Consider the following 115,343-nt stretch of genomic DNA (forward strand, 5'->3'; position numbering starts at 1 on the left):
TTATCAAGCCTCTATTGTTACTTTAGCATTGTTCACAGGACTAACAGCTGTTGTTTTATTGACTAAGAAAGACTTTTCATTCTTAAAAACAGGATTAACCATTGGGTTCTTCATTGCTATTGGCTTAATTATAGCAGGAACGATTTTCGGTTTTAACTTAGGTTTATGGTTCTCTGTAGGAATGTGTTTACTTGCAGGTGGTTCTATATTATACCAAACCTCTAACCTAGTTAAGAAATATGGTGTTGAAGATTATATCCCAGCAGCATTAGGTTTATTTGCTTCTTTAATGTTGTTGTTCTGGTATATACTTAGAATTTTTATGTCTAGAGATTAGTCCTTAATTATATAAAAAACAAAAGCCCAACTGAAAATTTCAGTTGGGCTTTTTAATAGATATTATTGGATTTTGTTACCATCTTTGTCATAAAAATGATATTCAAGATAAGTGTAAGCATCTCTAGGTAAAACTTTTACCCATTTTTTGTGTTCAATAAACCACTTTGAACGTACTGATGGGAACCCTTTGGTTAGAAAGGCTGCAATAAAAGGGTGCGTATTAAGCACTACCTTTTTATTTTCTTTTTTGAAAATTCGCTGAAGGTCTTGATTAATGCGTTCCACCACTTTAATTGGTGCTTCGATTTCATCTCCTCCTATAAGATTCGGATTTTCTTCTTTCGTTTTAATATTACGTTCTGGCCTAACGCGCTGTCTGGTTATTTGCACTAAACCAAACTTACTCGGCGGTAATATTTTATGCTTTGCTTTATCATCTTTCATCTCATCTCTAAGATAATTATAAAGCTTTTTTCTGTTCTCTGCTTTACCCATATCGATAAAATCGATTACAATAATACCACCCATATCACGTAAACGTAATTGTCTGGCTATTTCTTGGGCAGAGATCATGTTAACTTCTAAGGCTGTGTCTTCTTGGTTCTTTTCTTTGTTAGAGCGGTTTCCACTGTTAACATCTACAACATGTAGTGCTTCAGTATGCTCTATTACCAAGTAGGCGCCTTTAGCCATAGATACAGTTCTACCAAATGATGTTTTAATTTGACGTTCTATGCCAAATTTTTCAAAGATTGGAACACCATTCTTGTAGTACTTCACTATTGATTCTTTGTTTGGTGCAATTTGTTGCACGTAATCTTTAACCTGTACATACATTTCTTCATCATCTACAACTATACCTGAGAAAGAATCATTAAAAATATCTCTCAAAATTGAGGATGCTTTGTTCATTTCTCCCAATACTTTAGTCGGGTGATGCGATTTGTACATTTTTTTACACATTGCTGTCCATCGATCCAGCAAGGTATGTAAATCACTATCTAGCTCGGCAACTTTTTTGCCTTCTGCTACAGTACGAATAATGACCCCAAATCCTTTAGGTGTGATACTTTTAACAAGTCTTTTTAGGCGATCTTTTTCTTCTTGAGAATCAATTTTTTGAGAAATTGAAATACGATTAGAAAAAGGTACCAAGACAATGTACCTCCCAGCAATAGACAATTCTGAACTAATGCGTGGTCCTTTTGTAGAAATAGGTTCTTTTACTACTTGTACTAATATGGATTGATTAGATTTTATGGCATTTGCAATTGTACCATTTTTATCTAAATCTTTATCCATCGGAAAATCTTTAAGAGTGTAATCTTTTAATTTCCCTGTGCTTACACGTTTAATGAATTTTAAAAGCGAAGGCAATTGCGGTCCTAGATCATGATAGTGTAAAAAACCATCTTTCTCATACCCTACGTTTACAAACGCAGCGTTTAGACCAGGAATAACTTTACGGATTTTGGCAATAAAAATATCACCTACCGCAAAGTTGTTATCCTCTTCGTCTTTGTGTAATTCAATAAGTTTTCCATCTTTTAATAAAGCAAAATCAACAATATCTGAACTCGATCTTACGATTAATTCGTTGTTCATAATGTCAATTTAAATCTAACTCTTAATTGAGCTAGATGGATGTTACTAAATTATTTGACACAGGATTTAATATCCAACAAATTTAGAAGTACTCTATTAAATACTTTCTAAATTTTATATCAAAGAACGTTCCGTTAAAAATGAAAAAAGTAGTTATAAAACTACTTTTAACAATTTATTTCTTTTTATGACGATTAGCGCGTCTACGTTTCTTACGCTTATGCGTCGCTACCTTGTGTCTTTTTCTTTTCTTACCACTTGGCATAATAAATAATTCTTTTTAATTAATATTTTGTTTAAATGCTTTCTTAGTTTACCTCCACATTAGATTTAACTCCTTCTAAAAATACTTTAGCAGGCTTAAATGCTGGAATGTTATGTGCAGGAATTTTTATTGTAGTATTCTTTGAAATATTACGACCTGTTTTTTCAGCTCTTGTTTTAATGATGAAACTTCCAAAACCTCTTAAGTAAACGTTATCTCCACTTTCTAAAGATGTTTTTACTTCTTCCATAAAGGTTTCAACAGTGGCTTGGACGTCACCTTTTTCTATACCTAATTTATCAGATATCTTCGCTACTAAATCAGCTTTTGTCATTTTGTTACTAGTTTTAGGGTTACTATAAATTCTAAGGGATGCAAATATAAGTAATTTAATTTCAATTTATCAAGCGTAATTAATTAAAATTTAACACAATAAACATTTAGTTTTGTTTTTTATTAAAAAAGCACAATGGATTTTAAAACTAAACTAATTAACTGGTACTCAGTTAAAAAGAGAGAACTACCCTGGAGAGAAACCAATGAACCTTATTACATTTGGCTATCAGAAATTATTTTACAACAAACACAAGTTAAGCAAGGATTACCTTATTATGAAGAATTTGTTGCTAATTATCCTACTATTTTTGATCTCGCTAAGGCCTCGGAAACATCAGTTTTAAAATTATGGCAAGGATTAGGTTATTATTCTAGAGCCAGAAATCTTCATGCCACAGCAAAACATATTGTAAATGAACTTGAAGGCGAATTTCCAAATAATTATAAAGATTTACTAAAGTTAAAAGGGGTTGGTGATTATACCGCAAGTGCTATTGCTTCAATTGCCTTTAATGAAGTTGCCGCAGTAGTAGATGGTAATGTATATCGTGTATTATCTCGCTACTTTGGTATAGAAACGGCTATTAACTCTACCGCTGGTATTAAAGAATTTAAATTATTAGCAACCTCTTTAATAGATAAGAAACAACCCGCAATTTTTAATCAAGCCATTATGGAGTTTGGTGCGTTACAATGTAAACCTAAAAATCCCGATTGTGAAACCTGCCCTTTTAAAGATAGTTGTGTGGCGCTTCAAAATAATCGAATTAGCGAACTCCCTTTAAAACTTAAAAAGACAAAAGTTACTACCAAGTATTTTAATTTTTTAGTTTGTATAGATCATAATAAACATACTTTAATAGAGAAGCGAACTCATAAAGGGATTTGGCTGAACCTTTATCAGTTTCCTTTAATTGAATCTCAAAAAAGTTTAACTTCTGAGGAATTTCACCTTTTAGATGTCGAAAACACAGTTTTAGAGACTATTGATTTTGAGTATTCACTATATAATGAGGTCGATATCGTTCATAAACTATCGCATCAACATCTCCATACTAAATTTTGGATTATTGAAGCAAAAACGCTTTCAAAGCAAGCTATACCCATTAAATCACTATCTGAATATCCCGTTCCGACTCTTATAAATGACTTTATAAATCAATTCAATTTTTAGATCCTTAAAGAAATCACATTTTTTTATTACTTTTAGTCTAGTCGTTATGCAATTGAGTAACTTTGTAGATTAATAAAAATGAATTATTATGTCTGGAACTTTAAATAAAGTAATGCTTATCGGAAACTTAGGAGACGAAGTTAAAATGCACTATTTTGATGATAAAAACTGTGTAGGGCGTTTTCCTATTGCGACAAGCGAAAGCTATACAAGCAAACAAACCAATGAGCGTATTACTAATACCGAATGGCATAATATAGTAGTTAGAAATAAAGCTGCAGAAATTTGTGAAAAATACCTATCTAAAGGTGATAAAATCTATATTGAAGGTAGAATAAAAACAAGAAAATGGACTGATGACAAAGGTATGGAACGTTATTCTACGGAAATTCAATGTGATGACTTTACGTTTTTAACTCCCAAAAATGACCAACAACCATCGCAGGTCAAAAAAACAAATACTCCAAATGCAACCCCTCAACCAAAAGGATCTACATCTAGTAATGCAGAACCTGAGGCTGATGATTTACCATTTTAATCATTAAATCTCACCTTATCTTGGATCCAGAACCCACGGTTTTACTTTCTAATTTACTCATAACAGACACATCTTTTATTTCAAGTATTTTTATACTCATCATCTTATTAATGTGTTCTGCCTTAATATCTGGAGCAGAAGTGGCTCTATTTTCGTTAACTAAATCTAACTTAGATGAAGGTTTAAATAACAAATCTCCTGCTATGGAGATTATTGCTTCGCTTTTAGAACGACCAAAAAAATTACTTGCCACTATTTTAGTCGCTAATAACTTTATAAATATAGCCGTAGTTCTACTGTTTTCTTATATAGGTGAAACTGTTTTTCGTAACATTACAAATGAACTCTTTAGATTTCTATTAGAAGTTGTTACAGCCACGTTTCTTATCTTATTGTTTGGAGAAATAATTCCAAAAATCTACGCAAATAGAAACCAAGTGAAGTTCTCTTCATTTATGGCGAGACCACTCCAAGTTTTAGATGTTATTTTTTCACCGTTAAGTTTACCAATGCGCTATGTTACGATTCAAATTCACAATAAATTTGGAAAACAACGTTCTAATCTAAGTGTAGATCAATTATCTCAAGCCTTAAAATTAACAGATAGCCATGATACTACTAAAGAAGAACAAAAATTACTACAAGGTATTGTATCTTTTGGAAATACAGATACGAAGCAAGTAATGCGACCTAGAATAGATTTATTTGCCTTAAAAATAGATACACCTTACGAGACTATTATTAAAGAAATCATTGAAAACGGTTATTCTAGAATTCCTGTTTATGAAGAAAGTATAGATACAATAATTGGTGTTCTTTACGTTAAAGATTTACTACCGCATTTAAACAAAAAAACTTTTGATTGGACCACTATTCTAAGAGCGCCATTCTTTGTACCAGAGAATAAAAAATTAGACGATTTAATGGTAGAATTTCAAACTAAAAAAGTACATCTTGCTGTTGTTGTCGATGAATACGGAGGAACATCTGGATTAGTTTCACTTGAAGATATCATTGAAGAGATCGTAGGAGATATTAGTGATGAATACGACGATGACGATTTAGTTTATACCAAATTAAATAACAATAATTATAGTTTTGAAGGTAAAACACCTTTAAAAGATGTTTACAAAATAGTTGACATTAAAGACGACTCTGAACTTTTTGAATCAAGAAAAGGTGAAGCAGAGACGTTAGCTGGTTTTGTTTTAGAAATTTCAGGTGGATTTCCAAGAATAGGAAGTAAAATAAATTTTGAAAATTATATTTTCACTATTGAAGCTTTAGAACGTAAACGCATTAAACAAATAAAACTTACTTTATTGGATAGACACTCTTAAGTGATCAAAAATTAATAAGTAGCAAGCAAATTGTGTTCTATTAAACTAAAATAAAACAACATGAAACGAATAGTTATACCAGTTCTAAGCCTTTTTTTATTGGGTTGCGGGAATGATACTTTACCAAAGCCAAAAGGCTATTTAAGATTAGAATATCCTAAAGCTGTTTATGAAAACGCGATTATACCTTTACCTTTTTCTTTTGAAAAAAATAAAATTGCAGATCCTATTAAATCGGTAAAATCAACAAAGAACACAAAAGGTATTAATATTAATTACCCAAGTTTAAAAGCAACAATCTACCTTACTTACAAAGATGTAAATAACAATATAGATAGCTTGCTTAGGGATGCTCAGAACCTCACACAAAAGCACACTATAAAAGCTGATGCTATTTCTCACAATAGTTTTGAAAACAGCGAATCTAAGGTTTACGGTATGTTATATGAAATAGATGGAGATGCAGCATCACAATCTCAATTTTACGTGACAGATAGCACTAAACATTTTTTAAGTGGCTCTCTTTATTTCTATGCAAAACCGAACTACGACTCTATATATCCTGCTGCAGAATATTTAGAAAAAGACATTAAGCGCATCATGGAAACAGTGCGCTGGAAAGATTAACTTATTACTGCTGTTAGAATCTAGATCATTTTTATAATTACAGCTTAATTAAGCAAAAACATCATGACATTCTTTTATTTCTATGCTATAATTAATAGCTTAAATAAAATTAATTTTATACGTGCAAATTGATATATATGCGCCATACTAAATCAGATTGATCAATACACCTTCTTTAATTAATGCAATTTCACCTGGAGTGACCTAAAAACTTAATTTTAATAAAATAAAAAAGGCAACCTATTGGTTGCCTTTTTTATTTATGTCTTCAGAAAATTAGAAGTTATAACGTAAACTTGCGTTGTACGTTCTTCCAATACCTAAATAGTAACCAAAAGCATCCTTTTGGTTAATATACGATTCATTAAATACATTATAAACGTTAGCTCTAAACGTTAATGCGTTATCACCTAAACTAAATCTATAAGTTAAACCTGCATCTGCTAAAGTATATGCTGGTAATCTTACAGACTCATAAATCTCTGATGCCAAAGCCGCATCAGCTACATCAGCTGGATCTACAAATTCATATAAACCAGAGTAGATATTGTAATCCATATCTACAGATAATCCTTTAGCAACATCTAATTTAATACCAAAACCAAATGATGTTTGTGGCGCATTACCAATCTTAACATCGGTTAAATCTACATTACCGTCTGTTGTAATAAAATCACCCGTATCGTCATTTTGCAATGTATATGGTGTTTCACCATCATACTTCCAGTTACCTATAGAACCAAATGTTCTAAAAGACCAAGATCCTGCATATGGACGGTATTCTACATCAAACTCAATACCGTTATGTTTCTGAGTTACATCCGTTAATCTATAAGTACTAAACTCATCATCAGCAGAAATTTGACCATTTTCACCATCAATAATACCATCGGCACCTGGCTGAACAGGTCCATTTATAGAAAGAAATCTATTACCCCATTCTGTACTATAAACATCAATATTTACTCTCAAGGTTTTATTTTTAAAACGGTAACCTCCTTCAAAACCAGTAATTTCTTCATTATCTACATCTGGCTCAGAAAGCGCATTGTCATATCTCACATTACTAAAAATATTATCTAAGAAAGGTTGACGAGAATAAAAACCTGCATTAGCAAAAACAGAATGCTTAGTATTAATTTTATAAGCTAAACCTCCTTTAATATTATATCCTTCTTTACTTATTTTGTCTGATTTACCTAAACCGTTTCCAGCTCCTGTAAAAAATCCTTCTCTTTGGTAAGATTGTGTTGATACAGCCCCTTGAACAAATGCAGAAAAGTTGTCATTAGAATATTCTGCTTGACCAAAACCTCCTAAATATTGAATTACTTCTTCATAATTATAATCATATCTTTGATCATTATCAGCAGAGTTAAACAATGAAGACCATGGATCAGCATCAAAAGTTTCTGTTATTACATAGTCATTAGGACGATCTGTTCTAAAATTATCGTTATAACCATCTAAACCGAATGTATTCTCTAATTGTCTGAAGTGAATACCATTATAAGTCCTAGCATCTACACCGAAATTCATTGACCAATTTTCATTAGCCTCATATTGTAAATTAGATAACAAACCATACCAATTATGATTGTTCATTGAAGAACGTCTTAAATAAGAATCGCCAAATGTACCATATTGACCACCATTAATAGTTGTTGCAGTTGCAATGTTGTTTAATTCTATTTGATCAAAATCAATTTCCTCAGCATTTAAGCCATCTCCACCAACTCTAACTCTACCATTACCAACATTACCGGTTCCTCCACCACGACCCCATGATGCATATAAAACAGTAGATAAATCTAATTTCTCATTAATACTTAAATCCCAGTTTAAGTTAGCAACTGGTTTGTGGTAAAAATTACGACGTTCTGTATAACGCTCACCTTCATAAAAACCTGTATTACTGTTTGCTTTTTCACCATATTCTTGATAAAACTCAAGATCTTGAGAAAAATTTTGATCGTGCCATTGTGGTGCACCAGTTAATAAGAAGTTAAATGTGTTTTTTTCGTTTGGCTTGTAACCAACTGAAAACATATAGTTTTGTCCTTGACCTGCAGTACCAATTGAATATTTTCTATGTGCTTGCCAGTGATCTAATAATACTGAAAATGCCCATCCTTTTTCACTTAAACCAGAATCGTAACCAATAGTACTTTTAGCATAACTATCATTACCACCTAAAAATCTTACAAATCCACCTTTTTGTTTATCTGTTGTCTTAGAGACAATGTTTACTGTACCACCAACAGAAGAAATAGCTAATTTTGAAGATCCTAATCCTCTTTGAACCTGCACTACATTAGCAACATCTGACATACCTGACCAGTTAGACCAATACATTGCTCCATCTTCCATTCCATTAATTGGTTGACCATTTAATAAGTAAGCCGTGTTTGTTTGATCAAAACCTCTTAAGAAAATCTGACTATCACCAAATCCACCTGCTTGGTTTGAAACATACACAGAAGGAGTATTCTTCATAGACTCTCCAAATTCTACGTTACCAGATGATTTTAATCGAATATCTCTACCACTAATAGTAGAAACAGCAACAGGTGTTTCTCTACTGCCTGCTAAATCAATTACCCCCGTACCAACAAGTACAACTTCATCTAAAGTACTATCTAGATCTAAAACAATAGATCCTAAATCTGTACTTCCATTAAATTTTACTGTTTTACTTTGAAATCCTACATATGAAATTATAATTTCACCTGAAGTAGAATTTGTTGTTAATGTAAAAACTCCATCAAAATCTGAATCAACGCCATTAGTAGTTCCTTTTTCTAAAATATTAGCACCAGGAAGTGCTGATCTCATCTCTCCATCTACTATTACCCCTTTAATAGTACTTTGAGCAAAAGTTACTGTGGTAAATAACATAATCACAGCAAAAAATAAAAAATTATTAAATTTTTTCATATAAAATTTAAGTTAATTGGTTTTTAATTGGCGCAAAATTACGCATTACAACGGCTAAAATATTAACTTAATGTTAACAATTAAGCATTGTGAAGATAAATTATAGAATTAACAAATTTTGCACAACCTTAATAAATTTTATGAAAACTTTTTAACAATTATTGACAATTATTCATATAGAAAGCCAATAAATTTTGCATAAAAGAGTCTTGATTGGCGTCTTTATTAGTATTATTAAGCTCACACAGTATGGATTTAGCGAGTTGTTTCTCAACTCAACACTAAACTGATCGTAGCTATAAATATTCCAAGTTATGCCATGAATACATATTTTATGTTCATACGTCTCAATTAATTATCCAAAACTCTCTAGAGTTAACTTTTTAATCAATAATGAAAATATTGGTTTATTTCCTTCGAATATTCTGAATGATGTTAACGTAGAAATTGCATCTTTTGACATAGATCCACATTTTAATTCTTTTAAAACCTTAGCTTCTTTTTTAGCATTCATTAAAGCTTCTGTTTGCGCAAAGTAATTAGACATCAAATTATCATGATGATCTTTACTACCATATAATAATTCTACATACTCAATAAAATCTGTTGGAATTAGTTTAGTCCCTTGATGTATGAGTTGAAAAAAGTATGTAATGAATTGATTTTTGGTTCCCCCAAAATTAAAGTTCCTGGTTCGTAATTTACTTTATTATAAAAAACTATATAATCAGTTAAAAGAAACAGTATTTAAAAAACATCTAATTATATAATTTTTAGCTAAAAAATAGCTCTTCCTTTTAATAACTACAGAGTAACTTTCCAATTAAATATTTAAAAACTTTTCCACAAAAAAAGGTAGCCATATGGCTACCTTTTTTTAATATGTTATAATAATTAGTTTAGAAATTATAACGTAAACTTGCGTTAAATGTTCTTCCAATTCCTAAATAATATCCAAAAGCATCTTTTTGATTAATATAAGATTCATTAAGTAAGTTATAAATATTAGCTCTGAAAGTTAAAGGGTTATCATCTATATTAAACCTATAAGTTAAACCTGCATCCAATAGAGAATAAGATGGTAATTTAATGGAATCATAAACATTACCAGATAAAGCCGCATCAGCAACATCTGCAGGGTCTACAAATTCATATAAACCATTATAAATGTTATAATCTAAATCTACTGAAAGTCCATTAACTATATCAGCTTTAACACCAAAACCAAAAGATGTTTGTGGCGCATTACCAATCTTAACATCGGTTAAATCTATATTTGCATCTGTAGTAATGAAATCTCCGGTATCATCATTTTGCAAAGTGTATGGTGTTTCACCATCATATTTCCAGTCTCCTAAAGAACCAAATACTCTAAATGACCATGCTCCAGTTTGAGGACGATATTCCATATCCAACTCTACTCCTTTATGTCTTTGAGCAACATCCGTTAATCTATAAGTACTTAACTCGTCATCACTAGAACTTAAACCACCCTCACCATCTATAATACCATCAGCACCTGGCTGAACTGGTCCATCTGTAGAAAGAAATCTATTACCCCATTCTGTACTATAAACATCAATGTTTACTCTCAAGTTTCTATTTTTAAAACGGTAACCTCCTTCAAAACCAGTAATTTCTTCATTCTCTACATTTGGCTCAGAAAGCGCATTGTCATATCTCACATTACTAAAAATATTATCTAAGAAAGGTTGACGTGAGTAAAAACCTGCATTAGCAAAAACAGAATGCTTAGTATTAATTTTATAAGCTAAACCTCCTTTAATATTATACCCTTCTTTACTTATTTTGTCTGATTTACCTAAACCGTTTCCAGCTCCTGTAAAAAACCCTTCTCTTTGGTAAGATTGTGTTGATACAGCCCCTTGAACAAATGCAGAAAAGCTATCATTAGAATATTCTGCTTGACCAAAACCTCCTAAATATTGAATTACCTCTTCATAGTTATAATCATATCTTTGATCATTATCTGCAGAGTTAAATAATGAAGACCATGGATCAGCATCAAAAGTTTCAGTAATTACATAATCACTAGAACGACTTGTGTTTGAATTATCATTATAACCATCTAAACCTAAAGTGTTTTCTAATTGTCTAAAGTGCATACCATTATAAGTTCTAGCATCTACACCGAAATTCATTGACCAATTTTCATTAGCCTCATACTCTAAATTAGATAACAAACCATACCAATTATGATTGTTTATTGAAGAACGTCTTAAATAAGAATCATTAGATGTACCATACTGACCTCCGTTAATAGTTGTTGCAGTTGCAATGTTATTTAATTCTATTTGATCAAAATCAATTTCCTCAGCATTTAAGCCATCTCCACCAACTCTAACTCTACCACTACCCACATTACCGGTTCCTCCACCACGACCCCATGATGCATATAAAACAGTAGATAAATCTAATTTCTCATTAATACTTAAATCCCAGTTTAAGTTAGCAACTGGCTTGTGGTAAAAATTACGACGTTCTGTATAACGTTCACCTTCATAAAAACCTGTATTACTGTTTGCTTTTTCACCATAATTTTGATAAAACTCAAGATCTTGAGAAAAATTTTGATCGTGCCATTGTGGTGCACCAGTTAATAAGAAGTTAAATGTATTTTTTTCGTTTGGCTTGTAACCAACTGAAAACATATAGTTTTGTCCTTGACCTGCAGTACCAATTGAATATTTTCTATGTGCTTGCCAGTGATCTAATAATACTGAAAATGCCCATCCTTTTTCACTTAAACCAGAATCGTAACCAATAGTACTTTTAACATAACTATCATTACCACCTAAAAATCTTACAAATCCACCTTTTTGTTTATCTGTTGTCTTAGAAACAATGTTTACTGTACCACCAACAGAAGAAATAGCTAATTTTGAAGATCCTAATCCTCTTTGAATCTGCACTACATTAGCAACATCTGACATACCTGACCAATTAGACCAATACATTGCTCCATCTTCCATTCCATTAATTGGTTGACCATTTAATAAGTAAGCCGTGTTTGTTTGATCAAAACCTCTTAAGAAAATCTGACTATCACCAAATCCACCTGCTTGGTTTGAAACATACACAGAAGGAGTATTCTTCATAGACTCTCCAAATTCTACGTTACCAGATGATTTTAATCGAATATCTCTACCACTAATAGTTGAAACAGCAACAGGTGTTTCTCTGCTACCTGCTAAATCAATTACCCCCGTACCAACAAGTACAACTTCATCCAAAGAACTATCTAGGTTTAAAACGACATTTCCAAAATCGGTATTACCATTAAATTTTAACGTTTTACTTTCAAACCCAACGTAAGAAATTACAATTTCACCCGACTTAGCCTCTGTTACTAATGTGAATTCTCCTGTGAAATCTGTATTAACTCCATTGTCTGTATAATATTCTATAATATTCGCCCCTGGAAGTGGCGAATTGGTCTCAATATCTATTATTTTCCCTGTAATAGTGCTTTGAGCAAATGTTACTGTAGTACACAATGTAATTACAGCCAAGAATAAAAATTGATTAAAATTTTTCATTATAAAATTTTCAGTTTATTGTTTTACAGATGCAAAATTACATAATACAATAATTCTAATATTAATTAAATCTTATTAATTACTCATGTAGAAAATAAATGCAGAATTAATAAATCTTAACAATTAATATTTAAAATAATCACAATTTTTTAACAATTGTTCATATAAAAAGCCAGTAAATTTTGCGTGGAAGAGTCATGATCGGCGTCTTTATTAGTATTATTAAGCTCATTCAGTATGGATTTAGCGAGTTGTTTCCCCAACTCAACACCAAACTGATCATAGCTATAAATGTTCCAAATAATACCTTGAACAAATATTTTATGCTCATACATAGCAATTAATTTCCCTAAACTCTCTGGTGTTAGCTTCTGAATTAATAAAGAAGTTGTTGGTTTATTACCTTCAAATATTTTGAATGGTGCCAATGTAGAAATTGCTTCTTTAGACATAGATTTGCCTTCAAACTCTGCTAAAACTTCTGCTTCAGTTTTACCATTCATTAGCGCTTCTGTTTGCGCAAAGTAATTAGACATCAATTTATCATGATGATCCTTATTACCATATAATGAATTTACAAAACCAATAAAATCTGTAGGAATAAGTTTTGTTCCTTGGTGAATTAATTGAAAAAAGGCATGTTGAGAATTTGTTCCTGGTTCTCCCCAAATTAAAGTACCTGTTTGGTAATTTACTTTATTACCATCTCTGTCTACACTTTTACCATTACTTTCCATAATACCTTGTTGAAGGTAAGTTGCAAACTGGTTTAAATATTGTGTATAAGGAATAATTGCTTCGCTTTCTGATTGAAAGAAATTGTTATACCAAACAGTTAATAATGCTGAAATTACAGGAATGTTTTGATCAAAGTCGGCCGTTTTAAAATGTGTATCCATTTTATGCGCTCCGTCTAATAAACTTTCAAAATGCTTGTAACCTAAAGCTAAACTAATAGAAAGACCAACAGCACTCCAAAGTGAGAATCGGCCGCCTACCCAATCCTTCATCGGGAAAATATTTTCTTCATCAATACCAAAAGCTTTTACACTTTCAATATTAGTAGAAACAGCAACAAAATGTTTAGAAACAGCTTCTTGAGGTAAAGATTCTAAAAACCAAGCTCTAATAGAATTGGCATTAGAAAGTGTTTCTTGTGTTGTAAATGTTTTAGAAACAATTACAAAAAGTGTTGTTTCTGGATCTAAATTTTTTATAATTTCCTGGTAATGATCACCATCTACATTACTAACAAAATGTGTTTCTAATTGGTTTTTATAAAACTGCAACGAATCTACGACCATTGCAGGCCCAAGATCAGAACCTCCGATACCGATATTTACAACATCTGTAATTGCTTTACCTGTAAAACCTTTATGATCACCATTGACAACAGCATTTGTAAATGCTTCAATTTTGCGTTTTACTTCATGAATTTCAGGAATCACATTTTCTCCATCTACTAAAACCTCAGCATCTTCGGGTGCTCTTAGAGCAGTATGTAAAACAGCTCTGCCTTCTGTTGCATTAATTATATCTCCATCAAAATACTTAGAAATGGCATCTTTTAAATCTAGCTCATTTGCTAATTCTACAAGTAAGTTTACCGTTTCTTTTGTAATTCTATTTTTAGAAAAATCAGCATAAAAATCATCCCACTTAACCGTTAGATCGTTTGCCCTTTCAGCATCAGAACTAAATAAATCTTTTAAATGTTTAGATTTAATATCTTCAAAATGTGCTTGTAATTTTTCCCAAGCTTTTGTTGTGGTCGGATTGGTTGCTTTTAATGCCATAATTTTAATTATAAAATTGGATCTTCAGTTAATGTGTTTTCTGTTTCCTTAGGTTCTACTTCTAAGAAAAAGATATCATCAAGTTGTTTTCTAACGGGTTTTATATGCTCTAAATACTTAACTTTTAAGCTATCGGAAATAGGTTCTGCATCGGGTAATTCTTGTTTAAAAGGATCAACTTGTTTTCCGTTTTTCCAGAAACGATAACATACGTGTGGACCTCCTGTATTTCCTGTCATACCCACATAACCAATAATATCACCTTGTTTAACATATTCGCCTTTTTTTACATTTTGATTTCTCATATGCAAATACTGCGTGCTATAAGTAGCATTATGTCTAATTTTTACAAATTTACCGTTACCACCACGTCTCGTAGATTCTATAACCGTTCCGTTTGCAGTTGCCATAATTGGTGTACCGATAGGTGCTGCAAAATCAGTTCCTTTGTGTGGGCGTACTTTGTAACCATAAACAGCAATACGTCTTGTTAAATTATAGCGCGAAGAAATACGGCTAAATTGAACAGGTGCTTTTAAGAAGGCACGACGTAAATTTTTAGCATTTTCATTAAAATAATCTTTAATACCTTTTATAGAGTCGGTTTCAAATTGAAAAGCATACAGTGAGTCTCCGTTATGTTCAAAATAAGCGGCTTTTACCTCTTTAATTCCTGCGTAAATAGTATCATCAATATATTTATCTGTATAAATCACTTTAAAACGATCACCTTTCTGTAAGCGCCTAAAATCTATAGTCCATGCATAAATTTCATCAGCCATTTTATAGGCTAATTTCTGACTTAAGCCTTTTTCTTTTAACGTTTCTGAAATACTACTTTCTATAACTCCGGTTGCTGTTTTTTCAATATAAGTTATTTTCTTTTTGCTGTTGTAAGCATGTATAGAATCCTTTAACCCAATAACAACATAATCTATTTGATTTGGTTGATAAATAAATGTACTTGGACTTGGTAAACTATCTTTTTCTGACCCTTTTGAATATAATAAGGTGTAAGGTCTACCAGCACGCAAGTTCCTAATATCAAAAGTATCTTTAGTCGTTTCTGCTATTTGAAAAATATTAGGATACCCAATATTATTACGTTGCATAATCTCACCAAAACTATCACCAGATTTAATGGTATCTCGTTTTACAATGTAATTATTGATATCGAAACCAAATTCTATAATTTTTTCTTTTTCAACAGGTTTCGCTATATTTTTTTGGCGCTCAAGTTCTGCTGCGTTATCATCTTTACATGACCATAAACTTATTACAATAATAAATATTGCTAAACTATTTTTTAATTGCATTAATATTAATCGCTTATAAATTATTTCCCCAGTTTTCTACTTCTTCTTTACTCCAGAGTTCCGGAAAAAAAATACGTTTCTGATATTTTGGATGCATGTATTTTTTCCAATTACTTCCCCCTGTGGCTTTACCATCTCCAATACCACTATCAATATAGTGTTTAGCAGCGTTATAATGTGCCATAACCCAAGAGACATTCACCGTATAATCGTAATGTCGCATGGCTTTAATAAGCGCTTCGCTTTTCTGATCTTCCTTTGGCAACTCTTTAAAACGTGTCCAAAGATTTTTAGTATTATAGGTTTCCATAAATCTTAAAAACTCGTCTTTATATCGTTTTTCAAAATTAACTAAAAGCACGGATTTTTTACCTGTTTTATGGTCTTTTCCTGCGGCTTGCCAATATAAATGTTCAAAGGCATGATTAAAAGGAGTTTCCCTGTCAATATCTTTTCTAAATCTATAATCTATTAGATTAATTAATTCGGTTGAAGCAAATTCAATCAATCTATATTGTGCACTTTGAAAACCACTGGCTGGTGTAAGCGTGTATCTAAACTTCATGTATTGTTCTACATCCATTCCTTCTCTCATAATATTGAAAGAGGTTGACAACATATCGAAATAACGACTGATACGCATTAGCTTACTTTCGAAAAACTTGACATCTAAGTCTTCTTTTTCTGCAACTTGAGCAATTTCCCAAAGAATCATTTTAAAAAGCAATTCGTTAATTTGATGATAGGCAATAAATACCATTTCATCTGGAAGTGTGGTACGTTGAATTTGCAGATTCAACAAAGCATCGGTTTGAATATAATCCCAATACGTTATGGGTTTACTATAAAGAAGACCATATAAATGGTCGTCTGTATCTTGATCTATTTTTGCGTACTTTTCCTCAAGCGCCCTTACAATATCATCGTAATTTTTTTGCTCTGACATATTTAAATTATTCTTTGTAAATGATCTCAAACGGATGTTTCAAACCTTTAAATGCAACTAACTCTGCTCTTAACGAACCCACAGCTAAATCTGCTTTTATTTTTAATGGAATTTTATTTTTATCCTCGCTTACCCATAAGGTTAAACTCTCTTCTTCTTTAAACACACGACCCGCCATAACGTAAGGTCTAAATTTTAAGGCTTTAACCTTACCAAATTCGGTCTTAATAATTTCTTTCCCTAAATATTTTATTTTGAAACCATAATTCTCTTCATCAAAAAACATATTTGTCTTTATCTCATCTCCTACTTTTAAAGATGGAATATCAATTTTGTTTCTTAGATGATAGTACATGGATACCATATCTTGCACATCTTGCGCTATGGAAACCGTACTTATTTCGTTTTTCTTAAGATTCTTTACTTGGGCTAATTTAGAATCATGATCGAAATTAATTTCAATGTCTTTGGTATGGCCGCCTTCGTCTATTTTTCTAATAAATTTATACGGTACGCCTGTTACTTTATCAAAATAACTTTCATAACGATCTTTCACTTTAAAAAACCATTTTATAGCACCAGTGGTCCACCCCTTTCCAACAACGTGATAAACGGGTTTTCCTCTTAAATTTGTTTCATTAACCGATAGTGTTGCATTCCCTGCCTTTAAAAAACCACTATAACTCATTTCAAATTTAAACCATTCGCCGCCTTGAAAAGCAGATGTTTTTTCTGCATTAGATGCTTGGAATCCTACAAAAAATAATATGATGGTAAATAAATGTTTCATGTGTTTCTTATATATTACTATTTGCAGTCACATATGCTTATCGATGATCATTTTATCAAGCACTTTATTATAAATTACCCGACTCATAATCTCTAGTTTGTAAATATAATTAATGTGATGCATTTAATATGTTACAACTATCACAAATACAATTACCATTCCAAATGTAACAAGAAGCTATACAATCATTAATTATCTATAAGTATTTTTAAAGGGGCTTATTTTAATTTTAGTTAGAATTAATTAGCACTAAAGACAATCTATAAGCTTATTAAAAGAAAAACGTGTTTGACCTTAGAAGTTAAACACGTTTTTTTATGTTTTAAAGTGTCCCTCTTTTTTCTTGTTCTCGCTCAATAGATTCGAACAAGGCTTTAAAGTTCCCGGCACCAAAACCTTTAGCTCCCATACGCTGAATAATTTCGAAAAACAGTGTTGGCCTATCTTCTACTGGTTTAGTGAAAATTTGAAGTAAATAGCCTTCTTCATCTGCATCTATCATAATACCTAAACCTTTTAAAGTTTCGATATCTTCTTTAAGTGCGTGGCTATGCTCTTCTAAACGCCCTGGTACAGCTCTGTAATAATCATCTGGCGGTGTAGATAAAAATTCTACTCCTCTAGATTTCAATTGTGAAACCGTGGTAATTATATCATCTGTTGCTACAGCAATGTGTTGCACACCTGAACCTTCATAGAAATCTAAATATTCTTCAATTTGAGATCTTTTTGCTGCTTTTGCAGGTTCGTTAATTGGAAATTTAATTCTACCATTTCCATTACTCATTACTTTACTCATAAGAGCAGAATATTCGGTATGAATTTGCTTATCATCAAAAGATAAAAAGTTAACAAAGCCCATAACGTCTTCGTACCATTTTACCCAAGTATTCATTTCGCCCCAACCTACATTACCTACCATATGATCTATGTATTTTAAACCTGTTGGTTCTGGGTTATAATCACTTTTCCATTCTGTAAATCCTGGTAAAAAAGTACCTGTATAGTTTTTGCGTTCTACAAACATATGTACAGTTTCTCCATAGGTATAAATACCTGCTCTAACGACTTCACCAAACTCATCAGTTTCAACAACCGGTTCCATGTAAGATTTGGCGCCACGTTTTGTAGTTTCCTCATAAGATTTACGAGCATCCTCTACCCATAAAGCCACTACTTTTACACCATCTCCATGCTTTACAATATGATTATTTATTTCAGATTTACTATTTAAAGGCGTTGTTAAAACTAGACGTATTTTATCTTGCTTTAACACATAACTAACGGCATCTTTAGACCCCGTTTCTAAACCTTTATAGGCATAAGATTGAAAACCAAACGCCGTTTTATAAAAATGTGCGGCTTGCTTTGCATTACCAACATAAAACTCTACGTAATCTGTTCCTAAGAGTGGAAGAAAATCTTGAGCTCCATCAAATATTTTTTCTAAACCGTAGTTTACACTTTCTATTTCTTTTGCCATAATACTCTGTTTTTTATAAACTATTTATAGTTCCTCAACCTCTACTGAATCAACCTGCTCTTCCTCTATAATATAAGTATCATCATCCCAATTTTCAGAACTTTCAGGCTCTATGGTTGTTTCATATTCAGATTCGTAATAATAATCATCTTCTTCGAAATTTCCATTTTGAATACCATCGAAAATAGCAGATGACATTAATGTTCCATAAAAAGCAAGTACTCCAAGTGCAATAAGAAGCACCAAACTATTAAGTACAACAGCTATAATATTTATAATTTTAGCGGTATTAACATTACTTCTAGATTGGGGGTCAAAAGCTTCAGGGTTTTCGCCAAACTCCCGCAAGCTTTTATTAGCCATTACAAGTCCAATAATAGACATTGTTAACGGAACAATAGCTGTAATACCATAGCAGCAACAGCCAGCAATACCCATAACTAATGCTAATATTCCTAAAACGAGTGATAATGGGTCTGCAGGTAATTTGTTTTGATTCATCTTTAAAATTTTTCTTTGAATTTTTATTGTTTACTAATTAATGTTCTAACCAAGATTTAAAATAATCTTCATCCGCAATTTCTAAAGCGTCTTCTGTAACTTTTAAAGGCTTAAAGGTATCTACCATCACAGCTAATTCCTCGGTTTTCACCTTACCAAGACTTTTCTCCATAGTTCCTGGGTGTGGTCCGTGCGGAATACCTGCTGGATGCAACGAAATATGACCTGGCGCGATATCATTTCTACTCATAAAATCACCATCTACATAATACAACACCTCATCACTATCAATGTTACTGTGATTGTATGGTGCAGGAACAGCTATTGGATGATAATCATATAAACGCGGCACAAAACTACACACTACAAAAGCATCCGTTTCGAAGGTTTGGTGTACTGGAGGCGGTTGGTGCACCCGACCTGTAATAGGTTCAAAATCATGAATGGAAAATGCATACGGATAATTATAGCCATCGTAACCCACCACATCAAAAGGATGTGAAGCATAAACCATATCAAAAATTTCGTCTTGCTTTTTTATTTTAATTAAAAACTCACCCGACTCATTATAGGTTTCTAATTCTTGTGGTTGCCTTAAATCGCGCTCACAGAATGGCGAATGCTCTAATAATTGTCCGAAATAATTTCGGTAGCGCTTAGGTGTATAAATTGGTCGTCGGGATTCTACGACAAATAAACGGTTGTCTTCGGTATCAAAATCAAGTTTATAAATAACACCTCTTGGCACCAATAGATAATCCCCGTATTTAAAATCTAAATTTCCAAGGTGCGTTCTTAATTTTCCAGTGCCTTTATGGATGAAAATTAATTCATCGGCATCCGTATTTTTATAAAAATAATTTTCAGTAGAGTGCTTTGGTGCCGCTAATATGATATTACAATCGCTATTTGTGAGTACAATTTTGCGACTCTCTAAATAATCATTTTCTGGCTTTACTTGGAACCCCTTAAAACGATACGATTGCATGTTATTTTCTTTTGCCACTTTTGGCGCAACACTGTATTGTCTTTTAATCTCCTTGACTTGCGTTGGGGGTTGCTCATGGTAACTATTAGTAGACATACCATCGAAACCAATAGTACCGAACAATTGCTCGTAATAAAAATCGCCATTTGATTTTTTAAACTGCGTGTGGCGTTTTGGTGGAATTTCCCCTAATTTATGATAGAATGGCATGTTTTTGAATGGTTTTAAATATTACAAAGACCTTTCGACTGCGCTCAAGGTGACACTTTATTTACAACTTTAAAGGTATAAAATTTGTAGAGATCCGTAGGTGTATTTATTCTGGATCTCTTTTAATAAGGAAATGAAGGTGAATTTTTATGTTGGCCCAGAATGGTGTCATGTGTTTAAAACTATTGCTTTTATATTACATGCTGTTCACGCTAAGAACATACGCTGAGCTCCAAAATTTTCTCTCGCGCTCGGGTCATGTGCTACAAATATCAATAATTTTTCTTAATTTTAAAGCATTAGAAAAAATCATTTAAAATGAAATTACTCTTTACTTTATTTTTCTGTTTTTCCTAAGTTCGTTTTGTTCTTCTCAAACTTTAGACTTCAAAATATCTGACTTTAGCTTTTCTGCATTTTCAAATGAGAAATTGACCGTATTTGAATTTACAAAAATGGCAACACCATTAACCTTTGAATTCCAATAAACCGATACTAAGTTTACTATGTGAGATGCAGACACTTATTTTTAAATTAATTCAGATGCTTTAAGCACTAAATTATCTTCGAATTTAAATCTTATTAATATCAACTATCAAAGTGATTTCAGTTTTTCTAGAGGTTGCGGCCCTTTAGAAGATGGTTTAACTCACCCCCTTAATAGTAGTGATGTTATAGTTTCAAAATTTATAGATTATACTATTAACGATTATTTAAAATCTCTAATTTCTAAAGATTGATTCAATTTTAGAGACCAGAGCAACACATTCTTTTACAAAAAATTAGTGTTAAAACACAAACACAGAACTGTTAAAGTTTTAATTATTTCACGGTTTTGGTTACGGTTTTTCCGCAATAGAATTACGGAAAAACCGTAAACCTAAAATTGATAGAAAATTCTCATATTCCCCTTTGTTATTTCTGTTTTTTTTTAGATTCACAACGTTTGCAACCACATTTAGAGTTATTTAGAAGTTACTCTTTATGTTGTTACCAACAAAAAATGTTTAAGCATATAGCTTGCGCAAGCTTTTTATTTTTACTCTTAAGAATTAAAATTAATAGCGCTGAAAAAGACTTCTATTCCTTAAGTGCTAGGGAGACTTTAATTATTAACCAACCTATTTAAAAAAAGTATTTAACCTTATGGCGGCAATACTACTCTTAGAAAGTAAAACAACTATTTCTACTGTATCAATCTCAACTAATGAAACAACTGATGAAGATTATGGTTGTGCATCTGATTGCGTTAGAGCTTCGAGAACAATAATTCAATTTGCATCAGACGTATTGGATGAAGATCCAAACGATCATATTGATGATTATTTGAATCTATACCACAGTTGCTATGCTCAAAATTGTGGATAAATAATCCAAATGGGATTGTTGTGTGCGATTTAACAATAATAACGGTCTAAAAGGTACTGACCACCCTTATGAAAATAAAGATTTTACAACAAAAAATATTAACCTTATTAAAAACATTTAATTATGAAAAAAACATTTATAAAGAATTTAGCTTTAATCGTTCTGATTTTTAATTTAAATTCTTGCTCTCAAGAAGAAGTTATAAGTAAAGAAAAAGATTTATTCAATTTTAGTAAAATTAAAATTGATTTAAGCAAATCAGATTTAGGAAACGAAATCAAAGTATTTGATTATAAGGATAAAAAAGAATTAATTTCAAAAATAGAATCTTCATTTGGTTTAATAATAAAAGATTCTAGAGAGTTAATAAAAAATGATTCTGAAGTATCAGATGTTTTTATTAATGTTTCTTTTAAAGATGGAAAAGCAACGATTTCAGAAATTACTGAAATAGATACTAAAAACGATATTATTAGACAATCATTTAAATATGACGATTCTAAAAATTCTTATGATGCAAAAAGAGGTGGGCCATATATTGCTGACTTAGCAAGTTGTCCAAATGAATATTCTCAAGTTGATTCTTGCAGCAACGTTAGTGGCCCAGAAGAATGTGTTGGTGGAGCTGTTCAATCATATTTGAGCAATAATATTTCTGGAATTGGAGATTGTGCTAATATTCAAGTGCAGGTTGGTACGTTTACCACTAAAGTTTGCGGAAAAACCTGTTAATGAATTGATTAAAAACTGCACACAACACAGTATATAAAAAATAGCCATTAAGAGCTAATTCAAAAGTTTAGTTCTTTTCTGCTTTCTTTGTTTTAATCTGCAAATTGGTAATTTAAATCTGCTACTTTTCATATACAAGACGGTTATAAACACCTATAAGATGTTAAGGCAATCCCATTTTAAAATTATATATATGAAAACTATTTATAAATTTTTTGCTATTGTATTAATAATAAATTTCAATATTGGATTTTCTCAAAATAGTATTAACGGGAGAATCACTTATAATGTTTCCTTAAGTATTCCAAAAGAACGTATTGACGAATATGAAAAATCAAATAAAGGAGCAAGTTCTGATGCTATTACTATTTTGAAGAATTCAAAAAATGTTAATAGTATAATAGAGTTCAGCTTGGGTAAGTCTAAATATTATGTATTAGATGAATTAGACAATGATTTATCTGAAAATGAAATTATTAATTTAGCTAAGACTAGAGCTGGAGGTAATAAAGTATATTACTCAGAAAACAGTTCAAAATCAATCGATGTTTTTGAGCAAGATTGCAAGTTAGGTGAATGTTTTTTGATAAAGAATGAGATTTTAGATTGGAAATTATTAAAAGAAACAAAAAAAAATTAGTGGTTATACCTGCTATAAAGCAATTTTAAACTATAAAAATAAAGATATTATTTTTTGGTACACACCAGAAATTTCTATCAATTTTGGACCTAAAAACTTTTTAGGATTACCAGGAGCAATATTAGAAATTCAAGATGGTTACTTTTCTTTTAGTGCAACAAATATTGAATTAAATTTAAAGAGTGATGAACTTTCCATAGAAAAACCAAAAGGAAAGCTCGTTACAAAAGATGAATATGATAAAATGTTACAAAAGGCATTTCCTGAATTTTTTGATGAAAACTAAATACACACCACTAATTACAATAAAAAAGACCACATTTTACAATAACCAAAATGATTTTAATATTTACAAATCATGTTGTTAATGAGATAACAAATGTCCTCTATTCCCTAAATTTCAGGGAGACATTAGTTATTAATCAACCTATTAAAAAAAATGTAATAGGTTTAAAGACTTAAATTATGAATAAAAAAGTATTTAGCTTAATGGCTGTGGTGATATTTGTAAGTAGTACACTAAATGCAATTAATATGAACTGCACTGCCGCGGCATATGCTCTTGAAGAATTATTAGGATTCGAACTAGATTATGAGGATTTCGCGCAATTATATGATGATTGCGAAAGAATATATAATTGTAGCTGCAATAATTAATTTAATCAAGTGCTATTGATTAAAATATCGGTGGCACTTAAAATTTGAAAAAAGATGATTTATAAAATGAAATTTTTACTTGGGATTTTTTTCTTAAGCTCCTATATTTTTGTTTTTCAATACAGCAATAAAATTTCTATAATTGAATATGGTATTTCCAATGATATTGAATTAAAAAAAGATAAGAAAGAGATTAATAAAAATAAAGAAATTATAGGTAATGCTTTAGATAAAATTAAAGAAACCACGCTTCAGTTGATTTTTACAAAAGAAGAATCAATTTTTAAAAAAGAAGGCGGCTTAGAAGTAGGAGAAGAAGGAATCAAGAGTAGACTTGCAAATGTTTTGAGCGGCGTAAAGGGACTATATTATAGAAACATTTCTGCTAAAGAATTTTTACATCAAAAAGAATCATTTTCAAAATTATTTTTAATAGACATTAGTAAACAGGAGCAAAATTGGACACTTACTAAAGAAAGCAAAATGATTGGTGAATATAAATGCTACAAAGCTGTTTTAACTGAAAAATATGTTACTAGGTCAGGTATTGATAATGAACGAGAGATTGAGGCTTGGTACGCTCCAGAAATACCCGAACCTTATGGGCCGCTTAACTATGGAAATTTGCCTGGTTTAATTTTGGAGTTAACAAAAAAAAGATTTACATATTATGCTAAAAGCATAAAATTAAATGTTAAGGATAGCGAGTTAAAGATAACCAAACCAACTAAAGGAGAAAAATTAACAACAATAGAATTTAATGATCTTATTATGAAATTAAAAGAAACCATTAGGTTTTAAAGTTATTCTTAATGAACATTAGATATATCTTTTATTTTATTTGTTTTATTATTAAACTTTTGTTCCAATGCCCAACAAATTCAAATTACAGGTAAAGTGTCGGACACCTTACAAAATTCTTTAGCAGTTCCACAAGCTAATGACCAAGATATAAAATTTGCTATTACAGAAAATAACGGCAGTTACAAACTAGGTTTTGTAAAAAAACAAACCTACGGCTTACCATAAGTTATAAACAACAGACCAAAATGATTTCAAAATTATAGATTATGTTATTAACGATTATTTGAAATTTCTAATCTCTAAGGATTGATTTCATTTTAAACAAAACAACAACTCATTCACATACAAAAAATTAGTATTAAACCCCAAACACAAAATTGTTAAAGCTTTGATTATTTTATAGTTTCAATTACGGTTTTTCCGCAGTAGAATTACGGAAAAACCGTAAACTTAAAATTGATAGAAAATTCTCATATTCCCCTTGGTTATTTCTATTTTTTTTTTTTAGATTTACAACGTTGGAAACCACATTTAGAGTTATTTAGAAGTCACTCTTTATGTTGTAACCAACAAAAAATGTTTAAACATATAGCTTGCGCAAGCTTTTTATTTTGTTAAAGAATACAATAGCAAAAAAATGACTTCTACTTCTCATTTTCTTAATGAGAGAACAAAAGACTTCTAAATTTAAAAGACTTCTATTCCCTAAATTTTAAGGAGACATTAGTTATTAATCGACCTGTCTTAAAAAAATTGAATAGGTTTAAAATCTTAAATTATGAAGAAAAAAATATTTGGCCTTATGGCTGTGGTAATGCTTGTTGGTAGTTCAATGAATTTGAATGCTTACCAGAATAATAATAAATCAGAAGATCAAGCTTCATGTTTTGAACAAGGTGTATATTTTGCACAATGGCTCACATCAACAAGTGGAGGTACCGCTATTGATAGAGTACAAATTGCATTAGCTTATCAAGACTGGTGTGAAAACCTGTAAATAAATAAAAGCCTTAATATTGAAAATTTAGATTTATTAAGGCTTATTTCAATAAAAAACTATGAAATGCTCATCCAAATTTATTGCCATAATACTACTATTAATACCTTTTTTAAATATAGCGCAAGAAAATCTCGAAATTGATTATAAAGTTAAAATCGTTGTTGATTTAGACACTCTCAAAGGACCAGAAGATTTTAAGCAAGTTTTCAGTAATGCTATTGATAAATCAGAATTATTAACATTCAAATTAAAAATAAACAATAAAGAGAACAAAACAATATTCAATAAGCTTAAAATGCTTGATCCGTCATTTACTAAATTAGATGATCTAGTAATTAATCAAATAATCCAAATTGAAGGTAACTATTACACTTACCAAAATGACATTATTCACAGTTATAATCTATTGGGCACAGACTTTAATGTTCAAATCAACAATATAATTAGTTGGAAAATAACAAAAGAGATAAAAAAAATTAATGATTACGAGTGTTTAAAAGCGATAGGAAGTGTTAAATACGGTAAGTTGAAAGGAAAAACTATAACAGCCTGGTTTTCCAAAATGATTCCTTTACCCTATGGCCCAAAAATATATAATAGCCTTCCTGGGTTAGTTTTAGAAGTCCATGAACCAAACGCAATAATATATGCTGAAAATATAAAAATTTTAGAAAAACCTATTAAGATTGATATTCCCTCAAAAGACGAGTTAATATCAGCGGAGGATGCTGAAAAAAAAACCCAAAAGCTAGATGAAAAAGCAGAACAATTTCTTAGACAATAAGCTTTTTAAGATATTGAAAACATGTTGATGAATGTAAAGTGAAATTCATTAACCAACCTATCTTAAAAAATGTGATGGGTTTAAAGTCTTAAATTATGAAGAATAAAATATTTAGCCTTTTGGCTGTGGTATTGTTTACAACAATTTTAATGAGTGTTGCTCCGGAAATTTCCGATGAAAATCCAGTAAGTTGTACTGACGTAGCTATTGATACTCACAACAAAATGATAAAAAAAGGATATAATCATCTTACATCTAATGATGCGGCAGATACAGCTTATGATTCATGTGTTGCTAATGGTGGTTCAGAAAATTAACCTCACAAAATTAAACTATTTAAATCATGTTGGTTAAATCTAACTGACATGATTTTTTAAACACTTTTTTATGAAAAACAAAACTTTAATTTTCTTTTTTTTCTTGACACACATCTTAGTTTTTGCTCAAAAAAGTTGTAGAGTAACTTATGATGTAGAAATAACAGAGGATTTTTTTAAGGAAGAAGATGGAACTATAGCAGTAGGGTACGATAAAAAAATCAATGAAGCTTTAAAAACTAACGCACCCAATTTTAATTTCAGTTTAAAAATAAACAACGATGCATCGTACTTTGAGGCTGTAAAAACAATGTCAAATGATAATGATAGTTTTGGTCATAAAATGACTACAGCAATATTACAAGCAAAGAATAAATATTACGTAAACACTAGTAAGGATCAAAAACTAACCGAAGTTGAGGCTTATGGTAAAAAATATATAATACTAGATAGCATAAACGATTGGGAAATAACTAAAGAGCAAAAAAAAATTGGAAATTATAATTGCTACAAAGCAATTACAAAAAAAGTATCATTAAACAGTGATGGTACTTTTATTACAGACATAGTAGCATGGTTTACAACTGAACTGCCGTATTCTTTTGGACCAATTGGATATGGAGGTCTACCTGGTTTAATCTTAGAATTAAAAGACGATGTGATTACTTATAGACTCAAAACCATAGATTTTAAACAGCCTGTAAAAATATCAAAGCCTACTGATGGTGAAAAAGTTACAAATAAAGAATTACTCAAAATAGGCGAAAAATCAAATGAAAGTAGAGGGTGGTAGTTTTGATTGATAAACTTAAAATTATTTTTTGCACGGTTTTATTTTGTTACAGTTTTCAAACTTTTAGCCAACAAATCCAAGTTAAGGGTAAGGTTACCGACACAGTACAAACCTCGCTACCTTATGCCAACATCTTAGCCATTCCAAAATCAGATGATCAAGACGTTAAGTTTGCCATCACAGAAAACAATGGCAGTTACAAACTAAGTCTAGCAAAAAACCAAACCTACGAGCTTACCGTAAGCTACTTAGGCTATAAGCCACAAACAATTACCATTAGCACAACAGACCAAGACCTCATTAAAAACTTTATCCTCAAAGAAAACCCAGACCAACTGGACGAGGTAAACATAAAATACACACCACCAATTACGGTAAAAAAAGATACGATTACTTATGATGTTACCAAATTTGTAACTGGCGAAGAACGCAAACTACGAGATGCCTTAAAAAAACTACCAGGCGTAGAGGTAGATAGAGAAGGTAATGTAACTGTGCAAGGTAAAAAAGTAACTAAGGTCTTAGTAGAAAACAAAACTTTCTTTACAGGCAATAGTAAATTAGCCGTAAATAATATACCAGCAGATGCTGTGGAAAAAGTTGAAGTGTTAGACAATTACAATGAAGTTGCTATGCTTAAAGGTTTGCAAGACTCTGAGGATATGGCCTTAAATATCTTACTAAAAGAAGATAAAAAGAAGTTTGTATTTGGAGATATAGAAGCTGGTGCTGGTATTAAGGAACGTTACCTTGTGCATCCTAATCTTTTTTATTATAGCCCCAAAACGAATATAAACTTTATTGGAGACCTTAATAACCAAGGTATAAAAAGCTTTAGCTTTAATGACTATTTAGAATTTGAAGGTGGTTTTGGAAAGCTTTTAGATGATGCTAGCAGTTATTTTGGTCTCTATAACAGTGATTTTGCCAAATACCTCAACAACCAAGATTTTACGGATAATATTAACCAGTTTGGTGCACTAAATATTAGACAATCAGTTTCAAATGTTACAGATATTAGCGGTTACCTTATTACGTCTAACTCTAAAACCCAAACAGCAAGCAATACGTTAAACGCTTACCAAAACATCACAGAACCCTTTACTGAAGATAGAACGGTTACTAACACACTTAACAACTTTTTTGCCATTGGTAAAATCACTATAGATTATAACCCAACTTATAAAGAAGATTTTGCTTATAATGCTTTTCTAAAAGTGACCAACAATGATAGTCATGGTTTTGTAAATACAATGAACCCAGACCAAAACAATAGCATTACGACTTTAACAGATGTTACGGCACTTAATCTAAAACAAAACATTACTTACAGTCGCAAATTATCTAAAGCGCACACAGCAACCTTAGAAGCGACTTATAATTTTCAGAATGACAAACCTATTACCGAGTGGCTAACTAATCAGCAGATTTTACAAGGCTTAATTCCTTTGGAAGATGCCGATGTATATAATATACTTCAAAATAAAAGATCAACGTCGCATAATTTTAACGCCATTATAAAAGACTATTGGGTAATTAATAACTTTAACCACCTCTATACAAATTTAGGCGTTAATACATCTTTTAACGATTTCTACAATGAAGATATGCAATTACTTAATGATGGTAGTATTAATAATTTTAGCTCTGCTGGTTTTGGTAATGATTTTGGATATAGCTTTATAGATTCTTATTTGGGATTAGAGTATAAATTCCAAATTGGTATTGCCACGTTTAAACCTGCTGTGTTTTATCATGGTTATTTATGGCGGACGCAACAGTTTGAAGACTCAGAAACGTTTTCTAAAAATCTAGTTTTACCACAATTCACAACAAAAGTAGAATTTAATAATAGTGAAAAACTAAATTTTAAATACAAACTGAATGCTCGGTTTCCTAGTATTAATCAATTAGCTAATAATTTTATACTCTCAAATTTTAATAATGTTTACAGAGGCAATAATCAACTAGAAAATCAATTGTATCATTCTGCCTCGTTAACTTATTATAAGTTTAGCTTATTTAGAAGTCTGAATTTTAATCTTAACACCAGTTTTAATAAACGCTTAAAAACTATAAAAACAGTTTCTGAACTTAATGGTATAGAATCCTTTAACACAACCACTATGTTTGATCAGCCAGAACATAACTGGACGCTAAGTGGAGGAGTTTCAAAAAAATTTAATAAAATCAGGTATAAATTAAGAACTCGTTTTAGTTATAATGATAATTTTCAGATTTTGAATAATGAAACAAATCTTAACATTTCAAAATCGATTTCTTCAACGATTGGAGTGGAAACTTCATTTAAAAATCATCCTAACTTAGAAATTAGTTACACCAAAGATTTTAATAACTATAAAGCCTTAAATAACGTCTCTAATTTTGAAAATGACCAATTAGAAGTTATTTTGGAATACGATTTTTTAAAGGATTTTATCTTTAAAGCAGATTACACCTTTGATAATTACAACAACAAAAGTCTCGATACCAAAACCACTTTTGACACGGCAAATGCATCGTTATTCTACCAAATTGAAGATAGTCCTTGGGGATTTGAGATAAATGCTACTAACCTTTTTGATACACGTTTTAAACAACAGAATTCGTTCAACGCTTTTGTAATTAGTGATAGTAGAACATTTATTCTACCTCGTATTGTGATGTTTAAAGTGAGCTATAAATTGTAAGCCTGTATATAAACAGCTTCAAAAACTAAAGACAACAACTTTATAATTAGTTTTTAATCAACTTCTTTTTACTTTTGTACAAACTAGAAATACAGTATGTATAGTTTTATAAAAACATGGTTTGGTTTTAGTAACAAAACAGAACGCACAGAAGAAGATAAAATGAAAAAATTCTTAATCGTAGGCTTAGGAAACATAGGCGAAAAATATGCAAACACCAGACACAACATTGGTTTTAAAATTCTTGATTATTTAGCCGAAACAAATGATATTCTCTTTGAAACTGTAAAACTTGGTGATGTTGCTACATTAAAAATAAAGGGAAGAACTTTAATCCTTTTAAAGCCTAGTACATTTATGAACCTTAGTGGAAAGGCTATAAAATATTGGCTAGAGAAAGAAAAAATACCTTTAGAAAATCTACTCGTTATAACCGATGATTTAAATCTTCCTTTTGGATCGCTTAGACTAAAAACCAAAGGTAGTGCCGGAGGCCATAACGGCCTAAAGGACACACAAGATAAATTACAAACTGGAAGCTATAACCGTTTTAGATTTGGTATTAGTGATGCATTTAGCACAGGCCGACAAATTGATTATGTCTTAGGCGAATGGACCGATGAAGAAAACACACAACTTAAGGAACGCTTAAAAATTTCGGCAGAACTTGTAAAATCTTTTGCATTAGCCGGAGTTAACACAACTATGAATCAATTTAATGGAAAATAAAAAAAAAGCGGTCTAAAAATTTAATTTAGAACGCTTTTTAAGTTAAAATATTTTAATTTTAGTTCACTACAATCTTCTTGATACTTTCAGAAAGACCATCTGTAATTTTAATTAAATAGACACCAGACTGTACTTGGTTTAAATCTATTTTTTCATCAAAGCTTTGATTGGCATTAAATTGCTCTTCAAAGATTCTTCTTCCATTAATATCGTAAACAGCAATTTTTATTTTAGTAGATTGTGGGTTACCGATTAAAATATTAAAAGAACCATTATTAGGATTAGGATAAATAGTTAAATCAGAATCTAAAGCTACTTCATCAACCGATAAGGTTGGCTCTAAACATAAATCTAATGTAAATTCTTCAACTGAACCACCATCTTGTGCCGCATCATCTACCACTGTTAAAACCCAATTCCCTGCAGAAGACTCACCGTATAATAATGACAAATCATCTTCAGGCAAAAAGCTTCCCGTAAATGGAGCAGAAGCATTAACAATAGACGCAGAAGCCTCTGAATCAAATATTGTATTTGTATAATTATCTCCATTACCTCCATTATCGGAAGATAATTCTATTACAGTTCCACTTGGACTTGTTAAAGAGATATCTAAATCACTGGTATAAGTATGACTAATATTTATTAAAACAGCGACACCTGTAATAACTCCTTCTTCTGCAATATTTAATATAGACGTATAAGTTACGTTTCCTGCTGCAGAAATGTTAATTGGAGTATCTAAAGAACTATACAAAGCACAATCTTCACTTGATGTCGTAAAATTACTTACCGAAAAATCACCAAAAGCACATTCATTTACTCCTCTAACTCTCCAAAAGTAAGAAGTCATCAAACTTAAAGTAGATATTGCGTATGTTGGACTGTCAATAACAGAATTCACTATAACATCTGTAAATTCAGAATCTGTAGCAATATCAATTTCATAAGATGTTGCGTTAACATCCGCTTCCCAAGTAAAAACAGCTGACCCTGCAAAAACATCTGCAGATCCATTAGTGGGAGTTAATAAATTTAATGGAGAAAAACTAGAAGTAAATACATCAAATTCTAAATCAATCGTTTTTATTATTGATCCAGATGTTGCTTCTATTGTAAAAGCATAATTACCTGCAGCTAAACTTTCTGTACCACTTACATTTACCGTAACCATTGTATCATCCGTATTAGCAACTGATGGCGAAAATAATACCGAGGCTCCTGTTGGCAACCCTTGAGCACTAAATGTCGTTGTTGCAGAAAACCCTGAGATGGTATTATAAGTAAAATTAAACACGGCATCATCAGGAGAACAAACCTCAACACTATTTTCTTCATAATTCAATACAAATTCAGCCTCTTGAATACTAAAATTTCTTGAATTTATAGCATAAAAAATATTATCATTCGCTTCAACTTTTACTCTAACAGTAGAAGAACCTCCATTAATGATAGGCACTGTTATGATCTGTTCTCCATCATTAGGGACAGCAGAAACCAAAACATAAGGATATGTATATCCACCATCAGTAGATAGTAAAATATTAACTGTTGATGTATTTACGCTACCTGTATCTGTACCTGCAACATCCCAAGTAACTACTTGGCTCGATTCAGTATCCCAAGTCTCATTAGCAGATTGAGACGTTACAACAAACGGGCCTGCAGCACCATCTACATTTACAAGCATAGTATCAAAATCGCTTTGAGGCGTTAACCCAAGTCCGTTACCCTCACTTCTATCTCTAACTGTTAGTGCAAAGTTTAAAGACCTTGCAACATTAGACACAGTCTCCCAAGAAGTGTTATCAGTTGTTTCAACAGGGTTAGATTCTGTTAATTCACCAGAAACTACACGTTCAATTATTGGCATATAACGATCCTTTGAGGTACTTGGAGGTCGTGATCTCCAAACGGCTCCTGAAGTCTTATTTGGACCAAAATTTGAAAATGACGATACACCGTCATCTATTTGCTCCCAAGTATAGGTTAGCACATCATCTGTGTCAGTGTCTGTTGCATAACCTTTAAGCAAAAAAGCAGTTCCCATAGGGATAGTATAATCTGAACCCGCATCTGCTATTGGCGCATTGTTAACAATAGCAGTACCAAGCCAGCAAGTTCTACTTTCTAAATTATTTAAAATTTGTGTAATACTATAATAATGAAAATAAGGATCCGAATGATCCTGTACATCATTACTACCAGTAATTCCAGCATACCCCATTATAGTTGTACCACTACCTGGCTCTGCATTTACACCTGTTCCTTCAGAAGAATTAGAAAATGTATGATTTGCTCCCATTTGGTGACCCATTTCATGTGGTACATAATCAATATCAAAAAAATCAGTCATATAAGGACCTCCGTTATTATCCGTAAACTCATGTGCTGAAAAACCACTTCCTTTAGAACCATCTACACAAACGCAACCAATACAACCTGCATTACCGTTATTATTATCATAAGCAAATAAATGCCCAATATCATAGTTTTCTTCGCCGATTACACTTGTTAATGTTGACTGTAATTCTGAATTATAACTTCCCGTATATGGGTCTAAAAACGAAGATTCATATATAATTTCTGTTCCTGTAACTAAAGTGAAAGACACTGCCATATCAACCTCAAATACTTCATTAAGTCTATTTAAAGTTGAAACTACCTGAGCTAAAGCATCTTCTTGAGCATTTCCATTAGCAGCATTACCGTCATCCCAAAAATTAGTATATTCTGCAGTTGTAGATATGGCTATTCTAAACGTCCTTAGCAAATGATCATTAGCATCTCTATTGCTGTTCGTTGTACCTTTCTTTTTTACAGCGAAATCTTCCGTTAAACATTCAAAATCTTTATATCCCTCTTCTCGTGCTGCTCTACTATAAACAATATAAGACGTTGAATCTGTTTTGCTTTGAGGTACTAAGAAATTCATATCATCCCCAGGGTAAGTCACCATACTTTGTAAGCCTTGTGGTGTTACACTAAAACGAGCTCTTACACCTGGCGTCTTTTTACTAAACCCTAAATACGTTTTAATATTTGGATGTAATTCCGTTAATTCTTTAGACAAAAGCCTTGTTTCAACAACTGAAAAAGGTTCTAATTCTCCTTTTACATTAGGAAGGTATATTGTAATATTAGATGCAGAAGTTGATGCAGATCTTAATGGTGCATTAACAAGTTTCGCTTTAAAACTATCAATATCTAATTGATACGTTTGATAAAATTTTGAATTAAGAGTCGTTGTATTACCATTAATCCTTAATTGATTTTTTTCTGTTTTTTGCCAGTAACTCTGCTGAGCCATTACCGAAAATACAGTTAAAAAGAAGGATAATGACAAAACAAAATGTAGTTTTGTTTTCATAAGTGTTTGAGTAAAAAATTATAATTCTCCGAATTTATGTTTTTTTACAGATATACATTTAAATTTAACATCAATAACTCATAAAACGCAAAACTTGACGAATAATTCGCCAAAAGTCACAACAATAGGCACCTTTGATGGTGTACACATCGGGCATCAAAAAATAATTAAGCGCGTAGTAAAACTTGCAGAAAAACAAGGCTATGTTCCTGTAGTGCTAACACTTTTTCCACACCCCAGAATGGTGCTTCAAAAAGATGATTCCATTAGACTTTTAAACACTATTGAAGAACGTGTTGCTTTATTAAAAGCATTAGGAATAAAAGAGGTTATTGTAAAAGAGTTTACAAAAGAATTTGCAAATTTATCTGCTGAAGATTACGTGCAAAGAATTTTAGTAGATGAATTAAATACCAAGCAAATTGTTATTGGTTATGACCATCATTTTGGAAAAAACCGCAGTGCTAACATTAATAATTTAAAGGTATTTGCTAATCAATTAGATTTTAAAGTAGAAGAAATCACAGCACAAGATATTGAAGATGTTACTATAAGCTCTACCAAAATTAGAACTGCATTAAACAAAGGAGAGGTCGATTTGGCTAACTCTTATTTAGGTTATAATTTCTTTATTACTGGAATTGTTGTTAAAGGGAAAGAACTTGGCAGAACTATAGACTTTCCAACTGCAAATATTGCTGTAACCGCTACTTACAAATTAATCCCTAGTGATGGTGTCTATATTGTAAAGTCAGTTATTGATTCTCAAATTATTTACGGAATGATGAATATTGGCAGTAATCCTACTGTAGATGGTAAATCACACTCTATTGAAGTCCATTTTTTCAATTTTAATAAGGATATTTATGATGCTGAATTAAGAATTGAATTTTTAAAACGCTTACGTAGTGAACAAAAATTCGAAAATCTAGAAGCTCTAAAAAATCAACTTAAAAATGATATGATTAGTGCTTCTGCATATATAAATAGTTTAAATGAATAAATTTCTTTTTAAACATATAGATAATTCTGGGCTTATTGTTTTTAGAATTATCTTTGGCCTTCTCTGTTTTTTAGAGGCTGCAGGCGCCATTTTTACAGGTTGGATAAAGCGCACTTTAATAGAACCAAAATTCACTTTTTCCTTTATTGGCTTTGAATGGTTACAACCACTTCCTGGAAATTGGATGTATGCTTATTACGCTATTATGGGACTTTTTGGGCTATTTATAATGTTAGGTTATAAATACCGAATGAGCATGCTGATGTTTGCTTTGATGTGGACATCGACTTACCTCATGCAAAAATCGTCTTATAACAATCATTATTATTTGTTGATGTTATTAAGTTATTTGATGGTGTTTTTACCTGCAAATAGATATGCTTCTTTAGATGTAAAACTTAAGCCTTCTTTAAAAAGTATTTCAATGCCCAATTGGTGTAAATGGGTATTTATTCTTCAATTATTTATTCTCTATTCTTATGCTTCTGCAGCTAAATTTTATCCTGATTGGCTGGATGGTACTGTTATGGAAATATTAATGAGAAGTAAGTCTAATTATTTTTTAGTGGGCGATATCTTGCAACAAAAAACAGTGCACTATTTCTTAGCTTATGGTGGTATCTTATTTGATGGCTTAATTATTCCTTTGCTGCTCTTTAAACCAACTCGGAAATATGCTTTTTTCGGTTCTATTTTCTTTCACCTATTTAACTCTATAATTTTTCAGATTGGCATTTTCCCTTACATGTCACTGGCTTTTAGCCTCTTCTTTTTTGAGCCTAAGTTTATAAAAAACACATTCTTAAAAGGAAAAGATTATTATGAAGTTAATGAAATTATCATTCCAAAATACCGTACTGTATTAATAGCATTTTTCTCAATTTACTTTGTTATTCAGGTTGCACTACCATTAAGGCATCATTTTATTGAAGACAATGTTTTATGGACAGAAGAAGGTCACCGCCTCTCTTGGAGAATGATGTTACGTAGTAAAAGCGGCAGAACGACTTACTCAGTAATTAATGCAAATACAAATAAAGCCATTCCTATAAGTATGGATCATTATTTGACTAAAAAGCAGCAACGTGGCGCAAGTACTAAACCAGATATTATGTGGCAGTTTTCACAACACCTCAAAAACGATTTTGCTAAAAAAGGAATTCCGGTAAAAGTCTATATAAATGCACGTATTAGAGTCAATGGAAAACCTTCACGACAACTAATAGATCCAAAAGTAGATATAGCTGCCGAAGAATGGCACCCTTTTAAGCATCATTCTTGGATATTACCATCAAAAGAAGATTAGTTCTATTTCGTTATTTATTTCTGTTAAGAATAAAGCCAATAGATCAATTTTAATCAGCTTTCAAAATAGACTAATTTATATTTTTTCTTGCCCATTTTCTTTTTACTTTTGTAGCTTGTTGTATACTGAATACAATTGGTTTAATACCTAAAATAAAGATATGTTACAAGTTGCTTTTATACAAGAGAATAAAGAAGACATCATTGCACGTTTAGCAAAACGAAATATTGATGCTACAGAAATGATTAATGAAACGATTGCTTTAGATGAAGATCGTAAAGCGATACAGACTAAATTAGACAATACAAAAGCAGAATCTAACACATTATCTAAAGAAATAGGAAACCTCTTTAAATCTGGAGAAGTACAAAAAGCCAATATTCTAAAAGAAAAAACAACACAATTAAAAGAAGCGACTAAGGAATTAGAACAACATCTTGGAGATAAAGTCTATGCACTTTCTCAGTTATTGTACAGAATTCCTAATGTACCAAACCCTATTGTACCAGCTGGTAATACAGATGAAGACAATGAAGAAACTTTTAGAGAAGGAGATATTCCTAAATTACACGAAGGAGCTTTACCACATTGGGAATTAGCAAAAAAATACAACATTATAGATTTTGAATTAGGTAATAAAATTACCGGAGCCGGTTTCCCTGTTTATATTGGTAAAGGAGCAAGATTACAACGTGCCTTAATCGCTTATTTTTTAGATAAAAATACAGAAGCAGGTTATACAGAATACCAAGTACCACATTTAGTGAATGAAGCTTCTGGTTTCGGAACCGGTCAATTGCCAGATAAAGAAGGGCAAATGTATCATGTTACAGCAGATAATTTATACTTAATTCCAACTGCTGAAGTTCCTGCAACTAACATTTTTAGAGATACACTTTTAAACGAGAGTGATTTACCTATTAGTATTACAGGTTATACACCATGCTTTAGACGTGAGGCTGGTAGCTATGGTGCTCACGTAAGAGGTCTTAATAGATTACACCAATTTGATAAAGTTGAAATACTACGTGTAGAGCATCCTGATAATTCTTATAAGGCATTAGATAGTATGGTGAATCACGTAAAAGGTATTTTACAAGACTTAAAATTACCATACCGTATTCTAAGATTATGTGGTGGAGATTTAGGTTTCACTTCTGCACTAACTTATGATTTTGAAGTATTCTCAACAGCGCAAGACCGTTGGTTAGAAATTTCTTCAATCTCTAATTTTGAAACTTTTCAAGCCAATCGTTTAAAATTACGATTCAAAAATAGTGATGGTAAAAACGAATTATGTCACACACTAAATGGAAGTTCTTTAGCTTTACCAAGAGTATTAGCCGGAATCTTAGAAAATTACCAAACAGAAGATGGTATTAAAATTCCTGAAGCATTGATTCCTTACACAGGTTTTGACACCATTTCGTAAAAAATGCAATATTCCCTTTGCAAATGTTAAATTAAAGTGCATTTAATCGAATTTTGGTGTGTTTACTCGCTTTAGTCATGTAATTTTCTGTATTTAGTAATTCAAGATTTAATATCCCCTAAATATGAAAAATCTAAAACGCATTGTATTACTCGTTTCATTAATTGTACTAGTAAGCAAAATTTTGTTTTAAATATTTTGATTAAAAAATATAAAGAAACCAAGACAGAATAATTGAATCGTATTTAATAAATATTGATTAATAACACCTTTATTTTTCTTGTTATAAATGCCCGAACCTATGTTTGGGCTTTTTTTATAATTAATTTCACAACATCTACTAAAAGCATTCGCTATATTTGAGCTGAATCTATTGATTTCAAATTCATAAAACACAAAAATGCTACAACGGCTTTTCTTTTTAATTTTAATATTCGGATGGCATTCTGGGTTCGCGCAAAACAGCGTAGAACAAGGAGAAAGCTATTATAAAAACGGAGCGTTTAACAAAGCATTAATTATTTTTGAAAACCTAACCAAAGAAGCCCCTAACAGTTATAATTACAACTTAAGACTTATAGATATATACCAACAATTAGAACGGTATGAGGATGCAGAAAATGTTATACAAAAATTAATTTCTTATCATCCAAACCCTATAATGACCATTATTTTAGGGTATAATTTTCAATTGCAAGGACGTATAGAAAAGGCAAATAAAAACTATGACGCAGCTATTGCCTTTGTAGATGAAAAGCCGAACTACATTTATAGTATAGCTCGAAAATTTGAAGATTATTCTTTACTAGATAAAGCTATCGAAGTTTATAAAAAAGGAAAACTATTAACACCAGATAAAGATTTCACCATTCAACTTGCCAAAATTTATGCAGATCAAGGCAATGTAGAGCTTATGTTTTCTAATTATATAGATTATATTGAATACAATCCTGGGCATATTAACAGCATAAAACGGGCTATAAGTGACTTTATTTCAGAAAATAGAGATAACGAAAATAATGTGTATTTAAGACGGCAACTTCTAAAAAAAATACAACAAGAACCTAACATTTATTGGTCCGAAATGTTGAGTTGGTTATACGTACAAGAAAAAGCTTATAACAAATCTTTTATTCAAGAAAAAGCGCTTTACAAACGTAGTCAAGAAAGTTTCTATCGCATTATTGAATTAGCATCTATAGCTCACAACGACAATGACGATGAGACTGCAAAAACAATATACAATTTTATACTAGAATCCACTCAAAATGTAGGAGCTCTGTTAAGCGCACATCAATCGCTCTTAGAAATCGAAACCAATAATGCAGATGACAAAATGTTGCCTCAAATCGATGAAACTTATAATTCGTTATTTGAGAAATACGGAAAATCTGAAGCGACACTTCCACTACAACTTGCTTATGGAAAATTTTTAGCCTTTAACGCAAAAGATGCAGATGCAGCCTCAAAATTTCTAAAAACCAGTCTAAAATTAAATATTTCAAAGTTTGAAGAAGCTGAAGTCAAATTATTACTGGCTGATATTTTGGTACTTCAAGAAAAATTTAATGAAGCTTTAATTTTTTATTCTCAAATTCAAGCCGAACTAAAAAATAGTCCTATAGCACAAGAAGCAAGATTTAAAGTTGCAAAAACCAGTTATTATAAAGGTGATTTTGACTGGGCAGAATCGCAACTAAAAATATTAAAATCTTCAACATCACAACTCATAGCTAATGATGCACTAGATTTAAAACTCTTAATATCTGATAACAAATACGAAGACAGCACACAGACGGATTTAAAACAATATGCCAAAGCAGATTTATTTGCATATCAGAATAAAACAGATGAAGCGATTACACTTTTAGATAAAATTTTAAAAGAACACAAAGGAGAAAGTATTACTGATGAAACCCTCTTTCAGCAAGCCAAACTTTTTGAAAAACAGAAACAATTTAGCAAAGCAGAAGCCAATTATTTAGAAATCATAAAAGATTACAAAGAAGATATTTTAATTGATGACGCTCACTATTATCTCGCCCAACTTTATAATACACAATTAGCAAACTCCGAAAAAGCCAAAGAACACTACGAGCGTATAATTTTTGATTTTCAAGACAGTATTTATTTCATTGAAGCCAGACGAAGATTTAGAATGTTACGTGGAGATAGTATTAATTAATTAATTATCTTTTCTTCAATTTATAGTTATACCGCTTATTGTGCCAAAATCCTTTACCCACACACAATTACAACTTCTTTTTTCAACTTTATATTTTCTATGTTTTTAGTTAAAGAAATAATCCTCTTTAAAATTCATATTTTTGCAAAAAAAATTCAATTAACAATTTCAACAAAATGATTATATATAATGTTACCCTCAATATCGATAAAAGTATTTCTAAAGAATGGCTAGAGTGGATTAAAGAACACATTCCGCAAGTCTTAGCTACTGGTAAATTTAAAGAGGCTAAACTTACTAAAGTTTTGGTTGAAGATGAACAATCAGACACCTACTCGGTGCAATACAGAGCACACTCTAGAGAAGCCTTAGAAGCATATTACTCTGAACATGCCGATAGTTTAAGACAACTAGGATTAGAACGTTTTGGAGATAAAGTATTAGCATTTAGAACAGAGTTAGAGGTTGTAGACGAATACACCACTAATTTTAATTAAAACATATTATTTCTAAGTTTTAAGAAATAGAAAATAACGTTAGCCTGCAAGTCTCTGCATAGCAACACCTATCTTTGTGTAAATAGTAATTAAAAACAGTCTTGTATTCGTGGAAAATCAACACCAAGTAAAAGCAAAAAAACATTTAGGGCAACATTTCCTTACCGACGAAACTATAGCACAAGACATAGCAGATAGTTTATCTCTTGAAGGGTATAATGATGTTTTAGAAATTGGCCCAGGTATGGGAGTGCTTACTAAATATCTTCTTAAAAAAGAGACCACAACACATGTTATTGAGATAGACACAGAGTCTGTTACCTATTTAAAAAATAATTACCTTCATTTAGCCGATAGAGTTATTGAAAAGGATTTCTTAAAATACGATTTAAACCTTGTGTTTAACGATAGACCTTTTGCTATCATTGGTAATTTCCCTTACAATATATCTTCTCAAATCTTATTTAAAACTTTAGAAATGAGAGATCAAATCCCCGAATTTTCTGGGATGTTTCAAAAAGAAGTTGCACTTAGAATTTGCTCTAAAGAAGGCTCTAAAGTTTACGGTATTTTATCAGTTTTAACACAAGCTTTTTATGATGCTGAATATCTATTTACGGTACCTCCAACTGTTTTTAATCCACCACCAAGAGTAGATTCTGGTGTTTTACGTCTTAAGCGAAAAGAAAACTTTACGTTGCCATGCGATGAAAAGTTGTTTTTTAGAGTTGTAAAAACTGGTTTTCAACAACGTAGAAAAACATTACGTAACAGTTTAAAAACATTCAATCTATCAGATAATTTAAAAGCAAATACTATATTTGGCCAGCGACCAGAACAATTAAGCGTTTCGCAATTTATTGAGTTAACCTCACTAATTGAAAACGACGACAACTAATACCCTCTACAATTACATAGAACACCATAAAATTTCAATAACATACAGAATATCTATAATCAAGTGGAAGAAAATATTCAAGATAACATACAATTTCAGCTGACTGATGAGCTTATTGAAAAGGTAGAAATCCTTGTCGCAAAACAAAACGACAAAGAACTTAAAGCCCTTCTTAGTGAGTATCACCATGCCGATATTGCCGAAATTCTTGATGAATTAAATCTTGATGAAGCTGTATATGTCATAAAACTTCTCGATTCTGAAACCACTTCAGAAATCCTGATGGAACTCGATGAGGACATCAGAGAAAAGGTTCTTAAAAACCTTTCCAACAAGGAGATTGCAGAAGAAATTGAAGAGTTAGACACGGATGATGCTGCAGATATCATTGCAGAACTACCCGAAAATAGACAAGCCGAAGTTATTTCGCAAATTATAGATTCCGAGCATAGAGAAGAAATCCAAGAACTTCTTGCCTATGATGAAGACACTGCAGGTGGACTCATGGCAAAAGAGCTCGTTAAAGTATACGAAACTTGGACTGTTGCAGGTTGCTTACGCCGTATAAGAGGTCAGGCTAAAGATGTTACAAGAGTACATTCTGTTTATGTTGTAGACAGACAAGGCAAACTTATTGGAAGGTTATCACTAAAAGATTTAATAGTCTCTAAAAGCGACCAGAAAATTGCAGATATCGTTAAAGACAATGTGGCTTGGGTCCATGTCCATGATAACGTGGAAGACGTTGCAAAAGTGATGGCTAAATACGATTTAGAAGCCGTACCTGTGATTAATGATCATAATATGCTTGTTGGCCGCATTACAGTAGATGACATTATAGATGTTATTAGAGAAGAAGCCGACAAAGATTACCAATTAGCAGCAGGTATCTCGCAAGATGTAGAAGCCGATGATAGTATTCTAAAACTTACAAAAGCACGCTTACCATGGTTATTTATTGGCATGTTTGGTGGTCTTGGTGCTGCCAGTATAATAGAACAGTTTAATGATAACATGGGTAACTTTGTTGTGCTATTAAGTTTTGTCCCCCTCATCCAAGCAACTGCCGGAAACGTAGGCGTACAATCCTCTGCTATTGTAGTTCAGGGTATCGCCAATGGTACTATTGATGGTAAAATTTTAAAACGATTATTTAAAGAATTTTTACTCGGTGTCGTTAATGGTATTGCGATCTCGTTAGTTGCTATTTTAATTACTCACTTTGTTTTCGGAACTCCATATATTGTATCCATAACCATCAGTATTGCTTTAATTGCCGTGATCATCATGGCCGCTCTTATCGGTACTTTTATTCCTATTTTCTTAGACAAACGTGGTATTGATCCAGCCGTTGCTACAGGTCCTTTTATAACCACCAGTAACGATGTTTTCGGAATTTTAATTTATTTCCTTATTGCTAAATTAATTTTAGGTATTTAATATTTGGGCGTTACCACAAGGGTCAGGCTTTCACTACTCGCTTTTTGCAAAAAAAAGCAAAAGAGCTCAAACATGCCGTTCAATCCTTAACGCAAATCTTCGTAACTTTATAACCTAAATTACAATTCAAAAAAAATCCTCTAAAATTTCAGGTTTTGTTATGAAAATACTACACATAGACGCTAATCACCCTTTACTTTTAGAACAACTCAATGCCTTAGACTTCACCAACCACGAAGATTTCACTTCAACTAAATTAGAAATCCAAGCTAAAATAGCAAATTACAATGGTGTTATAATAAGAAGTAGATTTAGCATTGACAAACCCTTTTTAGATGCTGCCAAAAATTTAAAATTCATAGGTCGTGTTGGAGCAGGATTAGAAAATATAGATTGCGACTACGCTCAAAAAAAAGGTGTTCATCTTATATCTGCACCAGAAGGTAACAGAAATGCCGTTGCCGAGCACGCTTTAGGTATGTTATTATCTCTATTTAATAAACTTAATAAAGCAGATAAAGAAGTTAGACAAGGCAAATGGCTACGCGAAGAAAACCGTGGATTAGAATTAGACGGTAAAACAGTTGGACTTATAGGTTACGGAAACATGGGAAATGCTTTCGCTAAAAAACTACGTGGTTTTGATGTTGAAGTTTTATGTTACGATATAAAACCTAGCGTAGGTAATGCCAATGCTACACAAGTTAACTTAGAGGTATTAAAAGCAAAAGCAGATGTACTAAGCTTGCACATACCACAAACAGATTTAACCCTTAACATGGTGAATTCGGACTTTATAAACGGATTTAAAAAACCATTTTGGCTCATTAATACTGCTAGAGGTAAAAGTGTTGTTACCCAAGATTTAATAGAAGCTTTAGAATCTGGTAAAATTCTTGGAGCAGGATTAGATGTTTTAGAATACGAAAAATCATCTTTCGAAAATTTATTTTCATCAGATGCTATGCCTACGGCTTTTCAATACCTCATCAATTCTGAAAAAGTGCTATTATCACCACATGTTGCTGGTTGGACGGTTGAAAGTAACATAAAACTATCGCAGACCATTGTAGATAAGATTAAAGTATTTACTAAAAAATAATACGCTTTGTTTGGTTAAAATAAAGTCACTGTAACATAGAAAATCACATCCTTATACACTAAAATTAGAGTAGTCCTATTTTTAATAAAAATAAAAAGTAACTTGTAAGCATGTCAACTACTCAAAACAAAGCTACAAAAACCACTTACGACACCATTATTATTGGCTCAGGAGTTGGTGGTTTGTCCGCAGCAATATGTCTTGCTAGAGCAGGTCAAAAAGTATTAGTATTAGAACAACATGATGTTCCTGGCGGTTGGTGTCACAGCTTTTATCTTAACGGTTATAGGTTTACACCAGGCGTGCATTATGTGGGTTTAATAGGCAAAGGCCAATCTACTAGCGAACTCTACGAAGGTTTAGGAATTGCAAATGATATTGCTTTCTACAAAATGAACCCTAAAGGTTATGAACATTGTCACATTGGAAAAGAACGTTTTGACTACCCTTCAAATTTTGAAGACTTAAAAACGGCCTTAATAAAACGTTTTCCGCATGAAAAAAAAGGAATTATTAAGTATCTAACCTTAGTTAAAAATGTTGGTAGGCAGTTACAACTTATTCCAAAAATAAAGGGTCTATGGCAACAAATCACTATTCCTTTTCGCACCAAACATATGGGTAAATATGCACCATTTAGTTTAAAACGCGTTATTAATTGGCACATAAAAGATCCATTATTACAAAGTATTTTAAATGTGCAATTCGGAGATCATGGCCTCCCCCCCTCTAAAGCAAGTTTTGTTATGCATGCTGCCATTATGGATCATTATTCTGCTGGTGGTTATTATCCAATGGGCGGCGGCGGCTCTTTAGTTAAAGCCATGACAAATAAAATAAAAAAGCATCATGGAATAGTACAAACTAGCACTTCTGTAAAACAAATTTTACTAGAAGGAAGTAATAGCAAAAAAGCAGTTGGTGTAGAACTAGAGTCTGGAGAGCAACTTTTTGCAAAACGAATTATCTCTAATGCAGATCCTGGCATCACCTATTCTAAACTTATAGGAGAAAGCCATTTAAGCAAAAAATTACTTAAAAAATTAAATAAAACTAAATATTCATGCACGTCCATCATGTTATTTCTAACCGTAGACATGGATGTAAAAAAAGCAGGTTTAGACTCTGGAAACATTTGGTTATTGTCTCAAAAAGATTTAGATGAGGTATATAATGACTCACAAAAAATAAACCTTTTAGAAGATGAAGAATTTCCTGGAATGTTTATTAGTTGTACCACATTAAAGGACCCTGTTAGTTTTGATGGAAAACATCATACAATAGAAGCAATTACATATATAAATTACGACGCTTTTAACGCTTTTGAGGACGAAAAAGAGAAGCGTTCACCTGCCTATTTGCAATTTAAAGAAGCTATAATTCAGAAATTTTTAAAAAGTTTAGAAAAGATTATTCCTGGTATTACTTTAAGTATTGTACATCAAGAGTTAGGCACACCAATAACTAATGAATACTATATTAATGCCACAAAAGGGAATGTTTACGGTACTGAAAAAAGTTTAAAACATATTGGTCCTTTTGCTTACAAAATGAAAACAGAAATAGAAAACCTATATATGTGTGGTTCTAGCACACTATCTCATGGTGTTGCTGGAGCAGGATATTCTGGAGTGCAAACTGCAGCTGTTATTTTAGGGTGCAAACAAGACGATTTAATACAACCAGATACTTCACAAAATTTACGTGTATTTGACGCTGAAGACGATACCAACTATCCAGATTGGATGTTAAAAAAAATTGCTCTTAAAAAATCTAAATTGGTTTCTAAAGATGTTTTTGTTAATTTAAAGAACTCATAAAGATAGCTCTATGCAATATAAAACTACCACTCCAGAAGATTATATTCTACAAGCTACTGCAGACCGTCAGCACATATTACATAAATTAAGAAATGTTATTAGACTTAACTTACCAAAAGGTTTTGAAGAAGGCATTCAATATGGCATGATTGGTTATTATGTTCCTCACTCTATATATCCAAAGGGATACCATTGTAATCCTAAGATATCATTACCTTTTATGAGTTTTGCATCTCAAAAAAATTCAATAAATCTTTACCATAGTGGCATATATGCATCACCCGAATTACACAGTTGGTTTATTAATGCATACCCTAACTACAGTAAATGTAAATTAGACATGGGAAAAAGCTGTATCCGGTTTAAAAAAATTGATAAAATCCCTTTTAAATTAATTGCTGAACTATGTAAAAAGATAACAACAGAAGAGTGGATTTCTATTTATGAAGCTTCAATAAAAAAATAAAATTCTAACGAATTCTAGCTTTTGTGAGAACTAAAAAATAAATTTTTTATGAAAAAACGAGTAACAGGCATTGGTGGATTATTCTTTAAAACTAAAGACCCAAAAGCATCTAAAGATTGGTACAATAAACATCTTGGTTTTAATACCGACGACTATGGGTCTACGTTTTGGTGGAAGGATAATGAAGGAAAAGAATGCTCAACCCAATGGAGTCCTTTTCCTAAAGATACCGAATACTTTGAGCCTTCTAAAAAAGAATTCATGTTTAATTACCGTGTAGAAGACCTAGAAGCACTTTTAAAAGTATTAAACGATGAGGGTGTAACAATTATAGGTGATATGGAGACTTATGATTATGGAAAGTTTGCTTGGATTCTTGATAATGAAGGCAACAAAATTGAATTATGGGAACCTATTGATGCTGCTTTTAAATAATTCTATTACATTTCAATACTTTTAAAAAATCATATTAACCAATAAAACGAATTAAAATGTCAAACAACAATAATGATTTAGGTAATGATCTTAACGACATGTTAGATGATGCTAAAAACAACGCAAGAAAAACAGGTGATACTATAAGCCAAAAAGTTAATGAATTTTCAGATGATGCTAAAGATTTTGGTCGAGATGCTAAAAAAGCAGCTGACGACTTTAATAATGATACCAAAGAGGTTTTTAGTGATGGTAAAAACGTAGCCATTATTGCTCATATTACTTTTATCGGATGGATCATTGCTATTGTAATGAATAGTAGTAATAAAACTGAATTTGGTTCTTTTTATATTAGACAAATGCTAGGATTATGCATAATTGGCGCTGTTTTAGGATGGATCCCTATATTAGGTTTTATTGTTCTTCTTGTATTAATCGTTGCATGGATTATGAGCTTAATCTCTGCTTTAGGAGGAGAGATGAAACCAACATTTTTATTAGGAAAGCAATTTCAAGAATGGTTTAAAGGTATTTAAATGGTAAAGCCTAGGACTAACGTTCTAGGCTTTTTTAATTTTCAACTAAAGCATAATCTAAGGGGAGAGTATCACCAACACGTTGGTTACCCATATCTCCGCTAAAATATACGCCAACAATCGGTGTATAATTCCCAAAAGCATCTACGTAAAACTCAGGAATTTTTAATTGAATTGCAGATTGATATTCTTTATCAAAAAGGATAGAAACTTTCTCTTTCAAAGTAATTTTTTTAAAATCTTGATTTTCTGTAACCTCCTCTACAGTAAAAAAAGACCATTCATCTACTATAAATTTATCATGAAAAATCCAATAGCCTTGCTCCTTCAAATTCTTATTATAAAGTGATTTTATAAAGTGTTGTACAGAACCTTTATAGGCTTTATTTCTATGCTTTAAAGTTTTATTTTTAGTAGTATCTAAATCCTTATAAAAGGAGGTCCCAAAGTAAGTTACAGAATTTATTGTAAATTCTAAACCCGTAAGGTCTGCATACCTGAAAATGATTTCAAAATCCAACAAATCATATGTAATTTCATACTGCAACTTTGTGTTTAAAACCTTAATTGGCAATGAAGTGCTTGCATATAATGCTTTATTATGTTTATCGTATTTTAATATTAAATCATCTTCATTTAATATTTTACATGATCTGCCAAACTTAGAAGCTCCTAAAAACTCTTTTCTAAACAGTCTTAACTTCTGACGTCTCGTTAGTCCATCATCATAATTTAGGTAAACTTCATCCAAAGCGTTATTTTCTTCAACGAGTTCTAATAAAACCTCATTACTATTTCTATAATCAGAAATTAAAACCTTCTCATAGCCTAAATAAGAAATAACTAAAACAGATTGTATGGCATCTGTATAAGAAATTGAAAATTCACCATCACTATTTGTAATCGTTCCAATAGTAGTATTATTAAAATAAACAGATACGGTCTCAATGGGTTGTTCAGTTATTTTATCAATAACACGACCGGTTAATGTTTGTGCAAAACACAAAAAAGGGAAAAATAAAGTAATTATGGTACTTTTACTTATCCTCATTACTATCCATAAATTTTCGCTCTAGCTCTGCCTGAAATTCTTCCATCACAGGTCTTACCGTACTATCAGGTAAATCGGCTATTTTTATATACATCAACCCATCAACAGCATTATTAAATAACGGATCTACGTTAAACGCAACAAGTCTAGCATTTTGTTTAATATATTTCTTAAGCAAAACTGGCAAACGTAAAGCACCTGGCTCTACTTCATCAATAATCTTATCAAATTTATTTAAATCAGCCTCTGTTTCATCGAAAACAAATTCTTTATCAGCATCCTTCAACTTAACCTTAAATTCTTTTTTAGGATGTACGTATTGAGCTACGTAAGGATCGTAGTAATGAGATTTCATAAACTCAATCATCAAACTCTTAGAAAAGTTAGAAAACTGGTTACTAATACTTACACCACCAATTAAATATTTGTGCTCAGGAAAACGTAAAGTAATATGTACAATACCTTTCCAAAGCAAAAATAAAGGCATTGGTTTTTGTTGGTATTCTTTAATGATAAATGCACGTCCCATTTCAATGGATTGACTCATCATTTTATGCAGTTCGGGTTCAAAACGAAATAAATCTTGAAGGTAAAACCCATCAATACCAAAACGCTTGTAGATTTTAGATCCTAAGCCCATTCTATACGCTCCAGCAATAAGATTTTGTTCATTATCCCAAAGAAACATCTGATGATAATACGTATCAAACTTATCTAAATCAATGGCTTCGTTCGTTCCTTCGCCTACTTCTCTAAAAGTAATTTCTCGTAAACGTCCAATTTCCCTTAAAATATTAGGAATGTCTTTAGGTGATGCTAAAAACACTTCGTAATTTTTACTCATTAAAAGCCTACTATCATTCACTCTAAGTTTATCTACCTCAGCAATCATTACTTTAGGTTCAATAGGCGTCACAATACGTTTAGGCATTTTAGCCACTTTTAATTGCGATTGAATGTTATCTAAAATCTTAGGTTTATCTTCAAAAGTTTTAGACAGCATATACGTTTTTCGTCTTAAAAATTCTGAAAATTCTGGAAGCGTTGGGTGTTCTTTTTGATCTTTTAAAGAAATCGGTTTCCCTATTCTAACTTTAATAACACGACGTTTTTGCGATAAGACTTCAGAAGGCAATTTTGCTGTCCTTAACGTATCACTTATTTTAGAAAGACGGTAAAACAAGCGGCTATTTTTAGCATGAAAATAAATAGGAACTACAGGAACTTGTGCTTTCTGAATTAACTTCATTGCAGAAACCTCCCATTCTTTGTCTACAACTAATTTTCCATCTCTATAAGTTGAAACTTCACCTGCAGGAAATATACCTAACGGATGCCCTTCTCTTAAATGTAAAATTGCATTTTTAAAACCCGCAATACTGCTTTTAACATCCTTGCGATCCTCAAAAGGATTTACAGGCATAATATATGGTTTTAAAGGCTCTATACGATGTAATAAAAAGTTAGCAATAATTTTGAAATCACTTCGCTGTTCTATCATTAATTTTAATAATAAAATTCCATCAATACCACCAAGTGGATGGTTAGAGATTGTAATGTAAGGTCCCTCTTTTGGGAGCCTTTTCATATCCTCTTCTGGAATTTCAAACTTAATTTGAAATTCATCTAAAATAGCATCTAAAAAAGCTCCATCACTAAGGTGCTTATTCCGCATGTAAAACTTATTTATGGTAGATATTTTTAGGACTTTCATCAATACCCAACCACAAAAAGTTCCTAAAAACCCATATTTATCAACGTGAATTGCTTTAGCGACTTCTTTTGCCGTAACTAATCCACTATCTGATGATTTCCCCATAAAAACAAATGTAACAACTATTTATTTAGTAACAATTTGAACTGTCCCTTGCGCTAACTGTTTTAATAAAACAGTTTTATCCTTTTCTAGTTCATTAACAACAATTTCATTATAATGCCTTATAGTGTAGAGATTTACATTATTATGACAAGTAACTTTGAATTTAGCTTTTAAATGCTGAAGTAATTTCTCTAGATTATCATATAAATTTTCAATGCAAACAGAAAAGCTAATGGCCGAATTCTGAATAACATGAACTTTCATTTTATACAAGTGTAATAAGCTAAAAATATCACTTATATTATCTTCCATAATGTACGAAAAATCTAAGGAAGACAATGATATTAAAGTTTGATTTTTCTTTACAATAAAACACGGAATTTCCGGATCTAAAGTCTCTCCTTTGCTAACACAAGTACCAGCTCCTTTAGCATTTAAAAACGATTTTACATATAACGGAATTTCCTTTCTTTGTAAAGGTTGTAGCGTTTTGGGATGAATTACAGATGCGCCATAAAACGCTAACTCAATAGCCTCTCTATAAGATATTTGATGTATTAATTGTGCATTTTCAAAATAACGTGGATCTGCATTTAATACACCAGGTACATCTTTCCAAATGGTAACACTATTAGCGTTTAAACAATAAGCGAAAATCGCAGCAGTATAATCGCTACCTTCTCTACCCAATGTCGTTGTAAAATTGTTAGCATCACTTCCTAAAAAACCTTGTGTAATATTTAAAACAGAAGTATCCAAGTGAGATGAAATATTACTTTGTGTAGCTTCCCAATTAACATTAGAATGTCTATAGTAATTATCCGTTTTTATAAACTCTCTTACATCAATCCAATTATTATTTAAACCAATTTCATTGAGGTAATGACTAACAATTGTTGTTGAAATTAACTCACCATAACCAATAATCTGATCATAAACATAATTGTAATCTGGTGACTTATTACTTTTAAAAAAGGCATTTAATTCATCAAAAAGTATTTTAACGGCAACAAATACCTGATGACGATTGGTCTCAAATAAATCTAATAAAATATCATCGTGATACTTAATAACATCATGAATGGCATTAGGCAATTCAGGTTTATTATCAAAATAACATTCAATAACCATTTCCATTTTATTAGTTGTTTTCCCCATTGCAGAAATCACAACTAACGTATTATCATAACCTGTAGTTTCTAAAACCTTTGCTAGGTTTTTTATGCCATCTGCATCCTTAACAGAAGCTCCACCAAACTTAAAAATTTGCATTATAATTGATCTAAATAATTCTTAATTCCGTTTTCATCTAAATGCACCACATCCCAATCTCGTTTTACATCTGCACCTTTGCTTTCGTAGAATTTTATGGCAGGTTCGTTCCAATCCAAAACGTCCCAACTTACACGTTTTACACCGAGCTTTTTTGCTTGTTTTACAACGGAATTTAAAAGTAGGGTTCCTAAACCATTACCTCTACATTTCTCACTTACAATAAGGTCTTCTAAATGCAGTATTACGCCTTTCCATGTAGAATATCTTGGATAAACTAATGCAATACCTTCAACATTGTTTTCAACTTCAACAACAAAACAAGTGAATTTTGGGTCTATCCCAAACCCATCTTGCTCTAAATCAGACAATGTAATTTCTACTGCATCTGCTTCTTTTTCAAAAGTTGCCAACTCATGTATAAGTTCTAAAACTCTTGGCATATCTTGTACTACTGCTAATCTTGGTTGTTCCATTTTACAAATAAAAACTTCAAAGATAATCTAAACTCGCTTTACAAAACAATTTTTTTAGACAACGAAAACGATATAGTTTGTTAAAAAGCACGATATTTGTGAGGTATTAATCAATATCATACTTCATGTCTAAACCAAATCAAACCTTAGGGGAATTTATAATTGAAAATCAAACCGCTTTTAAATACACTTCTGGTGAACTTTCTCGTCTTCTAAACTCTATTCGTTTAGCTGCTAAAGTTGTAAATCATGAAGTTAACAAAGCTGGTTTAGTAGATATTATTGGCAATGCTGGCGAAACTAATATTCAAGGTGAAGATCAACAAAAACTAGATGTTTACGCTAATGATAAATTTATTCAAACCTTAACTAAACGAAACATTGTTTGTGGTATTGCAAGTGAAGAAGAGGATGATTTTATTGCAATTAATAGTCAAGATGAAAACAATCAGAATAAATATGTTGTTTTAATAGATCCGTTAGATGGTTCATCTAACATTGATGTAAATGTTTCTGTAGGAACCATATTTTCAATTTACAGACGTGTAACACCTATTGGAACACCAGTAAAAATTGAAGATTTCTTACAAAAAGGAAGCGCACAAGTTGCTGCTGGTTATGTAGTATACGGCACCTCAACAATGCTAGTCTATACTACAGGACATGGTGTTAATGGTTTTACATTAAATCCTGCAATTGGATCGTATTATTTATCACATCCTGATATGAAATTTCCTGAAGACGGAAATATCTACTCTGTAAATGAAGGTAATTACTCACACTTTCCAATCGGTATAAAAAAGTATATAAAATATTGCCAGGAAGAAGAAGGAGATAGACCCTATACTAGTCGTTATATCGGATCTTTAGTTTCTGATTTTCATAGAAACATGATTAAAGGTGGTATATACATGTATCCTAAAAGTTCTAAAAACCCTAACGGAAAACTACGTTTGTTATACGAATGTAACCCTATGGCGTTTTTAGCAGAACAAGCAAACGGAAAAGCTAGCGATGGTTACACACGTATTATGGATATAGAACCTTCTGAATTGCATGAACGTGCACCATTTATTTGCGGAAGTAAAAATATGGTAGAAAAAGCTGAAGAGTTTATGCGTAATGCTGATAGCGAATTTTAAATAGAATTTAATTTAGATTCATAAAAAAAAGCAACCTAATTAATTAGGTTGCTTTTTTGTTTTATAGAACATTAGTAAATAACTATCTGTTCATATTTTTCATTTCGGTAGTAAAAGTATCAGCATCTACTTTATCATGAGCAAGTGCTAAAGCCTTATCTGCAATATATCTTACATTTTGCGCATGAAATCCTAAACCAACACATAACTTTTCTAATAACCAATGTTGATTTGGCCCTTCAATATCATCAATCCAAACCATACGTGCTAAATCATATAAACGCTCTAAACGTTGATCATAAGATGTTGGTGGGTTAATTGGGTGACTTTTATAATCTTTAAGTATTTCTTCGTACTCGTCAGCTGATATATCTAAGCGTGTTGCTAGCCGATCGAGAAATGCTTTTTCTTTATCGGTAATAATACCATCACTCTGTGCTACTCTAACAATTGCAGCAAAATGGTCTTCGTTACGTTTTTTAAATCCGCTATCGAATAAATCTGAAAATGACATATTTTTTATTGTTATTTAAATTCTCTTATTATTAATTAATGAACAAATATAATTCTATTCACATAATTATCAGTATTGGGCACTTCAAAAATTTTATATTTGCATAATCAAACAAAGAAACTTGAGTAAAGTATCTATCTCCCAAACATTCGCACAGACTTTGCAACTGCAAAATCTGCAGACTACTATTGCCAAAAGCGATACAAAAACACATTTAAAAGGTCTTTTAGGATCTTCTTTTTCCATTGTTGTTTCAGAAATTTTTAAAACAGCAGATAAACCATTTTTATTGGTTTTTGATGACAAAGAAGAAGCAGCCTACTATCTTAATGATTTAGAGCAACTCATTAATGCCAAAGATGTCATGTTCTATCCTGGCAGTTATCGTAGACCGTATCAAATTGAAGAAACTAATAACGCAAATGTATTATTACGTGCAGAGGTTTTAAACCGTATTAATTCTCGTAAAAAACCATGTGTTATAGTAACTTATTCTGATGCGCTTTTTGAAAAAGTGGTTACTAAAAAAGAACTTGAGAAAAACACTTTAAAAATTGCTGTAGGTAACGATCTTAGCATCGATTTTGTAAACGAAGTTTTATTTGAATACAAATTTAAACGTGTAGATTTTGTTACAGAACCAGGTGATTTCTCGGTAAGAGGAGGTATTGTAGACGTGTTTTCGTTTTCTAACGATGAACCTTACCGTATTGAGTTTTTTGGAGATGAAGTTGATAGTATTAGAACTTTTGACGTAGAAACACAACTCTCTACAGAACGCATTAAAAAAGTAAGTATAATACCTAATGTAGCCAATAAACTCATCGCTGAACAGCGTGAAAGTTTTTTAAAATACATTGCTAAAAATACGGTTATATTTACTAAAAACACATCTTTAATATTTTCTAGAATTGATGATTTTTATGCAAAAGCAGAAGATGCTTTTAAAAATATATCAAGCGAGATAAAGCATGCTACACCTGAACAATTGTTTTGTAATTCTGAATTATTAAAACGACAGTTTTTAGAATATGCTCTGATTGAATTTGGAACCGATGCCGTATTTGCAAAACAACTTATCGCCTTTTATACCACACCACAACCAGCATTTAATAAACAATTCAATCTATTAATTAAAGATTTAAACGAAAACCATGCTAATGGTATTACCAACTATATTTCCTGTGTAAGCGAGCAGCAAGCCAAACGTTTTCATGATATTTTTGATGATGCAGAACAAGAGGTTCATTATAAAACAGTAGTCCTTTCTCTATACCAAGGTTTTGTAGACACAGAACATAATATTGCCATATATACAGATCATCAAATTTTCGATCGTTATCATAAATTTCATCTTAAAAATGGTTACGCCAAAAAGCAAGCCATAACCTTAAAAGAACTTACAAATCTAGAAATTGGTGATTACGTTACTCACATAGATCATGGTATTGGAAAATTTGGAGGCCTTCAAAAAATAGATGTAGAAGGCAAAAAGCAAGAGGCTATAAAATTAGTTTATGGTGAGCGCGATATATTATACCTCAGTATTCACTCGCTTCATAAAATCACAAAGTTTAACGGTAAGGATGGTAAACCACCAACCGTTTACAAATTAGGAAGTAAAGCTTGGACAACATTAAAACAAAAAACAAAGTCTAGAGTTAAAGAAATTGCTTTCAATCTTATAAAGTTATACGCTAAACGAAAGCTTAAAAAAGGTTTTCAGTATGAACCCGACAGTCACATGCAATTAGAACTGGAGGCTTCTTTTGTATACGAGGACACACCAGATCAAATCACTTCAACTGCAGATATTAAAGCAGACATGGAAAGTGAGCGTCCAATGGATCGACTTATCTGTGGAGATGTTGGTTTTGGAAAAACAGAAGTTGCTATAAGAGCCGCCTTTAAAGCGGTAGATAATGGCAAACAAGTTGCTGTTTTAGTACCAACTACAATACTTGCATACCAACATGCTCGAACCTTTAAAGAGCGTTTAAAAGATTTTCCTGTAACGGTAGATTACCTTAATCGATTTAGAACCGCTAAAGAAAAGCGCGAAACATTAGAAGGCTTAGAAAAAGGTAACATCGATATTATTATTGGTACTCATCAATTGGCTAGCAAAAACGTAAAATTTAAAGATTTAGGTCTATTAATTGTTGACGAAGAACAAAAATTCGGAGTAGCCGTAAAAGAAAAACTAAAAACTATTAAAGAAAACGTAGACGTATTAACCTTAACAGCAACGCCTATACCTAGAACACTTCAATTTAGCTTAATGGCTGCACGAGATTTATCTGTTATTAACACAGCACCACCAAATAGGTACCCTATTGAAAGTCATGTAATCCGTTTTAGTGAGGAAACTATTAGAGATGCCGTGAGTTATGAAATTGAACGTGGCGGACAAGTCTTTTTTATTCATAATCGTATTGAAAATATTAAGGAAGTTGCTGGCATGATTCAGCGTTTGGTACCAGATGCTAAAATTGGAATTGGCCACGGACAGCTTGATGGAAAAAAACTAGAAAGTCTTATGTTGGCTTTTATGAATGGTGAGTTTGATGTTTTGGTAAGCACCACTATTATTGAAAGTGGTTTAGATGTACCAAATGCTAATACTATTTTTATCAATAATGCCAATAACTTTGGTCTAAGTGATTTGCACCAAATGCGTGGACGTGTAGGGAGAAGTAATAAAAAAGCATTCTGTTATTTTATTACACCTGAACATTCTGCAATGACATCTGATGCAAGAAAACGTATATCGGCTTTAGAGCAATTTACAGAATTAGGTAGCGGATTTAATATTGCTATGAAAGATTTAGAAATTCGTGGAGCTGGAGATCTATTAGGAGGAGAGCAAAGTGGGTTTATTACAGATATAGGTTTTGATACTTATCAAAAGATTTTAAATGAAGCCATAGAAGAATTAAAAGAAACAGAGTTTTCAGATCTATATAAAGACGATGGTAAGCCTAAAAATTACGTTAAAGATATGACCATCGATACGGATTTTGAATTGTTATTTCCAGATGATTATATAAATAATATTACCGAACGTCTTAATCTTTACACTAAACTAAACGGTATTAAAACAGAAGAAGAACTCGCTAAGTTTGAAGCCGATATTATTGACCGTTTTGGAGAGTTGCCTACTCAAGTTTCGGACTTATTAGATAGTGTACGCTTAAAATGGATAGCCATAAAAATGGGAATTGAAAAACTAATCATGAAACAGAATAAAATGATTGGTTATTTCATACAAGATCAGCAAAGTAATTTTTATCAGAGTCCAGATTTCTCTAGAGTAATGCAATTTGTTCAAACAAATGCCGGAAAATGTACCATTAAAGAAAAACAAACTCGAAAAGGATTACGCTTGCTCATTACCTTCGATAAAATTAAAAATACAAAGCAAGCACTTATGGCATTAAAGGATATATAATGAATGAAAAAAATCATTTAAATAACCTCTTGTTGCTTACCATAGCAACATTATTTATGAGTACTTCTGGTCCTTTAGGTAAATTTATAGATATGCCAACGCCTGTTATTATTTGGTGGCGTTGTATTTTATCAGTGATTTTTTTATTTGCATTTTGTTTATATAAGGGTATCGACTTAAAAATAGCTAACAAAAAAGACCGTTCAACCTTTTTTATTGCAGCCTTATTTATGGGTGGGCATTGGATTTTTTATTTTTATGCTTTAAAGTTTTCTAATGTTGCCATTGGTATGCTATCCCTTTTTACTTTTCCTGTTTTAATAGCACTTCTCGAACCTTTATTTGTTAAAACTAAATTTGACCCGATGCACTTATTACTAGCATTAATGGTACTCGTTGGGATTTATATTTTAGCACCAGAATTTAACATTGAAAGCAATCAACTCAAAGGGCTTTTATTTGGTTTGGTATCTGCACTATGTTATGCCATTAGAATTCTAATGTTAAAAGGACACGTAACTAAATATAACAGTACAATGTTGATGTTCTATCAAGTACTTATACTATCTATAGTTTTAGCACCAAGCTTATATTTTATGGGAACAGCTTCAATTACCACACAATATCCTTACATCTTAATGTTAGCATTAGTCACAACAACTTTAGGGCACACCATGTTTGTTAATAGCTTGAAACACTTTAAAGCGAGTACAGCAAGTATTATTGGCAGTACACAACCTGTTTTCGGAATAATAATTGCTTATTTTTTCTTGAACGAAATTCCAACGATACACACCTTTATTGGTGGTGGCTTAATATTAGCAACTGTTGTTGTAGAAAGCGTAAGATCTAAAAATGTCTAAAACAGAATTATAATGGTGCAATTATTGAAGTTGTTAAACCGTTACCATAACATGCTAATAAGTATTAAATTTACAGCCTTATTTTTAAGCTTACCAGATCTCTATTCTAGAGGCATAATAAAAACAATTTACAAGATGAAAAAAATATTAATTCTACTATTGGTTTTACCTTTAATTTCAATAGCACAAAGTGTAAAAGGCACATTTTCGCCAGCTGAAGATTTTAGTTATGCATTTCTATACCATGCAACACCAGATAGCGCTAACTATATAGACAGAGGACAAGTAGATGAGAATGGTACTTTCGAAATTCAATTAGATTCAACGTTAACTCCTGGGATTTATAAAATTGTATATGCAACTCCACCTGAAGAAAATAATTTTGATTTTATTTATGACGGAAAAGAAAGTATTGCTTTCAATTTCAGCCTAGATAAAGGTATAAATTTTACAACATCTGAGGAAAATAAATTGTGGTATTCTTACTTAAAAAGTATTGATATGGTCAACCAAACCATAAGTAATTATTACGGTAAAGAGAATACAGATAAAAAAGGTTTTAATGCTATTTTTAAAACTTTAAAAGATACCCAAACCGCTTACGAAGAATTAGCAGAAGACAAATTAGTGTCCCATTTTATACAGGCTAACCGACCATATATGCCATCAAAACATGAAGACATCAGTACTTATTCTAATCATTTAAAACAGCATTATTTAAGTCAAATAGATTTCAGTGATCATTTGTTACAAAGTTCTTCATACTTAACAGATCGTGTAACAGCCTATGTTTTTCATATGGTTGATAATCCAAATAATGATACTTATAAACAACACGTAGATGATGTTGCAAAAGCAATTAGTAATGATGATTCTGCTATTAAAACAAGCTTATTAGAAATACTTTGGCAACGTTTTGTAATCTTAAAAAATAATGATGTTGCTAATTACATAACTGATAATTATTTATTAGAATTGGCACAAAAAACAAATAGTATTGTCTTAGAAAACACTCTTATTTCTTATAAAAATACTTCTGTTGGTTCTGTTGCTCAGGATTTTGAAATTACTTTGAATGACAAAAAAACAAGTTTACTTGAATTAGAAGGTGCTGATCATTATTTGCTTATTTTTTGGAGTAGCGGTTGCAGTCATTGTTTAAATGAATTACCAAAAGTAAAAGCTATGGTCGCTAATAAGCCTCATTTAAAAGTTGTTGCTTTTGGCCTAGAAGATGATGATAAAAAGTGGAGCAAAGAAATTAAAAATTATCCTGAATTTATTCATCAAATAGGTTTAGGTAAATGGGATAATCCAATAGTAAATACATACGGAGTTTCTGCAACTCCTACATATTTTCTATTAGACGCATCTAAAGTTATTATAGCCAAACCTCACGGAATTGAAGATTTAGAGGTAACTTTAAAAGATTTATAAATCATTTTTAACAGGAAAAAAAATTCTGTGTACCAAAGTGTAATACCTAAAAAAAGAAAACACTCATCTAAATCAAGTTCAGATGAGTGTTTAGAAGCTAAATAACCAACCAAATTTAGCTTCTTGTATTAGTTCTAGTATTCTCTACTTTTTTTGTTTTTTGTTTACGCTTTTTAAATCTTTCGTCAGATGATGTAGATTTCCCATCTTCTGTAGAACTTCTATAATAAGCAATATAGCCTATGCCTTTAAATTCGTAAACAGTACCAGAGTTTGCGTGAAACAATTCTATGGTGCTTTCATTAATAACGGTAAGATTGAAGAATTCATTGTCAAAGAAGTCATAATCTAATGTTAATGTTTTTTCATAGATATTATTAGATATATCACCTACAGAATAATCACCTGTAAAATCCCAATAGATATTATTAGTATTGTATATATTCTGGTCCTGAGAACTTCTAAAAATATCATCATTTCCACCAGCTAAAAATTGTAAATAATTCTCATTATCAAAATCATTTAATGCACCAAAATTACTAGTATATGTTTTTTCCCAAGCCTCATATTCTTGTAAGAAATAATGAATATTATCGTAAAAAACAAAGTCATAGTCAAAATTTGATCTCTGATAACCATCTAAAAAATATGAGGTATCATTAAAGGGGTTATACAATTCAATAGTATTATTATCTACTTGATACACATCAAAACTATCATAACCATCTATGACGTGATCTACATCTAAAATCATATCATAGGCATCATAGCTTCCAATATCAACACCATAACCATTGCCTTCACTTCCTATACCAACTAAATTATTATTGGCATACAAACGACCATTATTAAACGAAATAGTAAATGCCATTTGCAAAAATGGAGTTTCACCATAGCCCTGTGTTTCATTAATATCGATATACCATAAATCATAAGAATTTAATAATTGATTTAAAGATACTGTTGGTTCCTCATTAACGTAAATTTCTTCAGTATAGCAAGATGTAAATAATGTAGCTATAAGTGCAAATCCTAATAGTAGTTTTATCGTTTTCATAATCTCAAGATTTTAAAGTTGTTATTTATGAGCGTTTCAAAACACGTGCCAAAAAAAAGAATATTGATTTTAAAATCTATCATTGAGCAAAGTAAAACCGCACTATAAAAACCAATTGCTTCTTTGGTATTATAACAGAATAGCAAATTACTTTTTAGCTTAATTTTCCGTATTTTTGATATAGAAAAATGACACAATCACTATGAGTGACACTATAAAATATGCTGTATTTGGCGCAGGAAGTTGGGCAACAGCTATCGTAAAAATGCTTTGCGAAAATTTAGATGAAGTGGGTTGGTATATGCGCAGTGCTTACACCAAAGAACATCTTTTGAAAGAGCAACACAACCCAAGTTATTTAAGTTCTGTAGAGTTTAATTCAGAACAATTAAAATTAAGTAATGATATTAACGAGATAGCAGATTGGGCAGATGTCTTAATCTTTGTTATTCCTTCTGCGTTTATTCATGCGGAGCTGAAGAAATTATCGGTTGATATTAGCAATAAAACTGTAGTTTCTGCCGTAAAAGGCATCATGCCAGAAACCGGAAAATTGGTCGGTGAACATTTTCATGATATCTATAATATTCCTTTTGCTAACATTGCTGTTATTGCTGGTCCTTGCCATGCGGAAGAGGTGGCTTTAGAGCGTTTGTCTTATTTAACTATTGCTTGTGACGATGCTAAAAAAGCACAAGCTATTGCAGATACACTATCTAGCGACTATATAAAAACAAAAATTAGCGATGATGTTATTGGTATAGAATATGCCGTAATGCTTAAAAACATCTATGCTATTGCTGCCGGAATTGCACATGGCTTAGGTTATGGAGATAATTTTCAAAGTGTTTTAATGAGTAATGCTATTCGCGAAATGAAACGCTTTATCAAAAAGACACACAAAATGAAACGAAACATTAATAATTCTGCATATTTAGGGGACTTATTAGTCACAGGTTACTCTGTGTTTTCTCGTAACAGAATGTTTGGAAGTATGGTTGGCAAAGGCTACACCGTTAAATCTGCACAAATGGAAATGAATATGGTTGCAGAAGGTTATTACGCCACTAAAAGTGCTTACGACTTAAATAAAAAGAATAAAAACAAAGTACAACTACCAATTATTAAAGCTATCTATGAGATTCTATACGAAAATAAAAACCCGAAACAAGTCTTTGAAAAATTAGTAGACAAATTAGATTAAGTTACATTCAACAAAACTATATATACTTAAAATAAGATTCCTGCTATCTGCAGGAATCTTTATTTTACAATAATCCCTTTCAATTGCATCAAAGGAACGGTTTGTAATGCTTTTTCGTTAATACTGTTTGCTATAAACAAATAGCTTTTATCGAACATTTGATTCCCTATAAAATAAGTTACACTAAACTCATTATTTAACGCCAATACCTTCTCTTGTAAAAATTCGATCTTCGCATAGCTTCTTGCTGGTAATTTAGCGATGGTATGTCGCATCACTGGTGTTACTTTCTTGTCATTATATCCTCTACTCATAATAAGTACCGTATCTAAATCCTTATCGCTATTATTAATAATATAAGCGTTCCAGTCCAAGGTTTTATATTCTAAATGTTGTTCTTGCACTACGGCAACATAGACATCCTTTACTTCTGGAATTTCAATATCTTTTTTCATAAAATCACACTTTAATACCTGCTTGTATTTTCAATTTTCAAAAATAAACCAAATCAATTATTTTAAGACGAATGCTCGCTTTAATTTATAAAACAGAATACCTCAATTAATTTAATTTTTCTCATGATGAAAATCATAAATTAATATATGCTCATTTCGTATCTTTATTACTCTAATTTTATATTAATCATCGCATAAATTTAGGTTTTATGAAATTGAGTAAACTAACCAGCGGCTTAGAAAACATCTTACATTCTATTGAAGGTAATGAAGAAAATATTAATAGCCTGACAAGCAAGATTCATGATAACTATAAGTTGAGCGCTAAGAACCTGTGCCGTTATTTAATTTTAAGAACTTTCGATTTAAGAAAGTATCAAGATAATTTATCTGAAGTTGGTGTCTCTTCCATAAGAACATCTGAAGGTTACGTTTATAGTAACATTTTTAACGTTGTAAGAAATCTAAAACTACTACAAGCCTTACCACAACCAGAACCTTCTAAAATGGAATTAATTGGTTACAAAAAAAGTAAAAAACTAGTTAAAAAGAATGCTAATGTTTTATTTAAAAGACAACGTACAAAACATTTTGCAGAAATTATGGTCACTTTACCTAATACGGCAGCAAAAGACAAATCTATTATTAGAGAAATGGCTGAAAACGGCATGGAAATAGCCCGAATAAACTTAGGTCATGATACGATTGAAGAATGGACACAAATGGTCACTTACATTAAGGAGATTAACAACCAGACCAATTTTAATATTAAAATCTATATGGACTTAGCAGGTCCAAAATTTAGAACATCAACTATTGAAATTAGAAATGATAATGGAAAAATAGGAAAAAGTATTCCTATAAAAAAAGGAGATCATATCATTTTAACAAAGCGAAGAACCAAAGGAAAAGCCTCTAAATTTGATAACAGCAATACACAGATTGAAAAAGCCGAAATTGGTGTAATGCTACATGAAATTGTTGATGAAATTAAAGTAAACGATGTTGTGTTTTTTGATGACGGAATGATAAAAGCGCAAGTGCTTTCTAAATCTAAAAAAGATGTTGAACTTTTAATTACAGATTGCTATAAATCTAAATTATCATCAGAAAAAGGCATCAATCTGCCACATACCAAATACAAATTACCTGCGCTTACCGAGCAGGATATTAAAAACTTACCTTTTGCTTGCGAAAATGCAGATTTACTAGGCTACTCTTTTGTACGAAACAAAGAAGATGTAGAATGTTTATTTGAACAGTTAAAAAAACAAAAAGCAAAAGATATAGGCGTTGTCTTTAAAATTGAAAATGTTGAAGCTTTTGAAAACTTACCAGAAATATTATTAGAAGGCATGAAACATCATAGAATTGGCGTGATGATTGCCCGTGGAGATCTTGCTGTAGAAGTTGGGTTTGAACGAATTTCTGAAGTACAAAACCAAATATTATGGATTTGTGAAGCCGCACATATCCCTGTAATTTGGGCCACCCAAGTCCTTGAAAATTTAGCAAAAACTGGAATTCCAACTAGAGCAGAAATAAGTGATGCCACGCAAGGTGCTTATGCAGAATGCGTCATGTTAAACAAGGGTTCTTATATCAATAATGCGATAAAAACCCTTGAAAATATTTTGATTAGAATGGAGTCTAATGCTTTTAAGAGAAAGAATGCTTTACGACCTTTAAACATCGCAAAACAAGCTACCGATAAGCTATTTAATAGTTAAAGTGAACTTTTAAATTGTTCTAAAAAGCGAACATCATTTTCGCTTAACAAACGAATATCGCTAATTTGATTTAATAACATTGCTATACGATCAATTCCCATTCCAAATGCAAATCCAGAATACACTTTAGAATCAATACCACAATTTTCTAAAACGTTAGGGTCTACCATACCGCATCCCATAATTTCTAACCAACCTGTACCTTTAGTAATTTTGTAATCGGTCTCAGTTTCTAGTCCCCAATACACATCAACTTCGGCGCTAGGTTCTGTAAACGGAAAATATGATGGACGCAATCTAATTTTAGATTTCCCGAACATTTCAGTAGTAAAATATTGAAGTGTTTGTTTTAAATCTGCAAAACTTACATCCTTATCAATATACAAACCTTCTACTTGATGAAAGAAACAGTGTGCACGTGCAGAAATAGCTTCATTTCTATATACACGACCAGGAGAAATTGTTCTAATTGGTGGCTGATTGTTTTCCATATAACGTACTTGTACCGAACTGGTATGTGTACGTAATAAAATATCTGGATCAGTTTGAATAAAGAATGTATCCTGCATATCTCTTGCCGGATGATATTCTGGTAAATTTAATGCTGTAAAGTTATGCCAATCATCTTCAATCTCAGGACCTTCACTAACATTAAAACCAATACGAGAAAAAATGTCTATAATTTCATTCTTTACTATAGAAATAGGATGGCGTGCTCCTAAAGCAATAGGTTCACTTGGACGTGATAAATCACCATAGATCCCCTTGTCCTCTTCTTCACTTTCTAAGGCTTCTTTTAAAGTGTTTACTTTAGCTTCTGCTGTAGTTTTAAGCTCATTAATAATTTGCCCAAATTCTCGTTTCTGATCATTCGCCACATTTTTTAATTCGCCATAAAACGCTCTCAAATGTCCTTTTGAGCCTAAATATTTTATTCTAAAGGCTTCAACTTCTTCTTTCGATTGTGCTTTAAAAGCATCCGCTTCTGCTATAAGTTCTTTTATCTTGTCTATCATGGTTTCTAAAAGTAGGTGGCAAATTTAAGGAATTATCAACGTAAAAACACGCTCTAAGTCCTAATAAAATTTAATAACACAAAGTTACTTACTAGTGTAAATTATGCAATATAATCAGATTCTACAAAATAATTTACTATTGCTTCTTTCATCAACACACTTTGTTCACCAGCCTTAAGGTGTGGCAATTGCGCTAAAACTTTATAATGTGGCCAACCGTCATCATCTACATAATCAAATTCATAAAAACCATAAGGCTCTAACACTTTACAAATAGCAATGTGCATTAAATCTAGTTTATGATCTTTTTTATATTCACGGTGTAATTGCCCCAACTCTTGTACTCCTATAAGATAAATTATAGAATCGAGATCTAATCTATCACCATCTGCAAATTGATCTGAGAGTTTTTTCACTAACAAATCCCATCGTTCTTTTAATTGTTCGTCTCTTGCCATGCTCACTTTCCGTAAAAACGGAACTCTCTTTAATTATTAAAAAATCTTTTCTTAGTTTAAAAATTCAAAGTTACTAAACTAAAATAGCTTCAATTAGGTTATTAATTATAAATCAATAAAAGTGATGATTTAATCGGTCTAAATCAATTTTAGTCATCCAATTCTATAAATTTAAGTGTCTAAATTTTCAACTTAAAAAAATCATGTATTTTTGCCTAAACCACCGATTATATGAGTGTTATTGATATTGTTTTAGCCGCCTTATTATTATTTGGATTTGTACGTGGATTATTTAAAGGCTTTTTTGTTGAAGTCGCTTCGTTAGTCGCATTAGCCTTAGGTGTTTGGGGAGCAATTCATTTTAGTGATTTCGCATCAGACTTTTTAGAAGCTAAAGTAGACTGGGATGAGAAAACAATAAATATTGTTGCATTTGCTATCACTTTTGTTGTCATTGTTTTGGTCATTAGTCTCGCCGGAAAAGCTTTAACTAAATTAGCCGATTTTGCTGCATTAGGCATTATAAATAAACTAGCGGGTGGCGTTTTTGGCGCTCTTAAAATTGGTTTAATTCTAAGTATTCTATTAGGTGTTTTTGATAAAATGAATAATACTTTGCCTTTTATGGAAAAGGAAGACTTAGAAAAAAGCATGCTCTATACGCCAATACAATCTTTAGCAGCACTTATATTTCCTACCATTATAAAGAAAGCCGAAACTGAAGAAGAGGAGGAGACAATTGAGGAAGCTTAGATATTATTCCCTTAGACTGAAATACACCTATAATACATAAGACGTCGTTTCTTAATCGAGATGATAGATTTCCATAATATCCTTAAGGTATTTATCAAAATCTATTTTGAGGTCTATAAGTTTCCCTGTATGTACATCAAAAACCCAACCATGAACTTTTAATCCACGCTCTCTATAAGCTTTTTGTACTGCTGCAGTCTTAATTAAATTAACACATTGTTCTTGTACATTAAGCTCTACTAAACGGTCGTACTTTTTTTCTTCACATTTAATGGCATTAAGTTCATCTTTGTGCATTCTGTACACATCTCTAATATTTCTTAACCATCCGTTTAAGACCCCTAAATCTGCTGATTCCATAGCCGCTTTTACACCTCCACAAGCATAATGGCCGCAAACTACAACATGATTTACTTTTAAATGGGTTACAGCATAATTTACTACAGACATTCCATTAGCATCTGTACCAACTACCATATTAGCGATGTTTCTATGAACAAAAACTTCACCAGGACCTAAACCCATTAAATCCTCTGCAGTAACTCTACTATCTGAGCAACCAATGTATAATAATTCAGGATTTTGACCTTTACCTAATTTCTCAAAATAATCTGGTTCTATAGCAAGCTTGTCTTTTATCCAAGTCTCGTTATTTTTAAATACGTTATCTATATTCATTTTATCTCAAGTATTTTGTGTAATGCTCCCTTCAAATTTACTAAAAATGGAATCTATATGAGTTAATCTTTGTAATTATATATTCGTTATCTCAACTCAAAAAAAAAAAAAAAGATTACATTATAAAAATTTAGGCAGTAGTAACGATATTGTTACTACTGCCTAACTATATAAATTAAAAAAAGGTCTTATTAGACTATTTATCTATTCGTAAAATGCGACTGCGCCTGTATTGATATCGTACATCGCACCAATTATTTTAATCTCACCACTTTGTTCCATTTCTGTAAGTACTGGACTTTCGGCATGGATTCTTTTTATAGTTAAATCAACATTCATGTGAGATACTTCATCTACAAACTCTAAATTTTTAGAATTTCTTAAACTTGGGTCTTGAGGTTCTTTTACAGCATCTACCGCTGGCTTAATTTTCTCTATTAACTTAGTTAAGTTTCCAAGTTTAGCATCATCACAAGCCCCTTTAATAGCACCACATCTTGTATGTCCTAAAACTACAATAAGTTTTGTTCCTGCTAACTTTGAAGCAAATTCCATACTCCCTAAAATATCTTCATTAACAAAGTTTCCTGCAATACGAACGCTAAAAACATCCCCTAATCCTTGATCAAACACTAACTCTGCTGATACTCTAGAGTCGATACAACTTAATATTGTTGCGAAAGGAAATTGCCCTTCGCTTGTATCATTAACTTGTTCTAATAAATTTCTATTCGCTTTTAAATTATTTTGAAACCTAACATTTCCTTCTTTCAAAAACTCTAATGCCTTTAAAGGCGTCATTGTTGACTGAGTTTCTCTTGTATGTGCTTTCATCTGTTTTTCTTTTTGTTCTTAATGATAATTATATTTAATACCTATGAAGAAAGCGCCACGTCGTTACTATTTTGTAACGTACATGGTCACAACCTATAAGCTCTTCAATTTCAACAGAAAGGTGTTTTCTGTTTTATTAAAACTTACGACTAAAAAAATCACGTTTTAACTTAGACTGATGCTAGATTTAGGTCTCAGTTTAAAGAACTCTATAAAGCTCTCTGGATTTTCAACAACCCCACGCTTAGAAATTAATTTAATATCAATATTTCGTTCTTTCGCTTTAAAAGCAAAATCTTCTAATATTTCAATAATATCGTAATCTAGATATCTCGTTTTAGTGACATCAAATTCAAAATAAGTTCCTCTAGGTAATCTATCCAATTCTTTTAAAATAGCTCCTTTATTAAAGAAGGTTACTTCTTCAGCAAGTGTCATTTTTACAATGCTCTTTCCATTACTATTATCTTCGATATGTAAAAAATGAGAATTTTGGTAGTTCTTTAATAAAATAACTACAATACCTACTAATAAACCTAAACCAATACCCACTAATAAATCTGTAAAAACGATTCCGATTACTGTTACAAAAAATGGTACAGATTGTTTCCAACCTAACTTGTACATTTTTTTGAATAATGAAGGTTTTGCTAGTTTATAACCAACAATCAATAAGATAGCTGCTAACACAGACAAGGGAATCATGTTTAATAACCTAGGAATTGATACTACAGAAATTAATAATAAGAAACCATGAATAATAGCTGACATTTTAGACTTACCACCAGACTGAATGTTAGCAGAACTTCTTACAATTACCTGTGTGATAGGAAGTCCACCTATTAAACCCGATAATATATTACCCGCACCTTGTGCTAATAACTCTCTGTTTGTAGGTGTTACATTTTTATCTGGATCAATTTTATCTGTTGCCTCTACACAAAGTAAAGTTTCTAAACTTGCTACTAAGGCTATTGTGAAAGCTACAATCCAAACCTCTGGATTTGTAATAGCACCAAAATTAGGAAAACTAAATTGGCCAATAAAAGAATCTAAACTATCTGGAATAGGTACACTTACTAAATGAGATTCTGCAATGGTTAGACTCTCACTAGACTGAGTTAGTGCATAAAAAATAATACCAACTACAACTGCCACTAATGGTCCTTGAATAATTTGAAAAACCTTACCTTTTTTCGATAAGACGTTACTCCATAATAGCAAAATACCTAATGCTATAAAACCTGCAACCATAGAACCTATAATAAGGTTATCGAAAATACTTAGTAATGCTGAAAAAGTGTTTTCACCAGATGTTTCTAAAAAACTATCAGCACCTTCTGGTTCTGCATCATAACCAAAAAAGTGAGGTATTTGCTTAAGAATAATGATAATACCAATACCTGTTAGCATTCCTTTAATTACAGATGAAGGGAAATAATAGCCAATAATACCTGCTTTTAATACCCCAAAAAGTAATTGAATAGCACCACCTAACACAACGGCTACTAAAAAATTTTCATAACCTCCTAATGATCCAATTGCTGTTAATACAATAGCTGCTAAACCTGCAGCAGGACCACTCACACCAATTTTAGAACCACTAAGGGCTCCTACTACAATACCTCCAATAATACCAGAAATTACTCCTGAAAAAAGAGGCGCTCCACTAGCTAATGCAATACCTAAACACAATGGTAATGCAACAAAAAACACAACTACACTTGCCGGTAAGTCGCTTTTAATAGTTTTAAACATGTATAAATAATTAGGGCTAAAGAGGGATTCCTCTAAAGCCAATTTTCAATAATTTTTTTTGAGACTGAGATTGTCTCACTATATTCTAAAAAATTATGAAATAAAATCTGGAGGTGGAAAAACTAAATTAAGATGTGGCTTGGTATAATTTTTAAATGTATAACCAATCAAATGCTCGTTATACTGATCTTCGAATAAGTATTCTGATGCTTGATGATTTTTATCGAAAAGAATCTTAATACTATGATTATCTTCCTCTTCACTTATACTAAAAAAACAGCTAGTATCTACTGTGTCATCAACCGTCATAATTACTACAGGCGCAGAAATAAGCGCCATAAATAATATGAAGAAAAAACCAGTGATTGCGTATTTTAAGCTTTTTTGCATAAGCAACAAATATAATCTGTTCCAATTTAACACACTGTTAAATTCGTTCTAAAAAAACTTTAATAATTTAATATCCTCAGATGCAATCCAACCCATTGAATTATCTGGTAATTTAATTTTTTGCCAACCTTCAAAAGTTTCTATGACTTGCACCTTAGTACCTTCGTGCAACCTAAAGACTTCTTCACTTGCAGGATTAGGATCTGTTTTCACTCTACTTTCCTGTACAAAAACGATTGCTGGATTATTCTTTTTATCTAAACTCGCTTTTTGAAATGCCATAGCAACAGCAACAAAAGCAACAATTAAACTTACTACACTTACAATAAATGCAAGTCGCTTTTTTGAACTAGTATAAGAAAAATGATACGTTAAGAATATAATTACAAATAAAAGTACACCTCCAACGGCTATTTTTGCCCAAGTATCTGTACTAAACGTCTTAACTGCATTATTTATAATTTTAGAAAACCCAACATCTGGCATTTTCTCAATAGCATCAATTGTCATGTTTTGTGCAAAGGATAAATTATTTTGAATCTCCTTATCCTCTGGATTTAGTAGTAATGCTTTTTCGTAATAATAAATCGTAGGAGCAATATTATTGAGCTTATAATTGGCATTCGCCAAATTAAAATATAACTCTGCAGAATGTTCGTTTGAATCTAAAATAGTTTCATACTTATCAATAGCTTCTGCATATTTTCCGTCATTGTATAGCGCGTTAGCATCTTCAAATACTTGGTTATTCTGAGAAAAACCAAAGATGCTAAAACAACAAAAAAGTAAGATAGTTAAGGCTCTCATATTATTTGAGTTGTTTATCTATTAATGAAATTGTTTTTGCTGCTTTATCATAATCATTTTCCATTGTAACTTGTGTAATTGGCGTATAACGTGCTAATTCACAATTTTCTAATATTGATATAAAGTCTAAAACGACTTCTTTCTCAACTTGACGCTTCGTTAATAGATCTTCTATTTTTTCTTTATTAAAATCACTTGTTTCAATATTTAATTTTGCTTTCAAATAATTATGAAGTGCTTTTTCTAAGGCTAAATAAAATGATTCTTTTTGTCCGAGTGCCTTTTTTGCTTCAGTAAGATACTTCTTAGCTAAACGATCTGCTTTTCTAATACGATTACCTTGCACATCTGCATTACGAGCATTACGTTTACGTCTTACAACGATTGCAAAAGGAATAGCCAAAAATGGTAATAACAATAACGCCCAAAATGCTTTTGACCTAAAGAATGGTTCGGGTTTTACACTTGTCCAATTCGATGTTGTTTTAATAAACGCAAATGTATTTGCATTTGCAGTTGCACCTTGATTTGTGTCCCCTTCAGAACTCCCTGTATTAGCATTTGCAGCCATTGGCCCTTCTTGTACATCTATTATTTTCTCATCTGATGTAATACGGTTATAAGTCGCTGTGTCTGGATTAAAATATGAAAACGATATACTAGGCACAGGGTATTTACCGCGATACTGTGGTACAATCGTGTACGTATCAGAAATACTCCCTTGCATTCCGCTTAAATTAGTTCTAACGTTTTCTTGGTGCTCTGGTTCATAAACCTCTAAAGAGCTAGGCACGGTAAGTTTTGGTAATTCAAATAATTTTAAATTCCCTTTCCCTTTTACTTCAATTTTAGCTTGAAGTGATTCGCTAGCATTTAACTGCGTTTTAGATGTTGTTACTTTAAATGAAAAATTACCAACAGCTCCTTTAAAATCGGAAGGTTTCCCTTCTTCTGGTAATGGTTTTACATTTATAGTTCTACTACCAGCAGTCACCTCTTTAGGCACCATTACTGGCAGTCGTTGACCAAAAATATTAACACGGTTAGTAGGAACCTCTGCTGTGATATCCATTACTAAAGGATCTAATTTAAGTGCACCTGTTTTTTGCGGATAAAGTACTGTTTTTCTAAGCACCACATAACGGTACTTCTCACCTTTATAAGTACCTTCTAAAATATTCAGCCCCTGAATTTCTATATTCTGACTCCAAAAATCGTTATAACGTGGAATTTCTTTTTCACGCCAATTACTACTTACCCCTATTTCTGGTGAAACATACAATTTATAAACTACAGTTATAGCTTCATTTAAATAAGGATTTGCATTAGAAACCTCGGCTACTAAGTGAATTTTATCTGCTGCTAGATCCGCAGCATCACCATTACCATTGGGTGCATTAACGGCTTTTGTGACAGTAACTTTAATAGGAAACGTCTTAAAGGTTTCACCATTAATTTCAATTGTAGCTTCCTTTATCGTAAAATTCCCTTGCTTTTTAGGCGATAAAAAATAACTATAAGTTTTTGAAAAGGAACGTTTACCGTTTCTAGAATAATTGCTTACTGATGTGTTAGGACCACCAACCACATTAAAATCTAAAAAACTAGGTGGCACAAAATTATCACCATCCTCGTTCATTTCGAAATCTATACGTAAACGCTCATTGGTTCCTAATTGTTTTTTACTGACTTTAGCTTCAAATTTTACCTGTGCAAAAGCTATACTTGTTGTAAGTATGAATAGTAAAATTGATATGTTTTTAATTAATTTCATAGCTATTTCTGTCTTGTAGACATCTTTAACTCTATCGTTTTTTTGTTGTAAACACTTATATTTATAAGAAAACTGCAAACTAAATACTTTCTATTAGTTTACCAATCTTTTTCTGTCTTAACCTTAGCGCCTTTTTGTTTTTCTGCATTCATCTTCTCCTGAACTTTTTGTTCTTGATTTTGCATTGCTTCTAAAATATTCTTTACCTGCTGAGGAGACATTTGCCCTGGTTGTGGTTTAGGTTTTTGGTTCTGATCTTTATTATCTTCATTTCCTTTACCATCGTCTTTTTTATCATCTTTAGGTTTCCCGTCTTCATCTTCATCCTTGTCACCATCCTTTTTATCCTGATCTCCTTCGTCTTTCTTATCCTTATTATCTTGATCTTCTTTTTCGTCCTTTTTATTCTCGTCGTCCTTCTTTTCTTGATCTTCTTTATCTTGCTCTTGATCCTTGTTTTCGTCTTCTTTATTATCTTCTCCACCACCATCTTGCTTTTGCTGTTCTGCACATTCTTTAGCTAAAGCATAATTATAACGTGTTTCTTCGTCTGTAGGATCATTTCTAAGCGCATTCTTAAAAGCTTCAACAGCTTCTTTACATTGCTCGTTTTTCATTAAAATATTACCAATATTATGAAACGCTTTGTGTTTTTCATCTTTACTTGTAGCATTCTTAGCTGCTTCTTCACTTCTATATAAAGCTTCGTTAAAGCTACCTTTTTGATAATAAGAATGTGCTAAATTATAAGAACCCACAGCTTTTGATGGTGCTTCAGAAATGGCTTTTCTATAATCCATTTCAGCTTCAATATAATTATCATCATTAATTAAGGTGTTGGCTTTATAGACTAAATTAGTTGCGTTTTTGTCTGCCTGTAATTGTTTCTCATTTAATTCTTGAGAAAAACCTAAGCTTCCAATAAAAAGTATGATAAGTAGTGTATAAAATTTCATATGTTTTTTTATTATGAAAACAACCTCTAAATTACTAAAGCCTTTAATCACTTAGCGTTAAAAAAATTCTAAAAGTTATAATTCGATGGGGTTTTACTTAAATCATAAATTGAATTGTCGCTTTTAACAATTATATGATTCAAGGTAAATATTATGCACCAGATTCATTAAACAAATTCAACTTAGTTAACCAAGCTGTTTTTCGTTCTAAGAAGAAAATATCTATAAATAAAAGCAAAATTCCGATCCCTAAAAACCACTGAAATTGATCTTTAAAATCTGCGATTTGTTTAGACTCAAATTCTTGTTTATCCATTTTATCTAATTCTCCTTTAATAGCACTTACAACATCTGCTGTATTACGACCATTAATGTAGACTCCGTTTGCTTCTGATGCAATATCTTTTAGAGTGGTTTCATCTAAACGCGTAATAACAGTTTCACCGTTATTATCTTTTTTATAATTTAGAATAACACCATTTCGTTTTATAGGAATTGGCCCACCTTTAAGATCACCAACACCAACCGTTAGTATTTTTATACCTTGTTCTGCTGCCTCTTCTGCAACATTTAGTGCTTCTCCATCATGATCTTCACCATCTGAAATGATGACTAAAACACGATTAGTTTGATCTTCATTATCGAAATAAGTTTTAGAAAGTTGAATCGCTTCGCTAATTGCTGTTCCTTGTGAAGACAACATATCAGTATTCATATTCTGTAAAAACATCTTTGCCGAAGCATAATCTGTGGTTATTGGTAATTGTGGAAACGCCTTACCTGCATAAGCAATAATACCAACACGATCACTTACTAAACTATTTACAATTTGTGTTACCAATTGTTTTGATTTCTCTAAACGATTTGGCGCAATGTCTTCGGCAAGCATACTTTTAGAAACGTCTACGGCAAATACAATATCTACACCTTCGCTTCTTACCGTTTCTAATTTTGTTCCGATTTTTGGGTTTACTAAAGCAATTGATAAACATGCAAAAGCAGCACAAAGCACAAATACTTTTAGTACACTTTTAAATAGAGATTGATTTGGGCTTAGCCGTTTTAATAAGCTAGAATTTGCGAATTTTTTTTGTACAGAACGCTTCCAAATTTGAAGTCCTATAAACAAAAGAATAATTACTGGTATCACCAATAACGTCCAAAACCATATGTTTTCATCGAGTCTAAACAAAGCTTCTAAATATTGTGTTTCTTAATAATAATTCTATCAATAATAATAGTCCAGCTAGTAATACTAATGGTCTATATTTTTCTTCGTAATTGTAATATTTCTTTTCTTCTATATCCGTTTTTTCGAGCTTATTGATTTCGTTATATATTTCAGCTAACTTGTCATTATTAGTTGCTCTAAAATATTTCCCACCTGTTTCGGCGGCGATATCTTTTAATAAAGCCTCATCAATTTCTACTTGGGCACGACCATATCTAAATGTTCCGTTTGGATTAATACCAATTGGAGACAATGCCATTCCGTTAGTTCCTAAACCAATAGCATAAACTTTTATGCCATATTCTACGGCCAGTTCACTTGCAATTTTAGGATCTATAAACCCAGAATTGTTAACACCATCCGTAAGTAGTATAATGACCTTACTTTTTGCTCTACTATCTTTTAATCGATTTACCGAAGTTGCAAGCCCCATACCGATAGCAGTTCCTCCTTCAATAATATTATTGTAATTTATATCTCTCAGTGATCTTTTTACAATAGACTTATCACTTGTAATTGGTGTTTTTGTATACGCTTCACCAGCGTATTCTACCAAGCCAATACGGTCATTGGGTCTACCATCAATAAAATCTGCAGCGACTTCTTTTAAAGCATCTAATCGATTTGGACGTAAATCTTTAGCTAACATACTAGCAGAAACATCAATTGCCATAACAATATCAATTCCGTTAGTGGTTTTTGTTTTTGTAGATACATCTACAGTTCTTGGTCTTGCTAAACCTGTAATTAAAAGGGCTAAAGCAATTAAACGTAATGCAAAAAGCGTATGTCTAAATTTAGACCAAAAAGACGATGATGTCTTAAAACCTTTAATGGTAGACATTTTTAGCTCTGCCGTTTGCTTACTGTGCTTTAGAACATACCAAATTATCGCTATTGGTAAAAGCAATAACAACCAGAATAATTCCTTATTTAAAAATTCTATATTTTCAAACATCATTTTGTCTCTTCTTGTAACTCTTCAGGGTTCAGTTCTATAGAATTTGTAATTCGCTCTACCATCTCATCGGCGTAATCGTCATCAGTTGGCCAGGTAATTACAATTTGCTGTAATACGTTTTCGTTTGCAAAACAGAGTGCCACATACTCTGCGTTTACTGTGTGTTCAGAATTTGGAATTTTTAAACTTAAAGTTCCGAACGTTTTTAGTCCTTCTGCCTTATTTGGTGTGCTATATTTATCTTTCTTAACAGTGATATTACTAGCTCCTTTGGCTTCAAAATCTTTAATTATTTTTTCTGAAACTTCTAATAAGTCAAAAGTTGAATTCTCTTTGTTTTCTTCACCTTGTGCAGCTTGCTGTTTAGGTACGTTTAATGTTGTAGTATTTATAACCACACTAAAAGCATCGGTCATTGTACCATAAGCAAATGTGGTCATTGACATTTTCTCCTTAACCTCATCTGGAAGCTCTGTTTCAACACGTTTTAAAACGTTCGGTGTTTCTATAAAAACAGGTGGAAAACCGTACGCACTTTCTATCCAGTTACCCTCTAAGAGCTCTTTATTTTCTTGACCAACTATTGTATCTGTAACATAGCTAAATCCATACTTTAATCCAAAACCAACAAACGTTGCTACAAGAAGGAACACAGATATTCCAACAGTAATCCACACTTTCTGACGTTTCTTTTTTCGCGCTTGCTCTTCCTTATATTTCTGATCTAATAATTTTTCTTCTTCAGAAGGTTCTGGAAGACTTACTTTTACATGGTCGATTGCTTTATCAATGGTTGACTTATCCATTTCGGCAAGTGCTGTATCTGGTGCTGATTTTGCAAATTTTACTAAATCGGCACGTTGAAGAATCGATTCTATATGTAAAATTGTTTCTTTAGAAAGTGGTATTTGATTGCCTTCTTTTAATAAATTTAAACGTGTAATTAATTCTGAAGTTGTACTTTCTAAAGCACGATCATAAACTTGCTCGTCTAAATATTTTCTAACAATAAAAGTCAATTCAGAATAATATTCCTTAACCTCTGAACGTATTAAATATTGACTTTCATCTAATTTCTGTAATGCTAATTTTGCACGATCATAAGGTGGTAATAAGGCAATTTCCTCTTCTTCTGTTAGTGGTTTTTTTCTCCAAATAAACCAATACAATAAAAATGCTACCAATGCAACGATTAATACGATCCCTAATAACCATTTCCACCAATTGCCACCTACTTCTTCAACTTCTATAATTGGTTTTATATCGTAAAGCTTTTGTTTTGTAGTATCTACTACAATTGTATTGACATCAACTTTTAACGAATCTGTAAAAAAGGCTTTTTCACCAATAATTATTTTCTGCCTAGGAATGGTATACGAACCTGAATCGAATTGGGTTAATTTATAAACTCTAGATAATAAAAACTTAGCCTCTCTTTTTGTTGTGTCTATTTTTAGAGCCTCAACATTTTCTAAAGGCATAAAGGTTTGCCCTTCTGGAAAAACAACTAATGCCAAAGAATCTGCTTCAACATTAATTTTATAGTTAATTTGCTCTCCTACTCTAATTTTAGTGGTATCTATTTCTGTTTTTACTTGTGCAGATACAAGTGTTGAAAACAGAAAACAAAAAACCGAAAATAAGCCTAAAACCGAAGCTCTTTTAGGAACAACAGCTAAGCCAACACTTCTTGTTAATACGTTATATATGGATTTAAAACTTTTCACTTTTTCAATTCTTACTTTTACTTCTTAGAGCTTTATCCTCTTCTTTTAAAATAGCCTAGTAATTTTTTTACATAGCTTTCATCAACACGGCAATCAATAGTACCAGCTCCAGATTTAGTAAAACTATCTTTATAATAAGTCACTTTATCATCGTAAAATGCACTATAATCAAGTCTTACTTGTTTAGACCCCGTATTAACCAACATTATCTCACCCGTTTCAGCATCTTCCATTTGCACCATTCCTAAATTAGGGATTTCAGCTTCATGTTGATCGTAAACTCTAATCCCTGTAATATCGTGTCTTCCTGCTGAAATTTTCAAGTTTTGCTTATAATCGTCTGCTATAAAATCTGAAAGCACAAAAACAATCGCCTTCTTCTTCATTACATTAGATAAAAACTTAAACGCATTAGAAACATTTGTTTTTTTACTTTTAGGCTGAAACTCTATTAATTCTCTAATAATTCTAAGCACATGAGAACGTCCTTTTTTAGGGGGAATATAAAGCTCAATGTCATCTGAAAATAAAATCAAACCTATTTTATCATTATTCTGTGTTGCAGAAAATGCTAAAGTTGCTGCGATTTCTGTTACGATTTCATTTTTAAATTGATTGTGGGTTCCAAACATTTCACTACCAGAAACATCTACCATAAGCATCATCGTAAGCTCGCGCTCTTCTTCAAATACTTTAATATGTGGCTGACTGGTTCTTGCCGTAACATTCCAATCTATATTCCTTACATCATCTCCAAATTGGTATTGACGTACTTCAGAAAAAGTCATACCACGACCTTTGAAAGTAGAATGGTATTCGCCTCCAAATATATGATCAGACAAACGACGTGTCTTAATCTCTATTTTTCGTACTTTTTTGAGTAATTCCTTAGTATCCATTTTTTCAGTTTGCAGTCTTCAAGCTTCAGTTCACAGTTAATATAAATCAGATTTCTAGTCAGCGATCACTAACGGATTACTGATTTATCAACCGCCATTTATGGTACTTCGATAACATTTACAATCTTATTGATAATATCTTCTGAAGTTATATTTTCTGCTTCAGCTTCGTAAGTAATACCTATTCTATGACGTAACACATCGTGTACAATAGCACGTACATCTTCTGGAATTACATACCCTCTTCTTTTTATAAAAGCATAACATTTAGCTGCTGTTGCCAAGTTAATACTACCACGAGGTGATGCACCAAAAGAAATTAAAGGTTTTAAATCCCCTAATTTATATTTTTCTGGATAACGCGTTGCGAAAATAATGTCGAGAATATATTTTTCAATTTTCTCGTCCATGTAAACTTCTCTAACCGCTTTTTGAGCACTTAAAATCTGAGCAACAGAAACAACAGGATTTACTTTTTCATAAGTTCCTCTTAAGTTTGCTCTAACAATCATTTGCTCTTCATCAATTTTTGGGTAATCGATGACAGTTTTCAACATAAAACGATCCACTTGTGCTTCTGGCAAAGGATATGTTCCTTCTTGCTCAACGGGGTTCATTGTTGCCATTACTAAAAATGGTTTATCTAAAATAAATGTTTCGTCCCCAATAGTCACTTGCTTTTCTTGCATTGCTTCTAATAAAGCAGATTGCACTTTTGCGGGTGCTCTGTTAATCTCATCTGCTAAAACGAAATTTGCGAAAATTGGTCCTTTTTTAATTTTGAAGTCATTCTCCTTCATATTATAAATCAATGTACCAACAACATCGGCTGGTAAAAGATCTGGAGTAAACTGAATTCTACTAAAACTAGCATCTATTGCTTTAGAAAGCGTATTAATAGCTAATGTTTTTGCTAAACCAGGAACACCTTCTAATAAAATATGACCTTGACCAAGTAAGCCAATAAGCAAACGTTCTACCATATGCTTTTGCCCTACGATTACCTTATTCATTTCTAAGGTTAGTAAGTCTACAAATGCACTTTCTTTTTCTATCTTTTCATTAATTGATTTAATATCAACTGTACTCGTTTCTTCCATTTTTTAAGGGTTTTAGAACAAAACTATTTTTAGAAATATTTTATATGCTGCAAAGTGTTAAAATTATTTGTTAGTTGCTGTTAACAATTGGTTAAAAAAAAGAAAGAGCAACACCGAAGTATTACTCTTTTTATATGTATTAATCATGGATTAGGATAATTAATATTCAATCTGTCTTATTTCTGTATATAGTTTGGGGTTAAAAGTCATCATGCCCTCACTTTCATTATAACTAATAGATTGGTCTAAATCTAAGTTGATAACTACATTGTAAACACTATTTGCTGTAAATTCTGTTCCGACTAAATTAGAAGGTGTTTTACTTCCCGATCCCTCAATATCTAAACTTACTAAAGTTTCATTGATATTTAAAAAATTATTATCACCCAAAACTAATCGAATTTCATAGATGTAAGTAGATGCCATTTCAAACTGATCTACTAACATTAATTCTAAATCATCATTTAAATCACTTACATTGTGAGTCCCAGAATTAATGGTTTTTAAACTTACCCAAGAACTCGTAGAATCAACATCATCACTTATTCTAACTTGCACATCTTCAATTTCTAAAAACACATCATCAGCTTCGCTAGAAGTTGTTTTAAGACTTACTGTAACACCAGATAATTCACCATTAGAAAGCTCATCTTGAGAACAGCTTGCAGCTCCTAAAAAGACAATAAAAGCAAATATAAAATGTTTCACTAAATGTAAATGTTTCATAATTTGGGGTTTTGAATAATTACACGGTAATGATACCTTCATTGCTAATGTTTTGAGTATTTTTATACATGAATTGCATAAAAACCTATACAAACAGAAAACAAAGTGAAATATTCTCGATTAATAGCAGGTACAATGACTTGGGGGAGCTGGGGAAAACAACTCTCAAAGAAAGGAATGGAGTCATTAATAAACTTCTGCATTTCTAATAACATAACCACATTTGACCACGCAGATATTTATGGTGGCTACACCACTGAAGCCGAATTTGGAAAAGCTTTAAAGGACTCTAATATAGACCGTGAAGCTATTCAGCTTATATCAAAATGTGGTATTCAACTTCTATCTGGTAACCGAAGTCATGTTGTTAAACATTATAATTACTCTAAAGCGCATATTATTCAGTCCGTTGAAACCTCTTTAAAAAATCTGGAAACAGAATATTTAGACCTATTACTTCTTCACAGACCTAGCCCCTTGATGGTTGCCGAAGATATTGCAGAAGCCATAACATTATTAAAGAAAGACGGAAAAATAAGAGACTTTGGCGTTTCTAATTTTACACCTTCTCAAATGGAAATGATTGGTTTACGTACGAATATTGACGTCAACCAAATAGAATTCTCACTTACAGAACATTCCGCGATCTATAATAGCACTCTAGATTACATGACAACGAGCGGCATAAAACCCATGGCTTGGTCACCGTTAGGAACTGTTTTTAAAGAAGACCATGAGCAAAACAGACGCATACACAAACAACTTGGTGAGTTAATGGAAAAATACAATGCTACTGAAGACCAATTATTATTGGCTTGGATTATGAAACATCCCTCAGGCATTCACCCTGTTGTAGGCACAACAACTGAAAAAAGATTAAAACTAGCTATTGAAGCTACAAAAATTGAATTAGAAATAGAAGATTGGTTTTTAATCTTAGCTGCTGCACAAGGACACGAAGTTCCTTAAAACAAAAGCACTTCATAAAAACAAACTTTTACAACTCAAAAACAATATTATGAACACAAAAAAAGTTGCCTTAATTACTGGAGCAACAAGCGGAATTGGACGAGCAACGGCTCATGAATTTGCTAAACACGGCATTAAGTTAGTTTTATGCGGCCGTCGCCAACAGCGATTAGACAGCATAAAAAAGGCTTTATCTAAAGAAACCGATGTACATACTCTAAATTTTGATGTGCGTGACAGAACACAAACTTTAGAAGCTATTGCATCACTACCAAAAGAATTTAAAAACATAGATATCTTAATTAATAATGCCGGAAACGCTCATGGTTTAGACCCTATACAAACTGGTGATTTAGACGATTGGGATGCCATGATGGATATTAACGTTAAAGGACTACTTTATGTTAGCAAAGCCATTATCCCTGGAATGACAGAACGCAAATCGGGACATATTATTAATATTGGCTCTTCTGCAGGAAAAGAAGTTTACCCTAACGGAAATGTATACTGTGGAAGTAAACATGCTGTTTTAGCTATAACCGAAGGCATGCGAATTGACTTAAATCCATTCGGAATAAAAGTAGGTGCCGTTAATCCAGGTTTGGTAGAGACTGAATTTTCAGAAGTAAGATTTAAAGGAAATGCCGCAGCAGACAACGTTTATAAAGGTTACAAAGCATTGCAGCCCGAAGACGTCGCTGATGTTATTTATTTTGCAATTTCTAGACCTGCACATGTAAATATTGCAGATATTTTAATGTTTTGTACAGCGCAAGCAAGCTCTACAATTGTAAAAAAGGAATTGTAATGAATTATTGGCTAGAGAATGAATGGAATAAATTAGTCTTAGATTATACAAACAATTCTTTAGCCAAAATTACTTGGGTAGATATTGAGAATCATTATACCTCTAAAAATAGGCATTACCACAATCTATCTCACCTCTGCAATATGTTGCTTCAATTAGAAGACTTCAAAAATGATATTGAAGATTTAAACGCTCTAAAATTTGCTATTTGGTATCACGATATTATTTATAAATCAACCCATAAAGACAACGAAGAGCAAAGTGCCAATTACTGTGAGAAAGCCCTGAAAACATTAAAGATTGATGATTTTAAGATTGAAAAGATAAAAGCACTAATCATTTCGACTAAAAAGCACCAATTAGCCTTAAATAAAAACACAGATAACGCTTATTTATTAGATTTAGATCTATCTATTTTAGGATCCGATTGGGAGACCTACAAAAGCTACACGGAATCTATAAGGAAAGAATACAAAATCTATCCTGATATTCTTTATAAACCTGGACGAAAAAAAGTTCTCAAACAATTTCTAGAAAGAGATTCGCTATATTTTACAGAAAGGTTTAAAACTAAATTTGAAAAACAAGCCAGAGAAAACCTAAAAAAAGAAATCGAATTACTTTAATAATGAGATTTTTAATTTTATAAGAAGTAACCATGATCAATAAACGCCTTCTCATAAAACACCTGCTTGCTCATAATGATGAGAACAGTTTTTATGACAAAAAGCGAAAGATTGATATCGGGTTTAAAGAAGGAAAAGGAAAGTTTTTAAAGCACATCTGTGCACTCTCTAACAGCAATCCAGAAAACAATTCTTACATTGTAATTGGGGTTGAAGATGAAGACAACAAAATTATTGGTGTCGACTTTTTTGACGATAGTAAAATTCAAAACCTAATTAATGCTTACCTCACCAATCCACCTATTGTACAATATGAAAATATTCCTTTTCCTCATTTACCAGAAAACAAAGTCGTTGGCCTAGTTACGATTAGACCAACAGATAACATTACATCGTTAAGAAAAAATATATGGAAGTATTATGGTGGTTCTGTCTTTTTTAGAGATGGCAGTATTAGCATGCCTAAAGTTTTTGACCTTAAAATTAAAGATGTCAATTCTAAAATTGTTGCTGCGATTGAGAACAATGCTCAAAACAACATTCAATTAACGCTTGATGGTGTGTTTGACTTTATGAATAAACGTCAAGATTTCAACCCGCAATACAAAGTTTTTAAAGAATACTTTGTGCTCTGCTGGTCTGGTGCAAAAAAACAAGTAAATGAAGAAACCTTCTTTTCTAGAGTTGATATTGAATTGGTAAATGAACAAGTTCTTCTATTTTATTCTGCTTTAGATGAAGTAGCTATTTCTTATACAGAAAATTCGTTTAAAATAATTGAATATGTAAGGCTAGGGCTGCATCAATCTTTTAAATACTATAAATTAGAAGAAAAAATTATTCAATTTAGTGATAATGCGAACTATTCTATCGAAGCTAAATTGATATTTGAACCACCACAATATGACAAAAAAGTATTGCATCACATTTACAATTCCAATAATACTATTTTAAAAAAGCTTCAAAAAAATAGCCCATTAAAACCCAATGAAGAAGAAGACCTAAAGGATTTAGCTGCTAGCTATTTAATTTGTTATTTAAATGGTTTTGAAAATGCTTTATTAAAATTAGAAATAGCAAAACCTCATATTAAAAACCACAGCCTAAAACTATATATAGCTTACAAAGAAACGATTAGAATACTTAGAAAAGTTAAATACAGCTAAACAACTGAGTTTTTCAATTAAAAAAATTACTTGTGCTTATATAAATTTTAATAATTCTTGTTTGCTTGGAATTATACCTTCAGACGAAACGTCCATCCATTGCGAAAGGATAGTCGCATAAACAGATCTAAAATCTACACTATATTTTAAATCTCCATTTTTATCTAAATCACTTAAACTAGAAAGATTGTTATAAAAACCAGCTTGCTTTAAATTCTTACCAATTACAAATACATTATTTGCAGAACCATGATCGGTACCATTAGCTGCATTTTGTTTTACTCGTCTGCCAAATTCTGAAAACGTTAATAACAATGTATCTTTAAAAGTACCGTTGCTTTTTAAATCCTCTACAAAAGCAGCAACACCCTCCGCATACTGGGACAACAACTTAGTTTGTCTGTTGTTTTGGTTAGCATGCGTATCAAATCCATTCAAAGATGTATAAAACACTTTAGTATCCAAATCAGAATTAATAAATTGAGACACATTTTTAAGCTGTTTAGCAAATCTATTTTGAGGATAAGTTGTTTGCGACGCTTGCACTTTAGTGTTTTCAAAAATATAATTGGCAGAAGATTTTGCTTCAATCATAGTCTGATACAGATATCCTAAATTATGTTCACTTAAATGAGCATCATTATAGTGATCAAGCACTTTTTTAAAATAAGGATCCTTGGATGTATTATAAAGTACTTTATAATCATTCGTCGCAATTCCATTAAAGTGTTCGCCTTTCATAGCTAAACTAAGTTGCTCATCCATTTCTATCGCATTGTAAGGTTTTTTACCATGTTGATCTAAAAAACGCCCCAACCAACCACTTTGTAAATATTGATCGGAATTACTTGCTGTTTGCCAAATATCCATAGATCTAAAATGCGAACGCACAGGATTGGGATAACCTACATTATTAATAATGGATAATTCTCCGTTATCATACAAAGCACGCAACGGACCTAAACTAGGATGAAAACCCAAATCGTCATTTAATTTGATGATGTTTTTGGTAATCGCTAATTTTGGTCTGGCTTTATAATACAAATCATTATTATGTGGAATAATGGTATTAAGCCCATCGTTACCACCCCCTAATTGAATAATAACCAAACGCTTATAACCCAACCGCTCTGAGGCAATAGATTCGAATGCTTTTACAAACTTGGGAACAAAAAACAAACTACTCGCTAATGCTGAATTCTTAATAAATTTTCGTCTATCCATAATTAACACATTTGATATTCCGGTAAAGACATTAGTTGAATACAATACTCTTTTTTAGAGGAAGTATTCATGGTTTTTAAATAGTCTAAAGTCCCGCTATAAATAGTTCCTTGTATCAGATATTCTTCAAGGTTTTTGGTTGTAGCACTTGCAAAATTTTCTAAAAAAGCAGTCCAATCAGCTGTTGTTTTAAAAGGCAATTTCCCTTTATTTTTATATAATGCTTTTTTTGATAATTCCCTGTTTTCACCTGTAGAAATTAATGCATTGTTCAGTAGTGTTGATGGTAATTTTAAACGTACCATAATAGTATTGGCATCAATCCAAGACTTATCTCCTTTCCAACCTGCAACATTTGGTGCATCTAATAAGGTTTGACCTAGAATTTTTTGAATTCTTAAGACGTCTTTTTCTTTTTCAAACTGAATAGGCACTGTATTTATCATTCCTACCAAATAATCTACAGGTGATTTTATTTTTGAACCTATATTTTCTTCTTTATAAAACCAATCAGATAGAAATACAAAACGCATTAGGTTTTCAATGTTATAATCTTTAAAAAACACATCTGTCATAGCTTCAATATATTTTTTATTTGGTGTAGGATTCACAAAATAGCGATAAATTTTATCTGAAATAAAACGCGCGCATTTTTTATCATCTAGTATAATATCAATAATGTCATCTCCATCATATTTCCCTATTCTATTTAAAAAAACTTTAGATTCATTATCTCGTTGAGACTCTCTATGAATAAAACCCCCTTCAAAATCATGATTATACCCTGTAAATGCCCGTGCACTTTCTTTTATATCTTTCTCAGAATATTGTCCTTCTCCTAGCGTAAAAAGCTCCATTAACTCGCGAGCAAAATTTTCATTAGGTCTATTCTTTCGATTTTGTTTACCATTTAAATATCTCAGCATTGCAGCTTCTTTAGAAACAGCTTTTACAAAACCTCTAAAATCTCCTAAGGCAAAATAGCGAAGTGTATTATTGTATTGTTGCGCATATAAAGGATTTCTCTCTCTACAAACAAAATGATTCGCCCAAAACAGAGTCATGCGCTCTCTTAACAATTCCGTTGGGTTAATAAGTCGCTTAACCCAAGCATAATTGAGATCTAAAATTTTCTTTGCTCCTTTTTGATTGATCTCCTTTGCTAATTCTGGATAATTTTTAAGATCAATAGAACTTATGCCATCTAAATAAGACAAGTCTATGGTTAGTGGCGAAAATGCCTTAGAATCCTTAAATAAATCAGCAACAGCTTCTGTTCTATTTTTAGAAATAGATTTAAGCTTTTTTGGATGAACACCAAAACCAGCACGCCAAAATAAATGTTGAAGTTCTTGCTGCGTCATATTGATATCGTTTAATTAAAGTATATTTAAAATACAACCACCTATATACAACAAACGAATTTTATTTTAAGATATTCTAGACCGTCGCATTTATTTAAAAACCAATACTTAAAATAACTAATTTAAAAATCTAGATATTAAATCTCTTTTCCCAATGTTAAATGCCAAACCTATACCAACATTGTTATAAGCTCCTTTTCTAAAGACATCTTCTAATTCATTGGGCACCATAATGTCTGTTTTTGCAATACTATAAGCATAATCTAAATAAACCATTACAACGCTATTTAATTCATACCTTATATAAATTCCATAATTACTTAAACGACTATGATCTATTTGATATGCCTGGTTTGAACCCGAAGATTGTTTGTTTTTAAAACGTGCACTACCTGTAACAGAGGCTACAACACCTAATCTCAGCTTATCTGTAGGTAAAAATTCATAACCAATATTTAATAACTCTTCGTTTACTTTTGTTTTTTTATAATTACCAACGACAGACTGATCTTTTACATCGAAAAAATTATAATTCAACGAAAAACCAATAAAAAACTGTTTATAAAGATAGAGTTGAAAACCAAAATCTAAACCAGAATTCCCTTCTAAACCTTGACCAATAAAGTTATTACCAGCTGTAATAGGCAGATTAAAACCATTAGACAACACTACAAACGTTTGTCTTTCCCTAGAGCTAAATATAGATGACTCTGCTGCTGCTTCATTTTTAGAATCTAGCTTATCTTCGTCTTGTGCCGAAGCAAAAAGACTGAGCATTAAACATAGCAGAGCAATGATCTTTTTAATAAGTAAATGTAAACTCATAAGTAGGCTCGTTAATTATAAAGGTTTCTATTATTTCCGGTTGATCGTTAATGGAATAAATGAATTCTATAGTAGAACCAACGGTTGTGACTAAAGTACTTTCTCTATCTGAATTAATATCATTCAGTATCCAGCTTTCAAAAACATCTTCATAGCAATAACTTTCACCTTCAACTAAAATTCCTTCTTCGTAATATGCTTCAAAATATACATTTTCATATTTAAGCGAATAAGACAACGTATTGCCCTCACCACTAATTCTAGAAATATTATAATTAACTATTCCTATCGTTTTTAATTCAATAGTTTCGAGATTAAAAACTAAATCTGACGGTACATAGTCTATAATATTTGTATAATAATTATACTTAGAATAACTATCCCCAGCATCAATTTCTATTGAAAAATCAGCATCGTTGTCAAACAAAGAAACTACTGAAAAATCCCCATTGCTATCGCTAAAATTTCTTCCTAAATTATATTGATCACTTCCACTAGGTCCTGGAGCAAAAAAAGCCCCCCTCCCTCTTTGCGTATAAACACCAACCTCTGCACCAGCAATTGGCACACCAAAACCATCAACAACTTTGCCTTTTACAAGGATTCTAATATCATCTTCAAATTTAGTTTCACAACTATAAAAAGAAAATAGCAAACAAATAATGACAAGAAATTTAATATTCATAGTTATAATTTTACCCCTTCAAGTTATAGATGTCATTTATATGAAAAGGTCGCGTCTCACAATGTAAAAAAATAAAGCCACATCTTTTCGATGTGGCTTTTATCATTTTAAAAACTTAACCTTTGCTTAAAGATCAAATTTTATGCCTTGAGCTAATGGTAATTCATCAGAGTAATTAACTGTGTTTGTTTGTCTACGCATGTAAACTTTCCAAGCATCAGAACCAGACTCACGCCCACCTCCTGTTTCTTTTTCACCACCGAATGCTCCACCAATTTCGGCACCAGAAGTTCCTATATTTACATTAGCAATTCCACAATCTGAACCAGCATAAGATAAGAACTTCTCTGCTTCTTTCATTTCGTTAGTCATAATGGCTGATGACAAACCTTGAGCTACACCATTCTGTTTCCCAATTGCATTTTCAACTTCTCCAGAATACTTCATTAAATATAATATTGGAGCAAATGTTTCATGTTGTACAATTTCAAAATGATTTTCAGCTTCAATAATTGCTGGTTTTACGTAGCAACCACTTTCAAAACCTTCACCTTCTAAAACACCTCCTTCAACTAAAACATTACCTCCTTCTGTTTTTGCTTTTTCAATAGCAGCTAAATACGTATTTACAGAATCTTTGTCTATTAATGGTCCAACGTGATTGTTTTCATCTAACGGATTACCAATCTTAATTTGTCCGTAAGCACCAACAATAGCATCACGTACTTTATCGTAAACCGACTCGTGAATAATTAATCGACGTGTCGATGTACAACGTTGCCCACAAGTACCAACAGCACCAAATACAGCACCAGGAACTACAACTTTTAAATCAGCAGTTGGCGTAATTATAATAGCATTGTTTCCTCCTAATTCTAATAAAGATTTACCAAAACGTTCCGCTACTGTTGTACCAACAATACGCCCCATTCTAGTAGAACCTGTTGCAGAAACTAAGGGAATTCTAGTATCTGTAGTCATCATTTCACCAACTTTGTAATCTCCATTTATGATACAAGAAATGCCTTCTGGTAAATTGTTTTCTTTTAAAATGCCTGCAATAATATTTTGACATGCTATAGAGCATAACAATGATTTTTCAGAAGCTTTCCAAACACAAACATCCCCACAAATCCATGCTAAAGCTGTATTCCAAGCCCAGACTGCTACTGGGAAGTTAAATGCAGAAATAATACCAACCACACCAATGGGATGCCATTGCTCTCTCATTACGTGACCTGGACGTTCTGAAGGAATGGTCTGTCCATTTAATTGACGTGATAAACCCACTGCAAAATCACAGATATCAATCATTTCTTGAACCTCTCCATAACCTTCTTGCAAAGATTTACCCATTTCGTAAGACACTAATTTCCCTAATGGTTCTTTTAAATCTCTTAATTTATTTCCAAACTGACGAACAATTTCACCACGTTGTGGAGCAGGTACATCTCTCCAAATTTTAAATGCACCAGTTGCTGCATCCATCACTTTGTCGTAATCCGCTCTTGTTGTCGTTTTTACTTTAGCTATTAATTTGCCATCCACAGGAGAATATGACTCAATAATTTCTCCATTAGAAAAATTATTAGAACCCGTTGAAGACCCTTCATTTATAGCTGCAACACCTAACTGCTTTAAGGCTTCTTTTATTCCGAAATCGGTAGCTACTGCTTCCATATTTGCTTATTTTTTATAAATTATTTAGTTTCTTCACGAAGTTACTAATAAAATGTTAGTTAGTCGAAACACAACTCTCTTTAATCATGTAACTTTGAAGTGCAATTAAACAGAAACATTAAATTGGTAAAAATTACTTGTATTATTTATAAAAAAATAACTTTGTATAGTGAAACAATTTTGATTTGATTAACTCATTTAAACACAAAAACAAACTTTAAGAGTTATTTAACAAAAGCAATAAGTCTAAATACTAAAAAATTAGCGTACTTATTTAACAAGAATAAACTTACCTTTATTTAGCTAAGCCTTTAATTATAAACATCATCATGAATATCAAAAAACACCTTATCCTACTTTTTATTCTAGCTTTTGCTTTTTCTTGTAAAGACAAAACTGTAGAAACTGATAATATTTTTAAATACAAAGATTATATCAGCTACACCACATCTGGACTAGTTTCTGTTGCAGACCCAATAAAAATTAGTTTATCAGACTCAGTTAGTGGATGGGAAATAAATAAAACATTGCCTGCTGAATTGGTAAAAATTACTCCTCATGTTCAAGGAGAATTAAAAGCCATGAATAATCACACGCTTCTTTTTACTCCAGATGAAAATTTAGAATCAGCAACAGAATATACGGTAAATGTAGATTTAAGTGACATCTACAAGGACATACCTTCAGAATTTGAAGATTACACTTTTCAATTCAAAACTATTACACCTAGTTTTATTGTTACCACACAAAACTTACAATCTTACAGTAAAGAGTGGCAATATCTTCATGCCCAACTGCGCTCTGCCGATATTATTTCACTAAAACAAGCGAAACAATTAGTATCTGCTTCTCAAAACTCTAAATCTTTAAAGCTAGCATGGAATGAAGCTAATGAAAATTCAAAATTCTTTGAATTTAAAATTGACAGCATCAATAGATTATTAGAAGACAGTAATATTGATGTACAATGGGATGGAAAAGCTATAAAAGCAGAAAATAAAGGTAAAAATTCGATAACAATTCCTGGTAAGAATAATTTTACAATTGTAAATACCAATATCATTCAAAGCCCTGAGCAATTTTTATCTTTAAACTTTTCGGATCCCTTATTAAAGCAACAAAATTTTGCAGGATTAGTATCTATTCAAGGCGTTAGAAATCCAAAATATATTGTAGATGGAAACGTATTAAAGGTTTATCCGAACACAAAATTAACTGGAGACATATTAGTTGAAGTCTTTAAAGGTATAAAAAGCACAGATGGTTTTAAATTAAAGAATACTTTTTCTGAAACCTTAACTTTTGAAGAATTAAAACCTCAAGTTAGATTAATCAGTAACGGAACAATTCTTCCAAATTCAGACAACTTAAAATTCAATTTTGAAGCTGTTAGCTTAAGTAAAGTAGATGTTAGGATTATTAAAATATTTGAAGATAACGTACTTCAGTTTTTACAAGATTATAATATTGATGACAATAATCAATATTCAATTAAAAAAGTTGGACGACGTATTGCTAAAGAAACTATAACTTTAATTCAAGAAGAAAACCAAAACACAGGAAAATGGAAAGCTTATAGCATCGATTTATCTAAATATCTTACATCAGACCCTGGAGCTATTTACAGGGTAGAATTAAGTTTTAAAAAGGAATACTCTTTATATAACTGTGACTCAAATGCAACTGCAACTAATATTGAAGAGGACGATTATTACGATGATTATTATGATGACGATTATTATGCTTCAGAAGATTTATCAGAAGCGGAAGAAGACCAACTTGAAGAACGCTATTGGGACAACTTAAGCTATAGCTACAGAAACACCAATTACAGATGGAGAGATAGAGAAAATCCTTGTACAAACTCTTACTATAACTACGAAGGCCATATTGTCTCTCAAAACATCATTAGTTCTAATCTTGGTATAATTTCTAAACAAGGCACAGCCAATAATTATTTCTTTGCGGTAACCAACATTTTAAACACAAAACCAGAAAGTGATACAAAAATCACTTTATATAATTACCAACAACAGGAATTAGCCAATGGAACCACAGATGACCAAGGAATATTAAAAATTGATGCTAAAAATAAAGCTTCATTTGCCACAGCAACCAAAGGTAAAAGTGTAAGCTATATAAAATTAGAGGACGGAAATTCTCTATCTCTAAGTAAGTTTGATGTTTCTGGAAACAAGCTTCAACGCGGATTAAAAGGTTACATCTATGGAGAACGTGGTGTTTGGAGACCTGGTGATAGCTTATTTTTAACTTTCATGTTGAATGACAACGCCAATAAATTACCAAAACGTCATCCTGTAAAATTAGAAATCACAGATCCTGTTGGAAAATTAGTTTACAGAAAAATCTCTATAGATAACCTCAATCATTTCTATGATTTTATAGTTCCGACCTCAACCGATTACAAAACCGGAAACTATAATGCAACGGTTTCTGTTGGTGGTGCTACATTTTCAAAAAGTTTAAAAATTGAAACTGTAAAACCAAACCGACTTAAAATAAAAATAGATTTCGAAAAGGAGATTTTAAACAATAACCAACCACTTCAAGGAGACTTAAACGTGACTTGGCTGCATGGTGCACCTGCAAAAAACTTAAAAGCTGAAGTTAAAGTAAAATTTGCATCGACTTCAACAAGTTTTAAAGGCTATAAAAATTATGTTTTTAACGATCCTACACGAACCTTTGATTCTGAAGAAACTAATGTTTTTGAAGGTAATTTAGACGAAGAAGGTAATGCAACAATTAACTCTAGACTAAATATTGGCAGAAATGCACCAGGAATGCTAACAGCTCAATTTTTAGTTAGAGCTTTTGAAAACGGAGGTGATTTTTCACTCGATGCTTTTAGCATGCCTTACGCACCTTATGAAAGTTTTGTTGGTTTGCAATCACCAAAAGGAAATAACTACGGTTCTTATTTTACCGATGAAAATCAAATTTTTGATATCGCGACTGTAACAGCTGAAGGCAAACCTGTACAAAGAGAAAATGTTGAAGTAAAAGTTTATAAAATTGAATGGCGTTGGTGGTGGAATTCTTCTTACGATGACTTATCGAGCTACGTATCTAGCAGTTACCACAGACCTGTTCAAACATTTTCAGTAAATACAGGTGCCAACGGTAAAGCTAATTTCAAACTTAACATTCCCGAAGAAGAACGCGGTCGTTATTTAATTAGAGTTGTAGATCCTGTAAGCGGACATGCGACAGGTAAAACGGCTTATTTCTATAAAAACTGGTGGTCTACAAACCCTTCAGGTGACAAGGAAGCTGCTAAAATGTTAGTGTTTTCAACAGATAAAGAAAAATATAATGTTGGTGAAACGGCTAAATTAACGTTCCCTTCTGGTTCTGAAGGAAGAGCTTTAGTTAGTATTGAAAACGGCTCTGAAGTATTGCAACATCAATGGGTAAAAACAAATAAAGGTGAGACTACTGTTGATATTCCGGTAACACCAGAAATGGCACCTAATGTGTTTATCAATATTTCATTATTGCAACCACATGCCACCACTTCTAACGATTTACCAATTCGTTTATACGGTGTAATTCCGATGATGGTAGAAAATCCAGCAACAAAATTAGAGCCTGTAATAGACATGCCAGATGTTATTCAACCAGAGCAATCTTATAAAATAGAAGTTTCTGAAAAGAATGATAAAGCCATGACGTATACCATTGCAGTTGTTGAAGAAGGCTTACTAGATTTAACACGTTTTAAAACCCCAAATGCTTGGGATAGTTTTTATGCCCGTGAAGCTTTAGGTGTAAAAACCTGGGATATTTTTGATGACGTTATTGGTGCTTATTCAGGTAGTATTGATCAGGTATTTGCTATTGGTGGTGATGGAAGCGCAGCTGGCGGAAAAAACAAAAAAGCAAATCGTTTTAAACCTGTAGTTACCTATTTAGGACCTTTTCTTTTAGACAAAGGGCAAACCAAAATACACCAACTTAAAATGCCAAATTATATAGGAGCTGTTCGTACTATGGTTATTGCTGGTAACAATACAACTGAAGCTTACGGAAGTGTTGAAAAATCAGTTCCGGTTAGAAAACCATTAATGGTATTAGCAACTTTGCCACGTAAATTAAGTCCAGGTGAAAAAGTAACCCTTCCTGTGACTGTTTTTGCCATGGAAAATAAAGTAAAAAATGTAAAACTATCTTTAAAATTAAGTGATGGAATTACGGTAAAAGGAAGCGCTACGCAATCTCTAAAATTTGATAAACCAGATGAAAAAATGGTGTATTTTGAATTAGATGTTACCAAAGCAAAAGGTGTAAACACTGTGGAAGTGATCGCGACAGGAAATGGTGAAAAATCAACGTACAAAGTAGAAATTGACGTAGAGAACCCTAATCCTTATACGTCTCGTGTTATGGATTATGAACTAGAAGCTAATGGCAAACAAAATATAGATATTACCACTTTTGGAGTTACAGGAACAAATTCTGCAACCGTAGAATTCTCAACCTTACCACCAATGGATTTTACAGGCAGGTTACAATACTTGGTTCGTTATCCACACGGCTGTTTAGAGCAAACAACCTCTAGTGTATTCCCTCAATTATTCTTGGGTGATATCTTTGATTTAACGGCTCAAAAGAAAAAAGAAGTACAGCAAAACATAGAAAAAGGCATTAAGCGTTTGGGTAATTTTCAACAACCTAGCGGAGGAATGAGTTATTGGATGGGAGAAAGTTCAGCCAATGATTGGGGAACAAGTTACTCAGGTCATTTTATGATTGAAGCAGAGAAAAAAGGATTCGTATTACCATTAACTTTTAAAAGCAACTGGATTGCGTACCAAAAGCAAGCTGCTAGAGATTGGAGACCAAGTTATAAGGTTTACCATTCTGATTTAGCACAAGCCTACCGTTTATACACGTTGGCTTTAGCAGGTAGTGCAGATTTAGCAAGCATGAATAGGTTACGTGAGTTTGATGAAATTTCTAACGAAGCAAAATGGCGTTTAGCTGCCGCTTATGCATTAGCAGGACAAAAGGAAGCGAGTGATGCCATTTCAAAAACGGCTAATATCGATTTTCAACCCCCTAAATCTAACTATTATACTTATGGTTCTGTAGACAGAAATAGAGCTATGGCTTTAGAAACTATGATTATTACCGGTAATCCTAAAGCTAGAGATTTAGCAAAATCTATCGCTAAAGATTTATCTAGCAACCAATGGATGAGCACACAAACCACGGCTTATAGTTTATTAGCTATGGGGAAAATGGTTATTAAAAATGGCGGAAAAGATTTAAAATTAAGCTATACTATTAATGGTAAATCAGAAACTATAGACACTAAAAATGCTATTGCACAACGTACAGTTTCTATTAAAGACGGAAACAACGCAATTGCTATAAACAATGCTAAAAATAACTTAGTCTATGTGAGAGTGATTAACTCTGGGAAATTAAAATTAGGCGAAGAATTAGCAGAGCAACGTGGCTTTACCATTTCAACGACTTATAAAGATTTACAAGGCAATACTATTGATGTAACAAAATTACAACAAGGTCAAGATTTTGTCGCTACAGTTAGCATTTCTAACCTAACAAGTGATTTTGTTAATGATGTTGCTCTAACCCAAATTTTCCCTTCTGGTTGGGATATTGTAAATACACGATTTACAGATTTTGGAGATACAACCGTAAGTCAGGCTAGATACACAGACATTAGAGATGATCGTGTAAACTTCTATTTTGATATGAATGCAAAAGGAAGATATGGCACTAAAACATTCTCTGTTATGTTAAACGCATCTTACTTAGGAACCTATTATTTACCAGGTACACAAGCTGAGGCGATGTACGATAATGATTATTTAGTAAGAAATAAAGGACAGTGGATTACTGTTGAAAAATAAAGAAAAATTAACTTAACGTCAATTCGAGTGATTCTGATCTTTTATCAGAATTGTATCGAGAACATTTGTAAATATATCTGTTTCTCGACACAAATTTGAAGCGCTTCAAATTCACTCGAAAAAGACTTCACCATAAAAAACCATACATAAATTAAAAACTCGCCGTCCGGAAGGCAAGCATGCTAAAAAACAAAACCGCTAAAACAAATGTTTAATCTTAAATCACAAAATTATGAAAATCACAAAACAGATTTTAGCGATTGTAATGTTACTGAGTGTAGCATTCGTAACAGCACAACAAAATGCTTATGTAGCCGCAGAAAGCGGATTATCTCTTAGAGATCAACCAGACGTAGACGGAAAATTATTGAGTAAACTATCTTATGGTGAAGCCATAGGAATATTAGAAAAAACAGAACACAAACTCGTTATTCTCGATGGCGGAAAAAAGGTAAGTGGAGAATGGGTAAAAGTGGAAACAAGAAACCATATCGGTTATGTATTTAATGGGTATTTATCACCAACTAAGATTTCTAAAACGATAAGGTTTGATTTTAACGCGTTGAATGTCGAATTAAAGAATCTAGCCACTAAAGACTATAAAAGAAACTACAATTTAAAACAGTTAGACTCTGCTAAAATTAGTGTTGATCTAGGCGCTTCGCCCGAAGGCAAAAAAATTGTGTTGGTAGATAACGACTATAAACATGTAAGTATTTTTCAACGTTACGAGAATAGTATCGCTTTTATAGATACAAACACACCTTGCGATGTTAAAGATTGGACGCAATTTGATTCGGAATGGAAACCTTTAAAACAATTAACATCTAATACATTTCAGACTTTAACTTATACCGAAAATGACTGGAAAAAGTTTGTAACCTCAGCTATCGAAGAATTAAAAACAGATATTATAGATCAATGTGGCGAAGCATGGTTGACCGAAATAACCAACACAGATAATCTTAAAACTAATCCTGTTGGTTTAGCCACTAACCGCATGTTTTTAAAATTCATCATTACCGATTCTGAAAATAATATTACAGAAAAAGTTATTGAATTTGAAATACCTAAAGGTTGTTAGAAATTTAATATATAATACCTTCGTCATTCATTTATAGCCCTAAAATTAACAATGTTAAACTACTTAAAACGTAATAAGATACTAACGATAATTATTGTTGTACTTCTTGTTACGTTTTATTTTTGTTTACCTAAGCAATTATTTAAAGATCCGACAGCAACAGTTATTACAAGTCGATCTAATGAATTATTAGGCGCATTAATTGCCAAAGATGGCCAATGGCGTTTTCCTGCTAATGATAGTGTTCCTGATAAATTCGAAATTTGTATTCTTCAATTTGAAGACGAATACTTCTACAAACATCCTGGTTTTAATCCTATTTCAATATTTAAAGCTCTTAAACAAAATTTAAACTCAGGATCTGTAAAACGAGGAGGAAGCACTATAACGCAGCAAGTTATTAGACTCTCTAGAAAAGGACAATCACGTACTTACTTTGAAAAACTTAAAGAACTTATTCTTGCCACACGATTAGAATTTAGATTGTCTAAAAATGAAATTTTAAACCTCTATGCAAGTCACGCACCATTTGGAGGAAATGTTGTTGGCATAGATGCAGCAGCATGGCGCTATTTTAATAGAAATGCCTCTAATTTATCTTGGGCCGAAAGTGCAACTTTAGCAGTTTTACCTAATGCCCCGAGTTTAATTTACCCTGGAAAAAATCAGAAGCGATTGTTAGACAAGCGGAATAGATTATTAAAAAAACTTTATGACAACGCAACGATCGACGAACTAACCTATAAATTATCTATTGCAGAAGGTTTACCACAAAGACCATATCCTTTACCACAAATTACACCCCATTTGTTACAAAAAGTAGCTAAAAGTAATAGAGGTGAACGCGTAAAAACAACCATTAATATTAATTTACAAGAACAGACTAATACTATTGTAGAACAGCATTATAATCTATTAAAACAAAACGAAATTCATAATCTTTCAGTTTTAGTTTTAGATGTAAAAACAAGAGAAGTCCTAACTTATATAGGTAATTCTCCAACGGATAAAGCCCATCAAAATAGTGTTGATATTATTGATAAACCAAGAAGTACTGGTAGTATTTTAAAACCTTTTTTATATGCTGCAATGTTAGATGCTGGCGATTTATTACCAAATACTTTAGTTGCAGATGTACCAACTCAGTTTGGAAGTTATCAACCCGAAAATTATAACAAAACTTACGACGGAGCTGTACATGCTAACGAAGCTTTATCACGTTCATTAAATGTACCCGCAGTAAGAATGCTTCAAGAGTTTGGACTCGATCGTTTTTACCATTACCTAAAAGCACTTCAACTTAAAGATTTAAAATACAACGCCAATCATTACGGTTTATCTCTTGTGCTTGGAGGTGCAGAAAGCAACCTTTGGGACTTGTGTAAAAGTTATGCTGGTATGGCTTCTACATTAAACCATTTTAACGCTAATTCTAGTCAATATTACTCAAATGAGTTCACACAACCCATTTTCGATTCGAAAGAAAATATTGATTTTGGAAAATTATCGAAACAAAAATACGTTTTTGACGCTGCATCCGTATATTTAACGTTTGAAAGCATGAAACAAGTTAATCGGCCAGAAAGCGATGAAAGTTGGGAATATTACGACTCTTCTCAAGAAATTGCTTGGAAAACTGGAACAAGTTTTGGCTTTAGAGATGCTTGGGCAATTGGTACAACTAAAGATTATGTTGTTGGTGTTTGGGTTGGTAATGCAGATGGAGAAGGAAGACCAGGTTTAGTCGGTGTACAAACTGCCGCTCCTATTCTATTTGATGTTTTTGACCTATTACCAAAGAGCAATTGGTTTACAAAACCCTATGACGAAATGCTAGAGGTAAGCATATGTAAGAAAAGTGGCTATAGAGCTTCTACTATTTGTGATGATACAGAAATGCGATACATTCAAGCTAGTGGAAAAAAAACACAAGCATGTCCGTTTCATAAATTAGTCCATTTAGATAGTTCTGAACAGCATCAAGTAAATTCATCTTGCGAAGCCATTTCAAATATCACTAACAAAGCGTGGTTTATATTACCACCTTTACAAGCTTATTATTACAAGACTAAAAACCCTTTTTACAAATCCTTACCTCCATACCGGTCTGATTGTGCCGAATCTACTGGCGTTTCTATGGAATTTATTTATCCCAATCAACAAAGCACTATTTATTTACCTAAAGATTTTGATGGAAAAATAAACGATCTCATCTTAAAAGTAGCCCATTCTAAACCAGAGTTAGAACTCTATTGGTATATTGATAATCAATACATAGGAAGCACAAAGGATATTCACGACATGGCTGTTTTACCAAGCCCTGGTAAACATATTATAACGGTTACAGACGAACTAGGAAATGAATTAAAACATCGAATTACTATTTCGGAGTAATTACTTTCATGAGTAAATCCCTATTTTTGCAGAAATAAATCAACTTATCATTATGGGAACTATTCAATTTATACATTCAAAATGGGCATATTTAGTACTTTTAGTATTAGTACTTGCTACATTTAACGCACTTATTAAATTTTTTGGAGATAAAGAATTTGATGCTAAAGATTTTAGATTATCTCTATTTGCTCTCATAACAATGCACATTCAATTGCTACTTGGAATTGTTTTATTTTTTATGAAAGATTACTTCTCATTAATAGAACAAGTTGGTGGAATGGGAAAATTAATGGGTAACAAAGCATTAAGAAACCTTGTTGTAGAGCACCCACTTACAATGCTTATTGCGATAGCTTTATTAACAATCGGTTATTCTAAGCACAAAAAGAAATTGACATCTAGATCTAAATTTAAAATGTTATCTATTTTTTATACGTTAGCGTTAGTGTTAGTATTAGCTAAAATACCGTGGAGTATTTGGTTTTAGACTTCAAGTAAAACATAAAAAAAGCGTCTATAAATTATTTATAGACGCTTTTTTTATAATATAAATAGACGATTATTTTTTATCATCTTCTTTAATTAAATAAACGTAAACAGGAAAGTGATCACTATAACCACCTGAAAGACCTGCATTAATCATCCTTAAAGGATAACCTTTATAACGTCCTTCTTTGTTTGTTAAATAACTCTTGTTAAAAATACCTGCTTTATAAAATCGGAATGACGAATAATCTTTTTCTAAAAATGGTTGTGTAAATAGAATCATATCAAACAAACTCCAAGCATCTCTATAACCTGTTGTTCCTAATCCTTGTTTCTTATATTGATTCTCAAAAGGATTATAAATACCTTTAAGCTCTACTTCATCTTTTTCCGCTTCAGTTTTCATTGCCTTTTTCATACTATCATTCGTTGGGTTATCATTAAAATCTCCCATAGTCACGATTTTAGCATAAGGATCATTAGATTGTAATGAATCAATAATTTGCTTATTCAATTTACCAGCTGCAACACGTTTAAATCTACTTCTAGCTTCACCTCCACTACGAGACGGCCAGTGGTTAACAATAATATGAATTAAATCTCCTTCTAATTCACCACTAACTAATAACTGATCTCTCGTATATACACGTTTTCTTGTAGAATCATCATATATAAGTAATTCATGAGAACTTGTATCGATAGGTTTAAATAGTGCTTTTTGATATAATAATGCCACATCAATTCCTCTTTTATCTGGAGAATCGAAGTGAACAATGCCGTAATCTTTATCTATTAAGACTGGTTCATTAACTAAATCTACAAGAACTTGTCGGTTTTCTACCTCAGAAACACCAATTACAGCAGGTGAGTTATGTGTATCTTCGTTACCAATATCTGCAATTACTTTTGCCATATTACGAAGTTTTTTTCTATACGCCTCACCTCTAAGAGATTCGCTCATCTCCATTATAGGACTAGCTTCGTCGTATATACTTGTATCGTTTATACTATCAAATAAATTCTCTAAATTATAGAACGCTACTGTATGTATTTTATACGTCTTTTTCTCCTGAGCATTCATACTTACTGACACAACCATCAGCATAGCTATTAAACTGAATTTCAAACTTTTCATCTTACAATATTAAGTTAATATTAATTACTTTAAATTCTTGAGCCAAAAGTATATATTTATTATAAATAATGTAGATTTGCACGCCTTAAATAACTATTATTTAATAATCCAACATTATTAACTTAAATTTAATTATGAAAAAAAGTTTAATTATTTTTCTCTTTGGAGTTTTAACTTCTTTCACTACGATGGCGCAAAGCACCATTATTAAAGGTAGTGTAAAAGACGCCGCATCTTCGGAACCAGTCCCCGATGTAACAATCACAATTGAGGAAACTCAAGAAACAACTTTAACTGATGGTTTTGGAGAGTTTATCTTCTCTAATAATGTACCATTAGGAGAACAAATTCTAAAAATTTCAAAAATAGGTTATACGACTAAGCGTTATCCTATTATTGTAAATCAAGGACAAACAGTTGACATTACAGATATGACTTTAGATATCGATGTATCTGATGTACAAGACATGTTTACAATTACACTGTCTGATGATGAATTAAATGACGACACAAGTGGTGCAGATAATATTTCTGGATTACTATCTTCATCATTAGATGTTTTTCAAAGAACAGCAGCCTTTGAGTTTAGTTCTTCATTCTTTAAAGTAAGAGGATTAGATTCTGAAAACGGTTCTGTTTTAATGAACGGTATTGAAATGAACAAACTTTACAACGGAAGACCACAGTGGAGTAATTGGGGAGGTTTAAACGACATGATGCGTAACCAAGTGTTAACAACAGGTCTTACACCTTCTGACTACAACTTTGGTGGTGTATTAGGGACATCTAACATTATAACAAGAGCTTCTTCTTATAGAAAAGGAGGTAGGGTTACTTTTTCTTCTTCAAATAGAAGTTATACAAATCGTGCCATGGCTAGTTATGCTTCTGGATTACTAGACGATGGATGGTCTTTTGCTCTTATGCTAGGAAGACGATGGGGTGATGAAGGTTTTGTTGATGGAACTTTATATGATTCTAACTCATTTTTTGCTTCAATAGAAAAGAAATTAAACGACAAGCATAGTATTAACTTCACCTCTGTTTACACACCAAATAGAAGAGGAAAATCTTCACCTAACACTCAAGAAATTTATGACCTAAAAGGAATTAAATATAATGAATATTGGGGTAGTTTAGATGGTGAGCAAAAAAACTCACGTATTAAAGAAGTTGAAGAACCTATCTTTATGTTAAACCATTATTGGGATATTTCTTCTAAAACAAAACTAAACACTAATGTTGGTTACCAATTTGGTAAATTAGGAAATAGCAGGTTAGATTACAGCGGTGGTGGAAATCCAAGTGCTGCATATTACCAATTACTGCCTAGTTACCATGAACAAAGAGATGATCTTGCTGGTGCTTATTTAGCAGAGCAAAAATTTATAGAAGATGGTCAATTAGATTGGAATCGTATTATAGACGCCAACGTTACTAATAACATCAATGATATTAGTTCGGCTTACGCGCTATATGAAGATAGAGCAGATGACAAACAACTAACTGTTAATTCTATATTTACTTCTGAAATTAATGACAACATAATCATTAATGGTGCTGTAAATTATAAAAATTTAAAATCTGAAAACTTCGGTGAAGTTCTAGACTTACTAGGTTCTAATGTTGGTTTATTAAACATTGATTCTTTTGATGGATTTGAATACGATAACCGAAATGAAGGAAGATTAGTTCAAGAAGGTGATAAATACAGATACAACTACAACTTATTTGCTGAAGTAATTTCGGGTTATGCTCAAGCACAGTTTAAGTATAATAAATTTGACTTCTACGCATCTGGTAGTATTACTAATACAACATACCAAAGAGAAGGATTATGGGAAAATAGTAGATTTGATGGACTTGAAGGAAGACCATCGTCTTATGGTAAAGGAGAAGAGTTATCTTTTACAGGTGTTGGTGGTAAAGCTGGTTTTACTTATAAAATATCTGGAAAACACTTAATTGATATTAATGGTGGTTATTTAACAAGAGCTCCTAATTTACGTAACACATTCTCTAACTCTAGAGAAAACCACAATGTAGTAAAAAACATAAGCGAAGAGATAGTAACCTCTTTTGATGCAAGCTATATTTTTAGATCACCAATAGTTAATGCTAAGATTACAGGTTTTTATACTAAAATAGAAGATGCTAATGAAGTAGGATTCTATTACGCAGATGGTATTAGCGGAGGTAATGATATTGCTGACAATGGTACTTCTGCTTTTGTACAAGAAGTTTTACAAGGAATTGATAAAAAACATTTAGGCGTAGAATTTGGTATTGAAGCTCAGGTAACACCTACAATTAAATTAAAAGGTGCTGCCTCTGTTGGTCAATATACTTATGACAACAACCCTAATTTATATTTAACATCTGCTAGTTTTGGTACTGAAGATGGTTCAATAGATTATGGACAAGCTAATTTAAAAGATTATAAACTTGCAGGTGGCCCCCAAAGAGCTGCTTCTATAGGCTTTGAATATAGAGACCCTAATTTCTGGTGGTTTGGTGCAACAGCCAATTTCTTTTCTAATGCTTACATTGACGTAAATGCATTAACTAGAACAGAGAATTTCTACTTAGATTCTGATGGACTTCCTTTAAATGATTACGACGAAGAATTAGCTACCGAATTATTAAAGCAAGAGAAAATCAGTGATTATATGGTAGTAAACCTTGTTGGTGGTAAATCTTGGAAAGTAGGCGATTATTACATTAGTCTTTTTGCTAGTGTTGGTAACATCCTAGACGAGATATACAAAACTGGTGGTTTCGAACAGGGTAGAAATGCGAATTACACACAATTAAGAGATGACAATGCAGATGGAAACCCAAAATTCGGCTCTAAATATTGGTACGGACGTGGCGCAAACTACTTCGTTAACTTAAATGTAAGATTTTAAAAAAAATTAACAAATAATATCATAATTATGAAATGTACTAGTTTCATAGATTCAATAATTACAAATAAAAAAATTATGAATAAAGCGATTAAATCTTTAAAATTCATCTTAGTTTTAATAGCCTCTGTTGCTATTACATCTTGTGTACAAGATGACGATTATACTATTCCTAGCAGCCTAGGAGATGAAGAAAACAAAGTTCTAGAAGAATTACTACTAACAGGAAATGAAATTTCATTTGAGACTGTTAAAGCAATGTATACTGAAGGTGATTTTATTGAACCAGTTGATACTAATGATTATGTAAAAGGTTATGTAACTTCATCGGACCAAACAGGTAACTTTTTTAAAGAATTTTTTATTCAAGATAGCCCAACAAACCCAACATCTGGTTTAAAAATAATATTAAACCAAGTGGACACCTATAATCAATTTAACTTAGGAAGAGAGGTTTATATCAGTTTACAAGATCTTCATATCGGAGAAGAACGCGTTGGAAACGGAGTTATTACAATTGGTGGAGGAACTGAAACTGATCAATTTGGTACAACAGTAACAAGCTTAAATGAAATTCAGATTAGACAAAAAGTTTTAAGGTCTTCAGTTACAGAAACTATTACACCTTTAAATTTAGGTTTAACTGCAATTAATGGAGACCATGTTGGTTTATTGGTAACTGTTGACAACGTAGAATTTGCTGATGATTTAGCTGGAGAGAATTATTTTGATCCAACAGAAGTTTTCGATACACAAAGAATCTTGCAAGATTGTAGTGGCTTTACTTACCCACAATTTATATTAGAAACAAGTAGTTTCTCAAGTTTTAAAAATGAGCCTTTACCTATTTTAAACGGATCTATTACCGCTGTAGTTAGTAAAACGTTTGATGGTGCCAGCTTAGTTTTAGCTCTTAACACTATTGACGATGTAAATATGGAAAACCCTCGATGTACGTTATTAGATATTGAAGATTTTGAAGTTATTTTTGAAGAAGGCTTTGATAATAGTTTGGGTGCTTGGGAAGTTATCAATACACTTGGTACTAATGAATGGTATGCTAGTAGCTACAGTGGAGAAGGCTATGTAAGAGGTTCTGCTTATGATGATGATATTACATTAGAAATGATTAGCTGGTTAATTTCCCCTTCAATAGATTTTGATGCTAATGAAAATGAACGCCTTATTTTACAAGTTGCTGATGCCTTTAGCAACGGTCAACCATTAAAAGCTTATTATTCTAATGATTATACTACAGGTTCTAACCCAGATGATGCTACATGGACTGAAATAGGGGCTTCAGAAATTGCTGCTTTACCAGAAAATACTGGTTTCTTTAACAATGTTTATGATGAGACTGGCTTAATCGATATTTCAATGATTACAGGTAACGCTGTTTTAGCATTTGTTTATGATAGTGATGATGCTACAATATCTTCGACTATAGATTTAAGCAATGTGCAAATTTTAGCAAATTAAGATTATAATACACCTACAAAACCTGCTGATTTTAAAATTAGCAGGTTTTGTTTTTTAACTCTAACCGATATGGCATCTATTGCAGACACTAATTACATTTTTATATTTAATTATTACAAAAAAGCTTTTGGAAAAAAAAGTATTGACATAGCACTGTTTTATGTTTGCCTATTAGAACTCTCTTTCCTGCTTGCCATAGGTGCATTCCTTAAAGCATTCGCTAGTCAGATGAAAATAGCCATGATGTCTTCAACAAAATTTTGGGTGTTGTTTGCAATCATTACACTCTTTATTATATCTAAAAACTGGATGCGTTACAATGGAAAGAAAAGAACCATTCTTAATGCAAAAGCTAAGCGCAATACCAATTCTATATACCTATTGTGGCTAATGCCTTTAGGTGGTTTTCTAATCGCTTCTATATTGCTACAAGTTAAATAAAGCCACTTTCTAAGTATTCAAAATTTATATAATAAAAAACGCAACCCTTTCGGATTGCGTTTTTTTATTATTTGTGTTTTTTTAAACTAACTACTTAGCCTTTTCTTCAGTTGTCTCTTCTGTCTTTTTACCTTTACAACATTCTTTCTCACAATCTTTAGAGCAAGCTTTTGATTCTCCATCAGCCTTGTTAGCACAACATTCTTTTTTACAATCAGAATCGCAAGTTTTCTTTTCAGAACCAAACTGATTTACCGCATGCATATCTTTAACTTTGTAAATGTCTGCAACTTTACCTACAGCCTCTTCCAAAGATTGTGGTGTAACTTTAGCTTCATCATACTCAACCATAGCTAAACGCGTATCAAAATCAACTTTAGCTGATTTTACACCATCCATTTTAGCCATTTTCTTTTCAATAGTTTTAGCACAACCCATTGCACAAGTCATTCCTTCAATTCCAAATTCTACTTTTGCATAAGTTGCATTTGGATCTAAAGTTTTAGCAGCATCTTTTTTAGCTACTGCTACCTCTACTGTTTTCACTTCTGGCTGAGTTTCATTTTTACATGAGGTAAACACGAAAGCCATAATTGCTACTAAACTTGTTATTCTTAATGTCTTCATTGAACTAACTAATTAAATTTTGGTTAAAACTAATAAATATTGCTCTTTCTTACATGATAATTAACGAATTTTGTGACTCCCTTGATACGTTTTTGCATGAAAAACCCTAATTTAAAATGGATATATCTTATAACGCTCTCCATAATATGGGGAAGTTCCTTTATTCTTATTAAAAAATCACTTTTAGGTTTAACAGCTTATCAGCTCGGAGCGCTTAGAACAATTATAACAGGCTTAATCCTTTTAACCTTTGGTTTTAAAAAATTAAAAACAATTCCTACCGATAAATGGAAGTGGCTTTTACTATCTGGTCTTATAGGTTCATTTATTCCTGCATTTTTCTTCGCTATAGCAGAAACCGAAATTGATAGTGTGGTTGTATCTGTATTAAACTCTTTAGTTCCACTAAACACTATATTACTTGGTGTTGCCGTTTTTAAAATAACATCTACAAAAAAACAAGTGCTCGGAGTTATTGTCGGTTTCGTTGGTACATCTATATTAATATTAAAAGGAGCTAAATTAAACCCGAATCAAAATTATTTATATGCAGGTTATGTCATTGCATCTACAATAATGTATGCTGCTAATGTTAATATTATTAAGCGTCATTTACAAGAGATAAAACCATTAGCTATTGCTGCAGGTAATTATGCTTTTATTATACTACCAGCAATCCTTATATTGTGCTTTACCGACTTTTTTAACATAGAAAATTTAACTGATTCAAAAGTATTAAACGCACTATTTTATGTTACAATATTGGCTGTATTTGGAACAGCTATTGCCAAAATATTGTATTTTAAACTGGTACAAATGTCTACTCCTGTCTTTGCGTCTTCTGTAACTTACATAATGCCAATTGTTGCTTTAATATGGGGCATATTAGATGGAGAAAGCTTTGAATATATTCAGGGTTTTGCTGCTTTACTAATTTTAGTAGGTGTCTATTTAGCACACAAGCCTACTCCTTCAAACAAATTAAAAAAATAAGCATAAAAAAAACCGAAGCTTTCACTTCGGTTTTTTTAGTAATATGTATTTAGTCGCGATTAGTTAAAATCAGCATCTGTAACACCTTCGTTAATTTTAACTTCAGTTGTTTCAAATGCTAAAACCTGAGGCCCTGTAGCAACTTTCATTGTACTTGGTAACATAACCCCACTTACTTCTTTATAATTAGAATAATCAGTAATTGTTGTCATAGTTTGTCCACCCATTTCTGCAGTTTCTTCTGTTCTTAGTAAATATCCCGTTGTTGTTTCGTAATATCTGTAAGATGCAACTTCGTTTTTAGTTACTTTCACTTTATAAGCATCAGCACCATCAATTGTTACAATACTTTCTAAACCTAAAGCAGAAGCTTCGAAAAATAATTCTGGAAATAATCCTTTTTCAGCCTTCTTATCTGCAAGTGTTTTATCGTCCATATCAATTTTCTGACCTTGTTGTACAATATATCCACTTTCACCATTAAATGATTGCTTCATTAAAGACCCCATTCCTTCTGCAGTAATTTCCATAAAAGATTTATTTGGTACCATTTGCTTAACCGTAGCTTTAGGCTTAAATGGTGCCCCTTGAATAGTAACATCAGCATTCATAAAAATTGACTTCACCTTATTTAAGTTTTCTTCACCTCCTATTGCCGTAACATAATTACTAATTACAGCCTCTGCAGTTAAACCTGCTGGCAATGGTTTAGAAAAAACTGGTTTTTCAGTTTTATTTGCATACTCATCAAAATACATAATTGGAATTCCTGTTTTTTCAAGATTGTCAATTACATCTGCTCCGTTACCTACAACGATAATTCTTAAGTTATCTGATTTAAAGTATTTGTTAGCTACACGTTGAATATCCTCGACAGATACATCATTTATTTTTTGTAAATAAGTGGTATAAAAATCTTCAGGTAAATCATTTAATTTAATGTTTAAAGCATAGTTTGCAATAGTTTGCGGACGCTCTAAAGCCATTACAAAGTTACCAACGTATTTTGCCTTAGCATCTTTTAATAACTGTGGATCTACAGGTTCTGTTTTAATTCTGTTGATTTCTTTTAAAGCTTCAACTACAGCACTATCTGTAACTGCATTTCTAACTTTAGCCGTTGCATTAAAACGAGATGCTCCATATCTATCAGTTCCTAAACGAGAATAAGCCCCGTAAGTATAACCATGTTCTTCTCTAAGGTTTTTAAATAAATAACCTTCACCACCACCACCTAAGATGTTATTAGTAATTAAAGCCGCATGATAATCTTCATCATTCATCTTTAACTCAACATTATTTGTAATTGAAAGATTAGACTGCGTAGCGTCTGGTACATCAACAAAATTTATTTGTGTGTATTGTACATTAGCACTTGGTTTTGGCACCGTATTATTTACATCTATAGACTTTGACCAATCTTTAAAGTATTTTTTAATCTGCTTCTTTACATCTTTAAAATCTACATCACCAATAACTACTAAATAAGCATTATTTGGATTGAAGTGTTTTTCGTAAAAAGCTACTGCATCACCAAAAGAAACGTTATTAATTGTTTCTTCAGTTACAAATTCTCCATAAGGGTGTTTTGTACCATAAGATAACGCAGAACCTACTCTACCTGCAATGGCATCTGCACTTTTTGCATCTGCTTTTAAGCCTTCTAGTAATTTTGTTTTTTCTTTATCAAACTCTTCTTCCGTTAATAATGGATTAATCGCTGCATCTGCCATTAATTCTAATATTCTGTCTGAATACTTTGTTAAAGAACTTGCAAAACCACCACTAATACCAAAATTTAAGCTAGCACCTAAGAAATCTATTTCTTCATTAAATGTATCTTTAGAAATTGATGTGGTTCCGTTACCCAACATACTTCCTATTAAGCTTTCTACTCCTGCTTTTTTTCCTGTTGAGATAGGATTGTTATCGATACGTAAAGAATAAGATACTCTTGGTAACTTATGGTTTTCTACTACAAGAACTTTTAAACCGTTCTTTAAAGTAAACTCTTCTGGTTTATCAATTGAAATTTCTGGTTCTGGACCTGCCACTGGCGGCTGAGATCTATCTACTTGTGCGTTGGCACCAATAGCCATTATAAATAATGCGAAAAACGCTACTATCTTAGTGTTCATGTTAAATGCTGTTTTCATATTATTGTTCGTCTTTTTTAGGTAGATATTCAATTTCTACTCTTTGGTTTGGACTTAAATATTTTTTAGCCGCTGCCTGAATGTCTTCTCTAGTTATAGATCTGTAAGTTTCTAATTGATTGTTAATGATATTTACATCTCCATATAATAAGTAATATGTTGCTAAAGAATTTGCTATACCAGCTACGCTAGAATTAGAACTTACAAAATCATTTTCAAATTGATTTAAAAGTTTTTCATAATCACGCTCACTGATTAACTCATCTTGCATCTTAACAATTTCTTCATCAATTTCAGCTAATAAAGTATCCAAACTAACATCTCCTAATGGTAAAGCAAATAATGCAAAAATATTGTAATCAACTTGTCCAATATTTACAGCTTGTACTGCTAAAGCTTGTTTTTGCTCATCCATTAATTTCTTTTGAAGAACAGAACTTTTACCACCGCTTAAATAACTAGAAATCATATCTAATACATAAGCATCTCTTGTAGATTGACCTGGTAATCTGTACGCTGCAATGATTGCGGGGATTTGAATATTTTTATCGTAAGCTATTGCATGTTTCGTTTCAGTAATTGGTGCTTCTTTAGGAAAGTTACGCACTACTTCTGGTCCTTTTTTAACAGCACTAAAATAATCAGATATCATCTTTTTAGTTTTAGTATAATCAATATCACCAGCTACAACCAATACAGCATTATTTGGTACATAATATTTATCGAAATAAGCATTGAATTCTTCTAAAGTAGCAGCATCTAAATGCTCCATTTTTCCAATGTTTTCATCTTTATAAGGATGAACTTCAAAAAGACCTTCACCGATTGTTTTAAATAAACCACCATAAGGTCTATTATCCATGCTCTGACGTTTCTCTTCTTTTACAACTTCATTCTGCGTATCAACACCTACTTGGTCAATAACAGGATGTAACATACGCTCTGATTCTAACCACAATCCTAATTCTAATTTATTAGAAGGAAAAATCTCATAATAGTAAGTTCTATCTTGAGATGTGTTTGCGTTAAAAGTACCTCCGTTTGCAGGGATAATTTTCATAAACTCACCACGTCCAATATTTTCTGAACCTTCAAATAATAAATGTTCAAAAAAGTGTGCAAATCCAGTACGCTCGCGGTCACCATCTTTTCCACCTACATCATACATTACAGAAGTAATAACAACTGGTGCTGTATTATCTTGGTGCATAATAACGTGTAACCCGTTGTCTAGATCAAATTCCTCAAATTCAACTTTTTGTGCTATAGCCTGATGGCTAAATAACAACAAAGAAGCCAAAGCCAGTAAATAGTTTTTCATTGTAGTTTTGTTTAAAATTTAAATTGTTTACGTATTTGTCCTTACTAGGTGTAAAATGTTACACCTTATCCTACAAAAATAAACAATGATTTGACTATTGTATAAAATAAAATGCGAAAAATGAGACAGATAACACATTCTATTTCAATATTATTAGTCCTTTTTTTCTATTTCATATCCTAACCTCCTGAAAATCATGAAAACGTTTGTAGATTAATAAATTAGGAGTATATTTGCATCCGCTTTCTGAGAAGAAAGCATTATTATTTAATAAACAAATAAATAAAAACGTTACGCTATGTACGCAATTGTAGAGATAGCAGGGCAGCAATTTAAAGTTGCAAAAGACCAAAGAGTTTTTGTTAACCGTTTAGCTATAGAAGAAGGTCAGGAAGTTTCTTTCGACAATGTTCTTTTAATAGGTGATGGTGACAATATTACTTTAGGCGCCCCAGCTATAGATGGAGCACAGGTTAGTGCAAAAGTCTTAAAGCACCTTAAAGGTGACAAAGTAATAGTTTTCAAGAAGAAAAGACGTAAAGGTTACCGTGTAAAAAACGGACACAGACAATCTTTAACTGAAATCGTAATTGAAAGTATTGCTACTTCTGGAGCAAAGAAATCTGCACCAAAGAAGGAAACTAAAAAAGCAGAAGCACCAAAAGCTAAAAAAGCAACTGGTAAAGCTGATGACTTAAAGAAAATCGAAGGTGCTGGACCAAAAGCTGCTGAGGCATTGGTTAACGCAGGCTTAGAAACTTTTGCTAAAGTTGCAGAAGCTAAACCTGAAGAATTGAGTAACATCCTTTCTGAAGCAAGCTCTAGATTAGCGCACATCGTTACTGATACTTGGCCAAAGCAAGCTAAATTAGCTGCAGATGGTAAGTGGGACGAGTTAAAAGAATTACAAGACAGATTAGACGGTGGAATTGAAAAGTAATTTTCAATTGCATTAATATTAACAATATAAAACCTTAGATCATGGCTCATAAAAAAGGAGTTGGTAGTTCGAAGAATGGTAGAGAATCAGAATCAAAACGTTTAGGCGTAAAGATATTTGGTGGACAAGCTGCTATTGCTGGAAATATCATTTTAAGACAACGTGGTAATACACATCACCCAGCTGAAAACGTATACCAAGGAAAAGATCATACTTTACATGCTAAAGTTGATGGTTTAGTAAAATTTACTAAGAAAAAAGACAACAAGTCTTACGTTTCTATTGAGCCTTTTGAGGCTTAAGAACATCTTTTCTTAAAACATTAAAAAGCGTCTAATTCTATATTAGACGCTTTTTTTATTTCATAACATTAACATCATAAAACAAGACCGTTTAATTAATATACATCGTGTTACTTTACCAGTTATTTAAAATAGGTATCGCTTTGCTAAAATTAAAATTTATTGTTTTTATTATTTGTACTTCAGGTCTACTATCCCAAGCGCAAACTGAAGAAAAGTTTGATGTAAAACTGCACAAACTAAAACAACAATTACAAAGTGCTAATTCCGCATCAGATTTTTCTAAAACAGCACACATTTACATAAAACTAGGTGATTTTTTCACTCAATTAGAACTTTACAGTGAAGCTATTAAGCACTACCACGCTTTTAAAAACATACATAAAACTAAAGACACGTCTTTAGTCTATGTAGAAAATGCTTTATCGCGCATAAACCTAAATTTAAAAAAATACGGTGATGCTAAGATGCACGCTCATAAAAGTCTAGAAATATCAGAAACTTTAAAAGATTATAAAGGTCTAGCCAATACACACGCTATATTAGGAAGTATTGCAGAAAAACAAAGTTTGTATAAAGAGGCTCTAAACCATCAAAATAAAAGTCTAGTTATATTTAAAACTCTAAAAGACAGCACAGGTCTCGCTGTCACTAACGAAAATATAGGAAGTATTTACGAAGATTTAAACCAATTTGATCTGGCCTATAATTATTTTAAAAAAGCCCAACGCTTTTCTCAAAGTTGTACTACCAATATTCAAATAAATATAATTAATAATTTAGGAGACGCGAAAAGTAAAACAGGGCACTATCAAGAGGCCATTGTTTACACAAATCAAGCTCTAAAATTAGCCAAATTAACAAACAACACTTCAGAAATTGAAAGTGCTTATAAAGATTTAGCCAGAACTTATGCTGAACTAAAAGATTATGAACAAGCCTACAACTATCTTAACAATCAAAATATTGTTAACAGACAAGCATTAAAAAGAAAAAATATAGAGGTTGTAAGTACAATGGAAGTGTTTTATGCCGTAAAAGAGAAAGAAGCAGAAGTACAATTATTGAACAAACAAAAACAAGTTACCCAAGTTAGACAATTTATTATTTTAATAGGCGCAGCTTCTATAATTTTGGTATTAATAGGTGGTTTAATTTATTGGAAAAAGAGAAGAAAACACGAGAAGCATATTTTAGAATACAAACAACAATTACTACAAGTTGATTTGGATAAGAAAATAGCTCAAGAAATATCCTTAAAGCGAGAAATTGATATCAAAATCTCGTCAATCACTAACTACAGCTTAAATATTGCACATAAAAATAAAATGCTTTCTGATCTATCTAAAACACTCTCTAAATTAAAAGATAGAAATATTACCCTTATAAAATTGAAACTAAAAGAAATAATCAAAGAAATAGAATTTGACTTAGCTAGCCAAAATGAGTGGACAGAACTTATGGGTTATTTCACTCAAATTCACCCAAAATTCTTTGACCATATAAATCAAATCGCGTTAGCACCACTTTCAGCTTCAGAAATCAGATTAAGTATGCTTTTAACACTTAATCTATCTTCTAAAGAAATTTCAAATATTCTTCATATTACACCAGACAGTGTAAGAATAGCACGATATCGACTTCGAAAAAAATTACCAATAGATTCTAAAGATGACCTCTTAGCCTTCTTACTCAATTTATAAACTATATATCTTAAATCTTTTTTCAATGTTATCTTAATGCAAATGTTGCCTTGTTATATAGCGGTTTTACTACGTTTTATTACTTTTTGATAACATATAATTTCGCAAAGAAAAAGCACTTAGGTCTAGTTTTGTGAGAAACAAAACAACCTAAAATGAAAAAATTATTTAATCTATTCCTCTTATTAGCATTACCTTTTTTTAGTTATGCCCAAACGGGAAATATCCAAGGAACTATAACTGATCAAAACGGTTTAACCGTTCCTGGTTCTACTGTATCAATTATATCCATAAATAAAGGAACTGTTACAGACTTCAATGGTAAATATACCTTAGTAAATATCCCTGAAGGGAATTACTCAATTACTGTAGAATATTTGGGATATTCCGATATCATTAGCGCTGTTACTGTTAAACCTAATGAAACCGTAACACTGAATTTTACATTAAATTCTGAAGACACTAATTTAGAAGAAGTATTAATTTCAGGATATGGACTTAGTGGACAATCTAGAGCACTTAACACACAAAAAAATAAACAAAACATTACCAATATTGTATCTACAGACCAAGTTGGTAAATTTCCAGATGCTAACATCGGTGATGCCATAAAGCGTATTCCTGGTATTACCATGCAAATGGATCAAGGTGAGGCAAGAAACGTTATTATACGTGGATTATCACCACAATTAAATTCAGTAACCTTAAACGGAAGTAGAATTCCTTCTGCAGAAAGTGATAACAGAAATGTACAGATGGATTTAATTCCATCAGATATGATTCAAACCATAGAAGTTAACAAGGCAGTAACTCCAGATATGGATGCCGACGCTCTTGGTGGGTCTATAAATTTAATCACCAAAACATCCCCTCAAGGTTTCCGATTATCTGCAACAGCAGGTTCTGGTATTAACTTCATCTCAGATAAAAGAATTTTAAATGGCTCTTTTTTAGTTGGTGATCGCTCTAAAAACGACAAGTTTGGTTGGGTAATAGCTGCATCTGTTAATGATAACGATTTTGGTAGTCATAATGTAGAAGCAGAATGGACTGACGAATTTGAATATAACTCAGGAGATGAAGATAATTTACAAGAAGTAGAGGTCAATCCTTATGCCAATGTATTTGAAATTAGAGAATACCAAGTACAACGTATTAGAAGAAGTTTTTCTGCTAATTTCGATTATAAATTAGACGAAAACAATACTATTTTCTTCAAATCTATCTATAACTGGAGAGATGACAGAGAAAATAGATTTAGATTAGAACACGAAATTTTAGATGGTGAAGATATCGGAGCAGGAGATTTCTTTGTAGATGCTGATGGAAACCTTACTAGCTTTCTTGTAGAAGCTAAACGTCAGTCTAAAGGTGGTATTAATAGCGACCGTAACCAAAACACACGTTTAGAAGATCAAAGAATGCAAAACTACAGTTTAGGTGGTGAGCACTTATTTGGTGATATGCAATTAGATTGGACCGCGTCTTTCTCTAAAGCCTCTGAAGAACGCTTAAACGAACGTTATTTAGAATACGAAAGCGAATACGGAATTACATTTAATAACAATGAAGATAAGCCATTATACACACCATTAACTGGAGAAGGTAGTTTTGAAGATTTTGAATTTGGTGAATTAACTGAAGAAAATCAATATACTGAAGAGAAAGATTTCAACTTGTTTGTAAATGCACGTTTGCCATTATCTTTAATTGAAGGCAACGAAGGGTTCTTAAAAATTGGTGCAAAAACTAGAATTAAGAATAAAAATAGAGACAATGATTTTACAGAATATGGAGATGAAACAGGTGCTTTAGATTTATTAGGAATG

At 31.9% G+C, this 115,343-nt stretch carries 95 protein-coding genes and 1 pseudogene (2 of these 96 running past the window's edge); 52 read left to right on the forward strand and 44 right to left on the reverse strand.

Annotation, left to right across the window (positions count from 1 at the left end; genetic code table 11):
• Window positions 1–337: the 3' end of a Bax inhibitor-1/YccA family protein gene (locus tag HM985_RS05425; protein ID WP_179375276.1), read on the forward strand. 383 nt of this gene lie to the left of the window's left edge; only the last 337 of its 720 coding nucleotides appear in the window; the start codon falls outside the window, past its left edge; its stop codon occupies window positions 335–337.
• Between the two features lie 62 nt (window positions 338–399).
• Here HM985_RS05425 and HM985_RS05430 read toward each other — a convergent pair whose 3' ends face one another.
• Window positions 400–1,944: an Rne/Rng family ribonuclease gene (locus tag HM985_RS05430; protein WP_179375277.1), complete on the reverse strand. Its 1,545-nt coding sequence runs from the start codon at window positions 1,942–1,944 to the stop codon at window positions 400–402.
• Between the two features lie 308 nt (window positions 1,945–2,252).
• Entirely contained in the window at window positions 2,253–2,573 is a 321-nt protein-coding gene (locus HM985_RS05435; RefSeq protein WP_262890396.1) for an HU family DNA-binding protein, read from the reverse strand.
• 105 nt (window positions 2,574–2,678) lie between these two features.
• Here HM985_RS05435 and mutY point away from each other — a divergent pair, with 105 nt between their 5' ends.
• From mutY to gldD, 4 genes are all read left to right on the forward strand, one after another.
• Entirely contained in the window at window positions 2,679–3,719 is a 1,041-nt protein-coding gene (gene mutY, locus HM985_RS05440) for an A/G-specific adenine glycosylase (RefSeq protein ID WP_179375278.1), read from the forward strand.
• Window positions 3,720–3,807: 88 nt separating this feature from the next.
• The gene (locus HM985_RS05445; protein WP_179375279.1) at window positions 3,808–4,257 is read left to right on the forward strand and encodes a single-stranded DNA-binding protein; all 450 of its coding nucleotides are present in this window, start codon (window positions 3,808–3,810) and stop codon (window positions 4,255–4,257) included.
• 20 nt (window positions 4,258–4,277) lie between these two features.
• The gene (locus HM985_RS05450) at window positions 4,278–5,597 is read left to right on the forward strand and encodes a gliding motility-associated protein GldE (protein WP_179375280.1); all 1,320 of its coding nucleotides are present in this window, start codon (window positions 4,278–4,280) and stop codon (window positions 5,595–5,597) included.
• Window positions 5,598–5,657: 60 nt separating this feature from the next.
• Window positions 5,658–6,224, forward strand: coding sequence for a gliding motility lipoprotein GldD (gldD, locus tag HM985_RS05455; RefSeq protein ID WP_179375281.1), 567 nt, complete (start codon window positions 5,658–5,660; stop codon window positions 6,222–6,224).
• A 276-nt stretch (window positions 6,225–6,500) separates the two neighbouring features.
• Here the strand turns inward: gldD and HM985_RS05460 are convergent, their stop codons facing one another.
• From HM985_RS05460 to HM985_RS05505, 10 genes and pseudogenes are all read right to left on the reverse strand, one after another.
• On the reverse strand, window positions 6,501–9,161 hold the full coding sequence (locus HM985_RS05460; RefSeq protein ID WP_179375282.1) for a TonB-dependent receptor: 2,661 nt from the start codon (window positions 9,159–9,161) through the stop codon (window positions 6,501–6,503).
• Window positions 9,162–9,333: 172 nt separating this feature from the next.
• A pseudogene (locus HM985_RS05465) lies at window positions 9,334–9,816 on the reverse strand (hypothetical protein).
• A gap of 244 nt (window positions 9,817–10,060) precedes the next feature.
• The gene (locus tag HM985_RS05470; RefSeq protein WP_179375283.1) at window positions 10,061–12,721 is read right to left on the reverse strand and encodes a TonB-dependent receptor; all 2,661 of its coding nucleotides are present in this window, start codon (window positions 12,719–12,721) and stop codon (window positions 10,061–10,063) included.
• A 149-nt stretch (window positions 12,722–12,870) separates the two neighbouring features.
• Entirely contained in the window at window positions 12,871–14,517 is a 1,647-nt protein-coding gene (gene pgi, locus HM985_RS05475; RefSeq protein WP_179375284.1) for a glucose-6-phosphate isomerase, read from the reverse strand.
• A gap of 8 nt (window positions 14,518–14,525) precedes the next feature.
• A complete protein-coding gene (locus HM985_RS05480) occupies window positions 14,526–15,833 on the reverse strand; it encodes a peptidoglycan DD-metalloendopeptidase family protein (protein ID WP_179375285.1) in 1,308 nt (435 codons plus the stop codon).
• 13 nt (window positions 15,834–15,846) lie between these two features.
• On the reverse strand, window positions 15,847–16,779 hold the full coding sequence (locus HM985_RS05485; protein WP_179375286.1) for a tryptophan 2,3-dioxygenase family protein: 933 nt from the start codon (window positions 16,777–16,779) through the stop codon (window positions 15,847–15,849).
• A 7-nt stretch (window positions 16,780–16,786) separates the two neighbouring features.
• Entirely contained in the window at window positions 16,787–17,569 is a 783-nt protein-coding gene (locus HM985_RS05490) for a DUF3108 domain-containing protein (RefSeq protein ID WP_179375287.1), read from the reverse strand.
• 322 nt (window positions 17,570–17,891) lie between these two features.
• Entirely contained in the window at window positions 17,892–19,052 is a 1,161-nt protein-coding gene (gene hppD, locus HM985_RS05495; protein WP_179375288.1) for a 4-hydroxyphenylpyruvate dioxygenase, read from the reverse strand.
• Window positions 19,053–19,076: 24 nt separating this feature from the next.
• Complete coding sequence (locus tag HM985_RS05500; protein WP_179375289.1) at window positions 19,077–19,553, reverse strand: CCC motif membrane protein; 477 nt, start codon at window positions 19,551–19,553, stop codon at window positions 19,077–19,079.
• A 37-nt stretch (window positions 19,554–19,590) separates the two neighbouring features.
• Window positions 19,591–20,751: a homogentisate 1,2-dioxygenase gene (locus HM985_RS05505; protein WP_179375290.1), complete on the reverse strand. Its 1,161-nt coding sequence runs from the start codon at window positions 20,749–20,751 to the stop codon at window positions 19,591–19,593.
• 1,146 nt (window positions 20,752–21,897) lie between these two features.
• On the opposite strand from HM985_RS05505, the gene HM985_RS05510 reads away from it, so the two are divergent.
• The 12 genes from HM985_RS05510 to pth all read left to right on the forward strand — a co-directional run bounded on the left by HM985_RS05510 (window position 21,898) and on the right by pth (window position 31,265).
• Entirely contained in the window at window positions 21,898–22,119 is a 222-nt protein-coding gene (locus HM985_RS05510) for a hypothetical protein (protein WP_179375291.1), read from the forward strand.
• Window positions 22,120–22,242: 123 nt separating this feature from the next.
• Window positions 22,243–22,851 carry a hypothetical protein gene (locus HM985_RS05515; RefSeq protein ID WP_179375292.1) on the forward strand — a complete coding sequence of 203 codons (609 nt, stop codon included), beginning with the start codon at window positions 22,243–22,245 and terminating at the stop codon, window positions 22,849–22,851.
• 193 nt (window positions 22,852–23,044) lie between these two features.
• The gene (locus tag HM985_RS05520) at window positions 23,045–23,491 is read left to right on the forward strand and encodes a hypothetical protein (protein WP_179375293.1); all 447 of its coding nucleotides are present in this window, start codon (window positions 23,045–23,047) and stop codon (window positions 23,489–23,491) included.
• A gap of 22 nt (window positions 23,492–23,513) precedes the next feature.
• Window positions 23,514–23,777 carry a GLPGLI family protein gene (locus HM985_RS17430; protein ID WP_394351821.1) on the forward strand — a complete coding sequence of 88 codons (264 nt, stop codon included), beginning with the start codon at window positions 23,514–23,516 and terminating at the stop codon, window positions 23,775–23,777.
• 437 nt (window positions 23,778–24,214) lie between these two features.
• Window positions 24,215–24,949, forward strand: coding sequence for a GLPGLI family protein (locus HM985_RS05530; RefSeq protein ID WP_179375294.1), 735 nt, complete (start codon window positions 24,215–24,217; stop codon window positions 24,947–24,949).
• 96 nt (window positions 24,950–25,045) lie between these two features.
• A complete protein-coding gene (locus tag HM985_RS17340) occupies window positions 25,046–25,177 on the forward strand; it encodes a hypothetical protein (RefSeq protein ID WP_262886513.1) in 132 nt (43 codons plus the stop codon).
• A 553-nt stretch (window positions 25,178–25,730) separates the two neighbouring features.
• Window positions 25,731–25,949, forward strand: a complete 219-nt coding sequence (locus HM985_RS05535; RefSeq protein ID WP_179375295.1) for a hypothetical protein — start codon at window positions 25,731–25,733, stop codon at window positions 25,947–25,949.
• 61 nt (window positions 25,950–26,010) lie between these two features.
• The gene (locus HM985_RS05540; RefSeq protein WP_179375296.1) at window positions 26,011–26,736 is read left to right on the forward strand and encodes a GLPGLI family protein; all 726 of its coding nucleotides are present in this window, start codon (window positions 26,011–26,013) and stop codon (window positions 26,734–26,736) included.
• 95 nt (window positions 26,737–26,831) lie between these two features.
• A complete protein-coding gene (locus HM985_RS05545) occupies window positions 26,832–27,053 on the forward strand; it encodes a hypothetical protein (RefSeq protein WP_179375297.1) in 222 nt (73 codons plus the stop codon).
• Between the two features lie 70 nt (window positions 27,054–27,123).
• Window positions 27,124–27,846: a GLPGLI family protein gene (locus HM985_RS05550; RefSeq protein ID WP_179375298.1), complete on the forward strand. Its 723-nt coding sequence runs from the start codon at window positions 27,124–27,126 to the stop codon at window positions 27,844–27,846.
• A gap of 2 nt (window positions 27,847–27,848) precedes the next feature.
• Window positions 27,849–30,536, forward strand: coding sequence for a carboxypeptidase-like regulatory domain-containing protein (locus HM985_RS05555; RefSeq protein ID WP_218843371.1), 2,688 nt, complete (start codon window positions 27,849–27,851; stop codon window positions 30,534–30,536).
• Window positions 30,537–30,632: 96 nt separating this feature from the next.
• The gene (gene pth / locus HM985_RS05560) at window positions 30,633–31,265 is read left to right on the forward strand and encodes an aminoacyl-tRNA hydrolase (RefSeq protein WP_173586175.1); all 633 of its coding nucleotides are present in this window, start codon (window positions 30,633–30,635) and stop codon (window positions 31,263–31,265) included.
• 58 nt (window positions 31,266–31,323) lie between these two features.
• Here the strand turns inward: pth and HM985_RS05565 are convergent, their stop codons facing one another.
• A complete protein-coding gene (locus HM985_RS05565) occupies window positions 31,324–34,635 on the reverse strand; it encodes a zinc-dependent metalloprotease (protein ID WP_179375299.1) in 3,312 nt (1,103 codons plus the stop codon).
• Window positions 34,636–34,729: 94 nt separating this feature from the next.
• Between HM985_RS05565 and HM985_RS05570 the strand changes: the two genes are divergently transcribed.
• The 12 genes from HM985_RS05570 to HM985_RS05625 all read left to right on the forward strand — a co-directional run bounded on the left by HM985_RS05570 (window position 34,730) and on the right by HM985_RS05625 (window position 47,755).
• Window positions 34,730–35,638, forward strand: coding sequence for a bifunctional riboflavin kinase/FAD synthetase (locus tag HM985_RS05570; protein WP_218843372.1), 909 nt, complete (start codon window positions 34,730–34,732; stop codon window positions 35,636–35,638).
• Complete coding sequence (locus tag HM985_RS05575; RefSeq protein WP_179375300.1) at window positions 35,631–36,944, forward strand: HTTM domain-containing protein; 1,314 nt, start codon at window positions 35,631–35,633, stop codon at window positions 36,942–36,944. The genes HM985_RS05570 and HM985_RS05575 overlap by 8 nt, the downstream gene beginning before the upstream one ends.
• 160 nt (window positions 36,945–37,104) lie before the next feature.
• Complete coding sequence (gene serS / locus HM985_RS05580; RefSeq protein ID WP_179375301.1) at window positions 37,105–38,376, forward strand: serine--tRNA ligase; 1,272 nt, start codon at window positions 37,105–37,107, stop codon at window positions 38,374–38,376.
• A 400-nt stretch (window positions 38,377–38,776) separates the two neighbouring features.
• The gene (locus HM985_RS05585) at window positions 38,777–40,561 is read left to right on the forward strand and encodes a tetratricopeptide repeat protein (protein WP_179375302.1); all 1,785 of its coding nucleotides are present in this window, start codon (window positions 38,777–38,779) and stop codon (window positions 40,559–40,561) included.
• A 176-nt stretch (window positions 40,562–40,737) separates the two neighbouring features.
• Window positions 40,738–41,058: a DUF4286 family protein gene (locus HM985_RS05590; protein ID WP_179375303.1), complete on the forward strand. Its 321-nt coding sequence runs from the start codon at window positions 40,738–40,740 to the stop codon at window positions 41,056–41,058.
• Window positions 41,059–41,167: 109 nt separating this feature from the next.
• Window positions 41,168–41,956 (forward strand): 16S rRNA (adenine(1518)-N(6)/adenine(1519)-N(6))-dimethyltransferase RsmA, encoded by a 789-nt coding sequence (gene rsmA, locus HM985_RS05595; protein ID WP_179375304.1) that lies wholly within the window; start codon window positions 41,168–41,170, stop codon window positions 41,954–41,956.
• Between the two features lie 63 nt (window positions 41,957–42,019).
• Complete coding sequence (mgtE, locus tag HM985_RS05600) at window positions 42,020–43,396, forward strand: magnesium transporter (protein WP_179375305.1); 1,377 nt, start codon at window positions 42,020–42,022, stop codon at window positions 43,394–43,396.
• A 160-nt stretch (window positions 43,397–43,556) separates the two neighbouring features.
• A complete protein-coding gene (locus tag HM985_RS05605) occupies window positions 43,557–44,498 on the forward strand; it encodes a 2-hydroxyacid dehydrogenase (protein ID WP_179375306.1) in 942 nt (313 codons plus the stop codon).
• A gap of 110 nt (window positions 44,499–44,608) precedes the next feature.
• Window positions 44,609–46,318 carry a phytoene desaturase family protein gene (locus HM985_RS05610; protein ID WP_179375307.1) on the forward strand — a complete coding sequence of 570 codons (1,710 nt, stop codon included), beginning with the start codon at window positions 44,609–44,611 and terminating at the stop codon, window positions 46,316–46,318.
• 10 nt (window positions 46,319–46,328) lie between these two features.
• Entirely contained in the window at window positions 46,329–46,784 is a 456-nt protein-coding gene (locus HM985_RS05615; protein WP_179375308.1) for a DUF1801 domain-containing protein, read from the forward strand.
• A 48-nt stretch (window positions 46,785–46,832) separates the two neighbouring features.
• Complete coding sequence (locus HM985_RS05620; protein WP_179375309.1) at window positions 46,833–47,219, forward strand: VOC family protein; 387 nt, start codon at window positions 46,833–46,835, stop codon at window positions 47,217–47,219.
• A gap of 56 nt (window positions 47,220–47,275) precedes the next feature.
• Window positions 47,276–47,755: a DUF4870 domain-containing protein gene (locus tag HM985_RS05625; RefSeq protein WP_179375310.1), complete on the forward strand. Its 480-nt coding sequence runs from the start codon at window positions 47,276–47,278 to the stop codon at window positions 47,753–47,755.
• 34 nt (window positions 47,756–47,789) lie between these two features.
• On the opposite strand, the gene HM985_RS05630 is transcribed toward HM985_RS05625, so the two are convergent.
• Genes HM985_RS05630 through HM985_RS05645 form a run of 4 tightly spaced genes read right to left on the reverse strand, consistent with a single transcriptional unit; the run spans window position 47,790 to window position 52,373 of the window.
• Window positions 47,790–48,806, reverse strand: a complete 1,017-nt coding sequence (locus tag HM985_RS05630; protein ID WP_179375311.1) for a carboxypeptidase-like regulatory domain-containing protein — start codon at window positions 48,804–48,806, stop codon at window positions 47,790–47,792.
• Window positions 48,793–50,625, reverse strand: a complete 1,833-nt coding sequence (locus tag HM985_RS05635; RefSeq protein WP_179375312.1) for a GNAT family N-acyltransferase — start codon at window positions 50,623–50,625, stop codon at window positions 48,793–48,795. The genes HM985_RS05630 and HM985_RS05635 overlap by 14 nt, the downstream gene beginning before the upstream one ends.
• 21 nt (window positions 50,626–50,646) lie before the next feature.
• Window positions 50,647–51,897, reverse strand: coding sequence for an aspartate kinase (locus tag HM985_RS05640; RefSeq protein WP_179375313.1), 1,251 nt, complete (start codon window positions 51,895–51,897; stop codon window positions 50,647–50,649).
• The gene (locus HM985_RS05645) at window positions 51,897–52,373 is read right to left on the reverse strand and encodes a GNAT family N-acetyltransferase (protein ID WP_179375314.1); all 477 of its coding nucleotides are present in this window, start codon (window positions 52,371–52,373) and stop codon (window positions 51,897–51,899) included. The genes HM985_RS05640 and HM985_RS05645 overlap by 1 nt, the downstream gene beginning before the upstream one ends.
• A 125-nt stretch (window positions 52,374–52,498) precedes the next feature.
• Here HM985_RS05645 and fbp point away from each other — a divergent pair, with 125 nt between their 5' ends.
• Window positions 52,499–53,515 (forward strand): class 1 fructose-bisphosphatase, encoded by a 1,017-nt coding sequence (gene fbp, locus HM985_RS05650; RefSeq protein ID WP_179375315.1) that lies wholly within the window; start codon window positions 52,499–52,501, stop codon window positions 53,513–53,515.
• 82 nt (window positions 53,516–53,597) lie between these two features.
• Here the strand turns inward: fbp and HM985_RS05655 are convergent, their stop codons facing one another.
• Window positions 53,598–54,029: a tellurite resistance TerB family protein gene (locus HM985_RS05655; RefSeq protein ID WP_179375316.1), complete on the reverse strand. Its 432-nt coding sequence runs from the start codon at window positions 54,027–54,029 to the stop codon at window positions 53,598–53,600.
• 121 nt (window positions 54,030–54,150) lie between these two features.
• On the opposite strand from HM985_RS05655, the gene mfd reads away from it, so the two are divergent.
• The 3 genes from mfd to HM985_RS05670 all read left to right on the forward strand — a co-directional run bounded on the left by mfd (window position 54,151) and on the right by HM985_RS05670 (window position 59,780).
• Window positions 54,151–57,480: a transcription-repair coupling factor gene (mfd, locus tag HM985_RS05660; RefSeq protein ID WP_179375317.1), complete on the forward strand. Its 3,330-nt coding sequence runs from the start codon at window positions 54,151–54,153 to the stop codon at window positions 57,478–57,480.
• Window positions 57,480–58,343 (forward strand): DMT family transporter, encoded by an 864-nt coding sequence (locus HM985_RS05665; RefSeq protein ID WP_179375318.1) that lies wholly within the window; start codon window positions 57,480–57,482, stop codon window positions 58,341–58,343. Before mfd ends, HM985_RS05665 begins: the two co-directional genes overlap by 1 nt.
• 135 nt (window positions 58,344–58,478) lie before the next feature.
• Window positions 58,479–59,780, forward strand: coding sequence for a TlpA family protein disulfide reductase (locus HM985_RS05670; RefSeq protein ID WP_179375319.1), 1,302 nt, complete (start codon window positions 58,479–58,481; stop codon window positions 59,778–59,780).
• Between the two features lie 115 nt (window positions 59,781–59,895).
• Here HM985_RS05670 and HM985_RS05675 read toward each other — a convergent pair whose 3' ends face one another.
• Window positions 59,896–60,837, reverse strand: coding sequence for a nicotinic acid mononucleotide adenyltransferase (locus tag HM985_RS05675; protein ID WP_179375320.1), 942 nt, complete (start codon window positions 60,835–60,837; stop codon window positions 59,896–59,898).
• A 202-nt stretch (window positions 60,838–61,039) separates the two neighbouring features.
• On the opposite strand from HM985_RS05675, the gene HM985_RS05680 reads away from it, so the two are divergent.
• A complete protein-coding gene (locus HM985_RS05680; protein WP_179375321.1) occupies window positions 61,040–62,041 on the forward strand; it encodes an NAD(P)H-dependent glycerol-3-phosphate dehydrogenase in 1,002 nt (333 codons plus the stop codon).
• A gap of 59 nt (window positions 62,042–62,100) precedes the next feature.
• On the opposite strand, the gene HM985_RS05685 is transcribed toward HM985_RS05680, so the two are convergent.
• Window positions 62,101–62,496 carry a hypothetical protein gene (locus HM985_RS05685; protein WP_179375322.1) on the reverse strand — a complete coding sequence of 132 codons (396 nt, stop codon included), beginning with the start codon at window positions 62,494–62,496 and terminating at the stop codon, window positions 62,101–62,103.
• 209 nt (window positions 62,497–62,705) lie between these two features.
• Between HM985_RS05685 and HM985_RS05690 the strand changes: the two genes are divergently transcribed.
• Window positions 62,706–64,226: a pyruvate kinase gene (locus HM985_RS05690; protein WP_179375323.1), complete on the forward strand. Its 1,521-nt coding sequence runs from the start codon at window positions 62,706–62,708 to the stop codon at window positions 64,224–64,226.
• Here the strand turns inward: HM985_RS05690 and pheS are convergent.
• Window positions 64,223–65,242, reverse strand: coding sequence for a phenylalanine--tRNA ligase subunit alpha (gene pheS, locus HM985_RS05695; protein WP_179375324.1), 1,020 nt, complete (start codon window positions 65,240–65,242; stop codon window positions 64,223–64,225). The genes HM985_RS05690 and pheS overlap by 4 nt on opposite strands.
• Before the next feature lie 101 nt (window positions 65,243–65,343).
• Complete coding sequence (locus HM985_RS05700; protein ID WP_179375325.1) at window positions 65,344–65,700, reverse strand: hypothetical protein; 357 nt, start codon at window positions 65,698–65,700, stop codon at window positions 65,344–65,346.
• Window positions 65,701–65,931: 231 nt separating this feature from the next.
• On the opposite strand from HM985_RS05700, the gene HM985_RS05705 reads away from it, so the two are divergent.
• Window positions 65,932–66,453, forward strand: coding sequence for a CvpA family protein (locus HM985_RS05705; protein ID WP_179375326.1), 522 nt, complete (start codon window positions 65,932–65,934; stop codon window positions 66,451–66,453).
• 51 nt (window positions 66,454–66,504) lie between these two features.
• Here HM985_RS05705 and HM985_RS05710 read toward each other — a convergent pair whose 3' ends face one another.
• The 13 genes from HM985_RS05710 to HM985_RS05770 form a co-directional block, all read right to left on the reverse strand.
• The gene (locus tag HM985_RS05710; protein WP_179375327.1) at window positions 66,505–67,131 is read right to left on the reverse strand and encodes a carbonic anhydrase; all 627 of its coding nucleotides are present in this window, start codon (window positions 67,129–67,131) and stop codon (window positions 66,505–66,507) included.
• Window positions 67,132–67,335: 204 nt separating this feature from the next.
• Window positions 67,336–67,965, reverse strand: coding sequence for a carbonic anhydrase family protein (locus HM985_RS05715; protein WP_179375328.1), 630 nt, complete (start codon window positions 67,963–67,965; stop codon window positions 67,336–67,338).
• A gap of 165 nt (window positions 67,966–68,130) precedes the next feature.
• A complete protein-coding gene (locus HM985_RS05720) occupies window positions 68,131–69,723 on the reverse strand; it encodes a SulP family inorganic anion transporter (protein WP_179375329.1) in 1,593 nt (530 codons plus the stop codon).
• A 93-nt stretch (window positions 69,724–69,816) separates the two neighbouring features.
• The gene (locus HM985_RS05725) at window positions 69,817–70,113 is read right to left on the reverse strand and encodes a hypothetical protein (RefSeq protein WP_179375330.1); all 297 of its coding nucleotides are present in this window, start codon (window positions 70,111–70,113) and stop codon (window positions 69,817–69,819) included.
• 48 nt (window positions 70,114–70,161) lie between these two features.
• On the reverse strand, window positions 70,162–70,920 hold the full coding sequence (locus tag HM985_RS05730; protein ID WP_179375331.1) for a tetratricopeptide repeat protein: 759 nt from the start codon (window positions 70,918–70,920) through the stop codon (window positions 70,162–70,164).
• Between the two features lies 1 nt (window position 70,921).
• Entirely contained in the window at window positions 70,922–72,694 is a 1,773-nt protein-coding gene (locus HM985_RS05735) for a BatD family protein (protein WP_179375332.1), read from the reverse strand.
• Window positions 72,695–72,792: 98 nt separating this feature from the next.
• Window positions 72,793–73,650 (reverse strand): aerotolerance regulator BatC, encoded by an 858-nt coding sequence (locus tag HM985_RS05740; RefSeq protein ID WP_179375333.1) that lies wholly within the window; start codon window positions 73,648–73,650, stop codon window positions 72,793–72,795.
• Between the two features lie 151 nt (window positions 73,651–73,801).
• The gene (locus HM985_RS05745; protein ID WP_179375334.1) at window positions 73,802–74,842 is read right to left on the reverse strand and encodes a vWA domain-containing protein; all 1,041 of its coding nucleotides are present in this window, start codon (window positions 74,840–74,842) and stop codon (window positions 73,802–73,804) included.
• Window positions 74,835–75,839, reverse strand: coding sequence for a vWA domain-containing protein (locus HM985_RS05750; protein ID WP_179375612.1), 1,005 nt, complete (start codon window positions 75,837–75,839; stop codon window positions 74,835–74,837). The genes HM985_RS05745 and HM985_RS05750 overlap by 8 nt, the downstream gene beginning before the upstream one ends.
• A complete protein-coding gene (locus HM985_RS05755) occupies window positions 75,839–77,551 on the reverse strand; it encodes a hypothetical protein (protein ID WP_179375613.1) in 1,713 nt (570 codons plus the stop codon). Before HM985_RS05755 ends, HM985_RS05750 begins: the two co-directional genes overlap by 1 nt.
• 50 nt (window positions 77,552–77,601) lie before the next feature.
• Window positions 77,602–78,468, reverse strand: coding sequence for a DUF58 domain-containing protein (locus HM985_RS05760; RefSeq protein ID WP_179375335.1), 867 nt, complete (start codon window positions 78,466–78,468; stop codon window positions 77,602–77,604).
• Between the two features lie 98 nt (window positions 78,469–78,566).
• Window positions 78,567–79,568 (reverse strand): AAA family ATPase, encoded by a 1,002-nt coding sequence (locus HM985_RS05765; RefSeq protein WP_173587436.1) that lies wholly within the window; start codon window positions 79,566–79,568, stop codon window positions 78,567–78,569.
• A 159-nt stretch (window positions 79,569–79,727) separates the two neighbouring features.
• Entirely contained in the window at window positions 79,728–80,294 is a 567-nt protein-coding gene (locus HM985_RS05770; protein ID WP_179375336.1) for a DUF4382 domain-containing protein, read from the reverse strand.
• Window positions 80,295–80,399: 105 nt separating this feature from the next.
• On the opposite strand from HM985_RS05770, the gene HM985_RS05775 reads away from it, so the two are divergent.
• The 4 genes from HM985_RS05775 to HM985_RS05790 are packed head-to-tail and all read left to right on the forward strand — an operon-like array spanning window position 80,400 to window position 83,863.
• On the forward strand, window positions 80,400–81,263 hold the full coding sequence (locus HM985_RS05775; RefSeq protein ID WP_317167124.1) for an aldo/keto reductase: 864 nt from the start codon (window positions 80,400–80,402) through the stop codon (window positions 81,261–81,263).
• A gap of 49 nt (window positions 81,264–81,312) precedes the next feature.
• A complete protein-coding gene (locus HM985_RS05780) occupies window positions 81,313–82,071 on the forward strand; it encodes an SDR family NAD(P)-dependent oxidoreductase (protein WP_179375337.1) in 759 nt (252 codons plus the stop codon).
• Complete coding sequence (locus tag HM985_RS05785; protein WP_246284959.1) at window positions 82,071–82,697, forward strand: HD domain-containing protein; 627 nt, start codon at window positions 82,071–82,073, stop codon at window positions 82,695–82,697. Before HM985_RS05780 ends, HM985_RS05785 begins: the two co-directional genes overlap by 1 nt.
• Before the next feature lie 32 nt (window positions 82,698–82,729).
• A complete protein-coding gene (locus HM985_RS05790) occupies window positions 82,730–83,863 on the forward strand; it encodes an ATP-binding protein (RefSeq protein WP_179375338.1) in 1,134 nt (377 codons plus the stop codon).
• 36 nt (window positions 83,864–83,899) lie between these two features.
• On the opposite strand, the gene HM985_RS05795 is transcribed toward HM985_RS05790, so the two are convergent.
• From HM985_RS05795 to amaB, 5 genes are all read right to left on the reverse strand, one after another.
• Complete coding sequence (locus HM985_RS05795; RefSeq protein WP_179375339.1) at window positions 83,900–85,087, reverse strand: DUF1501 domain-containing protein; 1,188 nt, start codon at window positions 85,085–85,087, stop codon at window positions 83,900–83,902.
• 2 nt (window positions 85,088–85,089) lie between these two features.
• On the reverse strand, window positions 85,090–86,451 hold the full coding sequence (locus HM985_RS05800) for a DUF1800 domain-containing protein (RefSeq protein ID WP_179375340.1): 1,362 nt from the start codon (window positions 86,449–86,451) through the stop codon (window positions 85,090–85,092).
• 117 nt (window positions 86,452–86,568) lie between these two features.
• Entirely contained in the window at window positions 86,569–87,276 is a 708-nt protein-coding gene (locus HM985_RS05805) for a hypothetical protein (protein ID WP_179375341.1), read from the reverse strand.
• Window positions 87,254–87,961, reverse strand: a complete 708-nt coding sequence (locus HM985_RS05810; protein ID WP_179375342.1) for a peptidase associated/transthyretin-like domain-containing protein — start codon at window positions 87,959–87,961, stop codon at window positions 87,254–87,256. The genes HM985_RS05805 and HM985_RS05810 overlap by 23 nt, the downstream gene beginning before the upstream one ends.
• Before the next feature lie 126 nt (window positions 87,962–88,087).
• Window positions 88,088–89,641, reverse strand: coding sequence for an L-piperidine-6-carboxylate dehydrogenase (gene amaB / locus HM985_RS05815; protein WP_179375343.1), 1,554 nt, complete (start codon window positions 89,639–89,641; stop codon window positions 88,088–88,090).
• 329 nt (window positions 89,642–89,970) lie between these two features.
• On the opposite strand from amaB, the gene HM985_RS05820 reads away from it, so the two are divergent.
• The 4 genes from HM985_RS05820 (at window position 89,971) to HM985_RS05835 (ending at window position 99,512) form a co-directional block, all read left to right on the forward strand.
• Window positions 89,971–95,544 carry an alpha-2-macroglobulin family protein gene (locus tag HM985_RS05820; RefSeq protein ID WP_179375344.1) on the forward strand — a complete coding sequence of 1,858 codons (5,574 nt, stop codon included), beginning with the start codon at window positions 89,971–89,973 and terminating at the stop codon, window positions 95,542–95,544.
• Between the two features lie 232 nt (window positions 95,545–95,776).
• Window positions 95,777–96,628 carry an SH3 domain-containing protein gene (locus tag HM985_RS05825; protein WP_173587444.1) on the forward strand — a complete coding sequence of 284 codons (852 nt, stop codon included), beginning with the start codon at window positions 95,777–95,779 and terminating at the stop codon, window positions 96,626–96,628.
• A gap of 51 nt (window positions 96,629–96,679) precedes the next feature.
• On the forward strand, window positions 96,680–99,022 hold the full coding sequence (gene pbpC / locus HM985_RS05830; protein ID WP_179375345.1) for a penicillin-binding protein 1C: 2,343 nt from the start codon (window positions 96,680–96,682) through the stop codon (window positions 99,020–99,022).
• Window positions 99,023–99,071: 49 nt separating this feature from the next.
• Window positions 99,072–99,512, forward strand: coding sequence for a hypothetical protein (locus HM985_RS05835; RefSeq protein WP_179375616.1), 441 nt, complete (start codon window positions 99,072–99,074; stop codon window positions 99,510–99,512).
• A 72-nt stretch (window positions 99,513–99,584) separates the two neighbouring features.
• Here the strand turns inward: HM985_RS05835 and HM985_RS05840 are convergent, their stop codons facing one another.
• Window positions 99,585–100,646 carry an endonuclease/exonuclease/phosphatase family protein gene (locus tag HM985_RS05840; RefSeq protein ID WP_179375346.1) on the reverse strand — a complete coding sequence of 354 codons (1,062 nt, stop codon included), beginning with the start codon at window positions 100,644–100,646 and terminating at the stop codon, window positions 99,585–99,587.
• Between the two features lie 134 nt (window positions 100,647–100,780).
• On the opposite strand from HM985_RS05840, the gene HM985_RS05845 reads away from it, so the two are divergent.
• From HM985_RS05845 to HM985_RS05855, 3 genes are all read left to right on the forward strand, one after another.
• Complete coding sequence (locus HM985_RS05845; RefSeq protein WP_179375347.1) at window positions 100,781–103,555, forward strand: TonB-dependent receptor; 2,775 nt, start codon at window positions 100,781–100,783, stop codon at window positions 103,553–103,555.
• A gap of 75 nt (window positions 103,556–103,630) precedes the next feature.
• Complete coding sequence (locus tag HM985_RS05850; protein ID WP_179375348.1) at window positions 103,631–105,031, forward strand: DUF5689 domain-containing protein; 1,401 nt, start codon at window positions 103,631–103,633, stop codon at window positions 105,029–105,031.
• Between the two features lie 69 nt (window positions 105,032–105,100).
• The gene (locus tag HM985_RS05855; RefSeq protein ID WP_218843374.1) at window positions 105,101–105,472 is read left to right on the forward strand and encodes a hypothetical protein; all 372 of its coding nucleotides are present in this window, start codon (window positions 105,101–105,103) and stop codon (window positions 105,470–105,472) included.
• Between the two features lie 90 nt (window positions 105,473–105,562).
• Here the strand turns inward: HM985_RS05855 and HM985_RS05860 are convergent, their stop codons facing one another.
• Window positions 105,563–106,099, reverse strand: a complete 537-nt coding sequence (locus HM985_RS05860) for a cation transporter (protein WP_179375349.1) — start codon at window positions 106,097–106,099, stop codon at window positions 105,563–105,565.
• A 96-nt stretch (window positions 106,100–106,195) separates the two neighbouring features.
• On the opposite strand from HM985_RS05860, the gene HM985_RS05865 reads away from it, so the two are divergent.
• Window positions 106,196–107,092, forward strand: coding sequence for a DMT family transporter (locus tag HM985_RS05865; protein WP_179375350.1), 897 nt, complete (start codon window positions 106,196–106,198; stop codon window positions 107,090–107,092).
• Window positions 107,093–107,151: 59 nt separating this feature from the next.
• Here HM985_RS05865 and HM985_RS05870 read toward each other — a convergent pair whose 3' ends face one another.
• On the reverse strand, window positions 107,152–109,248 hold the full coding sequence (locus tag HM985_RS05870; protein WP_246284960.1) for a M16 family metallopeptidase: 2,097 nt from the start codon (window positions 109,246–109,248) through the stop codon (window positions 107,152–107,154).
• Window position 109,249: 1 nt separating this feature from the next.
• A complete protein-coding gene (locus HM985_RS05875) occupies window positions 109,250–110,569 on the reverse strand; it encodes a M16 family metallopeptidase (protein WP_179375351.1) in 1,320 nt (439 codons plus the stop codon).
• 298 nt (window positions 110,570–110,867) lie between these two features.
• Here HM985_RS05875 and rplU point away from each other — a divergent pair, with 298 nt between their 5' ends.
• The 4 genes from rplU to HM985_RS05895 all read left to right on the forward strand — a co-directional run.
• Window positions 110,868–111,509: a 50S ribosomal protein L21 gene (gene rplU / locus HM985_RS05880; protein WP_179375352.1), complete on the forward strand. Its 642-nt coding sequence runs from the start codon at window positions 110,868–110,870 to the stop codon at window positions 111,507–111,509.
• 41 nt (window positions 111,510–111,550) lie between these two features.
• Window positions 111,551–111,811: a 50S ribosomal protein L27 gene (rpmA, locus tag HM985_RS05885; protein WP_179337340.1), complete on the forward strand. Its 261-nt coding sequence runs from the start codon at window positions 111,551–111,553 to the stop codon at window positions 111,809–111,811.
• Window positions 111,812–111,954: 143 nt separating this feature from the next.
• A complete protein-coding gene (locus tag HM985_RS05890) occupies window positions 111,955–113,514 on the forward strand; it encodes a tetratricopeptide repeat protein (RefSeq protein ID WP_179375353.1) in 1,560 nt (519 codons plus the stop codon).
• A gap of 155 nt (window positions 113,515–113,669) precedes the next feature.
• Window positions 113,670–115,343, forward strand: the 5' portion of a protein-coding gene (locus HM985_RS05895; protein WP_179375354.1) for a TonB-dependent receptor. Its footprint extends 1,161 nt past the window's final position; 1,674 of the gene's 2,835 nt are visible here — the first part of the coding sequence; it begins with the start codon at window positions 113,670–113,672; its stop codon lies beyond the right edge, outside the window.

Source organism: Winogradskyella wichelsiae (assembly GCF_013403925.1).
Lineage (GTDB): Bacteria > Bacteroidota > Bacteroidia > Flavobacteriales > Flavobacteriaceae > Winogradskyella > Winogradskyella wichelsiae.

Coding starts and splice junctions, on each gene's coding strand:
- fbp (WP_179375315.1), top strand. CDS start 52,499: ATGTCTAAACCAAATCAAACCTTAGGGGAATTTATAATTGAAAATCAA.
- HM985_RS05845 (WP_179375347.1), top strand. CDS start 100,781: ATGAAAAAAAGTTTAATTATTTTTCTCTTTGGAGTTTTAACTTCTTTC.
- HM985_RS05605 (WP_179375306.1), top strand. CDS start 43,557: ATGAAAATACTACACATAGACGCTAATCACCCTTTACTTTTAGAACAA.
- HM985_RS05680 (WP_179375321.1), top strand. CDS start 61,040: ATGAGTGACACTATAAAATATGCTGTATTTGGCGCAGGAAGTTGGGCA.
- HM985_RS05430 (WP_179375277.1), bottom strand. CDS start 1,944: ATGAACAACGAATTAATCGTAAGATCGAGTTCAGATATTGTTGATTTT.
- HM985_RS05690 (WP_179375323.1), top strand. CDS start 62,706: ATGAAATTGAGTAAACTAACCAGCGGCTTAGAAAACATCTTACATTCT.
- HM985_RS05715 (WP_179375328.1), bottom strand. CDS start 67,965: ATGAAAGCACATACAAGAGAAACTCAGTCAACAATGACGCCTTTAAAG.
- HM985_RS05460 (WP_179375282.1), bottom strand. CDS start 9,161: ATGAAAAAATTTAATAATTTTTTATTTTTTGCTGTGATTATGTTATTT.
- HM985_RS05735 (WP_179375332.1), bottom strand. CDS start 72,694: ATGAAATTAATTAAAAACATATCAATTTTACTATTCATACTTACAACA.
- HM985_RS05480 (WP_179375285.1), bottom strand. CDS start 15,833: ATGCAATTAAAAAATAGTTTAGCAATATTTATTATTGTAATAAGTTTA.
- pheS (WP_179375324.1), bottom strand. CDS start 65,242: ATGATAGACAAGATAAAAGAACTTATAGCAGAAGCGGATGCTTTTAAA.
- HM985_RS05795 (WP_179375339.1), bottom strand. CDS start 85,087: ATGGATAGACGAAAATTTATTAAGAATTCAGCATTAGCGAGTAGTTTG.
- HM985_RS05750 (WP_179375612.1), bottom strand. CDS start 75,839: ATGTTTGAAAATATAGAATTTTTAAATAAGGAATTATTCTGGTTGTTA.
- HM985_RS05490 (WP_179375287.1), bottom strand. CDS start 17,569: ATGAAACATTTATTTACCATCATATTATTTTTTGTAGGATTCCAAGCA.
- HM985_RS05765 (WP_173587436.1), bottom strand. CDS start 79,568: ATGGAAGAAACGAGTACAGTTGATATTAAATCAATTAATGAAAAGATA.
- HM985_RS05675 (WP_179375320.1), bottom strand. CDS start 60,837: ATGAAAACGATAAAACTACTATTAGGATTTGCACTTATAGCTACATTA.
- HM985_RS05705 (WP_179375326.1), top strand. CDS start 65,932: ATGAGTGTTATTGATATTGTTTTAGCCGCCTTATTATTATTTGGATTT.
- HM985_RS05615 (WP_179375308.1), top strand. CDS start 46,329: ATGCAATATAAAACTACCACTCCAGAAGATTATATTCTACAAGCTACT.
- HM985_RS05510 (WP_179375291.1), top strand. CDS start 21,898: ATGGCGGCAATACTACTCTTAGAAAGTAAAACAACTATTTCTACTGTA.
- HM985_RS05610 (WP_179375307.1), top strand. CDS start 44,609: ATGTCAACTACTCAAAACAAAGCTACAAAAACCACTTACGACACCATT.
- HM985_RS05700 (WP_179375325.1), bottom strand. CDS start 65,700: ATGGCAAGAGACGAACAATTAAAAGAACGATGGGATTTGTTAGTGAAA.
- HM985_RS05780 (WP_179375337.1), top strand. CDS start 81,313: ATGAACACAAAAAAAGTTGCCTTAATTACTGGAGCAACAAGCGGAATT.
- rplU (WP_179375352.1), top strand. CDS start 110,868: ATGTACGCAATTGTAGAGATAGCAGGGCAGCAATTTAAAGTTGCAAAA.
- HM985_RS05670 (WP_179375319.1), top strand. CDS start 58,479: ATGAAAAAAATATTAATTCTACTATTGGTTTTACCTTTAATTTCAATA.
- HM985_RS05665 (WP_179375318.1), top strand. CDS start 57,480: ATGAATGAAAAAAATCATTTAAATAACCTCTTGTTGCTTACCATAGCA.
- HM985_RS05740 (WP_179375333.1), bottom strand. CDS start 73,650: ATGAAATTTTATACACTACTTATCATACTTTTTATTGGAAGCTTAGGT.
- HM985_RS05810 (WP_179375342.1), bottom strand. CDS start 87,961: ATGAATATTAAATTTCTTGTCATTATTTGTTTGCTATTTTCTTTTTAT.
- HM985_RS05850 (WP_179375348.1), top strand. CDS start 103,631: ATGAATAAAGCGATTAAATCTTTAAAATTCATCTTAGTTTTAATAGCC.
- HM985_RS05545 (WP_179375297.1), top strand. CDS start 26,832: ATGAAGAATAAAATATTTAGCCTTTTGGCTGTGGTATTGTTTACAACA.
- HM985_RS05730 (WP_179375331.1), bottom strand. CDS start 70,920: ATGAGAGCCTTAACTATCTTACTTTTTTGTTGTTTTAGCATCTTTGGT.
- pgi (WP_179375284.1), bottom strand. CDS start 14,517: ATGGCATTAAAAGCAACCAATCCGACCACAACAAAAGCTTGGGAAAAA.
- HM985_RS05790 (WP_179375338.1), top strand. CDS start 82,730: ATGATCAATAAACGCCTTCTCATAAAACACCTGCTTGCTCATAATGAT.
- HM985_RS05625 (WP_179375310.1), top strand. CDS start 47,276: ATGTCAAACAACAATAATGATTTAGGTAATGATCTTAACGACATGTTA.
- HM985_RS05840 (WP_179375346.1), bottom strand. CDS start 100,646: ATGAAAAGTTTGAAATTCAGTTTAATAGCTATGCTGATGGTTGTGTCA.
- HM985_RS05530 (WP_179375294.1), top strand. CDS start 24,215: ATGAAATTTTTACTTGGGATTTTTTTCTTAAGCTCCTATATTTTTGTT.
- HM985_RS05865 (WP_179375350.1), top strand. CDS start 106,196: ATGAAAAACCCTAATTTAAAATGGATATATCTTATAACGCTCTCCATA.
- HM985_RS05685 (WP_179375322.1), bottom strand. CDS start 62,496: ATGAAAAAAGATATTGAAATTCCAGAAGTAAAGGATGTCTATGTTGCC.
- HM985_RS05635 (WP_179375312.1), bottom strand. CDS start 50,625: ATGGGGAAATCATCAGATAGTGGATTAGTTACGGCAAAAGAAGTCGCT.
- HM985_RS05655 (WP_179375316.1), bottom strand. CDS start 54,029: ATGTCATTTTCAGATTTATTCGATAGCGGATTTAAAAAACGTAACGAA.
- HM985_RS05825 (WP_173587444.1), top strand. CDS start 95,777: ATGAAAATCACAAAACAGATTTTAGCGATTGTAATGTTACTGAGTGTA.
- HM985_RS05500 (WP_179375289.1), bottom strand. CDS start 19,553: ATGAATCAAAACAAATTACCTGCAGACCCATTATCACTCGTTTTAGGA.
- HM985_RS05590 (WP_179375303.1), top strand. CDS start 40,738: ATGATTATATATAATGTTACCCTCAATATCGATAAAAGTATTTCTAAA.
- HM985_RS05805 (WP_179375341.1), bottom strand. CDS start 87,276: ATGAGTTTACATTTACTTATTAAAAAGATCATTGCTCTGCTATGTTTA.
- mutY (WP_179375278.1), top strand. CDS start 2,679: ATGGATTTTAAAACTAAACTAATTAACTGGTACTCAGTTAAAAAGAGA.
- gldD (WP_179375281.1), top strand. CDS start 5,658: ATGAAACGAATAGTTATACCAGTTCTAAGCCTTTTTTTATTGGGTTGC.
- HM985_RS05770 (WP_179375336.1), bottom strand. CDS start 80,294: ATGAAACATTTACATTTAGTGAAACATTTTATATTTGCTTTTATTGTC.
- HM985_RS05585 (WP_179375302.1), top strand. CDS start 38,777: ATGCTACAACGGCTTTTCTTTTTAATTTTAATATTCGGATGGCATTCT.
- HM985_RS05800 (WP_179375340.1), bottom strand. CDS start 86,451: ATGACGCAGCAAGAACTTCAACATTTATTTTGGCGTGCTGGTTTTGGT.
- HM985_RS05620 (WP_179375309.1), top strand. CDS start 46,833: ATGAAAAAACGAGTAACAGGCATTGGTGGATTATTCTTTAAAACTAAA.
- HM985_RS05710 (WP_179375327.1), bottom strand. CDS start 67,131: ATGAATATAGATAACGTATTTAAAAATAACGAGACTTGGATAAAAGAC.
- HM985_RS05760 (WP_179375335.1), bottom strand. CDS start 78,468: ATGGATACTAAGGAATTACTCAAAAAAGTACGAAAAATAGAGATTAAG.
- HM985_RS05575 (WP_179375300.1), top strand. CDS start 35,631: ATGAATAAATTTCTTTTTAAACATATAGATAATTCTGGGCTTATTGTT.
- HM985_RS05820 (WP_179375344.1), top strand. CDS start 89,971: ATGAATATCAAAAAACACCTTATCCTACTTTTTATTCTAGCTTTTGCT.
- HM985_RS05640 (WP_179375313.1), bottom strand. CDS start 51,897: ATGCAAATTTTTAAGTTTGGTGGAGCTTCTGTTAAGGATGCAGATGGC.
- HM985_RS05550 (WP_179375298.1), top strand. CDS start 27,124: ATGAAAAACAAAACTTTAATTTTCTTTTTTTTCTTGACACACATCTTA.
- HM985_RS05875 (WP_179375351.1), bottom strand. CDS start 110,569: ATGAAAAACTATTTACTGGCTTTGGCTTCTTTGTTGTTATTTAGCCAT.
- HM985_RS05565 (WP_179375299.1), bottom strand. CDS start 34,635: ATGAAAACAAAACTACATTTTGTTTTGTCATTATCCTTCTTTTTAACT.
- HM985_RS05855 (WP_218843374.1), top strand. CDS start 105,101: ATGGCATCTATTGCAGACACTAATTACATTTTTATATTTAATTATTAC.
- HM985_RS05445 (WP_179375279.1), top strand. CDS start 3,808: ATGTCTGGAACTTTAAATAAAGTAATGCTTATCGGAAACTTAGGAGAC.
- HM985_RS05860 (WP_179375349.1), bottom strand. CDS start 106,099: ATGAAGACATTAAGAATAACAAGTTTAGTAGCAATTATGGCTTTCGTG.
- HM985_RS05785 (WP_246284959.1), top strand. CDS start 82,071: ATGAATTATTGGCTAGAGAATGAATGGAATAAATTAGTCTTAGATTAT.
- hppD (WP_179375288.1), bottom strand. CDS start 19,052: ATGGCAAAAGAAATAGAAAGTGTAAACTACGGTTTAGAAAAAATATTT.
- HM985_RS05725 (WP_179375330.1), bottom strand. CDS start 70,113: ATGCAAAAAAGCTTAAAATACGCAATCACTGGTTTTTTCTTCATATTA.
- HM985_RS05645 (WP_179375314.1), bottom strand. CDS start 52,373: ATGGAACAACCAAGATTAGCAGTAGTACAAGATATGCCAAGAGTTTTA.
- HM985_RS05505 (WP_179375290.1), bottom strand. CDS start 20,751: ATGCCATTCTATCATAAATTAGGGGAAATTCCACCAAAACGCCACACG.
- pbpC (WP_179375345.1), top strand. CDS start 96,680: ATGTTAAACTACTTAAAACGTAATAAGATACTAACGATAATTATTGTT.
- HM985_RS05535 (WP_179375295.1), top strand. CDS start 25,731: ATGAAGAAAAAAATATTTGGCCTTATGGCTGTGGTAATGCTTGTTGGT.
- serS (WP_179375301.1), top strand. CDS start 37,105: ATGTTACAAGTTGCTTTTATACAAGAGAATAAAGAAGACATCATTGCA.
- HM985_RS05630 (WP_179375311.1), bottom strand. CDS start 48,806: ATGAGGATAAGTAAAAGTACCATAATTACTTTATTTTTCCCTTTTTTG.
- rpmA (WP_179337340.1), top strand. CDS start 111,551: ATGGCTCATAAAAAAGGAGTTGGTAGTTCGAAGAATGGTAGAGAATCA.
- HM985_RS05540 (WP_179375296.1), top strand. CDS start 26,011: ATGAAATGCTCATCCAAATTTATTGCCATAATACTACTATTAATACCT.
- HM985_RS05485 (WP_179375286.1), bottom strand. CDS start 16,779: ATGTCAGAGCAAAAAAATTACGATGATATTGTAAGGGCGCTTGAGGAA.
- HM985_RS05520 (WP_179375293.1), top strand. CDS start 23,045: ATGAAAACTATTTATAAATTTTTTGCTATTGTATTAATAATAAATTTC.
- HM985_RS05870 (WP_246284960.1), bottom strand. CDS start 109,248: ATGAAAACAGCATTTAACATGAACACTAAGATAGTAGCGTTTTTCGCA.
- HM985_RS05515 (WP_179375292.1), top strand. CDS start 22,243: ATGAAAAAAACATTTATAAAGAATTTAGCTTTAATCGTTCTGATTTTT.
- pth (WP_173586175.1), top strand. CDS start 30,633: ATGTATAGTTTTATAAAAACATGGTTTGGTTTTAGTAACAAAACAGAA.
- HM985_RS05470 (WP_179375283.1), bottom strand. CDS start 12,721: ATGAAAAATTTTAATCAATTTTTATTCTTGGCTGTAATTACATTGTGT.
- amaB (WP_179375343.1), bottom strand. CDS start 89,641: ATGGAAGCAGTAGCTACCGATTTCGGAATAAAAGAAGCCTTAAAGCAG.
- HM985_RS05720 (WP_179375329.1), bottom strand. CDS start 69,723: ATGTTTAAAACTATTAAAAGCGACTTACCGGCAAGTGTAGTTGTGTTT.